This window comes from Streptomyces sp. NPDC101165 (assembly GCF_044768135.1).
Classification (GTDB): domain Bacteria; phylum Actinomycetota; class Actinomycetes; order Streptomycetales; family Streptomycetaceae; genus Streptomyces.
Window position 1 is genome coordinate 1 of sequence record NZ_JBIWPG010000033.1, and the last position, 89313, is coordinate 89313.

Consider the following 89313-nt stretch of genomic DNA (forward strand, 5'->3'; position numbering starts at 1 on the left):
CGACAGGGAGACATCCCCACACACCACCGCAACCGCATCCGGCGACACGGCAACCCGCCGCTCCACCAACTCCCCCACCGACACCGGCAACACCGGCACCCCGGTCTCATTCACCCCCCGCACCACCAACGCCTCGTGCTCCTCGGGGTCCAGCACCTGGACGGCGCCGACACGTGTCCGGGAATCGGCGGCCACCTGCCGTACGACTCGCTCGAAGCGTTCCGCGATCCGTTCGGCGGTGCCGTGGTCGAACAGGTCCGCGGCGTACTCGAGCCGGATCTGCGCGCCCCCGGTGGCGTCAGGGATGATGTTGAAGAACAGGTCGAACTTCGCCTGTCCGGTCGTCTGCGGCTCGAACTCCGCTCTCAGTCCGGACAGTCGCAGATCCGGCCAGGCGATCTGCCAGGCGCACATGACCTGGAAGAGCGGCTGGTAGGCAGTGGAACGCTCGGGGTTGAGCAGCTCCACCAGTCGCTCGAACGGGAGGTCCTGGTTGTCGTACGCACTCAGCGCCTTGCCGCGCACCCGCTCCAGGAGCTCCTCGAAACTCGGGTTCCCGGACAGATCGGCCCGCAGCACCCACGTGTTGACGAAGAACCCGACCAGATCGGACAGAGCCTCATCCGTACGACCGGCGATCGGCGCACCGATCGGGATGTCCTCACCGGCCCCCAACTGATGCAGCAACACGGCGAGAGCCGACTGCAGAACCATCGACGCCGTCGATCCGGTGCGCTGCGCGAGTTCCTCGACCGCCGACACGAGTTCGGGTGTGAGCGGGTGCTCGACGAGGCCGCCACGCCGGCCGGCCACGGGCGGTCGGGGTCGGTCGGTGGGCAGTTCCAACGGGGCGGGAACACCGCTGAGTTCGTCGCGCCAGTACGCGGTCTGCGCGGCCGCCACACTCTCCGGGTCAGACTCGTCGCCGAGCAGCTCGGACTGCCACACGGTGTAGTCGGCGTACTGCACCTCGAGGGGCTCCCACCCCGGTTCCCGTCCGTCGCGGCGCGCGGCGTACGCCGTGACGAGGTCGCGGGCGAAGGGTGCCGCGGACTCACCGTCGCAGACGATGTGATGGGCGACCAGGACGAGGGTGTGTTCCTCGGGCGTGACGCGCAGCAGCCGGGCGCGTACGGGAATCTCCGCGGCCAGGTCGAAGGCGTACGTCACGGCCTCGTGCACGGCCGTGTCGCGGGCTTCGCGCCCGACCTGGGTGACGGTGACGTCGAGCGCGACCTCGTGCGCGGGCAGCACACGCTGGAACGGCACCCCGTCCTCGTCCTCGACGAACACGGTCCGCAGACTCTCGTGCCGGACCACCACATCCCGTACCGCCGCAGCCAGCGCCTGTACGTCCAGCGAACCAGACAGCCGCAGGACGAACGGCACGTTGTACATGGCCGACGGGCCCTCGAACCGGTGAATGAACCACAGCCGACGCTGCGCGAACGACAACGGAATCATGTGACCTCTATTCCTCGGCCATCCAGCTGATGCGTACGGGAGCCCGCGGAGGCGGGTCGGCATCGACGACTCAATTGGTGTCCGGAACCGGCAATGCGGAAAGCACCATAGGCAGCGCGGAAGCCGAAGTGCAGCATTCTCGCGGTCGCATTGGGCCGTCGAGCCACCGCCACTGTTGGCCGGTAGCGTGAAGTTGTCCCGCCAGCGGGACAACTTCACGCCGGCGAGGGGGGCGTGGCGGGCGAGTGAGAGCTGTCAAGGCTTTCCCATCCCCAAGTCGCCGTGGCTGTAGGTGACTTGGGGTCACCATTGCCGAGGATTGCCCTAATGGGATTTCCCTTGCGATGCTTCGGCGCATGCTTGTGATGGTCGCGCCCGGACAGGGCGCCCAGATTCCCGGGTTCCTGAAATCCTGGCTGGAGGAGCCGGCATTCGCCGACCATATTCACTGGCTTTCGACGGTGTGTGGCATCGATTTGGAGCACTACGGAAGCGAGGCCGATGCCGACTCCATCAGGGACACCGCGATAGCGCAGCCGTTGATCGTGGGAACGGGACTGCTCGGCGCGCGGGCGCTCTTCTCGCGGTCGGCCGGCCGGCCCGCCCTGCTCGATGTCGCGGCCGGACACAGTCTCGGCGAGCTCACGGTCGCGGCGAGTGTCGGGATGCTCAGCGAGGAACAGACCATGGTGCTCGTCCGTGAACGCGGCAGGGCCATGGCCGCGACGGCGGCGAAGTCCAGGGCGGGCATGGTCGCCGTCCTCGGTGGGGACCCCGACGACGTACAGGCCACGATCGAGCGCCATGGCCTTGTCACCGTGAACGACAACGGGCCGGGGCAGGTGGTCGCCGCGGGTGCGCGGGAGGCCATCGCGCGGCTGGTCGCCGAGCCTCCCGCGGCGACCCGGATCCGTCCGCTGCAGATCGCGGGCGCCTTCCACACCCCGGAGGTCGAGCACGTGGCCGTGCGCCTCGGCCGCTGTGCCCGGGCGATCACGCCCCTGACGCCCCCTGCCCGGCTGCTGTCCAACCGGGACGGGGAGGTCGTGACGGACGGGCGGGAGATGCTGGACCGGATCGTGCGGCAGGTCAGTCTCCCGGTGCGGTGGGGCCTGTGCATGGAGACCATGACGCGGCTGGGTGTCACCGGTCTGCTGGAGCTGCCGCCTGCCAGCACCCTGACCCGGATCGCGCGGCGTGCGCTGCCGGACGTCGAGACCTTCGCCCTGAACACCCCCGACCAGCTCGACGACGCGCGTGTCTTCGTCGACAAACACAACACCGCCCCGGGGCCGGCGTGATCATGCGGGCCCGCACGGGTACCGGCCGTCCCGGGAACGCAACCCGCCTTCCTCACGATCGAAGGAGCGTCATCGTGTCCACCCATGAGGAAATCAGCTCGGAGTTCTCCCGGATCGTCCATGAGATCGCCGGGGTGCCACTCGACGACATCCAGCCCGGGAAGAACCTGGTGCACGACTTGGAGCTCGACTCGCTGTCGATGGTGGAGATCATGGTGGCGGCCGAGGAGACGTTCGGGGTGAAGATCCCCGACGAGGAACTGCACCGGCTTCCCACCGTCGAATTGGTGACCGCCTACATCGAGCGCGAGCAGGCGTGACCCTCATGGACACACGAGTGCTGGTCACCGGGCTCGGGGCCGTCACACCGCTGGGTGGCGATGTCGCGTCGACCTGGGAAGGACTGCTGGCCGGACGCTCCGCCGTCACGGCTCTGACGGATCCCGGGTACAAGGACTTTCCGAGCCGTCTGGGCGCGCCCGCAGCGGTCGATCCGGCGAAGTCGCTGTCTCCGAGCGCTGCCCGCAAGCTGGATCGGTGCGGGCAGTTCGCCGTGGTCGCGGCGCAGGAGGCCTGGCGTGACTCCGGGCTGGCCGGCCTCGCGGACACCGGTCGGGGGATGCCGGGCGAACGGCTCGCGGTGTCGGTCGGTTCCTGCATGGGCGGCATCGGCAGTCTGCTCCAGGCCTGGGACGCGCTGAAGGAGAAGGGCCCCCGGTACGTCTCACCGTTCACCCCGAGCAGGGCATTGCCCGACGCCGTCGCCTCCTGGGTGAGCCTCGGCCTGGGTGCCAAGGCGGCGGTCGAGACGCCGAACGCGGCCTGCGCGACGGGTAACGACGCGATCAGACGCGGCCGCGAGCTGATCATGTCGGGCAAGGCCGACGTGGTCGTGGCCGGCGGTGCCGACGCCCTGCTGCATCCCATCGGGCTGGCGTCCTTCGGCGCGATGCGGGCGCTGTCCTCCCGCAATGACGAACCGGGCCGGGCGGCACGGCCGTTCGGCAGGACACGGGACGGCTTCGTACTCGGTGAGGGCGCGGCCATGCTGGTGCTCGAGTCGGCCCGGCACGCGGCGGAGCGCGGGGCGCGGGTGTACGCGGAACTGGCCGGCGCCGGGTATTCCGCCGATGCGTACGACTTCGCGCTGCCCGATCCCACCGGTGCCGGGGAGGCGGCCGCGATACGTGAAGCGCTCTTTGTCGCGGGCATGGAGCCGAGTCAGATCGCCCACGTGAACGCGCACGCGGCCTCGACTCCGCAGGGCGACCTCATCGAGTCGGTCGCGATCCGTTCGGTGCTCGGCGCGCACACCGACGACGTCGTCGTCACCGCGCCGAAGTCCGCCATGGGGCATCTGATGGCCGGGGCGGGAGTCGTCGAATCGATCGCGACGGTCCTGGCGCTGCACCATCGTCTGGTGCCGCCCACCCTGAACCAGGACGACTACGACGACGAGATCCGCCTCGACGTGGCACGGGAGCCTCGCAAGCTGCCGGACGGCGAACTGGGCGCACTGAGCAACTCGTTCGGGTTGGGAGGACACAACGTGGTGACGGCGTTCCGGACGATCTGACGCGTCCACGCGAGTCCGGCGATCACGAGTACCGAGGGCGAAGGGCGAGCGCCCCGTCAAGGCGGAGAGCACGAAGACACGGAACCGGCCGCGGCGGATTCCTCGCGTAGGCCGGTCGACCAGGGCCGGGATAGGGCGTCACCGTCCGTCCCGGCCGTGCCATCGGGGCAGGTGTCGGGGTCAGAGGTCACACGGTTGGAGGCCGGAGGAACTCCGGACCATTCTCACGGTCTGCCGGCCCCGCTTCGACGACTCCAGCTCGTCCATGGCCGCGCGGAGCACTTCGGCCGCCCAGTCGTCCAGGCTCAGCCCGTGGGCCGTGGCAAGCTGCTCACAACGTGTCAACTGTTCGGGAGAGAGCCGGATCTCGATCGATCGGCTCGACCCCCGGGGAATCGCGATGCCTTCCAGCACGTCCGACCGGTCGCACCGCAGCCCGGCGTCTACAGCGGAGGCCTGCTCGTCGCGCGCCGGCAGGGCCCGCGCCTCGGCACCCTCCCGTTCGGCGAGGCTGGCTCGTATTTCCTTGCGCAACTGGTTGCGGGACCAGCCCTCTTGTTCGGCCCAGTGAAGCCAGTAGTCCTGCTCGGCCTGCCCCAAGGCGGCGACCTCCGCGTGGTGCGCGAAGCTGAGACCGGCCCGGCGGCGGGGAAGACCGAACCGGCGTGCGACCCAGGCGTAGTTGCGCAGGGTCTGGTAGCCCAGTCCCGTTCGTTCGATCACTTCTCGGTACCGTCCGGTGTAGGCGGTCTCGCCGTACAGCACCCAGTCGGCGAGCCACCAGGTCGACGAGTCGGTCAACGAGGCGAGTTCTGTCCCTATCTTTTCCCACACGGTGAGGGATAACTGTCCAGGAATTACCAGTCCGGTCTTTCGGAGCGCGACCGGACCGGTCACGTTGATCATCACTGGCTGGCCGGCGTTTGCTGTATTGTTTCTTTCCTTGGCCACGACAGTCCCCCGGTGCCGTAGGAGTTCTTCACTTCTATCCCGGAGCAAAGTGATCCGTTCTGCTTCGCGTAAGTGAGCCGTATCCCTTGAAACAAGGGCGCACCGCTCATGTCTCTTGGCGCCATACCCTTACATACCACTCCCCGGCTTCGCCACTGTCTCAACACAAACACCTGCGCGACGTCCTTCCGGCATCGCCGACACGCGCTGCGGCGCCCCTTAAAACGGGATCACCGCTGCCACCTGGGAAGACTCCCCTCTCGACGTAGACGCCGATGCTTCAAGCAACGACTGTTCATCTTTCTCCTATATGGAACATGGCCGAAACGGAACGCCCAGGGCGTCACCGGGACCAGAGCGCCCACATACCCGCCCACGCATACTCGCTGCTCAGGTGGCGTTGCCGCCACACCTTCACCTTTCGCACCGGCCGCGGTGACGACAGCGACGGTGTTACCGGCGCGTCGCGTTAAGAACGCGTCAGGACGGCCCCGTCGACCTTGCCATCCGTCCCCCAACCCCCTCGGCAGACCACGACGGCGAACCGAACACCCTTTATTGACTATTCCCATACGGGCTCGACTATCTTGCTTCCGACCTCGACGAGAGACAAATTGGAATCCGCGTGGCTCCCGCCAAATACGAGCCAGTCGCCGAAAGGACGTGACTCGGTTGTTCGTGCCCGGCCCTTACCGTGAACCGGACGCCTCGTGGGCGGTCGACCTGGTTCGCTCCTGCCCTTTGGCCGTTCTGATGACCAACGGCAGCAACAACGACGTCCCGTTTGCGACCCACCTGCCCCTCATCCTCGATCCGGAGACAACGGAGCACACGCCCGCCGATTTGACCGACACGACCCTGCTGGGTCACATGAACAGGGCCAATCCGCACTGGCGGTCGCTCGAGGACGGAATGCGGGTCCTGGCGGTATTCACCGGGGCCCATGCCTACGTCTCTCCGACCGTCTACGCGAAGACGCCGGCCGCCCCGACATGGAACTTCACTTCCGTGCATGTGCACGGCGTGTTGAGCAGGCTCGACCCCGAGGCTGCCGCGGAGCGGACCCTCGGGGTCGTCCAGTCCACCGTGCGCGCGTTCGAAGCCCGGTTCGGCGACAACTGGGACATGTCGAGCTCGGTGGACTACTTCCGTCAGATAGTTTCCGCTGTTGGCGCTTTTCGAATCGAAGTGGCTCGGGTCGACAGCATGTTCAAGCTCAGTCAGGAACAGAATCCGGAGATCTCCGACCGTGTGCAGCAGACCTTCGCGCGGAGCTCCTGCACGCGCCACCGCGACGTGGCCGAACTCATGAGCCGGCTGCCCCAGGTCGTGGGAACCGAGGAGTCCACCGGGGCCTGACGGCGGCAGGCCCGGCACGGCACCGGCACCTGTCCCGCCAGCGGGACATCCCGCCCTGCACGAAGGGTGGCCGACCGCGGGAGACGGCGCCCCGCGCCTCACTCACCGCCCTGTGCCTCACTCGCCGCCCCTGGCTTGTGAGGCGCTCGCCAAGAACCACCGAGAACCTCAGTTTCACCCGGTCCCGAATCTCGTCGGAAAGGTGAGTCCTCCGTGTCCGCAGTCATCGCCTCGTCCGCACAGGTGAGCATGTGGCTCGCACAGAAACTGGCTCCGAGCGTGTCGAACAATCTCGCCGCCGTCTGGGAGATCGACGGTGAGATCGACCCGGCCGTGATGGATTCCGCCTTCCGCGCGGTGCTCAGCCAGACCGGCACCGCCCTCGTGAACTTCCGCGAGGACACCGACGGGCTGCGCGTCGTACCCCGCGGGCTCGGCGACTGGAAGCCCTTCTACGACGACGTGCGCGGCACCGTCGATCCGGAGGCGGCAGCCCATGCGCTGATGGCCGAACACGTGGGCCGGCCCTTCGACCTGGAACACGACCTGCTCTATCGCATGGGCCTGATCAGGCTCGGTGACACGCGCTTCTTCCTCACGGTCATCGCCCACCACATCGTGACGGACGGTTTCGGTGTGGCAGCCGTGAGCAACCACCTCGCCCAGACCTACACCGCGCTCAAGCGCGGAACGCCGATGCCGGAATGGCCGGGTGCCGACCCGACACCCCTGTACGAGGAAGACGCCCGATATCGGGGATCCGAACGCTTCGCGCGGGACGCGCAGTTCTGGCGCGACTATCTGGCGGACGACCCGGAAGTGGTGCGACTGCCCAAGGGTCTCGGCACCGACACGCCCTCGTCGTCCCCCTCCGTATGGGCCGATGTGGCCGCCTCGGTCGGCGTACTGAACCGCACGGTCACCATCACGAGGCAGGAAGCCGAGCAGTGGGCACGCGCCGCCGACGCGGCCGGCATGACGATGTCGACGTTTCTGACGACGGCCGCCGCCGTGTTCTTCCGCCATGCCTGCGACCTGACGGAACCGGTCTTCTCCCTGGCCGTGAACAACCGCCGCGGACGGACCCGGCACATTCCCGGACTCATGGCCAACTTCGTTCCCCTGCGCGTCAAGGTGCCGCTGACGGCCGGCTTCGCCGACCTCGCCTCCACAGTGGCGACCGCGAAGTCCACCGTTCTGCGGCACTCCTTGCACCTCATATCGGACGTCAAGCGCGCCATGGGCCAGTCGGGCTCCGTCCGCAGCCCGCTCGGCGTCATCCTCAACTTCATCCAAGTACCCGCGAACGGACCGGACTTCGACGGGAGTGCGGCCTCCTTCGCGGGAGGCTCGTTCCCCACGCTGGACGAGCTGATGATCACCGTGATCGACGGCAGCAGCCTGGGCGGCGACCTGCAGATCCGCATCGACGCACCGTCCGCCGGGTATGCCGCCGCGGACGTCCAAGGTCTGTCCGACCGGTTCATCGCCCTGATGCGCACGGTGGCCGCAGAGCCGCGTGTCCGGGTGGGCGCTCTGGACGTGTGGCAGCCTGCCGCTCGCCGGTGGCAGCTGGAGAAGCTGAACGACACTACGGCGCCGATCCCGGACCTCACCCTCCCCGACCTCTACGAGCGGCAGACGGCCGCCACTCCCGACCGGTACGCGCTGGTCACCGGCGACACCGCGCTCACCTACCGGGAGTTGGACACCGCCGCCAACCGACTGGCACACGAACTGGTCCGGCGCGGGTCGGGCCCGGACACCACGGTCGCCCTGGCGCTGCCGCGCTCGCCCGAGCTCGTGGTGGCGACCCTCGCGGTGTTGAAGTCCGGTGCGGCCTACCTTCCCCTCGACCCGGACCACCCGGCCGAACGCCTGGAGTTCATCCTCCGCGAAGCGCGGGCGTCCCTGTTGCTCACCACCTCACAGATCGTGAGAGAGCTGCCCACCGTCGGCCCGCCCGTCGTGGTTCTGGACGATCCGGCCACACGATCAGCCGTGTCGGAACTCCCCGGTGAGGCACCGCCGGCCCGCCCGCGCCGTGCCGACCAGGCCGCCTACTGCATGTACACCTCAGGCTCGTCGGGAGTGCCGAAGGGCATCACAATCACCGACCGCGCCGTCGTCGGGCTGGCGCGGGACCGGAGGTGGGAGAGCGGCGCCCAGGACTGCGTCCTCCTGCACTCGCCCCACACCTTCGACGCCTCCACCTTCGAACTGTGGGTGCCCCTGCTCCGCGGCGGTCAGGTGGTCGTCGCCCCGCCACAGGGGCTGGACGCCGACATGCTGGCCGGCCTCGTGGCCGAGTACCGCATCACCTCGCTCTGGCTGACGGCCGGGCTCTTCGCCGCCATCGCCGAGGAACGTCCCGATTGCTTCGCCGGTGTACGCGAGGTCTGGGCCGGTGGCGACGTGGTACCGCCGTCCGCGGTCACCGACGTCCTGCGCGCATGCCCCGGCATCGCCGTCGTGAACGGCTACGGCCCCACGGAGACCACGACCTTCGCGACCTGCCATCGCGTCGACTCCACCGGCCAGGTCGCCGACGTTCTGCCGATCGGACGTCCCATGGACAACATGCGCACCTACGTCCTGGACAGCGCGCTGCGTCCGGTACCGCCACGTACCGTGGGCGAGCTGTATATCGCCGGCGTCGGACTGGCGCGCGGCTACCTGGGGCCGAAGCATCTGTCCGCGGAGCGGTTCGTGGCGGACCCGTTCGGTCCTGCGGGGCAGCGGATGTACCGCACCGGGGACTTGGCCCGGTGGGCGGCCGACGGCGTGCTGGAGTACGTCGGCCGTGCGGACACCCAGGTGAAGGTGCGTGGTTTCCGTATCGAGCCGGCCGAGGTGGAGGCGGTGCTGGCTTCCCATCCGGCTGTCGCGCAGGCGGTGGTGGTCGCCCGGGCGGGCCGCGGTGGGGGTAGGCGACTGGTCGCCTATGTCGTGACGACGGACTGCGTCGGCGGAGTCAACGACAGCGGTGAGCTGGAATTCGAGGCCCGTGCCGGTGTGTCGGTGGCGGAGCTGCGAGCGTTCGTGTCGGCGCGGTTGCCGGAGTTCATGGTGCCGTCCGCGTTCGTGATGCTGGAGCGGCTGCCACTGACCGCGAACGGCAAACTGGACCGGGCCGCCCTGCCCGAGCCGGAGTTCACCGCGACCCTCTACCGCGCTCCCTCGAATCCAGCCGAACGGGTTCTGGCCGAGGTCGTGGCGGAGGTGCTGGGTCTGGACCGGGTCGGCGTGGATGACGACTTCTTCGCTGTGGGCGGGGATTCGATCCGGTCGATCCAGGTGGTGGCGCGGGCGCGCCGGCAGGGATTCGAGGTCACCCCGCGGCAGATCTTCGAAGCGAGGACGGTGGCCGAACTGGCCCGGGTGGCCTCGACGGCCGGTGACGTGGTCCGGCTGGAGGAACTGGAGGGCGCTGGTGTCGGCTGGATGCCGTTGCCTCCGGCGGGCCGGTTCCTGCTGGAACAGGGCGATGCGTACGACCGGTTCGCGATGGCCGCGCTGCTGCAGCTGCCGGAGGGTATCGATGAGTCGGGTCTGACCGCGACGCTGGCCGCAGTGATCGACCATCACGATGTCCTGCGTTCCAGGCTGGTGCCGCAGGAGGGCTCCCTGGACGTGCAGCCCGCGGGAATGGTCCCGCTCACCGGTCTGATTCACCGGGTCGAATGTGACGGCTCGTGGGATGCGGCCTGGCAGGAGCGGGCGGGTGTGGAGCTGGATGCGGCGGCGGGCCGGCTGGATCCGCGGGGCGGGGTGATGGCGCAGTTCGTATGGTTCACCCCCACCGACGACACCCTTGCGGGGCGGCTGCTGGTGGTGCTGCACCATTTGGTGGTGGACGGGGTGTCCTGGCGGATCCTGGTCCCGGACCTGGCCGCGGCCTGGCAACAGACCCGCGCCGGCCGGCCGGTCGTCCTGGATCCGGTGGGCACCTCCATGCGCCGCTGGACCCACGCCCTGACACACCAAGCCACCACCGGCGGTCAGGCGGAACAACTGCCGATGTGGCGAGAGATCCTCGACGGCCCGGACCCGGTGCTGGGCAGGCGTCGCCCGGACCCGGCGGTGGACGTGATGGCCACCGTGGAGTCGGTGCGGATCACCCTCCCGGTCGAGACGACCCGGGCCCTGCTGACCGTGCTGCCGGCCGCCTTCCACGCCGGAGTCGACGACGGCCTGCTGACCGCACTCGCCCTGGCCGTGGCCCGATGGCGCGCCGAACGCGGCATGGCTGAGTCCTCGGTGCTGGTGCGGCTGGAGGGACACGGCAGAGAGCAGGACCTGGTGCCGGGTGCGGACCTGTCCCGCACCATGGGCTGGTTCACCAGCATGTTCCCCGTCCGTCTGGACGTGACCGGCTGCGACCTCGACGAAGCCTTCACCGGCAAAGCCGCCGCGGGCCTAGCCGTCAAACAGGTCAAGGAACAACTGCGCGCCATCCCGCACAAGGGCATCGGCTACGGCCTGCTACGCCACCTCAACCCCGAGACCGCCGAAGAGCTGGCCGGACTGTCGGATCCGCAGATCGGGTTCAACTACCTCGGTCACCTCTCCACCGCCGACATGCCCCAGCACCTGCGCGGTGAAGGCTTCACCCCCGTCCTGGGCGCCGGCGAACTCATCCCCACACCCGACCCGGACATGCCCGCGATGTCCGCGCTGGAGATCAACGCCCTGGTCACCGACACCGGCCACGGCCCCCAGCTGACCGCCCTGCTCTCCTACCCCACCGGGATCTGGGACCAGACGGACGTAGACGAACTCGCCCAGCACTGGCAGTCCGCCCTGAAGGCCCTCACCCGCCATGCCGCCACCCCCGGCGCCGGCGGCCTGACCCCCACCGACCTCCCCCTGCTCACCACCACCCAGACCGACATCGACACCTGGGAGAACACCTACCCCGGCCTGGCCGACGCCTGGCCGCTCACCCCGCTGCAGTCCGGTCTCCTCTTCCACGCCCTGCTCGCCGACGGCGCCTACGACGCCTACCACATGCAGATGGCCTTCCACCTGGCCGGACCAGTGGACCCACAACGCATGCACGCCGCCGGCCAGGCCCTCCTGGACCGCCACCCCAACCTGCGCGCCGCCTTCGCCCCCGACACCACCGGGAACCTCACCCAACTCATCCCCACCACAGTCGAACTGCCCTGGCAACTCCACGACCTACGACACCTGCCCGACCAGGAACGCGACACGGCCCTCGAACAGTTCCTCGCCGAGGACCGCACCGCCCACTTCCACCCGGAACGACCGCCCCTGCTCCGCCTGGCACTGGTCCGCCTGACGGACGACCGCAGCGAACTCGTCCTCACCGCCCACCACGTCCTCCTCGACGGCTGGTCCCTCCCCCTCCTCCTCAACGACCTGCTCCGCCTCTACACCACCAACGGCGACACCACCCCCCTGCCCCGTCCCCCCGCCTACCGCGACCACCTCACCTATCTCACCCACCGCGACCACAAAACCGCCGCCCACGCCTGGACCCAAGAACTGGCCGGCCTGAAGCAGCCCACACTGCTCGCTCCGAACGCCGAACCGTCCGCGGCCGGCACCGGCCTGGGCCAGCTCGGCATCGACGTGCCTGACGCCCGGGCCGTGGCCCGCTGCGCGGCCGAACTCGGCATCACCCTCAACACCCTCGTCCAGGGCACCTGGGCCATCCTTCTCTCCGCCCTCACAGGCCAGAACGACATCGTCTTCGGCGCCACCGTCTCCGGACGCCCCGCCGACCTCCCCGACGCCGACCACATGATCGGCCTCTTCATCAACACCCTCCCCGTCCGCGTCGACTGCACCCCCGCACAGACCCCCGCCGACCTCCTCACCACCCTCCAGAACCGGCAGGCCGCCCTCCTCGACCACCACCACTACCCCCTCACCGCCATCCAACAGAACACCGGGATGAGCACCCCCCTCTTCGACACCCTCATCGCCTTCGAGTCCTACCCCATCGACCGCACCACCCTCACCGACACCGCAACCACCGCTCACCTGGAGGTCACGGGGATCCGCCCCTACTCGGGCTCCCACTACCCCCTCACCCTCACCGCCACCACCAGCCCGGACCTGCACCTGACTCTCCAGTACCGGCAGGACCTCATCGACCCCGCCACCGCCGGACACATCGCCACGCACTGTGCCCGCATCCTCAAACACGTGACCGACAGCCCTCACCGCGCCCTTGACGGCATTCCGACGCCCCCGCCCGGAGAACACCAGGCACTGAGGGACCTGCGGGCAGCCCAGCGGGACAGGGGACCGACGTCCAAGCCCGTCAAGAAGCCCTACCGTGCTCCCCGTTCGGCGCAGGAGAAGGCCCTCACGGAACTGTTCGCCGAGATGTTCGGAGTCGGCCGGGTCGGCATTGACGACGACTTCTTCGCCATGGGCGGGAATTCGCTGCTGGCGATCAAGCTGGTCGCCCGGATCCGTGGCCTGCTCGGTGTGGAGGTTCCGATCCGGACGCTCTTCGAGTGCACCACGGTCGCCCAACTGGCGGCGCGCACCGATCAGTCCGCCAGATCCCGTCGGCCCAGTCTGCACGAGGTGGCCAAGGAACGCAGACAGCGCAACTGATCGCGCCCGGAACACGCACAGCAGTCTTCACCAGTCACAGGATGGGATTCGCCATGTACGACGTCATCGTTGTGGGCGCGCGGTGTGCGGGAGCTCCGACAGCCATGCTGCTGGCCCGCGCCGGATACCGCGTCCTCCTCCTGGAGAAGGCGCGTTTCCCCAGGGACACGCTTTCCTCGCACTACATCCACCAGCCGGGCATCGCACTTCTCGACCGCTGGGGACTGCTCGACGCCCTGCGGGCGACCGACGTCCAGCCCATCGACCGGGTCGTCTATCACGTCGGTGATGTGCGGCTCCAGGGTTGCTCGCTGCCGGTGGACGGCCACCGCACGGCATACGCGCCCCGGCGCTTCGTGCTCGACCCCATCCTCGCCGACGGCGCGGTGGCCGCTGGGGGGGAGCTCCGGCAGGGCTGCCAGGTCACCAGCCTCCTCTTCGAGAACGACCGGGTGACCGGCGTCGCCTACAGGACGGCCGAAGGGCACGAACACGTCGAACGCGCCCGGCTGGTGGTGGGCGCGGACGGCATGCGTTCGCTCGTGGCGCGGCTCGTGGAGGCGCGAACGCTCGTCGAGGACCCGCCGCTGACGTGCACGTACTACAGCTACTGGGACGGACTGCCCGCGGACTTCGAGCTGTACGACAGACCGGGCCGCTGGGTCGGCGTCATTCCGACGAACGACAAGCGCACGCTGGTCATGGCCTACTTCCCCCAGTCGGAGTTCGACTCCGTGCGCAGGGACGCCCAGTCCGCGTTCACCGAGAACGTCCGGACCACGGCACCGGAGCTGTACGAGCGCATGGCCGCGGCGCATCAGGCGGAGCGGCTGTACGGCACCGGTGAGCAGCTCAACTTCCTGCGTCAGGCGGCCGGTCCCGGCTGGGCTCTGGTCGGGGACGCCGCCCACCACAAGGATTCCATCGCGGCCCGCGGCATCATGGACGCCTTCCTCCAGGCCCAGCTCCTCGTGGACCGCATCGGCGACGTTCTGGCCGACCGGGAGCGTCTCGACGCCGCCCTGCGACGTTACGCCCGAGACCTCGACCTGCGGTTCATGGACTTCTACCGCAGCACGCTGACCGTGGCCGAACTGCGCGTCCCGGAGGCCCGGCTCGCCCTGTTCCGTGCGATCGCCGGCGACCAGGACCTGACAGACCGTTACTTCGCGACGCTCTCGGGCGCCATCGACGTCGACGAGTTCTACAACGCCGAGCTGTTCGAGAAGGTCGCTCAGGCAGGCTAGCCACGCCGGGACAGAGACGGGGAGCAGGGCAGGGCGGAGAACAACATGGCCTGGGCCCCGACCACATCCATGTGGTCGGGGCCCAGGCCACTCCCGTTCGGGCCACGCCCGTCGAGCGGCGTCAGGTCACGGCCCCCAGGCGCACGGGCAGTTGGACGAGTTGCCAGGTGAGCGGCAGCGGTACGCGGCGCAGGCGCTGGGCCGGTACGGCGAGGGTGAGCTCGGCAAAGCGCTGGAAGACGGCGACGAGGGCGACCTCGGCCTCCTCCCTCGCCAGGGCCGCTCCGAGGCAGTAGTGGAGGCCGTGGCCGAATCCGACGTGTGCCTCCTTGCGCCCGTCGGTCGACCGTTTGATGTCCAGGCGCTCCGGTTCGGCGAACCGGCGGGGATCGTGGTTGGCTGCGACGATCATGGGGATGACGGGCTCGCCGCGCCTGATCGTCTCGCCGTGGAACTCGATGTCCTCGATGGCGTACCGCATGCGCGGGGCTTGGATCGGGCTGCACCAGCGCATGAGCTCCTGCACGGCCTGGGGTGCCAGGGTCGGGTCGTCGCGCAGGAGGGCGAGCTGGTCGGGGTGGGTGAGCAGGGCGGCGGTGCCGTTGCCCAGCAGTCCGGCGGTGGTCTCGTGACCGGCCATGACGAGGGTCAGGACCATGGTGACCATCTCGTTGTCGGAGAGGCGGTCACCGTCCTCGTCCTGGACGCGTATCAGCCCGGTGAGCAGGTCCTCGTGAGGCTCGGCACGGCGGGCCTCGATGAGCGTCCGGACGTGGGCGACGGCCTCCTTGACGGCGACGCCGACCCGTTCGCTCTTCATCGAGACGAGCGCCCGGCTCCATTCACGCCACTTCGGGCGGTCCTCCTCGGGCACGCCGACCAGTTCACAGATGACGGTGATCGGCAGGAGGAAGTTGAAGTGCTCCTCAAGGTCCACGACTCCGTTCCTCGCCTTGTCAGGCAGGGCGTCGAGGAGGTCTCGGGTGATCTCCTCGACACGTGGCCGCAGTTCGGCGATCCGGCGGGGCGTGAAGGCGCGGGATACGAGCCTGCGGAGCCTGACATGCTCGGCCCCGTCGAAGTCCACCACGTTCCGAGTGACGAATTCGAGGTACTCCTCGGGCACTCCGGCCGCCTTCACCGCCTCGGCCCGCAGGTTCTTCACACCGGGCCCGGGCACGCCGGCCGGATCGTTGACGAAGCGTCGGTCACCCAGTACTGCCTGAACGTCGTCGAAACGCGTGACGAGCCAGATCGTCCCCGGTATGCCGGGAAGCACGGCTCGGGCCAGCGGTTTTTCCTCTCTGATCCGGGAGAATCCGCTGAACGGGTCTTTGATGAGCGCGGGATCCATCAGGTCATAACGATCGGTGGGCGGCGCCATGTCTCCTCCATCGACAGTCTCGCGCCGCCGACTCTAGATTCGCCGCGAGACGCGACGGAAGTTTTTGAAGCCCGGCACGGACGCGTGAGGCTCTCACACCGGTCTGGACCAATCTCGGTGCATCCCCTTGACACCGGGATTGGTCCATACCAACTTGGTTGGCGCACCCCCCACTCCCCTGCACACTCCCGAACACCCCATTCCCCACAGGGAGATCGCGTGCGCCACACACTCAGACGTTCCAGACGTCGGCTTCTCGCCCTCCTCGGCACCGCCGCCCTCGCGCTCGGCGGCGCCATCGCCCTCCCCGGCACCGCTCAGGCCGCCAACATCCTCACCAACCCCGGCTTCGAGTCGGGCAGCCTCTCCCCCTGGAGCTGCACCGGCAACCTCGGCTCGGTCGTCTCCTCCCCCGTGCACGCCGGTTCCAAGGCCCTGCAGGGCGCGGTGACTTCGAGCGACAACGCGCAGTGCAGCCAGACCGTCGCGGTCCAGCCGAACACGACGTACAGCCTCAGCGGGTGGGTCCGCGGCTCGTACGTGTACCTCGGCGTCAACGGCGGCGCCTCCACCTGGACGACGTCCCCGTCCGCGTACAGCCAGCTCAGTGTTTCGTTCACGACAGGTGCCTCGCAGACCAGCGCCACCATCTATGTGCACGGCTGGTACGCGCAGGGCACCTACTACGCCGACGACATCAGCCTGGACGGCCCGGGCGGCGGCGGAGGCGGCGGGGACACCCAGGCGCCGACCGCGCCCAGCGGGCTCGCCTCGACGGGCAAGACCTCGTCGAGCGTGTCGCTCAAGTGGAACGCCTCCTCGGACAACGTGGGCGTGACGGCGTACGACATCTACAGCGGCTCCAGTCAGGTGCTCAGCGTCTCCGGCACGTCCGCCACGGTCAGCGGGCTGTCGCCGAGCACGGCGTACACCTTCACGGTCAAGGCGCGGGACGCGGCCGGGAACACCTCCGCGGCCTCCAACTCCGTGTCCGTCACCACGGACGCGGGCAGCGGCGGAGGCAGCGGCTTCAAGCAGGCGGCGCCGTACCTGTACGAGGGCTGGGGCGATCCGCCGAGCCCGAGCACGGTGATGAGCGCGACCGGCATCAAGTGGTTCACGATGGCGTTCGTGCTGGACTCGGGCGGCTGCACCCCGGCCTGGGACGGCAGCCGTGCGCTGACCGGCGGTGTCGACCAGACCGCCATCAACCAGATCCGCTCGGCGGGCGGTGACATCGTCCCGTCGTTCGGCGGCTGGCAGGGCAGCAAGCTGGGCGCCAACTGCTCCTCGTCGAGCGCGCTCGCCGGGGCGATCCAGAAGGTGATCGACGCCTACTCGCTCAAGGCGATCGACATGGACATCGAGAACTCGGACGAGTTCGAGAACGAGGCCGTCCAGGCGAAGATCCTCACCGCCCTGAAGACGGTCAAGGCCAACAACCCCGGCCTGAAGACCATCGTCACCTTCGGCACCTCGACCACCGGCCCGACCTACTACGGCAACCGGCTCATCGAGCAGGCGCAGTCGCTCGGCGCCAACATCGACGTCTTCACCATCATGCCGTTCGACTTCGGCGGCGGCTCCGACATGTACGGCAACACGGTCAACGCGGCCGAGGGGCTGAAGAACAAGCTGAAGTCCACCTTCGGCTGGGACGACGCGACCGCCTACTCCCACATCGGCATCTCCGGCATGAACGGCCTGTCCGACCAGCAGGAGAACACCACCCCGGCGATCTGGACCCAGATCCGCGACTGGGCGAACTCGCACCACATCGCCCGGCTCGCCTACTGGGCGGTCAACCGCGACCGGCCGTGCCCCGGCGGTGGCGTGGTGAGCAACTGCTCCGGCATCAGCCAGAACACCTGGCAGTTCACCTCGATCACGGCCGGGTTCACCGGCTGAGCACGGCACCGGCACGACCGGAATCCCCCGGCTCCCGAGCCGGGGGATTTTTTTCCGCCCGGGGTGTATCAGACGGCGACCTGGCCGCTCTACATACAGGAACGGGAAACACGGGGGAGCAACGGGGGAAGCACCAACGGGGGAACGGGGGATCGGGTCGGTCGGTCGCGGTCACGGGGAGCGACCGGCCGACCCGATGCACATGTCCCGGGGCGCAAGCGGGTGCACCGCCGTCAGAAGCGGCCCGCTCCCCGGTAGAACTCCAGCTCACCGTCGAGTTCCACCGCGAGCACCGTGGCGTGCAGGTCGAGGTCGGCCGGCGCGGGCGGCTCGATCCACAGCACCCCGGGCGTCTCGTGCAGACCGCCGGTGACCCGGTGGGCCAGCTCCCTGCCGCTGCCGAGCACGCTGACCCGGCGCACCTTGCCGAGCAGCCCGCGTACGTTGATCTCGGCGCGCGGGGCGTCGAAGAGCACCGGATACAGGGTGCGGCGATCCTGGGACAGGGTGCTCGGGCCGTAGTGGTGCCCGGCGGGCAGCCCCCGCACAGTCCCGTACACCGCCTCCGCGTGTCTGCGGATCCAGTCGCCGAGCCCCTCCAGGCGTTCGGCCTGCTCGGCCGGGATCGTTCCGTCCTCCCGCGGGCCGACGTCGAGCAGCAGGTTGCCCCCGCCGCCGATGGTCTCCGTGAAGTACCGGATCAGCTGGTCGACCGACTTGTGGTTGTGGTCGTGGTGCTGGAAGCCCCAGGAGTCGTTGATCGTCAGGCACAGCTCCCAGGGCCCGTCCGGCGGAACCACCGGGGCACCCTGCTCGGGCGTGGCATAGTCGCCCTCACCGAGCATGCGGGCGTTGAAGACGACGTCCGGGTTGTACGAGCGGATCAGCGCGGCGAGTTCGGGGATGCGCCACTGCTCCTCACTGCGGTCCCACTCGCCGTCGAACCACATCAGGTCGGGCCGGTAGCGGGAGGCCAACTCCGTGATCTGGCCGTCCCGGTAGGCGAGGAACCGCTCCCAGGCCGCCAGGTCCTCGAACTCGGCCGCGACCTCGGAGTACCGGTTGTCCTCCTGCTCCGGCGGCCGGCCCGGTCTGCGCGTGGAGGCGTAGTCGGGGTGGCTCCAGTCGGAGTGGGAGTAGTAGAGGCCGACCTTCAGTCCCCGTTCGCGCAGGGCCTCGGCGTACGGTCCGATGAGGTCGCGGCCCAGGCCGAGGTCGCCGTACGCGGTGTCCCACAGGGCGACGCCGTCGTGGTGCCGGCTGGTCAGCACGGCGTACCGGGCGCCCGCGCGGGCGAACAGGGCCGCCCAGTCGCGTGGTTCGTAGCGCGCGGCGGTGAACCGGCCGAGCTGGGACATGTACCGGTCGTACGGCACGATGTCGTCGTAGAACGACCAGGACTCCTGGACGCCGTCGACCGCGTAGACGCCCCAGTGGACGAAGATCCCCAACTTGGCGTCGGTGAACCAGGGTTGCACGGCCATCGGTCAGCCCACCTCGGCGCGCCGCAGCCGCAGGGTCAGGATCTGGAAGGGCCGCAGGGCGACGGAGACCCCGCCGTCGTCCCGCACGACGGCGTCCTCCAGGGGCCGCTCCAGCAGGTCGGTGACCTGGGCACCTGCGAGCGGGAATCCGGTGCGCAGCACACCGCTCGCCCGCCCGCCCCGGGACTCGTAGAGCCGTACGACCACGTCACCGGAGCGGTCGTCGGCGAGCTTGACCGCCTCGACCGTCACGCCCTCGCCGGCCACCGAGACGACCGGCTCCGGCGCGCCCGCCGCGTCCGTCACCCGCAGCGGGAGGTTGAGCGCGTAGCCCTCGGCGACCGCGTCCGCGATGTCCGCGCCGGGCAGCAGGGAGTAGGTGAACCGGTGCCGGCCCTGGTCGGCGCCGGGGTCCGGGACGCGCGGGGCGCGCACCAGGCTCAGGCTGACCGTGGTGGTCGTGCCTCCCCCGGCCTCCGGCCGGGGGGACCCCCATTTCGCTTCGCTCGCCTCACGGACCGTGCGGGAGACGTCGTGCCCGTACGTCGAGTCGTTGAGGACCGCGACGCCGTAGCCGGGCTCGGCGATGTGCACCCAGCGATGGCCGGAGACCTCGAAACGGGCCGCCTCCCAGCTGGTGTTGGTGTGGGTGGGGCGCTGGACGTGGCCGAACTGGATCTCGGCCGAGGAGTGCGGGGCCCGGACGTCCACCGGGAAGGCCGCCTTGAGGATCTTCTCGGTCTCGTGCCAGTCGATGTCCGTCTCGATGTCGATCCGCGGGCTGCCCGCGCGCACGGTGAGGGTCTGGGTGATCGTCGAACCCTTGCCGAAGGAGCGCGTGACGCGGATCGCGCCGACGAGCGGGCCGTCCTCGACCACGGTGACGGAGTCGGCGTCCAGGAGGTCCGTGTACCGGTTCTTGTAGTGCTTGTCGATGTCCCAGGCGTCCCAGTAGTTGGGCAGGTCGGTGTGGAGGCGCAGGAGGTTGCCCCGCTCGGCGAGGACCTCGCGGTCCGCCCGCAGGTCGTACACGGACGACAGAGTTCCGTCTTCCGCCACCTCCACCCGGACCAGACCGTTGTCGAGGACACCGCCGCCGACCGTGACCGGCCGCGGGGGCTCCGCATCCGTGAGGGGTGCGCTGCCGTTCGCGGGCACGCGCACGTACGCCGGCGCTCCCCCGGAGGTGCGGACCACCTCGGCACGGTCGTAGGGGCTGGTGTTGAACACACGTGTCCCGCCGGCGCCGAACGCGGCCACCGCCGCGGCGGTCAGCTCCTCCAAATCCCCCGCGACACGGGCGTACTCGGCCTCCGCCTCGCGGTGCACCCAGGCGATGGACGAGCCGGGCAGGATGTCGTGGAACTGGTGCAGCAGGACCGTCTTCCAGAGGCGGTCGAGCTTCTCGTACGGGTAGGTGTAGCCCGGCGCGTGCAGCGCGGCCGTCGTCGCCCACAACTCGGCCTCGCGCAGCCGGTGTTCGCTGCGCCGGTTGCCCTGCTTGGTGCGGGCCTGGGAGGTGTAGGTGGCGCGGTGCAGCTCCAGGTACAGCTCGCCCACCCAGACCGGGGCGTCCGGGTACTCGGCGCGGGCCTTCGCGAAGAACGCGTCGGGGTGTTCGATCTCGACCTTCGGGGAGCCCTCCAGGTCGCGCAGCCGCCGGGCCCGCTCCATGATCTCGCGGGTGGGGCCGCCACCGCCGTCGCCCCAGCCGAAGGGGGCCAGGGAGCGCGTGGCGCCGCCCTTCTCGCTGTAGTTGCGGACCGCGCGGGCCATCTCCTCGCCGCTGAAGCGGGCGTTGTAGGTGTCGATGGGCGGGAAGTGGGTGAAGATGCGGGTGCCGTCGATGCCCTCCCACCAGAAGGTGTGGTGGGGGAACTTGTTGGTCTGGTTCCAGGAGATCTTCTGGGTCAGGAACCAGTCGTTGCCGGCGAGCCTGGCCAGCTGCGGGTAGGCGGCGGTGTAGCCGAAGGAGTCGGGCAGCCACACGCCCTTGGTCTCGACGCCGAAGTGCTCGATGAAGAAGCGCTTGCCGTGGACGAGCTGGCGGGCGAGGGCCTCGCCGCCGGGCAGGTTGCCGTCGGCCTCCACCCACATGCCGCCGACCGGCGCCCACTGGCCCTTCTTGACGGACTCCTGGATGCGGGCCCACACCTGCGGGTAGTTGTCGCGCACCCACTCGTACTGCTGGGCCTGCGAGCAGGCGAAGACGAACTCCTCGTACTCGTCGGCCAGGGAGGTCACGTTGGAGAAGGTGCGGGACGTCTTGCGCTTGGTCTCGCGGATCGGCCACAGCCAGGCCGAGTCGATGTGGGCGTGGCCGACCCCGGAGATGAGGTGTGCGCTGGCGTTCGCGGGCTTGGCCAGGGCCGGCTTCAGTGCCTCGCGCACGGCGGCCGCCGAGCCGGAGACGTCGTCCAGGTCGAGGAGGTCCATGGCCCGGTCGAGGGCGTGCATGATCTCGTGCCGGCGCGGGTCGTGCTCGCCCAGCTGCAGCATCAGTTCGCGCAGCACCTGGATGTCGAGGTCGAGGTGCCAGACCTCCTCGTCGAGGACGGCGATGTCGGCGCGGCGGAAGGTGTACAGCGGACGGTCGCCCGCCGTCAGCACATCGCCGAGCGGGGTCGGGCCCGCGAAGTCATGGGCGAGGATGTCCGGGTTCGAGGCCGCCTCGACCAGGTAGTCCACCGCCTCACCGCCCGCCGCCGGGTTGGCGATCGGCACGTACTGGTTGAGCGGGTTGACCGCCTTCAGCGGCGTCCCGTTCGTCAGGTGGACCAGCGCCTCGGCCTGGTTGCCGGGCCAGTCGCCGACGAAGCCGAGGTCGATGACGGCCTCGACGCGCCGGCCCGCGAACCCGGCGGGCACCCGGCCGCGCATCCGGAACCAGGTCGTGCCCCAGGGCGGTCCCCACGGGGTGTCCATCGCGAAGGGCTCGTACGGCGCGGCCGCGGCCTCCTCGAAGGAGACCGGCTCTCCCGGGGCCTGCCAGGACTCCACCTCGAAGGGAACGGCGTCCGCGTGGATCGCGGGCTTGATGCGCTGGTTGTGGAGTCGCTCTACGCGCTCCTCGATCCGACGGCGTTCATCGTGCATGGCAGTCTCCAGGAAGCGAGGAGGGAAAGCGCTTACTCAAGATACGCCAGGCCCGGATGGACCTGGGTGTAGCCCTCGACCAGCCTGCGGGCCACGTTCACGGAGTCGACCAACGGGTGCAGCGCGAAGGCCTTCACGGCCGTGGCGCGCGAACCGGACTCGGCGGCGGCGAGCACCTCGCGCTCGACCGCCTTGACCGCGCACACCAGACCGGTGGCGTGGCCGGGCAGCGGATCGACGGCGACCGGGTGGGCCCCGTTGGCGTCGACCAGGCACGGCACCTCGATGACGGCGTCCGGGTCGAGGACCGACAGGGTGCCCTGGTTGCGGACGTTGAGGATCAGGGTCGTGCGCTCGTCCCGGGCGATGGCCCGCATCAGGGCGAGAGCCACCTTCTCGTAGCCGCCGGAGAGGTCGTCGGCGTCGCGCTCGCCGGCGCCGGCCGTCTCCCGGGCCTCGGCCATGTAGGTCGCCTCGCGTTCGGCGCGGGTGCGGCCCCAGGCGGCGAGGGCCGAGACGTCCGCGCGCCGGGCCTCCTCGTAGAACCGCGCCTGCTGGTCGCGCAGGAAGGCACCGCGGGTCTGCTCGGCCTGCTGGTAGGCGCGTACGGCCTCGCGGTTGAAGTAGTAGTAGTGCAGGTACTCGTTGGGGATCGCGCCGAGGGACCGCAGCCAGTCGGCCCCGAACAGCTTGCCCTCCTCGAAGGAGCCGAGCAGGCCGGGGTCGGCGAGCAGGCGCGGGAGTTCGTCGCGGCCCGCGATGCGCAGGCCGCGCACCCAGCCGAGGTGATTGAGGCCGACGTAGTCGATCCACGCCTCGTTCGGGTGCGCGCCGAGGACCCGGGCGATCCGGCGGCCGAGGCCGACCGGTGAGTCACAGATGCCGATGACCCGGTCGCCGAGGTGGCGGGACATGGCCTCGGTGACCAGTCCCGCCGGGTTGGTGAAGTTGATGACCCAGGCGTCGGGCGCCAGGCGGGCCACCCGTCGCGCGATGTCGACGGCGACCGGGACCGTCCGCAGGCCGTAGGCGATCCCGCCGGCTCCGACCGTCTCCTGGCCGAGCACGCCCTCCGCGAGAGCCACCCGCTCGTCGTTCGCCCTGCCCTCCAGGCCGCCGACGCGGATCGCGGAGAAGACGAAGTCGGCGCCGCGCAGGGCCTCGTCGAGGTCGGTGGTGGCGGTCACGCGGGGGGCGTCGGCGACGGCCGACGCCTGTTCCTCCAGCACCCGGGCGACCGCGTGCAGCCGGCTGTCGTCCAGATCGTGCAGGACGACCTCGGTGACCCGCCCCTCGGCGCGGTCCGTCAGCAGCGCCCCGTACACGAGCGGCACCCGGAATCCGCCGCCGCCCAGAATCGTCAGCTTCACGTGTGCACCCTTCCCGCCAGGACCACTTCGACGCCCGCCTCCTCCAGTGCGGAGCGGGTCACCGCGTCGACCGGCGCGTTCGTCACCACCACGTCCAGGTCCTCGGGACCGCAGACCCTCGCCATCCCCGTACCCGGGAACTTCGCCGCGTCGGCGAGCAGCACGACCCGGTCACCGGCCTTGATCATGGCGCGCTTGACCGGCACCTCGACGACCGTCGTGTCCATCACCTGCCCGCCCGGGCGCACTCCGCTGGTGCCGAGGAAGAGCCAGTCGGCGTGCAGTTGGCGCAGGTTGTCCTCGGTGAGGAAGCCGACCAGGGAGCGGTACTCGCGGCGGACCATGCCGCCGAGCAGCACCAGTTCGATGCCCTCGTCGTCGGCCAGCTCCTCGTAGACCACCAGGTTGCTGGTGATCACGGTGAGCCGGCGACCGTGCAGCTGGCGGGCGAGCCGGTAGGCGGTGGTGCCGATGTCGAGCAGCACCGACTGACCGTCCTCGACCATCGCCGCCGCGCACGCCGCTATGGCGTCCTTCTCGGCCACGCGCACCTCGGCGACCTCGGCGAAGGGCTGGTCGCCCTCCTCCGCGACCGCGCCGCCGTGGACCCGGGTGAGCAGGCCGTCCTCCTCGAGTTTGACCAGGTCGCGCCTGATCGTGGCGGGGCTGACGCCCAGCTGTTCGGAGAGGTCGGTCACGGCCGCGGGCCCGCCGGAGCGCAGGGCTCGCAGGATGAGTTGGTGTCGTCGTTCTGCCAGCACGCCATGAACACTACTCGTCATCTTCAATCAAATCCATGCTCACTTCTGCTCGGGTATTGACCAAACTCTCGCAGCGGCGCACGATTCCGTGCACCGAAATTGAACAGCTCTGACGAACGGTTCCGACGAGAGGACGTCACCGTGGATGACGACCGGCCCGATGTGCTGCTGACCGGGCTGCTCTTCTACGACCTCGTCCTCACGGGTCTGGACGGACCGCCGACACCGGGCGAGGAGATCTGGACCTCGGGCATGGGCTGCGGCCCGGGCGGCATAGCCAACCTCGCCGTGGCCGCCTCCCGGTTCGGCCTCGGCACCTCGCTCGCCACCGTCTTCGGCGACGACTTCTACGGCGCCCACTGCCAGGAGATCCTCGCCGGCCAGGAGGGCGTCGGCCTCTCCCTCTCCCGCCGGGCGGACGGCTGGCCCACCCCGGTCACCGTCTCCCTCGCATACGGCAGCGACCGGGCCCTGGTCACCCACGGCAGCGAGCCGCCGTACTCGCAGGACGTACTGATGGGCGACCCGCCCGAGGCGCGCACCGCCCTCGTGCACCTGGAGGCGGAGCCCCGCGCCTGGCTCGCCAAGGCCGCCGCGAACGGCACCCACATCTATGCCGACGTCGGCTGGGACCCCACTCAGCAGTGGTCCCGCGACCTGTTCGACCAACTCTCCCTGTGCCACGCCTTCCTCCCCAACGAGGCCGAGGCGATGGCCTACACCCGCACCGACACCGCCGTCGCCGCGCTCGGCACGCTCGCCGAACTGGTCCCGGTGGCGGTCGTGACGCGCGGCGGCGACGGGGCGCTCGCCGTCGACCAGACCACCGGCGAGTACGCGGACGCCCCGGCGCTTGACATCGATGTCGTGGACGCGACGGGCGCCGGTGACGTGTTCGGGGCGAGCTTCGTCGCCGCCACGCTCGCGGGCTGGCCCCTGGAGGAACGGCTGCGGTTCGCCGTCCTGGCCGCCGGCCTCTCCGTCCAGCGGCACGGCGGGGCACTGGCGGCACCGGGCTGGTACGGCGTCGCCCGCTGGTGGCGCTCCCTGACCGACCCCGAACTCAGGCGCACGTACGGCTTTCTCGCCGACCGCCTTCCGGCGGACCCGGGCCCGCCCGTGAGGTACGCCCCGGTCACTCCCCCCGTACGGCAGCACCGGCACTGAACCCCCGCACCCATGCGAAGTCCCGAACAGATCCGAAAGGCGGTGGGAGCTGTGCGGCTCTCACGAAGAGGCCTGCTGCGCGCGGGCCTGGCCCCTGCGGCCGCCACGGCGCTCGGCGGCCTGGCGTCCGGCTGTGCCGTTCCGACCGGCTCCACCGGCCGGAACATGGTCCTGTGGTACTGGGACGGCGGCCTCGGCGACACGGTCCTGAAGAGGGCCGAGGCACGCTACGGCGGCTCCGTCGACCTCCGGCCCATCAAGATCGGCGGCTACTACCGGTCCAAGCTGATCACCACGATGACCGGCCGCGCCCACATTCCCGACATCGCGGGCCTCAAGGGCGAGGACATGGCGTCCTATCTGCCCAACGCCGACCAGTTCGTCGACCTGCGCACCCTCGGCGCCGAGAAGTACCGCGGCCGGTACCTGTCGTGGAAGTGGGACCAGGGCACGGCCGACGACGGCACGATGATCGGCTTCCCGATCGACTGCGGCCCGGTCGCGCACTACTACCAGTACGGCGTCTTCCGGAAGGCCGGGCTGCCGTACGAACCGGCCGACGTCTCCGGGGAGTTGAACACCTGGGACAGGTTCTTCGCGGCGGGCGAGCAGTTGCGGAAGCGGATCCCGGGGACCTATCTGCTCACCGACGTCAACGCCGTCTTCGAGAACGTGGTGCAGCAGGGCAGCAGGCGCTACGTCGACAAGGACCGCCGCTTCATCGGCGACCAGGACCATGTCCGCCAGGCCTGGGCGCTGGCCGTGGAGGCGAAGCAGCGGAAGATCGTCTCGGACCTCGTCAACGGCACCCCGGACCAGTTCTCCGCCATCCAGGACGGCAAACTGCCGAGCCAGCTCAACGCCTCCTGGGCGACCAACGACCTCAAGAGCGGTGTGCCGAAGACCACGGGCCGCTGGCGGGTGGCCCAGATGCCGGTGCGCCCCTCCAACAACGGCGGCTCGTTCCTCTCCGTCACCAAGGCGTGCCGCGAGCCCGAGCGGGCCTTCCAGATCATCACGTGGATCCTGAACGCGGCCAACCAGGCCCAGGGCTTCGTCGACGCGGGCCTCTTCCCCTCCACCCCCGCCTCCTACGGCCTCGGCCAACTGCGCGAGCCGGACCCCTTCTTCGGCGGCCAGGTGACCATGGACGTCTTCGGACCCGCCGCGCAGCGGATCGCGGTCGCCCACAACAGCCCGTACGACGTCGCGCTCGGGCAGCCCCTCAAGGACGAGATCAAGAACGTCGGCGTCCTCGGCAAGGACCCGAGGAAGGCCTGGAGTGACGCCATGAGCAAGTGCCGGCGGATCGCGCAGCACCTGGGGGTGAGCTACTGATGGCCACCGCACTGGACAAGCCCCCGGTCACCGTGGAACGGACGGCCGCCCCGCAGCCCCGCAAGGGCCTGCGCAGGTACTGGCACCTCTACGCCGCGATCTCCCCCTTCTACCTCCTCTTCCTCGGCTTCGGCCTGATCCCCGTCGGCTTCTCGCTCTACGTCTCCTTCCACCGCTGGGACGGCCTCGGCTCCATGGAGTGGGCGGGCCTGTCGCAGTACCGGTACCTGCTGGGCGACAGCGACTTCTGGAGCTCGGTCGGGAACACCGTCCTCATCTGGGCGCTGGCCACCTTCCCGATGATCTTCCTGGCGATGGTCACGGCCGTGATGCTCAACTCGGCGGTCCGCCTCAGGAACGTCTACCGGTTCGCCTACTTCCTGCCGAACGTCACCTCGGTCGTCGCCGTCGCGATCATCTTCGGCTCGGTGTTCTCCACCAACTTCGGCCTGGTGAACGCCCTGTTGCAGGCGGCCGGCCTGGACCAGGTGGCCTGGCTGAACACACCGTGGGGCATCAAGGTCGCCATCGCCACCCTGATGACCTGGCAGTGGACCGGCTACAACGCGATCATCTTCCTCGCGGGACTGCAGACGATCCCCGGTGAGCTGTACGAGGCGGCCCGTATGGACGGTGCCGGTCCCGTGCAGACGTTCTTCCGGATCACGCTGCCGATGATGCGGCCGGTGCTGCTGTTCGTGCTGGTCGTGTCGACGGTCACCGGGTTGCAGAGCTTCTCCGAACCGCAGGTGCTGCTGCAGACCACGGCCAACGACTCCACGTTCTCCGCAGGCCCGGGCCACGCCGGCCGGACCATGGTCCTCTACTTCTTCCAGCAGACCTTCGACAACAACGACTTCGGCTACGGGGCCGCCGTGGCCTGGGGGATCTTCCTCGTCGTCGTCCTCTTCTCGATCATCAACTGGCGCCTGCTGCAGCGCCGGGGCGAAGAATAGGCAGGCCGGTCACCATGGCAACCATCAAGGGAACCCGCGGCAGAGGGATCGCGCTGCACGCCGTCCTGGTCATCGGGCTGCTCCTGTCGGCCTTCCCGTTCTACTGGGCCGTGATCATGTCGACGCACACGTCGAGCGAGATCTTCTCCTACCCGCCGAAACTACTGCCCGGCTCGCACTTCCTGCAGAACGTCCGCCACCTCTTCGACAGCGTCGACTTCTTCGGCTCGATGCTGAACTCCCTGCTGGTCGCGGGTTCGGTGACCGCGCTGGTGCTCTTCTTCGACTCGCTCGCCGCGTTCGTGTTCGCCAAGTTCGTCTTCCCGGGCCGGCGGCTGCTGTTCGGGCTGCTGATGCTCATCTTCATGGTGCCGGCGCAGCTCTCCGCCATCCCGCAGTTCGTGATCATGGCGAAGCTCGGCTGGATCGGCTCGATGACCTCGCTGATCGTGCCGGCGGCCGCCAACGCGTTCGGCATCTTCTGGATGCGCCAGTACATGCGCGGCGCCATCCACGACGAGCTGCTGGACGCCTCCCGCATCGACGGCGCGCACTTCCTGCGCCAGTACTGGCACGTGGCTCTGCCGGTGGTCCGGCCCGGGCTGGCCTTCCTCGGCATCTTCACCTTCATGGGTCAGTGGAACGACTACGCCTGGCCGCTGATCGCCCTCACCGACCCCGGCAACGTCACCCTCCAGGTGGCCCTCTCCCAGCTCAACGGCACTCACGGAACGACGGACTACGGCATGGTGATGACGGGCGCGCTGCTGGGCCTCGTCCCCCTGCTGATCGTCTTCGCGGCCGGTGCCCGGCAGATCATCGGGGACCTGGGCAAGGGGGCCATCCGCTGATGGACCCCCTGCTGGCGCTGCTTCCCTGGGAGGCGCCCGAGGTGACCTCCTGGGGGCGGTTGCCGATGCACGCGGTCGACCGTCGACGGGACTCGGTGTCCCTGGACGGCGAGTGGCGCTTCCAGTTGCTCCCGGCGCCGGAGGCCGCGGTACGCGGTACGTGGTCGGCCGCGTACGTGCCGGGTGTCTGGACCATGCAGGACACGGACGACCTTCCGCAGTACACGAACGTCCGTATGCCGTACGCGGAATTCCCGCCACGGTCGCCCACGCACAATCCCACGGGCGTCCACGAACGTGCGGTGGACATCCCGGCCGACTGGTCGGGCCGCCGTGTCGTCCTCCAGGTCGGCGCCGCCGAGAGCGTCCTGCTGGTGCACGTGGACGGGCATCCCGTCGGCATCTCCAAGGACTCCCACCTGGCCGCCGAGTTCGACCTGTCGGGTGTCGTACGCGCCGGGGAGCGGTCCGTCGTACGACTGACCGTGGTGAAGTGGTCGGACGCCACGCACATCGAGGACCAGGACCAGTGGTGGCACGGCGGGATCACCCGGTCGGTGCTGCTGTACGCGACGGATCCGCTGCACCTCGCGGATGTGACCGTCCGGGCGGGGTTCGACGGCGCACTGCAGGTGGAGTGCCGGGTGCGGGACGCGGGCGGTGCCGCGCTGCCCGACGGGTGGTTCGTCGGCGCGGAGCTGGACGGGCAGCCCCTCCCCCAGGACGAGGAGTTCGACCGGGCCGACGCCGAGGGCGAGCGGATCTCCGACTTCCTCGGCGAGGCGCGGATCAGCGCCGCCGTCCCCGAGGTCCGCACCTGGACCGCCGAGACACCCGAGCTGTACGACCTCACCGTCCGTCTGCACCGCGCCGACGGCACGGTCGCCGACGTCTCCCGCCACCGCGTCGGCTTCCGGGACGTCGAGATCGTCGGGCGGGACCTGCTGGTCAACGGCGAGCGCGTGGTCATCCGGGGTGTGAACCGGCACGACTTCCACCCGCTGACCGGGCGGACTGTGTCGTACGACGACATGCGCGCGGATCTCGTGCTGCTCAAACAGTTCGGCTTCAACGCGGTCCGCACCTCGCACTACCCGAACGACCCGGCCCTGTACGACCTCGCGGACGAGCTGGGCCTCTACGTCGTCGACGAGGCCGACATCGAGTCGCACGACCACGCGCACGAGATCGCCGACGACCCGCGCTATCTGAACGCCTTCGTGGACCAGGTCTCCCGGATGGTGCTGCGGGACAAGAACCACCCGTCGGTCATCATCTGGTCGCTGGGCAACGAGTCCGACTACGGCGCGAACCACGACGCGGCGGCCGGCTGGGTGCGGCGGCACGATCCGACCCGGCCCCTGCAGTACGAGGGGGCCGCCAAGTGCGGCTGGGCGGATCCGGACGTGGCCTCCGACATCGCCTGCCCGATGTACGCGCCGATCGAGGACTGTGTGGCGCACGCCCGGTCCGGGGAGCAGACCAAGCCGCTGATCCAGTGCGAGTACTCGCACGCGATGGGCAACAGCAACGGCACGCTCGCGGACCACTGGGCGGCCATCGAGTCAACGCCGGGTCTTCAGGGCGGCTTCATCTGGGAGTTCTGGGACCACGGAATTCTGCAGCGCGTGAGCGATGGAAGACCGGCCGGGCGCGCGGGCGCCGGGCTCCATGACAACGGTGTCGCCGCGCCCGGCCATCGCTGGGCGTACGGCGGCGACTTCGGCGAGACCCTCCACGACGGTGCCTTCATCGCCGACGGGGTCGTCTTCCCGGACCGCACGCCCAAGCCCGTGATGTACGAGCACCGTGAGCTGGCGGCGCCCGTCCGCATCCGGTGCTACCGGCACGAGGGGATCGTCCTCGCCAACCATCAGCACTTCCGTGGTCTGAACTGGCTGGCGGCCGGCTGGGAGCTGTCCCTGGCCGACGGCCGCGTCCTGACCGCGCCGGCCGAGCTGCCCGATCTGCGGCCCGGCGAGACGGCCGCCGTGCCGCTGCCCTTCGCGCTGCCGCGGGACGGCGGCGAGGCGTGGCTGACGCTGCGCGTGACGACCGCCGAGGACGAGCCGTGGGCGCCGCGCGGCACGGAGGTGTGCGCACCGCAGGTACGGCTGCGGGCGGCCGTCGTACCGCAGCCGCGGCCGGCCGCGGCCGGGCCGCCGGTGGCGGTGGACGACGACGGGCTGCTGACGCATCCCATGCTGGCGGCCGCGCCGGTGCTGTCCCTGTGGCGGGCGCCCACCGACAACGACGAGCTGGGCGGTGTCGCCCGTCGCTGGCGCACCTGGGGCCTGGACGCGTTGGTCCGCAAGGTCGTCTCGGTGCGCCGTGAGGGCGGGACGGTGACCGTGCTCGCCGAGTACGCGGGGACGGCCGGTGTCGTACGGCACCGGCAGGAGTTTTTCCCGGTCGAGGGCGGCATCCGGGTGGCCGAATCGGCCGAACTGCCCGCCGGGTTCGACGATGTGGCCCGGGTCGGCTCGGTGTTCGAGACGGTGCCGGGGCTCGATCTGCTGGAGTGGTTCGGGCAGGGTCCCTGGGAGTCGTACCCGGACCGCTCGGCGGGCGCACCGGTGGGCCATCACGCGCTGCCGGTGGACGAGTTGTTCACGCCGTATCTGCGCCCGCAGGAGAGCGGCGGCCGGCACGGCGTACGGCGGTTCACGCTGTCGGCCGCGGACGCCACCGGGCTCGCGGTCGAGCTGGACGAGCCGCGGCAGGTGTCCGTGACGCGCTATCGCGCCGAGGACCTGACCTCCGCCGCCCACCATGACGAACTGATGCCGCGCCCGGGCTGCGTGGTGCACCTCGACGCCGCGCACCGGGGTCTCGGCACCGCGTCCTGCGGGCCCGACACCGCTACCTCCTACCTCGTTCCGGCCGGGGTCCACCGCTGGAGCTGGACCCTGCGCGTTCTCTGACTCCCCCCACGCCTCCTCTCCCCCGTCACCTCTCACGGAGCACACGTGTGTACTTCGCATGACCACCCCCAGGACGAGGCCGCGCAGGCCGGAGCCGGACGACGCAGCTTCCTCAGGGCCACGGCGCTGCTCGGCGCCGCCGCCACGGCCGGGGTCGCCCTGCCGACCGCCGCCGAGGCGGCGCCCGGGTCGGCCTCCCGCTGGCGGCCCGATCCGGAGAGCCGCCGCTTCACGCTCGCGGTGATGCCGGACACCCAGTACCTCTTCGACGGACCGAGCATCAACTCCGCGCCCATCGAGGCCTCCCTGCGCTATCTGCTGGAGCACGGCAGGGACGAGAACATCGTCTTCCTGTCCCACCTCGGCGACCTCACCCAGAACGGCGCCGAGGAGGAATTCGCCGCGATCGGTGAGGCGTTCGGGATCCTCGACCGGCGGGGCGTCGGCTACAGCGTCCTCGCAGGCAACCACGACGTGCGGTCCTCGACGGACGACCGACGCGGGGCGACACCGTACCTGGGCGCCTTCGGGCCGCAGCGCTTCCGGGGCACGAAGACGTTCGGCGGGGCCTCGCCCGACGGCTACAACACGTTCCACCTCTTCCGGGCCGGCGGACGGGAGTGGATGGTGCTGGCGCTGGACTGGCGGCTGTCGGCAAAGGGGTACGCCTGGGCGAAGGAGGTCCTCGCCCAGCACCCGAAGACGCCGGTCGTCCTCACCACGCACGAGCTGGTCGTCGAGGACGACACCCTGTCGGCCTACGGGCAGCAGCTGTGGGACCAGCTCATCGAGGACCACGACCAGATCTTCCTGACCCTGAACGGCCACTACTGGCCCGCGGGCCGCGCGACCCGCAAGAACGCGGCCGGCAACGAGGTGCACCTGCATCTGACGAACTACCAGAACCGCTACTTCGGCGGCGCCGCGATGATCCGTCTCTACCGCTTCGACCTGGACCGGGGCGTCATCGACGTGGAGACGATCTCCCCGTGGATCCTGGGCCGGGCCGCCGGGGGTCTGGGCGAGCTGGAGCGGCAGGAGATCGAGCTGAGCGGCGACGCGGACCGCTTCTCGGTCGAGATCGACTTCGCCGAGCGGTTCTCCGGCTTCGACCCGGTGCCGGCCCGCCCGGCGCGGCCCGCTTCGGAGATGCTGATACGGGGCACGGTCGCGTACTGGCGCTTCGATGCGCCCGTCTCCGGAACCGTCCGTGACCTGTCCGGCCGCGGCAACGACCTCACCGTGGTCCCGGTGGGCGGCGGCTCGCTCGGCTGGTCCGCAGACCACCACCCCGACCAGCCGGGCCACGGCAGCCTGGAGTTCCAGGGCTACAAGTCCCCGCTGAAGGGCGCCTACCTGCGCACGGTCGACGGAGCCCCGCTCAACTCGGCCACCTTCAAGGACGGTTACACCATCGAGGTGTTCTACCGCCTGCCCGCCGACTGGGACGCCGGGCACAACGCCTGGTCAGGGCTGGTCAGCCGCACCGGCCGCAACGGCTCCGCCGGCCCGGTCACGGACGATCCCGACGAGCCGCTCGCCACCCTCTCGATCTCCGACGGGCCGGGCCCGCAGTGGGCGGTCCGTCCGCTCGACCAGCAGCAGCTCGCCACCAACTGGGGGGACGAGACCGCCCGCGAGAAGTGGTGGCACCTGGCCGTGGTCAACGACGGACGGCACACGACGATGTACGTCCAGGGCTGCCCCGTGGCCCGCAACCCGCACGCCGCCGCCGCCGGCATCGCCTCGGCCGGGCTGCCCTGGCTGCTCGGCGGCTACGAGTACGCCGACCGGATCGACCAGATCCTGCACGGCCTCCTCGGCGACGTCCGCATCGCCGAACGGGCGCTGCCCGTCACCTCCTTCATGACCCACTGACGCCTTCGCAGAGGACTTGACGATCATGACCGAGCAGCAGTTGCCCGCCTGGGCCGACCCGTCCGTGTCCGCCGCATCCCTCGACGCGCAGGGCGTGTCGAGACGCGGACTCCTGCGCCGCGCCGGCCTGTTCGGCGCCGCGTTCGCCCTCGGCTCGGCCGCGACGCCCGCCTTCGCCGCCACCTCCGCCTCCGCCGCTTCCGACAAGAAGGGCTTCGGCGGCGACGACCCGCACCTCGCCTACCTCGTGGGCGACCACCACGTCCACTCCGTGTACAGCCACGACGCCAAGTACACGTTCTCGCAGCAGGCCCAGGCCGCCGCCAGGTACGGCCTGGACTGGATGGTGTTCAACGAGCACTCCAACTTCGGGCACGCCCGCTACGGCGCCGCGCTGGAACACCAGGAGATCCTCAAGGCCCGCGCCGAGAACCCGCGTCAGCTGATCTTCCAGGGCCTGGAGTGGTACATCCCGGCCGCCGAGCACTGCACGGTCTTCGCCGCCCCCGGCCCGTACGAGGTCGACCTGCTCACCCAGTTCGAGCTGGCCTACGACGGCAAGCTGCTCGGCTACACCGACGGCGCCCCGGGCAACGCCAACACCGCCCGCAACGAGGCCCATGCCGTCAAGGCCATCCAGTGGCTGGCCGAGCAGCGCCGCACCGGCTACGTCGACGACGTCCTCGTCCTCGCCAACCATCCGCTGCGCCTCGGCATCGACTCCCCGCACGAGATGCGCAACTGGCGGGACGCGGCCCCCGAGATCATGATCGGCATGGAGGGCGCGCCCGGCGCCCAGGGCGCGGCCATCCCCGACTGGCGCGGCTCGGCGTCGATCCGCGGCGAGTACGAGAACAAGCCGTCCGCCAACTCCTTCGCCGGCTACCCGGCGGACGCCTACCTCACGTACGGCGGCTTCGACTGGGCGACCTCGACGGTCGGCGGTCTGTGGGACTCGATGCTGGCCGAGGGCCGGCTGTTCTCGATCACCACCAACTCCGACAACCACCGGACCGTCTTCGACACCTGGAAGAACGGTGACTGGCAGCCCGGCCAGAACTTCGACAACACCGGCAGGCTGCCCGACCCGGTCGACACCGACACCCCGCAGCCCGGCAGCGACTTCTGGCCCGGTGAGTTCAGCCGGACCCACGTCGGTGTGACCGGCTACGGCTATCGCGCCGTGATGGCGGGCCTGCGCGCGGGCCGTATCTGGCTGGACCACGGGCATCTGCTCGACGGGCTCGACGTGCGGCTGAAGCGGGACTGCGACTTCGGGCGGGGCGTCACGCTGGGCGGACGGCTGCGCGTCCGCAGGGGCGAGAAGATCACGCTGTTCGTGACGGTGACCACCGCCTCTCGGGCCAACCCGCAGGGAATCCTGCCCCGGTTGGCGCACGTGGACGTGATCCGGGGCGCGGTGCGCGGCCCGGTCGCCGACCGCGACGGCTGGCAGGCGCCGGACACCAAGGTCGTCCAGAGCAAGGACGTCAGCGGCCGCAACGGCACGTACACCCTGCGCATCCCGCTGACCGCGGGCGACGAGTCCTTCTACGTGCGCCTGCGCGGCAGCGACGGCAACCGGCACGGCGCCGGATACCTCGGCGCGGCGATCGACCCGCACGGGCCGATCACCCACGAGCCCGGAAACGGTGACCCGTGGGCCGATACGTGGTTCTATTCCAACCCCATCTTCGTCGACGTGGCAGGAGTCTGATGAGACGCCATCTGCTCACCCTCACCGTCTTATTGGGCGCGCTGGCCCTCGGCGCCCCGAGCGCCTCCGCGGCCGAGGGCCCCCAGTGGGCGCAGGCCGGGACGTCGTACACCGACACCCTCGGCGGCGGTCAGGGGCTCGCGAGCCGGGCGGACGGTTCGCTGCTGCACCGCGGTCTGCTGGACATCCCGCTGGACCTGCGGATCAAGGGCTGGAACCACGTGGGCGACCCGGACGTCGCGCGCGGCTACGTCTTCGACGCCTACCAGGGCGCCGACACGGCCACGTCGAAGATGTACGCGGTCACCACGCCGTCCGGGAAGCGGTACGACTACGTGCACCGGCTGGATCCCGGCGAGAAGGTGAACAACTCCTTCGCGACCGTCTCGCCCGACGGCCAGTGGCTGGTGTCGGGCGAATGGGGCGACCAGAACCGGCTCCAGGTGTTCCCGGCGCCCCTGCTCAACCCGGCCACGCCGGCCACCGGCGGGTCGCTGGCGCAGGCCGGGCAGATCAGCCTGGACAAGCCGGTGCGGGACATCCAGGGCTGTGACTTCGTCACCGCCACCCGGTTGGTGTGCGCCTCGGACGACGCCTCCGGCGCGCTCTTCCCGCAGAGCAGGCCGCTGCTCCGGGTCGACCTGCCGCACCCGCTGGACGGCAAGCCCGTCACCGGCACGGTGACGAGCCTGTTCGGGCTGCCGCAGAAGAGCCTGTGCACCGGCACGTTCGAGGCGGAGGGCGTCGACTACGACCCGGGCAGCGGCACGCTGCGGGCCGAGGTGATCCCGCCGGGCGTGTGCGCGGTCGCGACGACCGTGTACGCCTACCGGCAGCGGTAGCCGCTCACGCGTAGAAACGGGAGAGACTCTGCAGGACGGCGGCGGGCTTCCCGCCGCCGTCGATCTCCATCGTGCCGTCGACGGCGATCTGCGCCCCGCCCGGCACCTCGTCCACGGAGGCGAGCCGCGCGGCGAGCCGGATGCGCGAGCCCACCTTCACCGGGGCGGGGAAACGCACCTTGTTCAGCCCGTAGTTGACCTTCGTGGTCACGCCCCGGACGTCCAGCAGCTCGGTGAAGAGCGGGATGAACAGGGAGAGGGTGAGGTAGCCGTGCGCGATCGGGGTGCCGAAGGGGCCCTCCTTCGCGCGTTCGGGATCCACGTGGATCCACTGGTGATCGCCGGTGGCGTCGGCGAAGGTGTCGATGCGTTCCTGGGTGACCTCGATCCACTCGCTGGTGCCGAGGTCGCTGCCGGCCAGCTTCTTCAGCTCGTCCAGACCGTTGACGGTGACGCTCATGAGGTGCCTTTTCCTTGCGGGAGTCGGTGACCGAAGTGCTTGCGCACCCGGGACTTGAGGAGCTTTCCGGAGGCGGTGCGCGGGAGTTCGTCCGCGACCATCAGTGACTTGGGGATCTTGTACTTGGCGAGCCGGCCGGCCAGCGAGGCCAGCACCTCGTCCGGGTCGAGGTCCACGCCCGCCTCGGGTACGACGACCGCGCGGGGCACCTCGCCCCACCTGTCGTCCGGGACACCGATGACCGCGCACTCCGCGATGCCGGGGTGGGCGAGCAGCAGGTCCTCGATCTCGGCGGGGTAGACGTTCTCCCCACCCGAGATGATCATGTCCTTCATGCGGTCGACGATGTACACGTAGCCGTCCGCGTCGACACGGGCCGCGTCCCCGCTGCGGAACCAGCCGTCGGCGAAGGAGGCGGCCGACTCCTCGGGCAGCCCCCAGTAGCCGGACATGACGTGCGGCCCGCGCACGACGACCTCGCCGGTCTCGCCCACGTCCACCGGGGCGAGGTCGGGCCGCACGACCCGGACGTCGCTGAAGAAGTGCGGTACGCCCGCCGAGCCGGCCTTGCCCACCGCGTGCTCGGCGTCCAGGAACAGGGTGCCGGGCGCGGCCTCGGTCATGCCGTAGCCCTGCAGGAAGGTCAGGCCGCGTTCCTGGTAGGCGGCGATGAGCGGGGTCGGGACGGGTGAACCGCCGCAGGTGAGGGTCCTGAGCGAGGTCAGGTCGGCGACGGGCCAGCGGGGGTGCCGGGCGATCTGGTCGAACATGGTCGGCACGCCGAACATGAAGGTGATCCGGTGCCGTTCGACCAGGTCGAAGGTGGCCTGTGGGTCGAAGGACTCCACCAGGACGCAGGTGCCGCCCTTCAGCAGGACCGGCAGGGTCAGCATGTTCAGGCCGGCCGTGTGGAACAGCGGGGCCGAGACCAGGGCGCGTTCGTCGGCGGTCAGGTCGGTGTCCACCAGGACGTTGACCGCGTTCCAGGTGAGGTTGCCGTGGGTGAGCATCGCCCCCTTGGGCCGACCGGTCGTCCCCGAGGTGTACATGATGATGCAGGTGTCGTCGGGGGTGACCGGCTCGTCGATCGGCTCGCCGTCCGCCGACGCCAGCAACTCCTCGTAGTCGGCGCCCACTTCGACGTACGTCCGCACCTCGGGGGCGTCGGGCAGTGCGGTGCGGGCGGGGGCGTGGACGAGGACCCGGGTGCCGGAGTCGGCCAGCTGGTAGGCGAGTTCGGGGCCGGCGAGACGGGTGTTGAGCGGGACGAAGACGGCGCCGAGCACGCCGGCCGCGAACAGGGTCTCCAGATAGGCGGGGTGGTTGGGGCCGAGGTAGGCGACGCGGTCGCCGCGGCGGACGCCCCGGGCGCGCAATGCCCGGGCCAGCCGGGTGGTGCGGGTGTGCAGTGTGCGGTAGTCGGTCGATCTGTCACCGTGTACCAGCGCTGTGCGGTGCGGGGTCTTGCGGGCCCGGCGTGCGGGCCACGACCCCACTCCCTCGTTGCGCATCCGGCACCCCTTACGGTTTCGTCAGCCCGAGCAGGCGGGCGGCGTTCTCCTTGAGGATCTTCGGCCTGACCTCGTCCTTGACGGGCAGCTCGGCGAAGTCGGCGAGCCAGCGGTCCGGGGTGAGGACGGGGAAGTCGGAGCCGAACAGGACCTTGTCCTTCAGCAGCGTGTTGGCGTACTGCACCAGCTGCGGCGGGAAGTACTTGGGCGACCAGCCGGACAGGTCGATGTGCACGCCCGGCTTGTGGGTGGCGACGGCCAGGGCCTCGTCCTGCCAGGGGAACGAGGGGTGCGCCAGGATGATCTTCAACTGCGGGAAGTCGGCGGCGACGTCGTCCACGTGCAGGGGGTTGGAGTACTTCAGGCGGATGCCGCCCCCGCCGGGCACGCCCGCGCCGATGCCGGTCTGGCCGGTGTGGAACAGGGCGATGGCGCCGGTCTCCTCGATCACCTCGTACAACGCGTACGCGACCGCGCGGTCGTTGGGGAAGAAGCCCTGGATGCCGGGATGGAACTTGAAGCCCTTCACCCCGTACTCCTCCACCAGCCGCCGGGCCTGCCGTACGCCGGCCTTCCCGCGGAAGGGGTCGACGGAGGCGAAGGGGATCAGGACGTCCGCGTTGGCCGCGGCCGCCTCCGCCACCTCCTCGTTCGGGACGGGCGGGGTGCCGGTGGCGGACTCGGCGTCCACCGTGAAGATCACCGCGGCCATCCTCCGCTCGCGGTAGTACGCGGCCGTCTCCTCCAGGGTGGGCTTCCGCCTGCCCTCGACCTTGAAGTAGGCGGAGGAGGCGGCGTGCAGGTCGTCGTCCAGGGAGGAGTGGCCCCTGGAGGACACCTCCGCGTGGGTGTGGACGTCGATGGCGACGAGGTCCTCGATGTCCATCACGCCTCCGGAACCTTCGGGGCCGGGATGCCGACGGACTGGGATTCGGCGCCCACCGACGTGTGCCAGGCGTCGGCCAGCGCCTCGGGGCTCCAGCCGCCGTCCGCGTAGGCCGTCCGGATCTCCTGCGGGTGCGACCAGAGCGCCACCTTGTCGCCGCCGATACCGATGGCCTGGCCGGTGATGCCGCGCGCCGCCTCGGAGGCGAGGAAGGGCACGAGGGCCGCGCAGTCCTCGGGGCTGCCGAAGCCCTCGCCCTTGCGCAGGAAGTCCGGCAGCGGTTCACCGCCCCGCATCGCCTCGACGTAGGGGGCGAAGGCCGGGATCGTCTCGGTCATCGCGGTCGCGGCGACCGGCACGATCGCGTTGACGGTGATCTGCGCGCGGGCCAGCTCCATCGACCAGGTACGGGCCATGGCGACGATGCCTGCCTTGGCGGCGGCGTAGTTGGTCTGCCCGAAGTTGCCGCGCTGCCCGGCCGGGGAGCCGACCAGGATCAGGGTGCCGCCCTCGCCCTGCTCGCGCATGCGGACGGCGGCGGCGCGGGCGCAGGTGAAGGTGCCCCTGAGGTGGGTGGTGACCACGGCGTCGAAGTCCTCGTCGGTCATCTTCCACAGCACCTTGTCGCGCAGGATGCCGGCGTTGGCGACCAGGACGTCGAGCCGGCCGAACGCCTCGACCGCGCGGGCGACCAGCCGGTCGGCGGCTTCGGCGGTGCCGACCGGGACCACCTCGGCCACGGCGGTGCCGCCGGCCTCGGCGATGGACTTCACGGCCTGTTCGGCCACGGCCTCGTCGACGTCGTTGACGACCACCGAGGCGCCGTGGGCGGCGAGGGCGTGGGCGTAGGCGAGGCCGAGGCCCCGGCCGCCGCCGGTGACGACGGCGGCCTTGCCGGTGAGATCGATGGGGGGCACGTGCGGGTCCCTTCGGACGGGAACGGCTCGGGAGGCGGACGGATGGGTCCACGAGATCGAAGCTAAGAGCAATAATTGTTGTCGTCAATAGTTGTTGCCGTCCTTCGGATACGGCATGCTGGGCTCCACCCAGCCGAGAAGACCGAGACCAGGGGGCCCGCCATCACCCGCCGGCACACCAAGAACCCGAGCCCGATCGACGCGGACGAGCCGTGGATGCGCGGGCTGCACGCGGACACGGGCTATCTGCTGTACCGCCTCGGCCTGCGCTCCGGGCAGATGTTCAACTCCTTTCTGCAGGAGTCCGGGCTGCGGCTGCGGCACTACGCGGTGCTGCGTTTCCTCGCCACCTCCGAGGGCGCGCTCCAGCGCGAGCTGAGCACCCGGCTCGGCTACGACCCGAGCGCGATCGTGGGTCTGGTCGACGACCTGGAGAAGCTGGGCTTCGCCGAGCGCCGCCCCTCCCCCGACGACCGGCGCAGCAGGATCGTCGTACTGACCGAGAACGGCCGTACGTTCCTGCGCGACACCGACGAGGCGGGCCTGAGGGTCACGAACGACCTGCTGACCCCGCTCGACACTGCTGAGCGCGAGACGCTGCACGCGCTGCTCCTGCGGGTCGCCGACCAGCCGTGATCGCCGCCCGCTCGGCGCACTAGCGGCTGCCGGCCGTACTCGCCGCGTTCGACCACGCGCACCCGGCGCCGTCCCTGACGGACATCAGCCGCCGGGCCGGACTCAACGGTGAGGTCCCCGCGCCGTCGTGCTCCGGCGCGGGGACCTCTGTGGTGCGGCTGTGGCGGGCGAGGGGTCAGCAGTTGCCGGTGTCCGCCTTGCCGTCGAACCGGTCGCCGAGCCAGGACACCACGTCACCGATCGCCTGGGCGTCGCCGGTGAGGTGGTCGCCCGCGTACGAGGTCCAGCGGGTGGGAATGCCGGCGGCGCAGTAGGCGTGGCGGGTCTCGCCTGCCATCCGGGCCGGGATCACCTCGTCCAGCAGGCCGCGGTACTGCAGTACCGGGAAGCCGATCTCGTAGCGGGCGCCCGAGCCGGGGGTGCCGACGTCGGCGCCCAGTTTGTTGGCTCCGACGGCGTCGCCCCAGGTGACGCCGTCGGAGCCGTGCAGGGCGTAGATCTGGTCGAGCGTCAGCCCGTCCTTGTTGTACTGCTCGATCCGCGCGCCCGGGAAGCGGCTCACGGTACCGACCGCGCACAGCGACTCGGCGTCCTTGACGGCCTTGTGGCCGCTGTCGTTGAGGAGGTCGTCGAACGGCAGGCCGGGATGGGTGACGGACAGACCGATGAACGCGTCCATCAGGAACCCGGCGAAGAACTGTCCGTCGAGGTTGCCGGCCACCTGCTTGAGGTCGGCGGGGATCCCGCCGGAGGCCGAGCCGACGACGTTCAGCTCGGGGGCGTACGAACGGGCGAGCTGGGCCGCCCACAGGCTGCCGGAGCCGCCCTCCGAGTAGCCCCAGATGCCGACCTCGGCATCGGGGCTCACCCCGGTGCCGGGCACCCGGGAGGCGGCGCGGGCCATGTCGAGGGTGGCGTGACCGGCCTCCACCCCGGAGGCGTAGGGGTGGACCTGGCCGTCCATGTAACCCTGGCCGTCCGTCGCGGCGACGGCGTAGCCGGCGTTGAGCAGCGCCGCGATGTTCGGACCCTCGTAGGCGTCCTGGTACTGGCCCGCGAGCTGCTTGGAGAACGCGCACTGCGGTCCGATGCCGAGCGTGCCCGGCACGAACGCGACCAGCGGCCGCTCGCCCGGTCCGGTCCACGGCTTCTGCGGTACGACGACGGTGCCGACGACGGAGACCGGCCGGCCCCGCCCGTCGGTGGAGCCGTACTGCACCTTCCAGGCGTTCAGCGGGGGGCCGCCGATCACCATGGGCAGCGAGTCGACCTTGCGGCAGGCGACGACGGCGCCCGATGCGGCGGTGGGGCTGTCCGGGGGCCGGTAGATGTCGGCGTCAGCGGCGGAGCACGCCTCCGGCGTCCCGGCCGCCGCGGTCACCGCCGGCGTCGCCAGCAGTCCGCCGAGCAGGCCTGCTGTGGCGAGAAGTGCGGCTCTTCTCGGCAACGGCTTCCTGGGCATGGGGGAGTTCACCTCAGAGCGTCCCTTCTGTGGGGTGAAGAGTGAAGCTGAGTAGGCCGAGAGGTTACGGAGGCGTAGGTAAGCGCTGATAGTTAAAGGACGACGAACCGGCGGGGGCACGGCTGTGCGCCCGTGACTAGCGCGGCCGGAGGGCCGATCGGCTCCTCGGGCAACCGGAGGCGGCCCGGGTGGCGTCCTCCTGATCACCATGCCCACTACACATCCGGCCGGCTTCCCGGCGTCCCCGATCAGCCAGTTGCTCGACTTCACCTGGACCCAGACCCGGGCCTGCGCCTTCGCCATCGCCCTGTTGTCCGGAGTGGCGGCATCGGCCCTGCTGCCACCGCTGCCGGTGGCCCGCTACGACCTGCTCGCCTGCTACGGCGTGCTCCTCACGCTGCTGTTCTGGCGGCGCGGCTGGGAGAGCGGACGCGACGTCGCGGTCATCGCGGCCTGCCATGTGATCGGTCTCGCCTTCGAGTTGGTGAAGGTCTCGCTCGGCTCGTGGAGCTACCCGGAACCGGCCGTGCTGAAGTTCGCGGGCGTCCCGCTGTACGGGGGCTTCCTCTACGCGGCCGTCGGCAGCTACATCTGCCGGGCCTGGCACCTGTTCGACCTGGAGGTGGTCCGCTACCGGCCGCGGGCGACGGCACTGGTGGCCGCCGCCGTCTACGTCAATTTCTTCAGCCACCACTGGCTGCCCGACGTCCGCTGGCCCCTGGCGGCCCTCCTCGTGGCCGTCACGGCGGGCACCACCGTGCACTTCACGGTGCGCGGGACACGGTGGCGCATGCCGCTCGCGCTGTCCTTCACCCTGATCGGGTTCTTCCTGTGGCTGGCGGAGAACCTCGCCACCTACGTGGGCGCGTGGCGTTACCCGTACCAGCTGCACGGCTGGCAGCCCGTCGACGTCGGCAAGTTCGGCGCTTGGGCCCTGCTCATCAGCGTCACGTTCGTCCTCGCGGCGTTCGGCCGGTCCAGGACACCCTCTGCCCCCAGGTGACTGCCGTTGCCCCCGGGCTCCCCGGGCAGGGGGGAAGCCCGGGGCCGGTTCTCGACATGTGACCGAGTCGGGGCTCCGGTGGCGACGGCCGTCCGGTCAGCCGGACAGCCCGGCCAGCAACCGTCGGTCCCGGGGGGCCGGTTTACGGTCGAGGCGGGCGTCCAGGAGGCGGCGGGCGGCTTCGCTGCGGCCCGCTGCCACGAGGGCGTACAGCAGAGTCTCCTCGACGACCTCCCGCTGGGCCGCACTGCCGCCGACGCTGCGCAGCACGGGCAGCAGAGCGTCCAGGCCACGGGCCGCCTCCACGAAGCGTTCCTCGACGAGCGCGGCCAGCGCCTCGCACAGCGGCGCGACGACCTCGCGTTGCACCTGGTCCGCCCCCAGGGCGTGGTCGCGCAGCCGGCGCAGGGCGGGCAGGTCCCCGGCGGCGGTGCGGGCGACCGCGACGTGCAGCGCGGTGAACGCGGTCGCCGGCCGCTCCAGCACCTCCAGCTCGACCGACTCCAGCACGTCGGCCGTGGGCAGTTCGCCCCGCCAGCTGTCGCTCAGCCGCGCCCGCCACAGCAGCGACCCCGAGTCGACGAGGGCCCGCATGCCGGTCACCCGGCCGGGTGCGAGCTGCGCGAGCCAGCGCCTGCGGACCGCCGCCGGGTCGTCGAGGGCGAGTTCGTGCAGCGCGATGTGCCAGGAGAAGTGCGCCCGGTGGACCGCGCCCCGGCCCCGGCCGGACACCCAGCGGTCCAGCCAGTCACGTCCGGCCTCGTGCGCGCCCGACTCGTAGTGCACGTGCGCCAGGGCGTGCACGGCGTGCCCGGAGGCGGGCTCGACGGCCAGCGCCCGGTGCGCCAGCTCGCCCGCCTCGTACAGGCGGCCCTCCTCCTGGCGCAGGAAGGCGAGCAGCGAGGTGTGGAACCAGTGCCCGTCGTACGCCGGTGACGTCAGTTCGAGCAGACCGAGCGCGTCGTCGTCGTGCAGGTCGCTGACCCCGGAGAAGGCGATGGTGGGCACGGCGGCGGCGAGCGCGAGCGCGTCGGCGGGGTAGGTGCGCAGGTGTCGTACGAGTGCCTCGTCCCCGTCGTCGCCGGTGATCCGGCGCGTGACCACGTCCACGAAGGACCGCTCGCGCACGTCGGCCCGCTCGCGGGCGCAGCGCTGCGCGTCGGCGAGGGCGCGGGGTACGTCGACGGCGGCCCCGCACTCGTGGCCCAGCAGGGCGAGGGCCGCGTGGCCGAGGGCGAAGCCGGGGTCGAGGGCGACCGCGCGGGCGAAGGCCTGCGGGGCTCCGGAACGGACCTTGAGGACCCGGTCGAGCCCGCCGCGGTAGGCGGCGGCCGCCTCGGCGTGGGTGGTCAGGGCGAGGCCGTGCCCGTCGACGGGGCGGCGGGTCGTACGGCGCTTCGGAGCGAGCGGAGCCAGCAGCTGCTGGGCCAACTCGGCTGCCTGGACACGGATTTCGGGCATCGCGGTGGTCTCCCACAGCTCGCCCCGGCGCGGGGCGCCCAGCGTGAACAGCGGGAGCGCGGCACCGCCCCGGGCGTCGAGGAGGCGGCCGTCCAGGGTCGCGGCGCCCATGCCGAGCGGGCCGGGAACCGCCGCCCCGGACGCGAACAGCCCACGCCACAGCGGGTCGTCGAGGCCCCGCCCCGGGCCGGTGCAGTCGACCACCCAGCCCACGTGCAGCGTACGGCCGCCCGAGAGCTCGACGGCGAGCCCTCCGCCCTCGGACGCCGTGGCCCGCACGACCGTGCCCGCGTGGACCTGGAGGCGGCGCGCGGTGCGGGCCCGGGAGACGTGCTCGGCGGTGGCGGGGGCCATGCGGTGGCGGTGGGTGTTCCACAGGGCGCCCTCGCGGGCGAGGAACTCCTCCCGCTCCTCGGGGGTGAGGCTGCGCCACAGGCGCGTGGTGTGCGGGCGCAGGCTGTCGAGGCCGGGGCGCCAGTCGCCGTGGGTGCGGACCGAGCGGCTGAGGTGCCGGTAGACGGCGCGGCGCAGCCGGCCCAGGGACGTGTCGTGCAGGTCCTGCGGCGCGGGCATCACGGCGGCCGGGCCGAGCGCGTGCGGCTGGGGCAGCAGGCCGTTGCGGGAGAGGGCGTGGAGGGTGCGGCCGGGGCGGTCGAGGGTCAGCGCGAGGTCGACGGCGGTCAGGCCCGTGCCGACGAACAGCACGTCGTCGCTGCCGCGCCGGGCGCCGTCCGAGGCACCCTCCAGGGCCCCGTCCAGCGCGCCCGGCGCCCACGGCGCGCCGACGAAGCAAGGCGAGGCACGCAGCGCGGGCGGAGCCCATGCGGCGGTCGCGGCGGCGGGGCCGGTGGCGAGGACGGCGGCGTCGGCGGTCAGGTGTCCCCCGTCGGCGAGGCTCAGCTCCACCCTGCCGTCGGGGGTGCCGGTACAGTCCTCCGCCCGGGTGCGCAGCCGGCGTACGGCGACCGTGCCGTGGGCGCGGACGATCGCCTGGCCGAGGGTGTCGGCGAGGTAGGCGCCGTAGCGGTAGCGGGTGGCGTAGTCGGCGCCGGTGACCTCGGGTTCGCCGTGCCGGCACAGCCAGCGGGTGAAGTGGCCCGGATCGTCGGGGTAGGCGCTCATGTTCCCGGCGGGCACGTTCAGGCGGTGGCGTGGGTCGCGGGTGGCGTAGGCGGTGCCTCGGCCCGCTTCGGGGGCCGCGTCGATCAGGACGACGTCCAGGGGAGTCCGGCGGCGGGTCGCCGTCTCGCAGAGCTGGACGGCGGTCAGGGCGCCTGCCGCGCCGGCTCCGACGATGGCCACGGTGTGCCGCTTGCGGACTTCGGTCACGGATTCCTCCGGCGGGTCGGTGAAAGTGTTTCTTCACTCTTCCGATCGGGTCGGGGCCCCCACAACCACGACTTCCAGCCGTCTCCGCGTGTCCTCATGGGAATCTCAGGGAGCACCCCTCGGATTCAAAGGGTCGGCCCAGAAAACCGGCGCAGGATGCCCACGCACGGACAGACAACTCAGGAAGGCGTGTCGTGGGCGTCTCGCACATATCGAACCGGTCCGGACAGCGGTCGCGCGGGTGGTCCCGGCGCGGAATCCTCGCCGCTCTCGGAGCGGTACCGGCCGCTGCCCTGGCGGGCTGCAGTTCCTCGGCGGATGCCTCGACGGCCGCGGCGCGCAAAGGCGCGACGGCGTCCGCGCGGGCCGCGACGACGAAGAAGGCGACCATCGCCGTCACGCCCGCGGCCGGGAAGAAGTTGGCCGATTTCACCAGCCCCGTCGAGGTCACCGTCACCGACGGCACGTTGACCTCCGTCCACGTCACCGGCAACGACGGCTCCACCCTGGCGGGCACCCTCAACCCGGACAGGACCAAGTGGACTTCGGCCCGAAATCCCTACTCGGGTACGAAGTACACGGTGACGGCCGAGGCGGAGGGTGCCGCCGAGGAGACCGCGTCGACGTTCACCACCAGGTCGCCCGGCGCCACGTTCGTCGGCCACTACACGCCCGAGGCGGGCTCCACCTCCGGCGTCGGCATGCCGGTGTCGGTCAGCTTCACGCACGCCGTCGCCGACCGGGCCGCCGTCCAGAAGGCGATCACGGTGACCGCCGAACCGGCCGTCGAGGTGGTCGGACACTGGTTCGGCGACACCCGGCTGGACTTCCGCCCGGAGACCTACTGGGCCCCCGGCACGAAGATCACCCTCAGCCTGCGGCTGAAGGACGTCGAGGGCGCCGACGGCGTCTACGGCATCCAGCACAAGGACGTCACCTTCCACATCGGCCGCGAGCAGATCAGCACGGTCGACCTCGCGACGAAGACGATGACGGTCCGCCGGGACGGGAGGACCGCCGCCACCTACCCGGTCACCGGCGGCGACTCCGGCCACACCACCTGGTCCGGGATCATGGTGATCAGCGAGCGGTTCGAGCAGACGCGGATGGAGTCGTCCACGGTCGGCCTCGGCGACGAGTACGACATCCCGGACGTGCCGCACGCCCAGCGGCTCACCACCTCCGGCACCTTCGTGCACGGCAACTACTGGGCGTCCGCCTCGGTGTTCGGTCACCAGAACGCCAGTCACGGCTGCATCGGCCTGCACGACGCCAAGGGCGCGGGCGACAGCTCCGTGGCCGGCTACACGTTCTACAAGAGTTCGATGCTCGGTGACGTGGTGATCGTGAAGAACTCCGGCGAGAGGACGGTCGACCCGGCGAACGGACTCAACGGGTGGAACCTGTCGTGGGCCGACTGGCGGGCGGGCAGCGCGGTCTGAGCCGGTCTGGGTGACTTCATGGGGTGAACTCCCGTGCGGCAAAAGGAGTTTCTCTGCTTTAACTCTTGACGACCGCAGGGCCGGGGAGCACATTGGCGGCACCTTGAGAGCGCTCTCAACACATCGTGGGAGCGCTCTCACAGGGCTCCCGCACTCCCCTCCGTACCCGAGAGGCTCTCCCCTCATGAGCGAATCCTCCGGCATACCCAGACCTCGCGCCTTCCGCCGCGCGCTCGTCGCCGCGGTCGCCGCGCTCGGTCTGGCCGCCGCCGTGGCGACCGCGGCCACCGCACCCGCCAGCGCCTCCGCCCCGACTCCCCCGTCGGGCTGGACACAGGTCTTCCTCGACGACTTCAACGGTTCGGCCGGCTCCGGCGTCAACACCTCCGACTGGCAGTACGACACCGGGACCTCATATCCCGGCGGCGCCGCGAACTGGGGCACCGGCGAGGTCGAGACGATGACCTCCAGCACCAACAACGTCTCGCTGGACGGCAACGGCAACCTGCTCATCACCCCGCGCCGCGACGCGTCCGGCAACTGGACCTCCGGGCGCATCGAGACGACCCGCACCGACTTCCAGCCACCGGCCGGCGGCAAGCTGCGCGTGCAGGCCCGTATCCAGATGCCCAACGTCACCGGCGCGGCCGCCAAGGGCTACTGGCCGGCGTTCTGGATGCTGGGCGCGCCCTACCGCGGCAACTACCAGAACTGGCCGAGCGTCGGTGAGCTGGACATCATGGAGAACGTCCAGGGCCTGAACACCGACTGGGCCACGATGCACTGCGGCACCAACCCGGGCGGCCCCTGCAACGAGACCTCCGGCATCGGCAACTCCACCCCCTGCACCGGCAGCACCTGCCAGGCGGGCTTCCACACCTACGCGATGGAGTGGGACCGCTCGACCAGCCCCGAGGAGATCCGCTTCTACCTCGACGGCGTCAACTTCCACACGGTCAAGGCCAACCAGGTCGACGCGACGACCTGGGCCAACGCCACCGACCACGGCTTCTTCGTCATCCTGAACGTGGCGATGGGCGGTGGCTTCCCGGCCGCCTTCGGCGGCGGCCCGGACAGCGGAACCGAGCCGAACCATCCGATGGCCGTGGACTACGTACAGGTGCTCCAGTCCACGGGCGGCGGCACCACTCCCCCGCCCTCGGGCAACCGGGACGCCTACAGCCCGATCCAGGCCGAGTCGTACGACAGCCAGTCCGGCGTGAGCGCCGAGAGCGCCACGGACAGCGGCGGCGGACAGGACATCGGCTCGCTCGCGAACGGCGACTGGGCCCTCTACAAGGGCGTCAACTTCGGCTCCACGGGTGCCACTCAGTTCTACGGGCGAGTGGCGAGCGGCGCCGGGTCCGGGGTGAGCGGCCTGGTCGAGGTGCGTCTCGACAGCCGCAGCAACGCCCCCGTCGGCAGCTTCGCCCTGTCCAACACCGGGGGCTGGCAGAGCTGGCGGACGATCCCGGCGAACATCACCTCGGTGACCGGCACGCACGACGTCTATCTCACCTTCACCAGCGGCCAGCCGTCCGACTTCGTGAACGTGAACTGGTTCGACTTCGGCCACTGACAAGGGTGTTGACGCTGCCCCGCGAGCAGGACCGACGCGGCCGGCACATCCAGCCCGGTCCGGGAGCGAGTTCACACTCTCTCTCCCGGACCGGGCTGATGCACGCGCTGCGGGGCTGCGAGGATGGGGGCGTGGTGACGGATGCGGCGTGGGAGCGGATGCGGAGGAGTCTTCGCTTCGGACAAACCTTCCGAGGCACTGTCGTGAGGGTGCCCAGGCCTGGCACGATCGGGATCTTCGTGGACATCGGCCTGGACGTCGGAGGTTTCGTGGACGGCGCGCTGCTGCCAGAGCGGGAAGAACTCTGGCCCGCCGAAGGCACGGTCACCGATTTCGAGATCTGGTGGGCGGACAGCCGGCAGCAGATCCGTCTGAAGCCGTCCGATCCGCGCTACCTGCGCCGGGACTTCGCGGAGTTCGCCGCACGTTTCAGGCCCGGCTGGCCGTCCGACATCGGTCGGCCCGTGCTCGCCGACTGACCACCATCGCCGATCGCCGTCAGACCGACTGCGGTCGCCGTAGCCCCCGAAGGAGCAGTTCGACCAGTCGGCGGGGGTCGTAGCGGGGGTCACTGTCGCGGCCGATGCAGAGATTGCCGATGCCGCGCATCAGTTCGTAAGGCTGCCTATCAGGTCTGATCTCACCGGCGTCGGCCGCGGCGTCGAGCAGCTGTGCGCAGACGGGCACCAGGCGGTCGAGGAAGTAGGTGTGCAGGGCCTCGAAGCCGCCGCTGTCCGACTGCATCGCGTGGGCGAGTCCGTGCTTCGTGACCAGGAAGTCGACGAAGAGGTCGACCCACTGGCGGAGTGCCGCGAACGGGGAGTCGGCACCGGCCAGCAGGCTCGGGCCGGCCTCGGCGCAGGCCTCGACCTGGTGGCGGTAGACGGCGACGACGAGATCCGCCCGCGTCGGGAAGTGGCGGTAGATGGTCCCCACCCCGACCCCCGCCGTGGCCGCGATCTCACGGATCGGCGCGTCGACGCCCGAGGTGACGAACACCGCGGCGGCGGCGGCGAGCAGCGTCTGCTGATTGCGCTGCGCGTCGGCCCGCTTGCTTCGGGCCGGCACCTCCCCGGACTGGCCTGCAGTGGGCACCACGCTCTCCTCCCAGTGATCCTTGCCTAACCGGAACAGTGTTCCGTATATTAATCGGAACGGCGTTCCGGTTTCAGGGTAGCTGAAACCGGACGCTCCCGACCGCCTCTCCCGCCGGACGAACGAGACCGGCAGCAGGGGCAATCGAAGGGACACGCACATCGTGACTGCATCGACTTGCACAGCCCTCGGTCTCAGCTCGCCCGCCCCCGTCCTCTCGGTCGCTCCGGTGGTGCTGCCGGCCCCCGACCGCGCCGTGGACCTCCAGGTGCGCGTCTCCGCGCCGGTGACCGGAGACGACCTGCCGGTCATCCTCCTCTCGCACGGCCAGGGTTACTCGAACCATCTGTCCTCACTGAACGGCTACGCACCCCTCGTCACCTTCTGGGCGGCGCACGGCTTCGTCGTGATCCAGCCCACCCATCTGAGCTCGCGGACCCTGACCCTGGACCCCGACACCCCCGGGGCCCCTCTGTACTGGCGATCACGCGCCGAGGACATGACGCGCATCCTCGACCGGCTGGACGAGATCGAGGCCGCCGTCCCACAGCTCCTGGGACGCCTGGACCGGAGCAAGGTCGCCGTGGCAGGGCACTCGATGGGCGGGCACACCGCGAGCCTGCTGCTGGGCGCCCGGCTCACCGATCCGGACGACGGAAAGGAAGTGAACCTGTCCGAGCCCCGGATCAAGGCGGGGGTGCTGCTCGCCGCGCCCGGCCGAGGGGGCGACGCCCTCACCGAGTTCGTGGCCGAGAACTGGCCCTTCTTCTCGACCACCGATTTCTCCCGGATGACGACGCCCACGCTCGTGGTCGCCGGCGACAAGGACGACTCCGCCCACCTGACGGTCCGGGGCCCGGACTGGCACGCCGATCCGTACTTCCTCGCCCCGGGCCCCAAGTCCCTGCTCACCCTGCTCGACGCGGAACACGGCCTCGGGGGCGTCTCCGGATACGACGTCGCCGAGACCACGGACGAGAACCCCGAGCGCGTGGCCGTGATCCAGCGGCTCACCTGGGCCTACCTCCGCAGCCGGCTCAACCCCGGCGATCCCGCCTGGCAGGCGGCGTGCGACGCGCTGACGGCCGGCCCGAGCCCGCTCGGCCGGGTCGAGTCCAAGTAACCCCGAGGCGTTACCGCAGCTCCGCCCGGAACGCCGCCGGCGTGACGCCGGTGTGCAGATGGAAGAACTTGGAGAAGTTCGCCGCGTCGGGGAAGCCCACGGCCGCCCCGACGCGGCCGATCGGCATGTCCGTGTGGGCGAGCAGGCGCTTGGCCTCCAGGACCACCCGCTTGTCGATGAAACCCTTCGGCGTCTCGCCGGTGGCCGCGCGGACCGCGCGGACGAGGGTGCGGCGGGAGTAACCGAGCGCGTCGGCGTACGCGCTGACGCTGTGGTTGGTCGCGAACCCCTGCTCGACGGCGTCCCGGAAGAGGGTGAAGGTGGTGTCCGCCTGCTCCCGCGACGACTCCGCCGAACTGGCCGCGAGGTGGGCCAGACGCAGCAGGAACGCGGTCAGCGTGTGCCGGAGCACGGCCGTGTGCAGGCTCAGCGGGAGCGTCGCGGTGTCCTCGTACTCGCGGCGCAGCTGGTCAAGGGCCGATTGGAGCGCGGCGAGCGGTGCCGGGTCGGGGTGCAGCAGCGGGGGCAGATCGTAGCGGTACAGGCCGGTGGCCTCGACGGTGGCGCGGGGCAGGAAACCGGGCTGCATGGTCAGGACGGTGCCGCGGTACTCGCTGGTCCGGGAGAACCGGTGGACCTGTCCGGGGCGGATCCACAGCAGGTCGCCGGCCGACGCCTCGTACTCGGCGAAGTCGATCATGTGCCGTACGGGGCCCTCGGTGAAGAGCATGACGACGTGGAAGTCGATGCGGTGGACACGATGCAGCGGCGCGTCGACGTGCCAGCTGTGATCGGTCCCCATGGGGCCGACCTGCATGCCGACGCCGCCGACGGCCAGCTCGGTCGGGAAGGGGAAGGTCCTGATGCCCTCACCGTCACCTTGGTGTGTTCTGTCCGCCATGTCGTGCTCGTGCCGTCCCTGTCGCCCGATCGCTGTCCCAGATTCACCACAGGCTGACACACCGCTCCCTTCCCTCGAAAAAGTCAGACTTTTAGTTTTGAACGCGTCCAGCCAGCGATCACGCACTGAACGAGGACTTCTTGAAGATGAGCACGCAGATATCCGACGGCTTCGAGTGGACCGACCTCGACCGGCGTGCCGTGGACACCGCCCGGCTTCTCGCGGCTGACGCCGTGCAGAAGGTCGGCAACGGGCACCCGGGCACCGCGATGAGCCTGGCCCCCGCGGCGTACACGATCTTTCAGAAGGTGATGCGACACGACCCGGCCGACCCGGAGTGGACCGGCCGTGACCGCTTCGTGCTGTCCCCCGGCCACACCTCGCTGACCCTCTACACCCAGCTCTTCCTCGCCGGGTACGAGCTGGAGCTGGACGATCTGAAGGCGTTCCGCACCCACGGCTCGAAGACGCCCGGCCACCCCGAGTACGGGCACACCGCCGGCGTCGAGACCACCACCGGCCCGCTCGGCCAGGGCGTCGCCAACGCCGTCGGCATGGCGATGGCCGCCCGCTACGAGCGCGGCCTCTTCGACCCCGAGGCCCCCGAGGGCACCTCCCCCTTCGACCACACCGTCTGGGCGATCGTCTCCGACGGCGACCTGGAGGAGGGCGTCTCCGCCGAGGCCTCCTCCCTCGCCGGCCACCAGAAGCTCGGCAACCTGGTCTTCCTCTACGACGACAACCACATCTCCATCGAGGGCGACACCGCGACCGCCTTCTCCGAGGACGTGCTGAAGCGGTACGAGGCCTACGGCTGGCACACCCAGCGCATCGAGCCCACCGCCGACGGCGACGTCGACGTGCCCGCCCTGTACACGGCGCTGAAGGCCGCGCAGGCCGAGACCGAGCGGCCCTCCATCATCGCGATGCGCACGATCATCGCCTGGCCGGCCCCGAACGCGCAGAACACCGAGGCCTCCCACGGCTCCGCGCTCGGCGCGGACGAGATCGCGGCCACCAAGCGCGTCCTCGGCTTCGACCCGGAGCAGTCCTTCGAGGTCACCGACGAGGTCCTCGACCACACCCGCCAGGCCCTGGACCGGGGCGCCGAGGCGCACTCGGCCTGGGACAAGCGGATCGCCGAGTGGCGCACGGCCGACGCGGAGCGGGCTCAGCTGTTCGACCGGATCAGCAAGGGCGAGCTGCCCGAGGGCTGGCAGGACGCCCTGCCGGTGTTCGAGGAGGGCAAGTCCGTCGCCACCCGCGCCGCCTCCGGCAAGGTGCTGCAGGCGCTCGGCCCGGTCCTTCCCGAGCTGTGGGGCGGCTCCGCCGACCTGGCCGGCTCGAACAACACCACCATCGACAGGACCAGCTCCTTCCTGCCGAAGGGCAACCCGCTGCCCGAGGCGGACCCGTACGGCCGAACCGTCCACTTCGGCATCCGCGAGTTCTCGATGGCCGCGGAGATGAACGGCATCGCCCTGCACGGCAACACCCGCGTCTACGGCGGCACCTTCCTGGTCTTCTCCGACTACATGCGCAACGCCGTCCGGATGTCGGCGCTGATGCAGCTGCCGGTGACGTACGTGTGGACGCACGACTCCATCGGCCTCGGCGAGGACGGACCCACCCACCAGCCGGTCGAACACCTGGCCTCGCTGCGCGCGATCCCGGGCCTGAACGTCGTCCGCCCGGCGGACGCCAACGAGACCGCGGTCGTCTGGGCCGAGATCCTGAAGAGGCACGCCACCGACCCGGCCCCGCACGGGCTCGCGCTCACCCGCCAGGGCGTGCCGGTGTACGCACCCCACGAGGACGCGGCCAAGGGCGGCTATGTGCTGCGCGAGTCCTCCACCGACACCCCGGAGGTGATCGTCATCGCGACGGGATCCGAGGTGCAGCTGGCCGTCGCCGCGCGGGAGCAGCTGGAGGCCGAGGGGGTCGGCACGCGGGTGGTGTCGATGCCGTCGGTGGAGTGGTTCGAGGAGCAGGAGCAGGGGTACCGGGACTCCGTGCTGCCGCCTGCCGTGAAGGCCCGCGTCGCCGTCGAGGCCGGTATCGGTCTGACGTGGCACCGGTTCGTGGGCGACGCAGGTCGGATTGTCTCACTCGAACATTTCGGTGCCTCCGCCGATGCGACCACACTGTTCGCCGAGTTCGGCTTCACCCCCGAGAACGTCGCCGCAGCTGCCCGCGCCTCGCTGGCCGCCGCGCGCGCCTGATACCGACGCGACTAGAAAGATGATCACTGTGACCGAAGCAATCGCGACCCCGGGAGCCCTTGAGCGCCTCGCCGACGAGGGCGTGTCGATCTGGCTGGACGACCTGTCGCGCAAGCGGATCACGTCGGGCGGCCTGGCCGAGCTGGTGAAGAGCGGTGGCGTCGTCGGCGTCACCACCAACCCGTCGATCTTCCAGGCGGCCATCGGCTCCGGCGAGGGCTACGAGGAGCAGCTGACCGACCTCGCCGTACGCGATGTCACGGTCGAGGAAGCCGTACGGATGATGACGACCGCCGATGTGCGCGCGGCCGCCGACATCCTGCGTCCGGTGTACGACGCCACCGCTGGCCGTGACGGCCGGGTCTCCATCGAGGTCGACCCCCGTCTCGCGCACCACACCGTGGCCACGGTCGCCGAGGCCAGGCAGCTGGCCTGGCTGATCGACCGCCCCAACGTGATGATCAAGATCCCGGCGACCGAGGCGGGCCTTCCGGCCATCACCGAGGTCATCGGCCTCGGCATCAGCGTCAACGTGACGCTGATCTTCTCCCTGGAGCGCTACCGCCAGGTCATGGCCGCCTACCTGGCCGGCCTGGAGAAGGCCCGCGAGCGGGGCCTGGACCTGTCGCAGATCCACTCCGTGGCGTCCTTCTTCGTCTCCCGCGTGGACAGCGAGATCGACAAGCGGCTGACCGCCCTCGGCACCGACGAGGCCCTCGCGCTCAAGGGCCGGGCGGCGCTCGCCAACGCGCGGCTCGCCTACGAGGCGTACGAGGACGTCTTCGCATCCGAAGGCTGGCGGGCGCTCGCCGCGGACAAGGCGAACAGGCAGCGCCCGCTGTGGGCCTCCACCGGCGTGAAGGATCCCGCGTACAAGGACACGCTGTACGTGGACGAGCTGGTCGCGCCCGGCACCGTGAACACGATGCCGGAGGCCACCCTGAAGGCCACCGCCGACCACGGCGAGATCACCGGTGAGACGGTGACCGGCGGCTACACCCGGGCCCGCGCCGACCTCGCCGCCGTGGAGCGGCTCGGCATCTCCTACGACGAGGTCGTCCAGCAGCTGGAGGACGAGGGCGTCGCCAAGTTCGAGACGGCCTGGCAGGAGCTGCTGGACGCCGTCACCAAGTCCCTGGACAGCAAGGGAGTTGACGCGTAATGACGACCAAGGCTCCGGAACCCGAGACGCCTCCGGCCGCGCAGGTCGGCGTCCCGGACGCCCCGGCCACCGACTGGGACAACCCGCTCCGGGACGCCCGCGACCGCCGGCTCCCCCGGATCGCGGGCCCCTCCGGTCTGGTCATCTTCGGTGTGACCGGCGACCTGTCCCGCAAGAAGCTGATGCCGGCCGTGTACGACCTGGCCAACCGCGGCCTGCTGCCGCCGGGCTTCTCCCTCGTCGGTTTCGCCCGCCGCGACTGGGAGGACCAGGACTTCGCGCAGGTCGTCCATGACGCGGTGCGCGAGCACTCCCGCACCCCGTTCCGCGAGGAGGTGTGGCAGCAGCTCGCCGAGGGCATGCGGTTCATCCCCGGCGACTTCGACGACGACACCGCCTTCAAGCAGCTGAAGCAGGCCGTGGAGGAGCTGGACGCCTCCCGCGGCACCGGCGGCAACTTCGCCTTCTACCTCTCGGTGCCGCCGAAGTTCTTCCCCAAGGTCGTGCAGCAGCTGAAGAAGCACGGCCTGGCCAGCCCGCCGCAGGGCGCCTGGCGCCGGGCGGTCATCGAGAAGCCGTTCGGCCACGACCTGACGTCGGCGCAGCAGCTGAACGCGGTCGTGCACGACGTGTTCGAGCCCGACCAGGTCTTCCGGATCGACCACTACCTGGGCAAGGAGACCGTCCAGAACATCCTGGCGCTCCGCTTCGCCAACCAGATGTACGAGCCGATCTGGAACCGCAGTTACGTCGACCACGTGCAGATCACCATGGCCGAGGACATCGGCATCGGCGGCCGCGCCGGCTACTACGACGGCATCGGCTCGGCCCGTGACGTCATCCAGAACCACCTCCTGCAGCTGATGGCGCTCACCGCCATGGAGGAGCCCATCGCGTTCGACGCGGAGGCGCTGCTCACCGAGAAGCTGAAGGTGCTCAAGTCGGTGCGGCTGCCGCAGGAGCTGGGCAAGCACACCGTGCGCGGCCAGTACGCGACCGGCTGGCAGGGCGGCGAGAAGGTCGTCGGCTACTTGGAGGAGGACGGCATCGACCCCAAGTCGAAGACCGACACCTTCGCCGCGATCAAGCTGGGCATCGACAACCGCCGCTGGGCGGGCGTCCCGTTCTACCTGCGCACCGGCAAGCGGCTCGGCCGCCGGGTCACCGAGATCGCGGTGGTCTTCAAGCGGGCCCCGCACTCCCCGTTCGACTCCACCGCCACCGAGGAGCTGGGCCAGAACGCGATCGTCGTCCGCGTCCAGCCCGACGAGGGCATGACCGTCCGGTTCGGCTCGAAGGTGCCGGGCACCTCCATGGAGATCCGGGACGTGTCCATGGACTTCGCCTACGGCGAGTCGTTCACCGAGTCGAGCCCGGAGGCGTACGAGCGGCTCATCCTGGACGTACTGCTCGGCGACGCCAATTTGTTCCCCCGTCACCAGGAAGTGGAAGAGTCCTGGAAGATCCTCGACCCGATCGAGGAGTACTGGGCGGCGCACGGCAGGCCGGCGCAGTACGCATCGGGCAGCTGGGGACCGAGGGAAGCGGACGAGATGCTCGCACGAGACGGACGGAGCTGGCGCAGGCCATGAAGATCGACCTGACCGACACCACGGCAAGCAAGATCAACAAGGCGCTGGTGCAGGGCCGCCGCGCCATCGGCACCCCCGCCGTGGGCATGGTCCTGACGATGGTCATCGTCACGGACGAGGAGAACGCCTACGACTCGATCCGGGCCGCCGAGGAGGCCTCGCACGAGCACCCCTCGCGCACCCTGGTCGTCATCAAGCGGCACGCCCGCACCCTGCGCGACCGCACCGCCTCGCGCCTGGACGCCGAGGTCCGGGTCGGCTCGGAGGCCGGCACCGGCGAGACCGTCGTGCTGCGGACCTACGGCGACGTGTCCGACCACGCCGACTCCGTGGTCCTGCCGCTGCTGCTGCCGGACGCCCCGGTGGTCGTGTGGTGGCCGGTGGACGCTCCGGACACCCCGTCCAAGGACCCGCTCGGCGCGCTCGCCCAGCGCCGGATCACCGACCTGTACGCGGTCGAGCGGCCGATGGAGGTCCTGGAGACCCGGGCCGGCAACTACGCGCCCGGCGACACCGACCTCGCCTGGACCCGGCTCACACTGTGGCGGTCCATGCTGGCCGCCGCCCTGGACCAGGCTCGCGCGAAGGTGACGTCGGCGGCCGTGGAGGCCGAGGCGGACAACCCCAGCGCCGAACTCCTCGCCCGCTGGCTGGAGGCCCGCCTCGACGTCCGGGTGGACCGCGTGGTCACCGCGGGCCCGGTCGTCACGGCCGTACGCCTCGGCACCGCGAACGGTGAGATCGTCATCGACCGGCCCGAAGGGCCCCTCGCGACGCTGACCCTGCCCGGCCAGCCGCCGCGCACCCTCGCTCTGAAGGTCCGCGGCACCTCCGAACTCATCGCCGAGGAGCTGCGCCGCCTCGACGCCGACGAGATGTACGCCATCGCCCTCAAGGGCGAGGCCACCAAGGAGAACGCCTGACATGTCCGACGCACCGTCAGACTCCCCCAAGCTCACCCGCCGCCCGGAGTGGACGGCCCTCGCCGATCACCGCGCCGAGGGGCAGCCGCACCTGCGTGAGCTGTTCGCGACGGACCCCGGCCGCGCCGAGCGGTACGTCGTCCGGGTCGGCGATCTGCACATCGACTACAGCAAGCACCTGATCACCGACGAGACCCTGGCCCTCCTCCAGGAACTCGCCACCGCCACCGGCGTGTTCGCACTGCGGGACGCCACTTTCCGCGGCGAGAAGATCAACATCACCGAGCGGCGGGCCGTGCTGCACACCGCGCTGCGCGCCCCGCGGGACGCGGTGGTCAAGGTCGACGGCGAGAACGTCGTACCGCACGTGCACGCCGTCCTGGACAAGATGGCCGGCTTCGCCGAGCGGGTCCGCTCGGGCGAGTGGACCGGCCACACCGGCAAGCGGATCCGCAACGTCGTCAACATCGGCATCGGTGGCTCCGACCTCGGCCCGGCGATGGCCTACGAGGCCCTGCGCGCCTACACGGCACGGGAGTTGACGTTCCGGTTCGTGTCGAACGTGGACGGCGCCGACCTGCACGAGGCCATCCGCGACCTGGACCCGGCGGAGACCCTGTTCATCGTCGCGTCCAAGACGTTCACCACGATCGAGACGATCACCAACGCCACCTCGGCCCGCTCCTGGCTGCTGAAGGCGTTCGAGGGCGACGAAAAGTCGGTCGCCAAGCACTTCGTGGCGCTGTCCACGAACGCGGGCAAGGTCACCGAGTTCGGCATCGACCCGGACAACATGTTCGAGTTCTGGGACTGGGTCGGCGGGCGCTACTCGTACGACTCCGCGATCGGCCTGTCTCTGATGATCGCCATCGGCCCGGACCGGTTCCGGGAGATGCTCGACGGTTTCCGGATCGTCGACGACCACTTCCGTACCGCACCCGCCGAGGCCAACGCGCCGCTGCTGATGGGCCTGTTGGGGATCTGGTACGGCAACTTCCACGACGCCCAGTCGCACGCGGTGCTGCCGTACAGCCACTACCTGTCCAAGTTCACCGCCTATCTCCAGCAGCTGGACATGGAGTCCAACGGCAAGTCGGTGGACCGGGCGGGCGACCCGGTGCAGTGGCAGACCGGCCCGGTCGTGTGGGGCACGCCCGGCACCAACGGGCAGCACGCCTACTACCAGTTGATCCACCAGGGCACCAAGCTGATCCCGGCGGACTTCATCGGCTTCGCCGAGCCGGTCGCCGAGCTGAGCGGTGAACTCAAGGCCCAGCATGATCTGTTGATGGCCAACTTCTTCGCCCAGACCCAGGCCCTCGCCTTCGGCAAGACGGCCGAAGAGGTCCGTGCGGAGGGCGTGCCCGAGGAGCAGGTGGCGCACCGCACCTTCCGCGGCAACCACCCCACCACCACGATCCTCGCGCGCGAGCTGACCCCGTCCGTGCTCGGCCAGCTCGTCGCGCTCTACGAGCACAAGGTGTTCGTCCAGGGCGCCGTCTGGAACATCGACTCCTTCGACCAGTGGGGCGTGGAGCTGGGCAAGGTCCTCGCCAAGCGCATCGAGCCGGCCCTGACCGATGGCGCCGCCGTGCCCGGTCTCGACCCGTCCACCACGGCCCTCGTCGCCGCCTACCGCAATCTCAGGAAGTGAACTGATCATGCAGCTCGGTCTCATCGGTCTCGGCAAGATGGGCGGCAACATGCGCGAGCGGATCCGCCGCGCCGGCCACACCGTCATCGGCTACGACCGCAACCCGGAGGTCTCCGACGTCAAGAGCCTCGAGGAACTGGTCCAGAAGCTCGAAGGGCCGCGCATCATCTGGGTGATGGTCCCGGCCGGCACCGCCACCCAGACGGTCATCGACGAGCTCAAGGACCTGCTCTCCCCCGGCGACGTGGTCGTGGACGGCGGCAACTCCCGCTGGACGGACGACGAGAAGCACGCCGCCGAACTCGGCATCAAGGGCATCGGCTTCGTCGACGCGGGTGTGTCCGGCGGTGTGTGGGGCCTGCAGAACGGCTACGCGCTCATGGTCGGCGGCGACAAGGAGCACGTGGAGCGCCTGAAGCCCATCTTCGAGGCGCTCAAGCCGGAGGGCCCCTACGGCTACGTCCACGCCGGCCGGGTCGGCGCCGGGCACTTCTCGAAGATGGTCCACAACGGCATCGAGTACGCCATGATGCAGGCCTACGCCGAGGGCTGGGAGCTGCTGGAGAAGGTCCACTCGGTGGAGAACGTCCGCGAGGTGTTCCGCTCCTGGCAGGAGGGCACCGTCATCCGCTCCTGGCTGCTCGACCTCGCGGTCAACGCCCTGGACGAGGACGAGCACCTGGAGAAGCTGCGCGGGTTCGCGGAGGACTCCGGCGAGGGCCGCTGGACCGTCGAGGCCGCCATCGACAACGCGGTGCCGCTGCCCGCGATCACCGCGTCGCTGTTCGCCCGGTTCGCCTCCCGGCAGGACGACTCCCCGCAGATGAAGATGATCGCCGCGCTGCGCAACCAGTTCGGCGGCCACGCCGTCGAGACCAAGGGCTGAGCGGCCGTGGGGGACCTCCTGCTGGTCCGCCACGGCGAGACGGAGTGGAGCGTGTCGGGACAGCACACCAGCTGGACCGACCTGCCCCTCACCACGCACGGCGAGGAACAGGCCAAGTCCCTCGCCCCGCTCCTCACCGAACGGACCTACGCCCTCGCGCTGACCAGCCCGCTGGGCCGCGCGATACGCACCGCCGAACTGGCCGACCTGACCGGGGCGGTACCCGACCCGGATCTGCACGAATGGGACTACGGCGGCTACGAGGGTGTCTCCACGGTCGACATCCATCGCACCCGCCCCGGCTGGGACCTGTGGACCGACGGCGTACCGCCCGGCCCCGAGGGGCATCCCGGCGAGTCGCCCGAGCAGATCGGGGCGCGCGCCGACCGGGTGCTGGCCCGGGTGGAGAAGGCGCTCGCCACGGACGCCGGTGACGTGGTCCTGGTCGCGCACGCCCACTTCCTGCGGGTGCTCACCGCCCGCCGGCTGGGTCTGCCGCCCGCCGGGGGCCGGCTGTTCCAGCTCGCGACCGGCACGGTCAGCCGGCTCTCCACGGAGCACGGGCGGCCGGTCGTCGCCGAGTGGAATCGACGCCCGTAGCAGCCCTTTCCGCGGCCCGGGTCACCCCGAGTGACCCGGGCCGCAGTCGTACAACAGCCGGGTCCGGTCGCCGGGGTCGTAGGCGGCGGGCGGGACGAGCCGGCAGTGGGCGGTGGTCCAGCGCACCAGGGTCCCGGCCGGGATGCGTGCGGTACGGGCGCCGGGGAGCAGGTCGACGCGCGACAGGACGACGTAGCGCAGCCGCCCGGAGCCGATCAGGCGGTGGAAGGCCACCGGTGCCGGGTACGGGACGCGGCCGGTGAAGCCGCCCATCGGCAGCACGGGCGCGTCGGCGGCGATGACGTAGGGCGCGGCAGCCTGCCAGCCGGGGACTGCGGCCAGGTAGCGGGCGCCGTCGCGGTGCGCGGTCAGGTAGGCGAGGAGCCGCTGCCGCCCGGGGCCGAGCGTGGACAGCGCGGAATCGGTACGGGTGCTGGTGGGGCCGACCCGGCCGAAGCCGCCGGGCTGGTTGTAGCGCAGGGACAGCGCGGAGGCCGACCACACGGCGGGGATCAGCAGCACGGCACAGACGCCGACGGCGAGTGCGGCCGGGCGGCGGCGCGTGCCGGCCAGGAGCAGCGCGAGCAGGCCCAGGGCCACGGCGTACGCCGCCGACCAGGCGAAGAAGCGCGGGTACCACAGCGTCAGGGCCGCACACCAGAAGACGTTGCCCAGCAGCACCCATGGCAGCACACGACTGCGCCGCGCCCGCACGATTCCGGCCGCGGCGAGCGCGCACACGGCCACCGCGACCACGCCCATGTAGTAGGTGTGGCCGGTCACGCTGCCGAAGCTGAACACCAGGAAGAAGGTCGCCAGCCACACCCCCCACAGCAGGAACCCGGCGAGCAGCGGGTCCGTGCGTGGCAGGCCCCGCCGGCGCAGCGCCAGCACCCCGCCGACGAGGCCGAACGCGGCGAGCGGGTACAGCCAGCCCGTCTGGGTGGCCAGGCCCGGGCCGAACATCTTCCAGATGCCGTCGCCCATACCGGGCGGCAACCGGTGGCCGCCGTGGGCCGCCCGGCTCGCGACGATGCTGCCGGTGCCGGCCGCGTCGACGCCGACGGCATGAAAGCGCGTCAGGAAGTTGTAGCCGACGACCATCCCGAACGGCGAGTCGTCGGTGGTGCCGTCGAGGTACGGGCGGGCCCCGGACGGGGTGAACGCGGCCACCAGCATCCACGACAGCGACACCACGACCATGACCGCTGCGGCCAGGGCGAGATGGCCGGCGCGGCGACGGCGCGTGGTGGGGGCGGCGACGGCGTAGGTCACGGCCAGGGCGGGCAGCACCGCCCAGGCCTCCAGCATCTTGCACTGGAACGCGAGCCCCACCCAGAACGCGGCGAGCAGCAGGGGGCGCGGCCGGGCGTGTGCGGTGGCGCGGCAGGTGGCCTCGGCGGCCAGCAGCAGGAGCGGCACGAACGGCGCGTCCTCGGTGACCGACCGGCCCAGGCCCACGGTCACCGGGGTCAGCGCGAGGAACGCGGCGGCGAGCAGCCCGGCCGGCACCCCGGCCCAGCGGCGCACCAGGACGTGGAGCAGCAGCACGCAGGCCACCGTCTCCAGCGCCTGCGGCAGTACCAGCGCCCACGGGTGGAAGCCGAACACCAGCGCGGAGAGGGCCTGCGGCCACAGGAAGCCGGGCAGCTTGTCCAGGGTGATGGAGTTCGCCGGGTCGAAGGAGCCGTAGAAGAAGGCGACCGGGTTGTCGGTCATGCTGCGCACGGCGGCCGCGTAGAAGGAGTGGTAGGCGCTGTTGCCGAGGCCCCACAGGCACAGCACGGCCGAGAGCGCGGCGAGGGCGGCGAGCACCGGGCGCTCGTAGCGGTCGGCTGCGGTGCGTACGACCGTGGTGGGTATGGGCGGTGGGGCGTGGCGGACGAGGAGTGGCTTGCTGGCGGGGCTCGGCATGAACGGCCTTCCAGGCATCCCGGGGATGTCACGGTCCGGGACGCTGGGAACGCCCCGGACTCTGGCGAGTATCGGCCGGACCTGCGGGGCCGGTGGCCGAGGCGGGGCCGGGTCTCACCGAGGTCTCACCGCGGGCACACCTGGTGCTTGGCGGGCTCTCACCGGGGGCGAGCCGCTGCCTGGGGCGCCCTGACGGGGTGCGCGCGGGGCCTGCCACCGGCTTGTGGGCGTACGGGGGCTGCCCGATGCGGATGACGGTGCCGGTCGCGGCCGACCGTGTTCGTCCAAGGTCGTCCGAGGTCGTCCGAGGTCGTCCGAGGTCGGGATGCGTCCGTATGCGCCTGGGGGCGAGTCGGGGGGCTCGGCTGCCGTGGCCCGGCCCGGTACAACCGCGTCGCATCCTGCGGCTAGGCCGCGAGGGTCCAACCGCGTGACAGCCTGCGGGTAGGCCGCGTGGGCCCAACCGCGTGTCATCCAGCGGCTCGGCCGCGTGGGCGCGACCAGGCGTGGACGGCCCGCCCCTGTCACACCGCCTGACCCGCGTCGGACCGCCTGACCGGTATCAGACCGCCTGCCCCGCGGAGCGCTCCGCGCCGGCCAGCTCCGTGATGTCCGCCAGCATGCGGACCGTGTCGGGCTCACGGCCCGTGAACAGGCGGAAGGCATCCGCGGCCTGGAAGACCGCCATCCCGCCCCCGTCCAGCACCGCGCAGCCGGCCGCCCGCGCCGTGCGCAGCAGCTCGGTCTCCAGGGGACGGTAGACGACCTCGGCGACCCACAGCCCGGGGCGCAGGAGGTCCGCCGGCAGGGGCAGGCCGGGGTGGGCGGCCATTCCGGTGGGGGTCGCGTGAACGAGGCCGTCGGCGCGGGACAGCAGGTCCGCGAGGCGCTCCGGGGTCGCGGAAGCCGCCCGGCCGGCGCCGAAGTGCCGGTTCAGGGACGCGGCCAGGGCGGCGGCACGCTCCGGCAACGCGTCGACTACCGTGACCCGCTCGGCGCCCAGGGTGAGGGTGGCGTGGGCGACGGCCGCGCCCGCTCCGCCGGCGCCGAGCTGCACGATCTCCCGCGGGGACGCGTCGGGCAGACCGCGCGCGAAGGACGCGGCGAAGCCCGTGACGTCCGTGTTGTGCCCGACCGCTCGCCCGTCCGGGTCGAGGACGACCGTGTTGACCGCGCCGAGTGCCTCGGCCTGCGGGGCGAGCGCGTCGAGGTGCTCGATGACGAGCTGCTTGCACGGGTGGGTGATGTTGAGCCCGTCGAAACCCAGGTCACGGGCCGCCCGGACGAGCTCCCCCACGGCCCCGGGCGGCACGCCGAGCGAGTCGATGTCGATGAGCCGGTAGAGGTAGCGCAGCCCTTGGCGGTCCGCCTCGCGTTCGTGCAGTGCGGGACTGAGCGACGGGCCGATGCCGGAACCGATCAGCCCGACGAGATACGCGTCCTTGGCCACGGGGACCTCCTGGCACAATTCGCTAATGTACGAACTAGTGCGTTATCTATATCGGCCTCCGCCTGCTTCGGGAAGGCCGGACCGGTCCGGCGGGTCCTGTTCCGGGCCCTGCTTCTACAATCACCGGCACTGGCCCCATGCCCGAAGGAACCCGATGACCAGCGTCGAAGAACCGGTACACCCCGGCGGGCGGACGCGTGACGCCGTCCGCACCAAGGCCGAGATCCTCGACGTGGCCACGCAGGAGTTCGCGCGGGCCGGCTACGACGGCGCGCGGGTGGACGAGATCGCGGCCCGAACCCGCACCACCAAGCGGATGATCTACTACTACTTCGGCGGCAAGGAGCAGCTGTTCACGGCCGTGCTGGAGCGGGCGTACGGCGTGATCCGCGAGACCGAGCAGCGGCTGGACGTCGAGCACCTGGACCCGGTCGCGGCGATCCGGCGCCTGGCCGAGCTGACCTTCGACCACCATGAGCAGCACCCGGACTTCATCCGCCTGGTCAGCATCGAGAACATCCACGGCGCCGTGCACATCGCGGCCTCCGAGAAGCTCGGGCGGATGGGTTCTCCGGCGCTGGACGTGATCCGCCGGATCCTGGCCACCGGGCAGGAGTCCGGGCTGTTCACGGCCGATGTCGACGCCGTCGACCTGCACGCGATGATCAGCTCGTTCTGCTTCTTCCGGGTCGCCAACCGGCACACCTTCGGCGCCCTGTTCGGCCGTGACCTGGTGGACCCGGCGCAGCGTGAGCACTACCGGACCATGCTCGGCGACATGGTGATCGCCTACCTCACCGCGGAGCGAGCCGGCGACTGACCCGGACCGGAGCGGACCGACCGGCTCACGCCAGACCTCTTGACACGGCGGAGACGCGAGCGCAACATCCGACCCACCACAACCAACTATCCAGTGGGTTAATTACTGCCGAGATCCGGCCCTTCGCCCCGCCGCCCACTCCGCCCCTCCCCAGGGTGCAGTTCCCCCGGAGGAGCACCGCCGTGTCCGTCCCCACCCCCGCGCCCGCCGCCGAGGCCCCACCCGGCCAGCCCAGGAAGGCCGCCACCGCCGCCTGGATCGGCAGCGCGCTCGAGTGATCGGGCGCCGCCCCGTCTACCTGATCGGCGCGGTGGGCAGCGCGGCGGCGATGGCCGGCTACCTGTGGGCGATCTCCACCGGCTCCTACGCCCTCACCGTGACCCTCGGAATCATCGCCTTCGGTCTCGTCTACAGTGCCGCGAACGGAGTGTGGCCCGCCTTCTACGGCGCGATGTTCGCGACCCGGGTCCGCCTGTCCGGGATGGCGATCGGCACCCGGATCGGCTTCGCGGTGGCGGGTTTCGCGGTCACCTTCGCCGCCGAGATCGCCGGCCCCGGTGGCGACGACTGGCAGGCGGTCGCCCTGTTCACGGCGGCCCTGTGCGTCCCCCCGACCCTCGCAGCCCTCTCCGCCCGCGAGACCCACACGGTCCCGACGGAACTCCTGGGCGAACGGGCGGGCCGCAGCGAGCCGCACCCGGCGACGGTGTCGGCCTGACCCCGCTTCGACCTGCCGCAATCGCACAACGCGCCGGGCTGCCGGGCCTGCGCCGCCAAAATGGGGCCGACCCGGCGGCCTGGCGGCCTGGCGGTGCGGCGGCCCGGCGGTGCGGCGGGGGCGACAGCCGACGGCCGACATCAGCCGCCCCGACCGCTCCCGGCGACTCCCGCGACTCCGGGCATCCGAACGTGAACGCCGGCACCGACCGCCCGACCGCCCCGCACCCCCGCAGCGCTACGGCCGTGGATGGCGCGGCTCGTACAGTCCGAGTCGACCGCCGCCCGGCAGCCGGAGTGCCGTGAGCCGCCCCCACCGAGCCTCTTCGACGGGCTCCGCGAACTCCACGCCCTTCTCGGCGAGTTGCTCCCGTGTCGCGTCGAGGTCATCGCACATCAGCATCAGTTCGTGCGACGGGTCTCCGTCCGTGGGATGGCAGGCCACCTCCGTGGGCGGTGCCTGGAAGATCAGCCAGCCGTGGCCCGCGTCGACGTGCGCCCATCCGAGGACGTCCCGCAGAAATGTCCGGTCCGCTTCGACGTCACGGCTGTAGATCACCACATGTGCGCCATTGATCACGCGCGGAGGCTAGTGCGGGACGCCGCGCGGAACAAGCACCTCCGCGCCGGGCGTCACCCGGAGGAGCGCACCGCGGCGTCGAGCAGCGGCCCGAGTTCGCGGACCACGGCCTGCAGCGGGCGTACGTCCTCCTCGGCCCGGGCCATCAGAATCGCGCCCTCCAGGGTGCTGATCATCAGGGTGGCGAGGGAGTCGGCGCGGGCGGCGGGGACGCCCATGCCGGTCAGGGCCTCGGCGACCGGAGCGCGCCAGGTCGCGAACGCTGCGGCGGCCGCCTCGCGCGTCGCGGTGCCCGTGGCAGCACAGTCCACGGTCGCAGCGGCGACCGGGCAGCCCCCGACGAAGCCTTCCGTCTCGTACTCGCCCGTCCACTGGGCCGCCATCGCCGCGAACAGGCCGCTCGGCGTCGGCTGGTCCAGGCCCGCGAGGAAGCGGGTGACGCGCTTGCCGGCGTATCGCCCGGCCCAGCCCACGGCCTCGTTGACCAGCTGTTCCTTGCCGCCCGGGAAGTAGTGCTGGAGCGAACCGCGCGGCGCCCCGGCGTGGGCGGCGACGTCCCGCATGCCGGTCGCGCCGACCCCGTCGCGCCGGATCAGCTGGGCCGCGCTGAACACCATCCGCTCGCGCGGCCCGCGCCGCGACTCCGCCATGGCCGACCTCCGATCGCCTTCACTCTCGGCCTTCACTCTCGACCTTCGCCCTCGGCCTTCACCCTATGACCGGCGTCATAACCCTCGCTACTATGACAGCGGTCATAGTCGGTCGGCAGCAAGAAGGGCGGCCCCGTGAACGTCGGTTTCATCGGTCTCGGAGTGATGGGTCAGCCGATGGCGCTGCGCCTGGCGACCCGCGGCACACCCCTCGTGGTGTGGAACCGGACACCGGAGCGCGCCGAGCCGTTGCGCGCGGCCGGTGCCGAGGTCGCTGCGGACGCCGACGAGGTGTTCGCGCGGGCCGAGGTGGTGCTGCTGATGCTCGCCGACGAGTCGGCGCTCGACACCGTCCTCGGCCGCGGCACCCCGGCCCTCCCTACGCGGGTCGCCGGACGAGTGGTCGTCCACATGGGCACGACCTCCCCCGAGTACTCCCACGCCCTGGAGTCCGACATCCGCGCGGCCGGCGGCCGGTACGTCGAAGCGCCCGTCTCCGGCTCCCGGGTGCCGGCGGAGCAGGGGCGGCTGGTGGCGATGCTGGCCGGCGAGGAGTCCGCCGTGGACGTCGTACGACCGCTGCTCGCGCCCCTGTGCCGGGATACCTTCGCGTGCGGCGCGGCGCCGGGCGCCCTGCTGATGAAGCTGTCCGTGAACCTCTTCCTGATCACCCTGGTGACCGGGCTGACCGAGGCCTTCCACTTCGCCGAACGGCAGGGTCTGGACCGGCGCCTGTTCCTGGACGTCCTGGACGCGGGCCCCATGGCCAGCGGGGTCTCCCGGATGAAGGCGCCCAAGCTGCGCGAGCGGGACTTCGCGGTACAGGCGGCCGCGTTGGACGTCCTGAAGAACAACCGGCTCATCGCCGAGGCGGCCCGCAAGGCACACCTGGCCTCACCCCTGCTCGACGTCTGCCACAGCCTGTTCGAGGAGACGGTGGCGCAGGGTCACGGCGGCGAGGACATGGTGGCGGTCCTGCGGGCGATCGAGACGCGGACCGCCGAGGCACCGTAGGCCGTCCCCAGGGCCTGCCGTCCCGGGGCGGACCGGAATTCGACGACAGGCCCTACCCCTTCGGGATGCCGTACGCCCGCTCGACGGGCAGCCGCAGCACCAGTCGCCGGTCGCGGACCATCGCGGCCCGGTAGTCGTCCCAGTCCGGGTGCTCACCGAGGACGCCCCGGTAGAGCCGGACCAGCTCCTCGACGGTCTCGTCGTACGGGTCCTCGGCGACGGGCGACAACTCGGCCGTGCCCTCGGTGACCGTGTACGCCCAGCGGTCCTGGCTGGTGACGTGGTAGGAGGCGCGGGGGTCGCGGCGGAGGTTGCGGGTCTTGGCGCGGTCGTCGGTGATCGAGATCCGGATGACCCGCTCGTCGGGGTAGTAGGCGTGGCTGACGTTGGACAGCTGGGGCCGGCCGTCGCTCTTGAGCGTGACCAGCACGCCGCCTCGCGTCTCGGAGAGCAGCTTGAGCAGGGCGTCCTGCGTCGGGTCCTGAGTCATATGAGGGTCAACTGGCCCGAGGGCACAGGCATTCCCCCACATCGATCCGCTAGTAGACGCCGTCTACGGACAGCTGGTAGACACTGTCTATGACTGAATCCGGCACGGGGCTGCGCACCCGCCTCATCGACGTCGGCGTGGACCTGGTCGCCGCCGAAGGTGTCCAGGCGCTGACACTGCGGGAGATCGCCCGCCGCGCGGGGGTCTCGCACGGGGCGCCACGCCGCTACTTCCCCACCCATCTGGAGCTGCTGTCGGCCATCGCCCGACGAGGGTTCGCCGATCTGGGCGACCGAGTCCGGCCGGCGCTCGACGGCACCAGCGACCCACGCGCACAGGTGCGGGAACTGGCCCGCGTCTACCTGGAGTTCGCCCTGGACAACCCCGGCATGTACGAGCTGATGTTCCGTCACGATCTATTGGAGAGCGGCCACTTGGGCCTGCGCGAGACGAGCCTGCCGCTGTTCACTCTCCTCGCGGACCTCGTCGGCCGGGTCCGCCCGGAGACGGACGCCCGGCGCACGGCGGGCGCCCTGTGGGCAAACCTGCACGGCATCGCCCAGCTGTGGCACTGGAACAGCCTCCAACTCGCCACGGGCGAAACGGACTTCACCGCACTCCTGGATACGGCGCTCCTCGCCCACCTGGGCCCGGAGGGCGGGCGATGAACCGCCGACTGACCCTGGTGAGCAGTGTGGCGGGCGCTGTACTCGTAGCCCTCGACGGCACGGTCCTCACGGTCGCCCAGCCCTCCCTGCAACGGGAGCTGCACGCGTCGTACACGCAGGTGCAGTGGACCAGCACCGCGTATCTCGTGGCGGTGGCGAGCCTGTTGGTGTTCGCGGGCCGGCTCGGCGACCGCTACGGGCAGCGGCGGATGTTCGCGCTCGGCATGCTGGGGTTCGGCGTGGCCTCGGCGGGCGTCGGACTCGCCCCCTCGATCGGCTGGGTGATCGGACTGCGGGCGGCGCAGGGCGTGTTCGGGGCACTGCTGCAGCCCGCCACGCTGGGCATGCTGCGGGCCGCCTTCCCGCCGGACCGGCTGGCGATGCCGCTCGCGATCCGCACCAGCGCGATCGGTCTGGCGGCGGCAGCGGGGCCGTTGCTGGGCGGGGCACTGGTGAACGGGCTGGGCTGGCAGGCGGTGTTCTTCCTGAGCGTGCTGCCGGCCGTGGGCCTGGGCCTGGCAGCCCTGGTCCTGCCCGACCCGGACCACGCGCCAACTCCCCACACCCCCTTGGACCTACCAGGAGCACTGCTCCTCGCCGTGACCCTGGCCTGTCTCGTCCAGACGCTGGTCGCGCTGCCCGCCTCCGGTGTGCCCACCGCCGCCGGGCTGGGGGTTGCCGCGTTCGCCGCAGCCGCCTTCATACGGCACGAACGCCACACCGCAAGTCCCCTGCTCCCCCCTGACGTGATCCGCTCGTCCGCGGTCGGGTCGGCCCTCGCCCTCCTGGTCGCCGCGTCGGCCTCACTCTTCGGCACCCTGTTCGTCGAGACGTACGTGCTGCAGCGTGGGCTCGGCCTCGACCCGTTCCAAAGCGCCCTGCGCAGCCTGCCGTTGGCGGTGCTGATGGTGGGGTCCGCTCCCCTGTGCCCGCTACTGCTGCGCAGGCTGGGTGCACGGCGAACGGCAGCAACGGCCATGGCACTGCTCGCGCTCGGTGTCCTGGTCCTGTCCGGGGCAACGGGCGCGCTCACCCAGGGCTGCGCGTTCGCGCTGCTGGGAGCCGGGTTCGGCACGGTGATGGTGGCGGCCACTCACGTGGTCGTACGGCAGGCGCGGGTGGCGGTGGCCGGAGTGGCAGGGGGCCTGCAGCAGACCGCGCTCAACATCGGGCCCGTGCTCGGCGTGGCCGCGGGCACCGCGCTGATGGGTGCGGGCCCCCGGACGGCGCTGCTCGTGCTCGGCGCGGTGGCCGCGATCGCCGTCCCGGCGGCGCGAGCGCTGCCGGGGCCCGGGGTCACGTCGATCACACACACCCCTCATGAACAGGTCCGTTCCGGGGTTCCTGCGCGACGATGAGGTGTGCGTCGCGGCGGACATGCCTGCCCGCACGCGCGCACGACACGACCGGAGGAGAGCGATGGCACAGCTGCGACAGGAAGTCGACCCGGACGAGGCCGGGCTGGACGCGAAGGCCCTTGACCGCCTCGACCGGCGCTTCGCCCAGCACGTCGACGAAGGCCGCCTGCCCGGCTTCCTGTTGGCCGTGGCCCGTGGCGGCCGCGTCGCCCACCTCACCACGCACGGCCACCGGGACGTCGCGGCCGGGCTGCCCGTCGAGACGGACACCCTCTGGCGCATCTACTCCATGACCAAGCCCGTCACAGCGGTCGCGGTGCTGCAACTGGTGGAGGAAGGACGCCTGTCCCTGGACGACCCGGTCGAGCGCTACCTCCCGGAATTCGCCGACCAGCAGGTGTACGAGAGCGGTGCGGGCACCGACGTACGCACACGCCCTGCCTCCGGCCCGATCCTCATCCGGCATCTGCTCACCCACACGGCGGGCCTGACCTTCGGCTTCTACTACAAACACCCCGTGGACGCCCTCTACCGCGAGGCCGGCCTGGAGTCGTCCGTACCGCCGGGCGCGAACCTGGCCGAGACGATGCAGGTGTACGCACGCCTGCCCCTGCAGTTCGAACCAGGCACGCAGTGGAACTATTCCATCGCCTCCAACGTGCTGGGCAGAATCATCGAGGTGGTCTCCTCACACCCCCTGGACGAGTACTTCGCCGAGCGCATCTTCCGCCCCCTCGGCATGACCGACGCCGGCTTCCACATCACCCCCGCAAAGGCCGAGCGACTGGCCGAGATGTACGGCGAGACCCAGGACGGCGGCATCACACCGATCCCGGGACTGCCACTGCGCGGCCGGCCCCGCTTCCTGTCCGGCAGCGGCGGCATGGTCGCCACGGCCCATGACTTCCACCGCTTCATGGAGATGCTCCGCCGGGGCGGCGAACTGGACGGCATGCGCCTCCTGTCCCCCGACACGGTCGCCCTGATGACCCGTAACCACCTCCCCGGCAACACCGACCTGCGCACCTTCGGTGCCCCCGCCCACCAGGAACGCAACAACGACGGCCTCGGCTTCGGCTTCAACGTCTCCGTCGTCATCGACCCGACCCGCACCCTGGCCCCCCAGGGCCTCGGCACCTACGGCTGGACCGGCGTGGCCACCACGGCCTTCTGGATCGACCCGACCCACGACCTGACGGTCCAGTTCATGACCCAGGTACGCCCGAAGAAGCTGAAGGTCTTCCCGGAGCTGCGGCGCATGGTGCACGAGGCGCTGGTGGACTGATCGTTGGTGGACTGCCCGCTGATGGACTCGGCCGGCGCCCGCAAAAAGGGGACGCAGACGGGGATGAAGGGGAAGATCCGGCCGCTCGAAGGCGCGCCGCGCAGATCGGCCGGCGCTCTGATGGCCCCTGAGTGCGCGATGCTTTGGTATGGCCTCTGAACCCAACGTTGCTCCATCGATGACCACTCACGTCAGTACGGAGACTGATGGAGCCACCAGAGTCTTCACGTGGGGGGAAGGCGCACGCATCGAGGTCCGCAACCTGGGTGAAGAGATAGTTGTTGAGGCCAACGCTGCGGGGCTGAAGACCCTGGCCGGCCACCTGCTCACACTCGCCCAAGACGGCACACCGGACGGGACTCATCTCCACCTGGAGGAAAACAACGGGCTCGCAGAAGGGTCCGTAAGCCTGGTCCTGGAGAGATGCGACGACGAATGACGCGCTCCGCCGGCCATCCCTGCCGTGCCAGACGCATGCCAGGTCGGGCGGGGAGCCACGGGGAACACCGGGTGATCAGTTGGCGCCCAGCATCCGGTGCCTGAGCACCCGAGCTGAGATCCCAGGCCCCTCGGTCCAGGACTCACGCGAGGGGGTCACGCAGCTTGTGGATCTCCGGGCGCACCTTGTCCACGAGGTCATCCCTCAGCATCGCGTTGAAGGTCCGCCGAGCGGCCAGCGCTTGCTCGTCAATCTCGATACCGCCCCGCAGTTGATGCACGTAGGTCTGCCGCACCAGGTGCTCTGCGGGCAGGTAGGTGTCCTTCAACCACCGATACAGCTCATCCGAAGCCAACAGCAACAACCGCCGATACGCTTCGTCGCGGGCCCGGACCCGGCGGTTCAGCTCCTCCTGCTTGTCTTCCCAGCCTGTCTGCTGGATGTAGGTGAGCCAGTCCATCCACAGGCTCGTCGCCAGCATGAAGCCCTCGATGCCGGCCAGACGCCGTTCCTGAGCCTTCTCCAGGAGACTGGCCCGCAGCCGTAGCCGCTCCACGGACCGTGTGGCGAACGCGGTCAGGAGGCCCCCGACCACCGCTGCAACAGCCGCGATCACTGCCGGCATGATTGCACTCTCCATAGTTGCCGTCCCCCATGAGCACCCAATGGTGTCGGCCGGACTCGTTGCGGCCGTCTCAGTTTGCCTCTCATTCAGCCCCGTGCACGGCCGCTCAGGCGAGACCCCAAGCGGCCCCGGAGCAATGGCCAACCGCGCACCCACGGGCTTCTTGTCCGTGGTGGTCTCAGTCGGGACGGGCAATGTCAGAGCCCGATGAGAGTGTGTCCGGCATGGATACGTCCAGTGCCCCGGACATCGGGGATGAGGAGCATGCAGTCATCGCCCGCTTCCGGCTTGCTGCTGGCGGGTTCGGTGACGCCGACCAGCGAGCCCTGGTCTACGACACCGGGGAGGTACTGGCAGCAGCCATCGAAGAGGCCAATGCCGGGGAGTTCGACGGCAACGAGTTCGGTGCGGGTCAGGCCGTGCTCTACGCCTACGGACCGGATGCCGATGCACTGTTCAAGGCCATGGAACCGACGCTGCGCGGTCTGCCGTTCCGGCCGGCGCACATCGTCGTCAGGCGGGGCGACAGTGAGTCCCGCATTGACCTGTAGGCAGGCCGCCCAGCACCACGTCCAGGTCAGAAGCCTGTCTGCTCCAAATTCGTAGTGCAGGAACGCCGTCGCGCTGCGATACTGCCCCGATGATCACCGTGCCTACCGCTGTGCTGGATTCGTTGTACGGGCTCGCGTTCGGTGACGCCTTCGGTGATCGTTGGTTCGGCATCCTGCGCCGGGACGGTCCGGCAGGCCTGGAGGCGCGGACGCTGCCCCCGGAGCCGCTGTGGCGGTGGAGTGACGACACCGCTCAAGCGCTCGTTCTCGTCCGGGAACTCGCCGAGGGCGGCGGTACCGTCGACCAGGACCGCCTCGCCCTACGCTTCGCGGCAGCCTACGCCGACGACACGCACCGCGGCTACGGAGCCTCGATGCATGACGTGCTCCGCCGGATCGGCGCGGGCGAGCCCTGGCAGGAGGTGGTCGCCGGACAGTTCGGCGGCCAAGGCTCCTGGGGCAACGGCGCAGCCATGCGCGCCGCCCCGCTCGGTGCCTGGCACGCCGCCGACCTCGATGTGGTCGCTGAGCAGGCCGCCCGCCAGGGTGCGGTCTCGCACCACCACCCGGAGGCGGTCGCTGCAGCGGTGGCGGTCGCCCTCGCCGCGGCGCTGGCAACCCGCAGCCGGGGCGGGCACACCCCGGCCAGGCCGGACTTCCTTCAGGCAGTCGCGGAACGACTCCCCGACAGCGACGTCCGGTCGGGAGTGCGGGTCGCGGCCCGGATGCCGGAGCACACCTCGGTTCGGCATGCCGCGGAGGTCCTGGGCTCCGGCTACCGGATGTCAGGGCCCGACACTGTCCCGTACGCCCTGTGGTGCGCGGCGGGGCACCTCGACGACCTGCACGAGGGCCTGTGGTTCACGGTCGCCGGGCTCGGCGATATCGACACCACCTGTGCCATCGCGGGCGGGGTGATCGCCGCCCGCACAGGCGTCGATGCCCTCCCTCCTGCCTGGCACGCAGCCTGTGAACCGCTGCCTCCGGTCGTGACGGAGTAGGAACTCCTCTTGCGCACGGGCGGCACCGCCTGGAGGGGTTGCGGCGAGCGGGATGCCGGTGTGCAGCACGGACTCTGGATGCAGCTCTCAGAGGGTGTCGATTCGCCAGGCGAGAGCGCCCGTAGAGCGCTCCGCACCGACAACATCGATTCGGACTGTTCCACTCCCGTTGATCCGCTGCTGGACCACGGACTGGTCGCAAGGAACAGTGGCGTCGGAACCCGAGGTCGTAGGGGCCACAGTCAGACGTGCGCTGCCCCGACCGGCGCACGTCAGGACGAGTCGGTACGTCTTCCCCTTCTTCAGTACCGGGCGAGTATGGATGCCTTCTCCGACACGCTCCGATCCACCCTCCACGAGTACACCTCCTGCCACGCTTGCCACCGCAGATGTCGCCTGCCGCAGCAACGCTCTGTCCGGCGTTGAACTTGACGCAGGAGAGTGGGCGGTGGCTTGCGGAGGGGGCGTGGAGCGCGCGGCGCTGTGCTTGTCGGAATCCTGGCTGCAGGAGGCAAGGAGCAGCACCGATGCGGCTACGGCGACGTATGCCGGAACAGCACGCCAAACGATCGGACGGCTCATGACGACGTCTCCCATTGCTTCCACCCCGTCTCGGACGTCGGCAGGACCGCCTTCCCACTGCCGAGCTCCTTCACCCCGCAAGAGGCGACCCGCTGGTACTTCGCCCGCAGGATCAGGGGCCAGGGAGGCAAGCTGGACGGGACAACACCCGGACCTGCGAGCCTTGTCGTGAATAGGGACACGCGAACGACCTTTGCAGGACCGCCCGGTTGGCGATCAAGACCCTGACGCTATCCACCAGCCATGAGCACATCAATCACAAGCCGGGGATTCTGAGCAGCATTTGAGGGTCTGCGACGGTTGCCGGCTCTCCTGGCCGCATACGTGGAGCACCAGTTGCAGCCCGGACCTGAGACGAGCGTCTACGTGGCATCGTCCTCTCTGAGTCGCTTCACACGGACAGGCTGCCAGACTCTCCCCGAATGCACCGTGGCCGGGAACCGGCTCGCAGCGGATGCGGCAGGAGGATGCAGTGGGGTTGTGCCTGTTCCCGGATGTTGACGACATCGACAGTCCGGACATCTCCTGGTCCTACAGCGGCTTCGCGGCGTTCCGGCGGCGTCTGGCAGAGGCTGAGGGGGTCGACCTCACCGAGATGTGGGGATTCGGCGGAGAGCGCCCCTGGAGCGATGTCTCCACCACCCTCGAACCCCTCCTTGATCACCCCGATGACGCCGGCGAGCTCTCACCAGCCGAGTGCGCTGCGATACTTCCGCGGCTGGAGGAGGTCATCGACGAGTGGCTGAGCGAGGGCGACGCCGCGACCCTCTCACGGCACATCGAGGACGCTCGCCAACTGGTGGTCGTGCTACGGCTGTGCGTCGAGAAGGGCGCCGCGGTCCTGTTCGGCTGATCCGGGCCAAGCCCCTTCCGTCACAGGAGGCTGTGTCGGCTACAGGTCGAAGTCCTCAGCCTGGCGGATCAGTTCCTCAGGAGTGCCCCGCCCAGGTTTCCGGCCCATTGACGACCGGTGGTCCATCTGTCAGTGCCGCAATCACGGCCGATACGACAGCGGTCACCACGAAACTCCCCATCATCACCATCCCCACGCCGACCATGAAGAGGCCGCTGGCGTCGTCCGACCAGTCGTAATAGGCGGCAACCGTCAGGCCGGCCGTGGTGCCGAGCACAGCGCCCGGAATCAGGCGCCGAGATGCCGCCCAGTACACCGGTGCCAGCAGAGTCAGCACCAGCCCGACCACTTGCCACGCCTCGTACGGGCCGGTCGTCGTACCGTCGGGGTGGACGTCACGATGCTGGTCCCAGCCGAGCCAGGCTGCCCACAGTGCCAGCGACACTCCGGCCAACACGGGGATCGACAGCAGCTGGAGAACGGGTTTCGGTTGTCCTTGACTCATGGCCCCAGCGTTCCGGCTCGCTCTGTCAGCGCCCAGAGTTCACGTACTCAGGTTCAGGTGAGTAGTCAGTGCCGCCTGCTCTGTTTGAGCGGACGTCCGGGTGACCGACGGAGACCTGTGAGGTGGTTCGGCCCCTGATATTCGTCATACTCGTTGGATGGACGGGTCAGATGGGTCAGTTGGGTCAGATGGATCAAGGGGTTCCTGGATCAACACCACCCACGATTGGGCCCGCGTCCTGGATCTGGACCACCTTGCGCAGATTCGCCATGCGCCGGGCGAGTTCGCTCCCGGTGGCCCGGGGCATCTCGTCCTTGAGGTCGTCGCCTACGCCGCCGACGAGGCAGCGAGCAGAGCAGGGGGACGATGCGCGATCACTCTGCATCGCGACGGCTCTGTGTCCGTGGCCGATGACGGTCGGGGCACCGACACCCGCGTCGACGAGCACGGCCGGGTCGTGAAGAAGCCGGTCGTGGCCACCAAGGACTTGCGGTTCTTCGACCTTCCGGACGCGGAGAGCCTTCCGGACGGGCACCCGCGTCGTGGCATGTCTGTCGTGGCTGCGCTCAGCGAGTGGTTGATTCACACCAATCGCCGCATCGACGGAGCCTGGACCCAGCGCTATGAGCACGGGGTTCCGGTGACCGACCTGGAACCCCTCCAGGCCGACGGGACGACCGGCACGCTCATCCGGTTCCTGCCGGACACGGCGCTGTGGTCGCAGCGGTTGCCGACCACGGATGACCTGCGGCGTTGGACCTCGCGCTGGTCCGACCTGCAGGTCCGCGTCGACGACCAGCGCGACAGCGGTTCCTCTGCTACTGGCCCAGTCGCAGAGTGAAGTTCAGCCCCTCCTCGGCGAGTTCGGCGAGCCACACGTCCGACCGCTCCGCCGTCTCCGCCGCCCGGTTCAGTCCGGCCGGCAGGCTGCCGTCCAGGATGTGCCGGACGCCCAGGGCCAGGGGGCGGGAGACACAGCGGGCCATGGCCGACTCCTCGGCGGTACCGACGAGGTCGAGGAGGTAGCCGCCCGTCCAGGTGCGGTCCGAGGCGGTCTCGACCTCCAGGGATACGGACAGCACCACGCGGTCGCGGTCCTCGTCCGTCGTCGGGTAGGTCGCCGCCAGCTCGCGGGCCAGGGCGGCGATGCTCGCGTCGTCCCCCGCCTTCAGCTCCTCGAAGACCGGCTCCCACGCCTTCAGCCAGCCGTCCAGGCGCAGGGTGCCCCGTACGAAGGTGCTCGGGGTCCAGGCGGGCGGGAGGCCGTACTGGGCGATGAAGGGGATGCTGTCCCTGTTGGGGTAGGCCTCGAAGGTCTCCCCGGAGAGGAGGTGCGGACGGGTCGCCTCCCAGGGGCGGGCCGCCGTGGTCTCGGTGTCGTTCTCCAGGTAACGGGCGGGTGAGCGGAGGGCGTTGAGGACGCCCAGGGGTGCCCAGCTGAAGCGGTACCGGAAGTCGTTCGGGACCGCCGGGACGCCGCCGCAGTAGGAGGTGAGGCGGTAGGTGGCCGGGGTGTCCGCGCCGATCTCCGTGCGCGCCCTGCCGATGAGGCTGTGCGCGAAGAGGTGGTCGATGCCCGGGTCCAGGCCCGCCTCGGTGAGGACGACCAGGCCCGCCGCCTCCGCTGTCGGCACCTGGTCCAGGACCTCGGGCGAGACATAGCTGGAGCAGGAGAAATGGGCTCGCTCGGCTACACACGTGGACAGGAGTGCGGCGTGCTCCGGCGCGGGCAGCATCGATACGACGACGTCCCCGGGCGCCAATTCGGCCGTGAGCGCGGGGAGCGTGAGGGCGCGGGGCTCGGCTCGGTCGGTCAGGCCCAGGGTGGCCAGGGCGTCGGCCGCGCGTTCCTCGGTGCGGTGCCACAGCCGTACCCGCGCGGCCGTGTCGCAGAGTGCGTCCAGTCCGCTGCCGGTGGACAGGCCCGCACCGACCCAGTGGACGGTGCCGGACGCCGGGACTCGGTCAGTCATGGGGCAACTCCCTTTCGTCGACGATGTCCAGCTCACGGCAGGCCTGGTGGAAGCGGTCGAGGCAGCGTCCCCACGGTCCCGAGGTGCCGAAGTCGAGCAGTGGGGGCAGGAGGGCCGCCGAGAAGTCGGTGCTGGACTCGCGGGGCAGCAGCGAGGGCAGGTTGTCGATGGCGATCAGGGCCAGCGGAGGTTCCTTGCGCAGCTGGCGGACGGGGTCCGTCCAGTCCGTGGTGCGGTCGTAGACGGGCAGGACGTTCAGCGGGGATCCCACGTCGCAGGTGACGTCGCAGAGAGTGCGCAGGCGGCGGGCCGGGTCGTCCAGGTCCGCCTCGCGCAGGAAGGGTGGGACGGGGGTGGTGGCGAGGACGCAGTTCACCATCACGTCGTGGTGCAGCAGGGCCGGGCGGTCGAGGGTGCGGGTCTCGGCGAGGTCCCAGTGGGTCGCGGTGACGCCTGCGGTGTCGAAGGCGGCCGCGGCGCCCCGGCCGCTGCGGCCGAGCGCGCCGATGACGAGTGCCGTGAAGTCCTCGTCTCCGGGGGTCGGTTCGAGGGTGGCGTCCAGATGCTCCTTGGTGGTGGGGTGCAGGGGTGCCACCAGGCGGCCCCGGTGCTGGAGCACGGCGAGCGCGGCGCCCAGGTAGCCCGCCCAGTAGCCGAAGGCGGCCAGCCTGCGGCCCTGGTCGTCCACCAGGTACTCCAGGTCCAGCAGCGCTCCTCCCCCGGCCGCGAACCGGCGCAGCAGCTCCGTCGCCCCCGCCTGCTGCTTGTAGGCGTGCCCGAAGAAGATGTGACGGTGCGGCAACGACGGCGGCTCGTCCGGGAGTTCCTTCAGGCCGAGGATCACGGCATCGCGCGGTGCCGCCGGCCAGGAGCCCGCCGGTGCGCGGTGGCAGCCGGCCGCCTCGTACTCCTCGATGGGGAAGATCCGCTGCGGGGAGTCCTCCACGGTCAGCCGCACCCCGCTCTCGGTCAGGCGGCGGGCGTCGGCGGGGACGATCGGCGTGCGTCGCTCGGTGGTACGGGCCTCGTGGCGCAGCCACAGGTGGAACTCGGTCATACCAGGTTTGCCTCCGGGCGCGGGGCGTCGGCCGCGAACCGGCCGGCGCTCAGGGGGCGGACGTCCAGGAAGGGTACGCGGCCCAGGTACAGGTCGCGGACGATCTCGCCCACGGCGGGTCCCTGCAGGAAACCGTGGCCGGAGAAGCCGGTCGCGTACAGGAAGCGGGACACCGAAGGCGCCTCGCCGATCAGGGCGTTGTGGTCGGGGGTGTTCTCGTACAGGCCCGCCCAGGTGGCGGTGCGTCGCAGGTCGAGCAGGGCGGGGGCGCGGTGCTGCATCGCCTCGTACAGCCGGGGGATCCAGCGGTCGTGGGTGTCGGTGGCGAAACCGGGTTTCTCGTCCGGGTCGGACATGCCGAGCAGCAGGCCTGGGCCCTCGGCGTGGAAGTAGAGGCTGGTGGTGAAGTCGATGGTCATGGGGAGCGTCGGCGGGAGCCCGGGGACGGGTTCGGTGACCGCGATCTGGCGGCGCAGCGGCTGCACCGGCAGGTCCACGCCCACCATCGCGCCCACCGCCCTGGACCAGGCGCCGGCCGTGCAGATCACCGTGTCGGTGGCGATGCGGCCGAGGGTGGTGCTGACGGCGGTGATGGTGTCGCCGTGCAGTTCGATGCCGGTCAGTTCGGTGTGGCGCAGGATGCGGACGCCGTGGGCACGGGCGGCGGCCGCGTAGCCGTGGACGACGGCCTCGGGGGTGCAGTGGCCGTCGTCCGGGGAGTAGGCGGCGGCCAGGAGTCCGTCGGTGGTGATCAGCGGGGAGAGGCGGCGGGCCTCCTGCGGGGTGAGCATCCGGCTGGGCACCCCGAGGGAGTTCTGCAGCCGCACCCCCGCCTCGAAGGAGGCGACCTCCTCGGGCGTGGACAGCAGGAACAGATAGCCGACCCGGTGCAGCCCGATGTCCTGCCCCATCTCCTCCGGGAACCTGCCGAAGGCCTCCAGGCTGCGCGCGCCCAGCTGGATGTTCAGCTCGTCGGAGAACTGCGCCCGTACTCCGCCCGCCGCCTTGGAGGTGGAGCCGGCGGCCAGTTCGTCGCGTTCGACCAGGACGACGTCACGCACTCCGGCGCGCGCCAGGTGGTAGGCGATGCTCGTGCCCATCACCCCGCCGCCGACGATGACCACCCGGGCCTGAAGGTTCACTCGGCTGCCTCCTTCGCGGCGCGGATCACGGCCCAGGCCGCCGCGGCGTCCTGGATGCCGAGTCCGGTGCTGTTGTAGTAGACGATGTCCTGCGGTGCGGCACGGGCGCCGCGGCGTCCGGTGAGCACCTCGCCCAGCGGGATCAGGGCGTCGGGGGTGAGCAGTCCGTCGCGCAGGGCGTCCACGACCGGCCCGGCGTGTCCGGCCGCGGTACCAGCGTCGTCCACGACGACGGCCGCGGCACGTCGTACGACGTCGGCGTCGACCTCGTGGCGGGTGGGCTCGAAGGAGCCGACGCTGACCACCGTGCAGCCCGGGGCCAGCCATGCGCCGCGCACCACGGGCGTCGCGCTGAGCGTGCAGGCGGCGACCACCCCGGCGCCGGTCACCGCTTCCTCGGCGCTGTCCACCGCCCGGACGGGGACGCCGAGTCCGGTGGCGAGGGCGTCCGCGGCGGCGGTGCGGCGGCTCGGGGTCGGGCTCCACAGCCGTACCGCCGTCACCTCCCGGACCCGGGCGATCATGCGGGCGTGGGCGAGGGCCTGGGTGCCGGAGCCGAGCAGCGCCAGCTCCGTGCGGCCGGGCACGGCGAGCGCGTCCACGGCCACGGCGCTGCCCGCGGCCGTCCGCAGCGTGGTCACCGCCGTACCGTCCAGGACGGCCGCGAGCCGCCCGGTGTCGGGGTCGAGGGCGGTGACGACCGCGTGCACGGTGGGCAGCCCGGCGGCCGCGTTGCCCGGGTTGACGCTGCCGAACTTCGCCACCGCCCCGGTGTCCTTGGACAGCCGGGAGACGTAGGCGAAGACCACGCTGTCGTCGAAGCGGCTCGGCTGCATGATCTTGCCGGGCAGGTCGGCCTCGCCCGTGCCGAGCGCGGTGAAGGCCGCCCGCTGCGAGGCGATCGCCGCGTCCGCGCCGAGCAGCCGGGTCACCTCGGCCGCGGAGAGGAAGAGGACGTCGTCGGTCATCCCCTGATCCTGTCCGGACGGCCGCCCGCCGAATCAGGAGCCGTGGGCGACCGCGTCCAGATGGGGCAGGTGGTGGTCCAGCCGCTCCCGCTTCGTCCGCAGATACGTGATGTTGCTCTCGCACGGTTCGATCAGCAGCGGCACCTGCTCGGCGACCTGGATGCCGTGCCGCACCAGCGCCTCCCGCTTGCGCGGGTTGTTGGACATCAGCCGCACCGAGCGCACCCCGAGGTCGTGCAGGATCTGCGCGGCGACGCCGTAGTCGCGGGCGTCGACCGGCAGCCCGAGCGCCAGGTTCGCCTCGACCGTGTCCAGGCCCTCCGCCTGCAGGGCCATCGCGCGCAGCTTCGCCAGCAGACCGATGCCACGGCCCTCGTGGCCCCTCAAGTACACGACGACACCGCTGCCTTCGGCGACCACCGCGCGCATCGCCGCGGCCAGCTGGTCCCCGCACTCGCAGTGCTGGGAACCGAACGCGTCACCGGTCAGGCACTCCGAGTGCAGCCGGACGAGAACGTTGTCGGCGCCGATCTCGCCGTACACCAGGGCGACTTGTTCGTCACCGCGGTCGTGGTCCAGGTAGCCGATCGCCTGGAATTTCCCGTACACGGTGGGCAGCGGGGCATTCACAATGCGTTCCGCGCCCGAACGTCGCGGGGACTTCTTGCCGAGGATGCCGATGTTTTCTGTCATGATCTGATTCCTAAGCAGAGACGAAAGGCCGGGAAAAGATGAGTGGTTCGGGCGCGCGTTCGGCGGCATACGGGGTGGTGCCGGCAGACACCACGGAAGACGTACGGATGCGGGGGGCGGGCGTTTCAACTCAGGTCGCCGTCCTTCCCGTCGGCAGCTTCGAACAGCATGGCCCCTTCCTGCCGCTGGCGACCGACACGCTGATCGCCTGTACCGTGGCACGGGAGATCGCCGCCGCGTACCCGGTGCACCTCCTCCCTCCGGTGACGGTCTCCTGCTCGCACGAGCACGCGGCCTGGCCGGGAACCGTCAGCATCTCCGCCGTGACCCTCCATGCGGTGATCCGGGACATCGCGGCGTCGCTGCGCCGCTCCGGTGTCGACGCGCTCGTCGTGGTCAACGGGCACGGCGGCAACTATGTGCTGGGCAACGTCGTTCAGGAAGCCTCCGCGCACGGCGAGAAGATGGGACTGTTCCCGGCCGCCGAGGACTGGGAGGTGGCGCGGGAGGCGGCGGGGGTGCGCACCTCGCTGCTCACCGACATGCACGCAGGGGAAATCGAGACCTCCATTCTGCTGCACGCTCATCCCGAATTCGTCCGTCCTGGATACGAGTCCGCCGATTTCACCGCGGACGACCGTCGTCATCTGCTCACCGTGGGAATGTCCGCCTATACCGAGTCGGGCGTCATCGGCCGTCCTTCCCTGGGTTCGGCGGAAAAGGGGAAGGAACTGCTGGCGCGCCTCACGGAATCGTTCGGCGCGATTTTCGCGCTGCTCACGTCCGCCGACGGCTCCGAGGACGTACGGGGGTAGCCGCGCAGCCCGGTGTACCAGCGGGCGACGAGGACGACGGCGCCGGGCAGGCTCGCCACGAAGCTGAGCACGCCGTACACGACCGCGACGGCCACTCCGCTGCTCGCGCCGAGCCCGGCGGCGCCGAACGCCCAGGCGGTGACGCCCTCGCGGGGGCCGAAACCGCCGACGTTCAGCGGCAGGCCCATGGCGACCAGGGCGAGGACCGCGAGCGGGAGCAGCACCGCCACGGAGGCGGTGGAGCCGGCGACCCGGGCCGAAACGACGAACATCGCCACGTGCCCGGCCAGAATGATCGCCGAGGACAGGGCTACACCGGGCCCGGCCTGACGGGACAACAGCCCCTCCCGCGCCTCGCCGAGGCCCCTGCGCAGGGCGCCGCCGCGGCGGGAGGCCCCGCGGTTCATCCGTACGGCGAGGAGCACGGCGAGCGCGCCCCCCGCGGCGAGGGCCGTCGGTGCGGCGAAGGTGCGGACGTCGTCCCGGACGGGCGACGGCAGGGTCAGCAGCACCGCCGCACCGAACACGGTCAGCGCGACCTGTCCGGCGACCCGCTCCAGGACCACCGCCTTCACCCCGCGCCGCAGGTCCCCGGCGCTCTGCCCGTGCCGGACGGCCCGGTGCACGTCGCCGAGGACCCCGCCGGGCAGGGCCGCGTTCAGGAACAGCGCCCGGTAGTAGTCGGCCACCGCGGGGCCGAAGGGCAGCCGGATGCGCAGCCCCTTGGCCACCAACTGCCAGCGCCACGCGCTGAACACGGTGGTGACCACGCCGATGCCCAGCGCGACCAGCAGCGTCACCGTGTCGATCCGCCGCAGCCCGTCGAGCAGCACACCGGTACCCAGCCGCCACAGGAGGGCACCGAGGATGGCCACGCCGGCGACGGTGCCGAAGTGGGTGCGCAGGGCGCGGGAGTTGAAGCGGCGGGCGGGGCGCTCCTCGGGCTGGGGGGCGCCGTGCCCCTCGGGCTTGGAGGCGGGGGGCTCCGCGGGCTCGGAGGCGGGGAGCTCCGCGGCCTCGGGGGCGATGCGCCCCTCGGGCTCGGACACCGTGCGCCGCGTGGGCTCGGAAGCAGTACGCCCTTCGGGCACGGGGGCGGTACGCCCCTCGGGCACAGAGGCGGTACGCCCCGCAGGCTCGGAGACGACGCACTCCTCGGACACGGAGGCAGAGCGCCGCTCGGGCACGGAGGCGATGTGCCCGGCAAGCCCGGAGGCGGTACGCCCCGCAGGCTCGTGGACGACGCACTCCTCGGACACAGAGACGGCGCGCCGCTCGGGCACGGAGGCAGTGCGCCCCTCTGCCTCGGAGGTAATGCGCCCCGCAGGCACGGAGGCAGAGCGCCCCTCGGCACCCGAGGCGACGCGCCCCGCGAGCCCGGAGGCGTCTGCATGCGTCGCCTCGCCGGGAGGCGGCTCCAGCAGTGCCGTCACCGCCTCCGGGGCCGACACCGCGCCCGCCTGCCCGCTCATGACTCCCCTCCCGCCGGGCGCGGCAGTGCCAGCAGGTCGCTGTGGTGGAGCACCACCTGCAACTCACCGGCCTCGCAGGCGGCCAGGCGTTCGCGCAGGTAGCGCTCGGCGGGCTCGCGCAGTTCGGGCCGCTGTTCGACGGCCGCGCCCACCCAGCCCCGCAGCCACTGGGCAGTCAGCGCGGACTCCTCGGGGCCGAGCCGCCACGGGCTCGGATGCACCCGTACCGTCGCCCCCCGCTCGGAGAACGCCTCGCAGGCCACCGTGACCGAGTCCGGACCGAGCAGGCCGGTACGGCGCTGGTGGGCGTTGAACGCCTCGGCGATCTCGGCGTCCAGCGGGTCGGACGGGGTGAGTTCGACGCGTCCGGCGACGGACAGCGTGAGCAGCGCCGGGCAGCCCGCTCCGACGCAGGCGGCGGCGAGGGCTTCGATCTCCTCGCGGGTGAGGACGTCCAGCAGGGCCGAGGCCGTCACCAGGGAGGCCCCGGTCAGCGCGTCCGGGGTGAGCCGGGCGACGTCGCCGCGCCGTGTCTCGACCGAGACCCGGCTGCCGTCGGCGGCGGAGCGCGGGGAGGCCACGGCGGCGAAGTGCAGCAGGTACGGGTCGCGGTCGTGCAGGACCCAGTGCTGGGCGCCGTCGAGGCGGGGTGCGAGCCAGCGGCCCATCGAGCCGGTGCCGCAGCCCAGGTCGTGCACGACGAGACCGCCGGTGCGGCTCGGCAGGTCGGCCAGCCGGATCCGCAGCGGGTCCAGCAGGTCCTCCGCCCGGGCGGCGGCGTCGGCCGGTTCCCGCAACTGCAGCCACTCGGGCGCGTAGCGGGCCTGCTCCTCTTCCCCGCCTTCCCGCAGTCGTACGGTGGCCCGCTCGCCGGGGCCGGCGACGGGCCCGGCGCCGGCGATCACGCCGGACGAGTCGTCGTTCCGGGGAGCCGTGTCCGGCACCCGCTCCTCGCTCGGCCCGGGCTGGGCCGGGATCCCTCCGGTCACGGTCCTGGTGTCGCTCATGCCGCCCTCCTCGGTGCCTCGGGCAGCCGGCCGAGAACGCCGGCCAGGCTGCGCGCGGTGGTCGCCCAGCCGTCCAGGGCCGCGCGGCGGCTGCGGGCGGCGGCCTTCAGACGGCGGCGTACGTCGGGTTCGCCGAACCAGCCGCGCAGTTCGGCGGCGAGTGCGGCCGGGTCCTCCGGCGGGACGAGGATGCCGGGGACGCCGCCGTCGGGTGCGCGGCCGACGGCCTCGGGGACACCGCCGACGTCGGTCGCCAGCACCGGGATGCCGCGGGCGAGAGCCTCGGTGATCGCCATGCCGTACGTCTCGGCGTACGAGGTGAGGACCATCAGGTCGGCCGCCGCGTAGGCGGCGTCGAGTGCGGCGCCGGCCTGTGGCCCGGCGAGCCGCAGCCGGTCCTGGAGGCCGTGCCGCCGGATCAGCTCGCGCAGATGGGCGACGTACTCCGGGTCGTTGGTCAGCCCGCCGACGCAGACGCAGTTCCACGGCAGCTCGGTCACCGTGGCCAGCGCCTCCACCAGCCGGTGCTGGCCCTTGCGCGGGGTGACGGCGGCGACGCACACCAGCTGGGAGACGCCGTCGGTGCCGGGCGCGAGGGGCGCGATGTCGGCGCCGGGGGCGGCGACGTGCACCCGCTCGGGGGCGAGGCCGTGGTGGGAGACGAGGCGGCGGACGGCCCAGTCGCTGGTGGCGATGACCGCGGGCACCGCCCGCAGCACCTGCCGCTCGCGGGCGTCGAGGTCGGCGGCCACGGCCGCATCCAGGCCGGTCTCGTCGCCGAGCGGCAGGTGCACCAGCACGGCGAGCCGCAGCCGTTCGGCCTCCGGAATGACGACCTCGGGGACGCCGCAGGCGACCAGGCCGTCGAGGAGGACGACGGTGTCGTCGGGCAGGTCCCGCAGGACGCGGGCGAGGACGTCACGGTCGGACCGGCCGGGGCGCGGCCAGCTGCCGGGCACGGAGTGCCGCACGGCCTGCCAGCCGAAGCCGGGCAGGTCCAGGCAGACCCGCCGGTCGTAGGCGTTGCCGCCGCTCGGCGCGGCCGGGTCGTCGACACCACCCGGCATGACGAAGTGCACGGTGCGCAGGGACATGGGGATGATCCCGACGTTCTCGGAAGGGGCGGGCTGCTGGGGCACGTAGGCGAGCCGCGCCTTCGCCACGGTCGTCTCGGTCACAGACCACGCTCGTAACTCGCCCAGGCGATGTGCGACTCGTGCAGGGTGACGGTGATGTTCTTGAGGCCCTTGGCGCCTTCGCCCAGTGCGCCCTTGTGGATGCGCTCGGCGAGCCGGTCGGCGATGACCTTGGCCAGGAACTCCGTGGAGGTGTTGATCCCGGCGAACTCGGGCTCGTCGTCGAGGTTGCGGTAGTTCAGCTCGGCGACGACGGCGCCCAGTTCCTGCGTGGCCAGGCCGATGTCCACGACGATGTTGTCCTCGTCCAGCTGTTCACGGCGGAAGGTGGCGTCCACGAGGAACGTGGCGCCGTGCAGTCGCTGCGCGGGACCGAACACCTCGCCGCGGAAGCTGTGGGCGATCATGATGTGATCGCGGACGGTGATGCTGAACAACGGACGACCCTCCAGGTGCGGCGCGTCTGGTGCCCCTCGCGGTTGCCTGCGAGGGGATGCCGTGTAGTACGGCTCTTCGCTTCCCCGTGTTCAGCCTCCCCTCACTCTTTTCTCAGGTCAGGCCGTTGCCGGTGTAGTTGATGCGGTGGCACAGGGCGGGGATCTCGCCGGCGGCGAGCTTCGGCATCAGTTCCGGCAGCTCCTCGAAGGCGCTTTCGCCGGTGACGAGGGCGTCCAGGGCCGGGTCGGCGAGCAGGTCGAGGGCGAGCGCCATCCGTTCGGCGTAGCCGCGTCCGGCGCGTGCGGCCGGGGAGACGGTGCCGACCTGGCTGCTGCGCACCGTGAGCCGGCGCGAGTGGAAGGCCTCGCCGAGCGGCAGGGCGACGCGCCGGTCGCCGTACCAGCTCAGCTCGACGACCGTGCCCTCGGCGGCGAGGAGTTCGAGGGAGCGGGTGAGGCCCTGTTCGGTGGCGCTGGCGTGGACGACGAGGTCGCAGTCGCCGAGGGCGTCGCCGGGTGCGGCGAAGTCCACACCGAGGGCCTCGGCGGTCTTCGCGCGGGCCGGGTCGGCGTCGACCAGCTGGAGCCGTACGCCGGGGAAGCGGGCCAGCAGCGCGGCCACCGAGCAGCCGACCATGCCGCCGCCGACCACCGCGATCCGGTCGCCGATCTGGGGCGCCGCGTCCCAGACGGCGTTCACCGCGGTCTCCACGGTCCCCGCGAGCACGGCCCGCTCGGCGGGCACCTCCTCGGGTACGACGGTGACGGCGCTCACCGGAACGACGTAACGGCTCTGATGCGGATACAGGCAGAACACCGAGCGCCCGACGAGCTCCCGCGGCCCCGCCTCGACGACGCCCACGTTCAGGTAGCCGTACTTCACCGGCCCGGGGAAGTCGCCTTCCTGGAACGGCGCCCGCATCACCGCGTGTTGGGACTCGGGCACCCCGCCGCGGAAGACCAGGGTCTCCGTGCCGCGGCTGACTCCGGAGTACAGCGTGCGGACCAGTACCTCGCCCTCGGCCGGCTCCGTGAGGGTGACGTCACGGATCTCGCCGTGCCCCGGCGAGCGGAGCCAGAACGCGCGGGCCGAGTGGTTCATCGGCATCCTCCTGAACGATAGGGAAGTTGTTCACGTACCGAGAAGTGCACAGGCCGCGCACAGTACGCGGCGTTGATCGACTCTGTCACTCGGCCGGAGGAATGCGCGGTGGCCCTGAACAACACGTTTGACGCAAGGCTTCAGCAGGAGACCGCTGTGGGAGCGGGCGTCCAGATCCTGCTGCTGGCCCTGCTCGGCACGGCGATCGGCATGGGGCCGGCCGGCTGGCTGACCGGGCTCACCTTCGCGTTCGCCACCTGGGCGGTCCTCTCCCGCGCCCTGCACCGCTCCCGGCTCAGCTCCTTCGGTCCCGCCAACCGGGTCACCCTCGGCCGGGCCACCCTGGTCGGCGGGGTGACCGCGCTGGTCGCGGACTCCTTCGAGAGTTCGCCGCCGGTCACGCTGCTGGTCGGTCTGACCGCGGTCGCGCTCATCCTGGACGGCGTGGACGGCAAGGTGGCCCGCCGCACCGGCACCTCCAGCGCGCTCGGCGCCCGCTTCGACATGGAGGTGGACGCGTTCCTGATCCTGGTGCTGAGTGTGTACGTGTCGATGCAGTTCGGCCCGTGGGTGCTGCTGATCGGCGGCATGCGCTACGGGTTCGTCGCCGCGGCCCGTGTCGCCCCCTGGCTGAACGCCCCGCTGCCGCCGTCCTTCGCACGCAAGACGGTCGCCGCGCTCCAGGGCATCTGCCTGCTGCTGGCGGGCGCCGAGCTGCTGCCGCGGGCGGCCAACCTGGCGGTTGTGCTGCTGGCCCTGGGCTCGCTGGTGTGGTCGTTCGGCCGGGATGTGCTGTGGCTGTGGCGGAACTCGCGTACGACGGTCGCTGAGGTGCCGGCGGAGCACAGGGTGCTGGAGCTGGCAGGGCGCTGAGGGCGTACGCAGAAGGGCCCGGACCGCTCCTTGAGTTCTAGCGGTCGTCGCAACATCCCAGTTCAAGGGGTGCGATGGACTTCGAGGTCCGAGGAGACCGGAAGCCGCAGGGAGCCAGGAA

The 89313-nt window shown here is 70.9% G+C and carries 71 protein-coding genes and 2 pseudogenes; 41 read left to right on the plus strand and 32 right to left on the minus strand.

Features of this window, described 5'->3' with window-relative positions:
• The coding region (locus ACIRVH_RS43200) for a condensation domain-containing protein (RefSeq protein ID WP_403965584.1) at positions 1–1464 on the minus strand (1464 nt) is incomplete at its 3' end.
• 356 nt (positions 1465–1820) lie between these two features.
• Here ACIRVH_RS43200 and ACIRVH_RS43205 point away from each other — a divergent pair.
• The 3 genes from ACIRVH_RS43205 to ACIRVH_RS43215 all read left to right on the plus strand — a co-directional run bounded on the left by ACIRVH_RS43205 (position 1821) and on the right by ACIRVH_RS43215 (position 4341).
• Positions 1821–2765 (plus strand): ACP S-malonyltransferase, encoded by a 945-nt coding sequence (locus tag ACIRVH_RS43205; RefSeq protein ID WP_403965586.1) that lies wholly within the window; start codon positions 1821–1823, stop codon positions 2763–2765.
• A 71-nt stretch (positions 2766–2836) separates the two neighbouring features.
• Complete coding sequence (locus tag ACIRVH_RS43210) at positions 2837–3085, plus strand: acyl carrier protein (protein ID WP_403965715.1); 249 nt, start codon at positions 2837–2839, stop codon at positions 3083–3085.
• The gene (locus ACIRVH_RS43215; RefSeq protein WP_403965588.1) at positions 3082–4341 is read left to right on the plus strand and encodes a beta-ketoacyl-[acyl-carrier-protein] synthase family protein; all 1260 of its coding nucleotides are present in this window, start codon (positions 3082–3084) and stop codon (positions 4339–4341) included. Before ACIRVH_RS43210 ends, ACIRVH_RS43215 begins: the two co-directional genes overlap by 4 nt.
• A gap of 180 nt (positions 4342–4521) precedes the next feature.
• Here ACIRVH_RS43215 and ACIRVH_RS43220 read toward each other — a convergent pair whose 3' ends face one another.
• A complete protein-coding gene (locus ACIRVH_RS43220; protein WP_403965590.1) occupies positions 4522–5292 on the minus strand; it encodes an LmbU family transcriptional regulator in 771 nt (256 codons plus the stop codon).
• A gap of 678 nt (positions 5293–5970) precedes the next feature.
• On the opposite strand from ACIRVH_RS43220, the gene ACIRVH_RS43225 reads away from it, so the two are divergent.
• The 3 genes from ACIRVH_RS43225 to ACIRVH_RS43235 all read left to right on the plus strand — a co-directional run bounded on the left by ACIRVH_RS43225 (position 5971) and on the right by ACIRVH_RS43235 (position 14495).
• Positions 5971–6651: an FMN-binding negative transcriptional regulator gene (locus ACIRVH_RS43225; RefSeq protein WP_403965717.1), complete on the plus strand. Its 681-nt coding sequence runs from the start codon at positions 5971–5973 to the stop codon at positions 6649–6651.
• Between the two features lie 213 nt (positions 6652–6864).
• The gene (locus ACIRVH_RS43230) at positions 6865–13248 is read left to right on the plus strand and encodes an amino acid adenylation domain-containing protein (RefSeq protein ID WP_403965592.1); all 6384 of its coding nucleotides are present in this window, start codon (positions 6865–6867) and stop codon (positions 13246–13248) included.
• Positions 13249–13301: 53 nt separating this feature from the next.
• Positions 13302–14495, plus strand: coding sequence for an NAD(P)/FAD-dependent oxidoreductase (locus ACIRVH_RS43235; RefSeq protein WP_403965719.1), 1194 nt, complete (start codon positions 13302–13304; stop codon positions 14493–14495).
• A gap of 121 nt (positions 14496–14616) precedes the next feature.
• Here the strand turns inward: ACIRVH_RS43235 and ACIRVH_RS43240 are convergent, their stop codons facing one another.
• A complete protein-coding gene (locus tag ACIRVH_RS43240; RefSeq protein WP_403965594.1) occupies positions 14617–15879 on the minus strand; it encodes a cytochrome P450 in 1263 nt (420 codons plus the stop codon).
• Positions 15880–16098: 219 nt separating this feature from the next.
• On the opposite strand from ACIRVH_RS43240, the gene ACIRVH_RS43245 reads away from it, so the two are divergent.
• Positions 16099–17787, plus strand: coding sequence for a carbohydrate binding domain-containing protein (locus ACIRVH_RS43245; RefSeq protein WP_403965596.1), 1689 nt, complete (start codon positions 16099–16101; stop codon positions 17785–17787).
• Between the two features lie 233 nt (positions 17788–18020).
• On the opposite strand, the gene ACIRVH_RS43250 is transcribed toward ACIRVH_RS43245, so the two are convergent.
• Genes ACIRVH_RS43250 through ACIRVH_RS43265 form a run of 4 tightly spaced genes read right to left on the minus strand, consistent with a single transcriptional unit; the run spans position 18021 to position 24498 of the window.
• Positions 18021–19271: an alpha-L-fucosidase gene (locus ACIRVH_RS43250; RefSeq protein WP_403965597.1), complete on the minus strand. Its 1251-nt coding sequence runs from the start codon at positions 19269–19271 to the stop codon at positions 18021–18023.
• Positions 19272–19274: 3 nt separating this feature from the next.
• Entirely contained in the window at positions 19275–22367 is a 3093-nt protein-coding gene (locus tag ACIRVH_RS43255) for a glycoside hydrolase family 38 C-terminal domain-containing protein (protein ID WP_403965599.1), read from the minus strand.
• A 32-nt stretch (positions 22368–22399) separates the two neighbouring features.
• Positions 22400–23737 carry a 6-phospho-beta-glucosidase gene (locus tag ACIRVH_RS43260; RefSeq protein ID WP_403965601.1) on the minus strand — a complete coding sequence of 446 codons (1338 nt, stop codon included), beginning with the start codon at positions 23735–23737 and terminating at the stop codon, positions 22400–22402.
• Complete coding sequence (locus ACIRVH_RS43265) at positions 23734–24498, minus strand: DeoR/GlpR family DNA-binding transcription regulator (protein ID WP_403965602.1); 765 nt, start codon at positions 24496–24498, stop codon at positions 23734–23736. The genes ACIRVH_RS43260 and ACIRVH_RS43265 overlap by 4 nt, the downstream gene beginning before the upstream one ends.
• Positions 24499–24639: 141 nt before the next feature.
• On the opposite strand from ACIRVH_RS43265, the gene ACIRVH_RS43270 reads away from it, so the two are divergent.
• From ACIRVH_RS43270 to ACIRVH_RS43305, 8 genes are read left to right on the plus strand one after another with little or no spacing between them, the layout of a single operon-like run.
• Positions 24640–25665 (plus strand): carbohydrate kinase family protein, encoded by a 1026-nt coding sequence (locus tag ACIRVH_RS43270; protein ID WP_403965604.1) that lies wholly within the window; start codon positions 24640–24642, stop codon positions 25663–25665.
• Positions 25666–25716: 51 nt separating this feature from the next.
• Positions 25717–27003: an ABC transporter substrate-binding protein gene (locus ACIRVH_RS43275; RefSeq protein WP_403965606.1), complete on the plus strand. Its 1287-nt coding sequence runs from the start codon at positions 25717–25719 to the stop codon at positions 27001–27003.
• Positions 27003–27959, plus strand: a complete 957-nt coding sequence (locus ACIRVH_RS43280; RefSeq protein WP_403965608.1) for a carbohydrate ABC transporter permease — start codon at positions 27003–27005, stop codon at positions 27957–27959. The genes ACIRVH_RS43275 and ACIRVH_RS43280 overlap by 1 nt, the downstream gene beginning before the upstream one ends.
• A gap of 14 nt (positions 27960–27973) precedes the next feature.
• Positions 27974–28810: a carbohydrate ABC transporter permease gene (locus ACIRVH_RS43285; RefSeq protein WP_403965610.1), complete on the plus strand. Its 837-nt coding sequence runs from the start codon at positions 27974–27976 to the stop codon at positions 28808–28810.
• A complete protein-coding gene (locus ACIRVH_RS43290) occupies positions 28810–31734 on the plus strand; it encodes a glycoside hydrolase family 2 TIM barrel-domain containing protein (protein WP_403965613.1) in 2925 nt (974 codons plus the stop codon). Before ACIRVH_RS43285 ends, ACIRVH_RS43290 begins: the two co-directional genes overlap by 1 nt.
• A gap of 45 nt (positions 31735–31779) precedes the next feature.
• The gene (locus ACIRVH_RS43295; RefSeq protein ID WP_403965615.1) at positions 31780–33612 is read left to right on the plus strand and encodes a LamG-like jellyroll fold domain-containing protein; all 1833 of its coding nucleotides are present in this window, start codon (positions 31780–31782) and stop codon (positions 33610–33612) included.
• A 25-nt stretch (positions 33613–33637) separates the two neighbouring features.
• Positions 33638–35329, plus strand: coding sequence for a PHP domain-containing protein (locus ACIRVH_RS43300; protein WP_403965617.1), 1692 nt, complete (start codon positions 33638–33640; stop codon positions 35327–35329).
• Positions 35329–36171 (plus strand): hypothetical protein, encoded by an 843-nt coding sequence (locus ACIRVH_RS43305; RefSeq protein ID WP_403965619.1) that lies wholly within the window; start codon positions 35329–35331, stop codon positions 36169–36171. Before ACIRVH_RS43300 ends, ACIRVH_RS43305 begins: the two co-directional genes overlap by 1 nt.
• A gap of 4 nt (positions 36172–36175) precedes the next feature.
• On the opposite strand, the gene ACIRVH_RS43310 is transcribed toward ACIRVH_RS43305, so the two are convergent.
• Genes ACIRVH_RS43310 through ACIRVH_RS43325 form a run of 4 tightly spaced genes read right to left on the minus strand, consistent with a single transcriptional unit; the run spans position 36176 to position 39945 of the window.
• Entirely contained in the window at positions 36176–36631 is a 456-nt protein-coding gene (locus ACIRVH_RS43310) for a MaoC family dehydratase (RefSeq protein WP_403965621.1), read from the minus strand.
• Positions 36628–38142, minus strand: coding sequence for an o-succinylbenzoate--CoA ligase (menE, locus tag ACIRVH_RS43315; RefSeq protein WP_403965622.1), 1515 nt, complete (start codon positions 38140–38142; stop codon positions 36628–36630). The genes ACIRVH_RS43310 and menE overlap by 4 nt, the downstream gene beginning before the upstream one ends.
• 10 nt (positions 38143–38152) lie before the next feature.
• Positions 38153–39028 (minus strand): amidohydrolase family protein, encoded by an 876-nt coding sequence (locus ACIRVH_RS43320; protein WP_403965624.1) that lies wholly within the window; start codon positions 39026–39028, stop codon positions 38153–38155.
• A complete protein-coding gene (locus tag ACIRVH_RS43325) occupies positions 39028–39945 on the minus strand; it encodes an SDR family NAD(P)-dependent oxidoreductase (protein ID WP_403965626.1) in 918 nt (305 codons plus the stop codon). The genes ACIRVH_RS43320 and ACIRVH_RS43325 overlap by 1 nt, the downstream gene beginning before the upstream one ends.
• A gap of 216 nt (positions 39946–40161) precedes the next feature.
• Between ACIRVH_RS43325 and ACIRVH_RS43330 the strand changes: the two genes are divergently transcribed.
• Complete coding sequence (locus tag ACIRVH_RS43330) at positions 40162–40581, plus strand: MarR family winged helix-turn-helix transcriptional regulator (protein ID WP_403965628.1); 420 nt, start codon at positions 40162–40164, stop codon at positions 40579–40581.
• Between the two features lie 175 nt (positions 40582–40756).
• On the opposite strand, the gene ACIRVH_RS43335 is transcribed toward ACIRVH_RS43330, so the two are convergent.
• A complete protein-coding gene (locus ACIRVH_RS43335) occupies positions 40757–42043 on the minus strand; it encodes a lipase family protein (RefSeq protein ID WP_403965630.1) in 1287 nt (428 codons plus the stop codon).
• Positions 42044–42251: 208 nt separating this feature from the next.
• On the opposite strand from ACIRVH_RS43335, the gene ACIRVH_RS43340 reads away from it, so the two are divergent.
• Positions 42252–43046 carry a DUF817 domain-containing protein gene (locus ACIRVH_RS43340; protein WP_403965632.1) on the plus strand — a complete coding sequence of 265 codons (795 nt, stop codon included), beginning with the start codon at positions 42252–42254 and terminating at the stop codon, positions 43044–43046.
• A gap of 96 nt (positions 43047–43142) precedes the next feature.
• Here the strand turns inward: ACIRVH_RS43340 and ACIRVH_RS43345 are convergent, their stop codons facing one another.
• Entirely contained in the window at positions 43143–45836 is a 2694-nt protein-coding gene (locus ACIRVH_RS43345) for an FAD/NAD(P)-binding protein (protein WP_403965634.1), read from the minus strand.
• Positions 45837–46030: 194 nt separating this feature from the next.
• Here ACIRVH_RS43345 and ACIRVH_RS43350 point away from each other — a divergent pair, with 194 nt between their 5' ends.
• The 3 genes from ACIRVH_RS43350 to ACIRVH_RS43360 all read left to right on the plus strand — a co-directional run bounded on the left by ACIRVH_RS43350 (position 46031) and on the right by ACIRVH_RS43360 (position 49336).
• Positions 46031–47278: an Ig-like domain-containing protein gene (locus ACIRVH_RS43350; protein ID WP_403965636.1), complete on the plus strand. Its 1248-nt coding sequence runs from the start codon at positions 46031–46033 to the stop codon at positions 47276–47278.
• Positions 47279–47462: 184 nt separating this feature from the next.
• On the plus strand, positions 47463–48857 hold the full coding sequence (locus tag ACIRVH_RS43355) for a glycoside hydrolase family 16 protein (protein ID WP_403965638.1): 1395 nt from the start codon (positions 47463–47465) through the stop codon (positions 48855–48857).
• Positions 48858–49066: 209 nt separating this feature from the next.
• A complete protein-coding gene (locus ACIRVH_RS43360; protein WP_403965640.1) occupies positions 49067–49336 on the plus strand; it encodes a hypothetical protein in 270 nt (89 codons plus the stop codon).
• Positions 49337–49355: 19 nt separating this feature from the next.
• Here ACIRVH_RS43360 and ACIRVH_RS43365 read toward each other — a convergent pair whose 3' ends face one another.
• Positions 49356–49952, minus strand: coding sequence for a TetR/AcrR family transcriptional regulator (locus tag ACIRVH_RS43365; RefSeq protein WP_403965641.1), 597 nt, complete (start codon positions 49950–49952; stop codon positions 49356–49358).
• A 163-nt stretch (positions 49953–50115) separates the two neighbouring features.
• On the opposite strand from ACIRVH_RS43365, the gene ACIRVH_RS43370 reads away from it, so the two are divergent.
• The gene (locus ACIRVH_RS43370; protein WP_403965643.1) at positions 50116–51075 is read left to right on the plus strand and encodes an alpha/beta hydrolase family protein; all 960 of its coding nucleotides are present in this window, start codon (positions 50116–50118) and stop codon (positions 51073–51075) included.
• A 10-nt stretch (positions 51076–51085) separates the two neighbouring features.
• Here ACIRVH_RS43370 and ACIRVH_RS43375 read toward each other — a convergent pair whose 3' ends face one another.
• A complete protein-coding gene (locus ACIRVH_RS43375; RefSeq protein WP_403965645.1) occupies positions 51086–51976 on the minus strand; it encodes a helix-turn-helix domain-containing protein in 891 nt (296 codons plus the stop codon).
• Positions 51977–52122: 146 nt separating this feature from the next.
• On the opposite strand from ACIRVH_RS43375, the gene tkt reads away from it, so the two are divergent.
• The 7 genes from tkt to ACIRVH_RS43410 are packed head-to-tail and all read left to right on the plus strand — an operon-like array spanning position 52123 to position 61015.
• Positions 52123–54198, plus strand: a complete 2076-nt coding sequence (tkt, locus tag ACIRVH_RS43380) for a transketolase (RefSeq protein WP_403965646.1) — start codon at positions 52123–52125, stop codon at positions 54196–54198.
• Between the two features lie 19 nt (positions 54199–54217).
• Positions 54218–55360, plus strand: coding sequence for a transaldolase (gene tal, locus ACIRVH_RS43385; protein WP_403965648.1), 1143 nt, complete (start codon positions 54218–54220; stop codon positions 55358–55360).
• On the plus strand, positions 55360–56952 hold the full coding sequence (gene zwf, locus ACIRVH_RS43390; protein WP_403965650.1) for a glucose-6-phosphate dehydrogenase: 1593 nt from the start codon (positions 55360–55362) through the stop codon (positions 56950–56952). Before tal ends, zwf begins: the two co-directional genes overlap by 1 nt.
• A complete protein-coding gene (opcA, locus tag ACIRVH_RS43395; RefSeq protein ID WP_403965652.1) occupies positions 56949–57875 on the plus strand; it encodes a glucose-6-phosphate dehydrogenase assembly protein OpcA in 927 nt (308 codons plus the stop codon). The genes zwf and opcA overlap by 4 nt, the downstream gene beginning before the upstream one ends.
• Before the next feature lies 1 nt (position 57876).
• Positions 57877–59529 (plus strand): glucose-6-phosphate isomerase, encoded by a 1653-nt coding sequence (pgi, locus tag ACIRVH_RS43400; RefSeq protein WP_403965654.1) that lies wholly within the window; start codon positions 57877–57879, stop codon positions 59527–59529.
• A gap of 7 nt (positions 59530–59536) precedes the next feature.
• Positions 59537–60415 carry a phosphogluconate dehydrogenase (NAD(+)-dependent, decarboxylating) gene (gene gnd / locus ACIRVH_RS43405; protein ID WP_403965656.1) on the plus strand — a complete coding sequence of 293 codons (879 nt, stop codon included), beginning with the start codon at positions 59537–59539 and terminating at the stop codon, positions 60413–60415.
• Positions 60416–60421: 6 nt separating this feature from the next.
• Positions 60422–61015: a histidine phosphatase family protein gene (locus tag ACIRVH_RS43410; RefSeq protein ID WP_403965658.1), complete on the plus strand. Its 594-nt coding sequence runs from the start codon at positions 60422–60424 to the stop codon at positions 61013–61015.
• A gap of 21 nt (positions 61016–61036) precedes the next feature.
• On the opposite strand, the gene ACIRVH_RS43415 is transcribed toward ACIRVH_RS43410, so the two are convergent.
• The gene (locus ACIRVH_RS43415; protein WP_403965660.1) at positions 61037–62929 is read right to left on the minus strand and encodes an ArnT family glycosyltransferase; all 1893 of its coding nucleotides are present in this window, start codon (positions 62927–62929) and stop codon (positions 61037–61039) included.
• Between the two features lie 562 nt (positions 62930–63491).
• A complete protein-coding gene (locus tag ACIRVH_RS43420; protein WP_403965661.1) occupies positions 63492–64379 on the minus strand; it encodes a shikimate dehydrogenase in 888 nt (295 codons plus the stop codon).
• A gap of 154 nt (positions 64380–64533) precedes the next feature.
• Here ACIRVH_RS43420 and ACIRVH_RS43425 point away from each other — a divergent pair, with 154 nt between their 5' ends.
• Positions 64534–65199, plus strand: a complete 666-nt coding sequence (locus ACIRVH_RS43425) for a TetR/AcrR family transcriptional regulator (protein ID WP_403965663.1) — start codon at positions 64534–64536, stop codon at positions 65197–65199.
• A 277-nt stretch (positions 65200–65476) separates the two neighbouring features.
• A pseudogene (locus tag ACIRVH_RS43430) lies at positions 65477–65917 on the plus strand (MFS transporter); the annotation flags it as partial.
• Between the two features lie 237 nt (positions 65918–66154).
• Here ACIRVH_RS43430 and ACIRVH_RS43435 read toward each other — a convergent pair.
• Positions 66155–66496: a VOC family protein gene (locus tag ACIRVH_RS43435; RefSeq protein ID WP_403965665.1), complete on the minus strand. Its 342-nt coding sequence runs from the start codon at positions 66494–66496 to the stop codon at positions 66155–66157.
• A gap of 53 nt (positions 66497–66549) precedes the next feature.
• A complete protein-coding gene (locus ACIRVH_RS43440) occupies positions 66550–67146 on the minus strand; it encodes a TetR/AcrR family transcriptional regulator (protein ID WP_403965667.1) in 597 nt (198 codons plus the stop codon).
• Positions 67147–67281: 135 nt separating this feature from the next.
• Here ACIRVH_RS43440 and ACIRVH_RS43445 point away from each other — a divergent pair, with 135 nt between their 5' ends.
• Positions 67282–68160, plus strand: a complete 879-nt coding sequence (locus ACIRVH_RS43445; protein WP_403965669.1) for an NAD(P)-dependent oxidoreductase — start codon at positions 67282–67284, stop codon at positions 68158–68160.
• Positions 68161–68212: 52 nt separating this feature from the next.
• Here ACIRVH_RS43445 and ACIRVH_RS43450 read toward each other — a convergent pair whose 3' ends face one another.
• Entirely contained in the window at positions 68213–68650 is a 438-nt protein-coding gene (locus tag ACIRVH_RS43450; RefSeq protein ID WP_403965672.1) for a PPOX class F420-dependent oxidoreductase, read from the minus strand.
• 89 nt (positions 68651–68739) lie between these two features.
• Between ACIRVH_RS43450 and ACIRVH_RS43455 the strand changes: the two genes are divergently transcribed.
• The 4 genes from ACIRVH_RS43455 to ACIRVH_RS43470 all read left to right on the plus strand — a co-directional run bounded on the left by ACIRVH_RS43455 (position 68740) and on the right by ACIRVH_RS43470 (position 72400).
• Complete coding sequence (locus ACIRVH_RS43455; RefSeq protein ID WP_403965674.1) at positions 68740–69318, plus strand: TetR/AcrR family transcriptional regulator; 579 nt, start codon at positions 68740–68742, stop codon at positions 69316–69318.
• The gene (locus tag ACIRVH_RS43460) at positions 69315–70676 is read left to right on the plus strand and encodes an MFS transporter (RefSeq protein ID WP_403965676.1); all 1362 of its coding nucleotides are present in this window, start codon (positions 69315–69317) and stop codon (positions 70674–70676) included. The genes ACIRVH_RS43455 and ACIRVH_RS43460 overlap by 4 nt, the downstream gene beginning before the upstream one ends.
• Positions 70677–70737: 61 nt before the next feature.
• Positions 70738–71961 carry a serine hydrolase domain-containing protein gene (locus tag ACIRVH_RS43465; protein WP_403965678.1) on the plus strand — a complete coding sequence of 408 codons (1224 nt, stop codon included), beginning with the start codon at positions 70738–70740 and terminating at the stop codon, positions 71959–71961.
• A 178-nt stretch (positions 71962–72139) separates the two neighbouring features.
• A complete protein-coding gene (locus ACIRVH_RS43470; protein ID WP_403965680.1) occupies positions 72140–72400 on the plus strand; it encodes a hypothetical protein in 261 nt (86 codons plus the stop codon).
• Between the two features lie 142 nt (positions 72401–72542).
• Here ACIRVH_RS43470 and ACIRVH_RS43475 read toward each other — a convergent pair whose 3' ends face one another.
• Positions 72543–73025 (minus strand): hypothetical protein, encoded by a 483-nt coding sequence (locus ACIRVH_RS43475; RefSeq protein WP_403965682.1) that lies wholly within the window; start codon positions 73023–73025, stop codon positions 72543–72545.
• 224 nt (positions 73026–73249) lie between these two features.
• Between ACIRVH_RS43475 and ACIRVH_RS43480 the strand changes: the two genes are divergently transcribed.
• The 3 genes from ACIRVH_RS43480 to ACIRVH_RS43490 all read left to right on the plus strand — a co-directional run bounded on the left by ACIRVH_RS43480 (position 73250) and on the right by ACIRVH_RS43490 (position 76012).
• Positions 73250–73576 carry a hypothetical protein gene (locus tag ACIRVH_RS43480; protein ID WP_403965684.1) on the plus strand — a complete coding sequence of 109 codons (327 nt, stop codon included), beginning with the start codon at positions 73250–73252 and terminating at the stop codon, positions 73574–73576.
• 89 nt (positions 73577–73665) lie between these two features.
• Positions 73666–74577, plus strand: a complete 912-nt coding sequence (locus ACIRVH_RS43485; protein ID WP_403965686.1) for an ADP-ribosylglycohydrolase family protein — start codon at positions 73666–73668, stop codon at positions 74575–74577.
• Positions 74578–75631: 1054 nt separating this feature from the next.
• Complete coding sequence (locus ACIRVH_RS43490) at positions 75632–76012, plus strand: hypothetical protein (protein ID WP_403965688.1); 381 nt, start codon at positions 75632–75634, stop codon at positions 76010–76012.
• A gap of 76 nt (positions 76013–76088) precedes the next feature.
• Here ACIRVH_RS43490 and ACIRVH_RS43495 read toward each other — a convergent pair whose 3' ends face one another.
• Positions 76089–76517: a hypothetical protein gene (locus ACIRVH_RS43495; protein ID WP_403965689.1), complete on the minus strand. Its 429-nt coding sequence runs from the start codon at positions 76515–76517 to the stop codon at positions 76089–76091.
• A gap of 403 nt (positions 76518–76920) precedes the next feature.
• Here ACIRVH_RS43495 and ACIRVH_RS43500 point away from each other — a divergent pair, with 403 nt between their 5' ends.
• A complete protein-coding gene (locus tag ACIRVH_RS43500) occupies positions 76921–77358 on the plus strand; it encodes a hypothetical protein (protein ID WP_403965691.1) in 438 nt (145 codons plus the stop codon).
• Here the strand turns inward: ACIRVH_RS43500 and ACIRVH_RS43505 are convergent.
• The 5 genes from ACIRVH_RS43505 to ribA are packed head-to-tail and all read right to left on the minus strand — an operon-like array spanning position 77336 to position 82350.
• Complete coding sequence (locus tag ACIRVH_RS43505; RefSeq protein WP_403965693.1) at positions 77336–78490, minus strand: saccharopine dehydrogenase family protein; 1155 nt, start codon at positions 78488–78490, stop codon at positions 77336–77338. The genes ACIRVH_RS43500 and ACIRVH_RS43505 overlap by 23 nt on opposite strands.
• Positions 78483–79547 carry a saccharopine dehydrogenase gene (locus ACIRVH_RS43510; RefSeq protein WP_403965695.1) on the minus strand — a complete coding sequence of 355 codons (1065 nt, stop codon included), beginning with the start codon at positions 79545–79547 and terminating at the stop codon, positions 78483–78485. Before ACIRVH_RS43510 ends, ACIRVH_RS43505 begins: the two co-directional genes overlap by 8 nt.
• Positions 79544–80689 (minus strand): NAD(P)/FAD-dependent oxidoreductase, encoded by a 1146-nt coding sequence (locus ACIRVH_RS43515; protein ID WP_403965697.1) that lies wholly within the window; start codon positions 80687–80689, stop codon positions 79544–79546. Before ACIRVH_RS43515 ends, ACIRVH_RS43510 begins: the two co-directional genes overlap by 4 nt.
• Positions 80686–81657, minus strand: a complete 972-nt coding sequence (locus ACIRVH_RS43520; RefSeq protein ID WP_403965699.1) for an ornithine cyclodeaminase family protein — start codon at positions 81655–81657, stop codon at positions 80686–80688. The genes ACIRVH_RS43515 and ACIRVH_RS43520 overlap by 4 nt, the downstream gene beginning before the upstream one ends.
• 33 nt (positions 81658–81690) lie before the next feature.
• On the minus strand, positions 81691–82350 hold the full coding sequence (gene ribA, locus ACIRVH_RS43525; protein WP_403965701.1) for a GTP cyclohydrolase II: 660 nt from the start codon (positions 82348–82350) through the stop codon (positions 81691–81693).
• A 38-nt stretch (positions 82351–82388) separates the two neighbouring features.
• Between ribA and ACIRVH_RS43530 the strand changes: the two genes are divergently transcribed.
• A complete protein-coding gene (locus tag ACIRVH_RS43530; protein ID WP_403965704.1) occupies positions 82389–83165 on the plus strand; it encodes a creatininase family protein in 777 nt (258 codons plus the stop codon).
• 53 nt (positions 83166–83218) lie between these two features.
• On the opposite strand, the pseudogene ACIRVH_RS43535 reads toward ACIRVH_RS43530, so the two are convergent.
• The 5 genes and pseudogenes from ACIRVH_RS43535 to ACIRVH_RS43555 all read right to left on the minus strand — a co-directional run.
• Positions 83219–84637, minus strand: a pseudogene (locus tag ACIRVH_RS43535) (lysylphosphatidylglycerol synthase domain-containing protein); the annotation flags it as partial.
• Positions 84634–85644, minus strand: coding sequence for a class I SAM-dependent methyltransferase (locus tag ACIRVH_RS43540; RefSeq protein WP_403965706.1), 1011 nt, complete (start codon positions 85642–85644; stop codon positions 84634–84636). The gene ACIRVH_RS43540 and the pseudogene ACIRVH_RS43535, both read right to left, overlap by 4 nt.
• Positions 85641–86822: a glycosyltransferase family 4 protein gene (locus ACIRVH_RS43545; protein WP_403965708.1), complete on the minus strand. Its 1182-nt coding sequence runs from the start codon at positions 86820–86822 to the stop codon at positions 85641–85643. Before ACIRVH_RS43545 ends, ACIRVH_RS43540 begins: the two co-directional genes overlap by 4 nt.
• A complete protein-coding gene (locus ACIRVH_RS43550) occupies positions 86819–87217 on the minus strand; it encodes a 6-pyruvoyl trahydropterin synthase family protein (RefSeq protein WP_403965710.1) in 399 nt (132 codons plus the stop codon). Before ACIRVH_RS43550 ends, ACIRVH_RS43545 begins: the two co-directional genes overlap by 4 nt.
• A 112-nt stretch (positions 87218–87329) precedes the next feature.
• On the minus strand, positions 87330–88319 hold the full coding sequence (locus tag ACIRVH_RS43555; RefSeq protein WP_403965711.1) for a zinc-binding alcohol dehydrogenase: 990 nt from the start codon (positions 88317–88319) through the stop codon (positions 87330–87332).
• Positions 88320–88427: 108 nt separating this feature from the next.
• Here ACIRVH_RS43555 and ACIRVH_RS43560 point away from each other — a divergent pair, with 108 nt between their 5' ends.
• Positions 88428–89192 carry a CDP-alcohol phosphatidyltransferase family protein gene (locus ACIRVH_RS43560; protein WP_403965713.1) on the plus strand — a complete coding sequence of 255 codons (765 nt, stop codon included), beginning with the start codon at positions 88428–88430 and terminating at the stop codon, positions 89190–89192.
• The last annotated feature ends 121 nt before the right edge of the window (positions 89193–89313 follow it).

Coding starts and splice junctions, on each gene's coding strand:
- ACIRVH_RS43290 (WP_403965613.1), top strand. CDS start 28,810: ATGGACCCCCTGCTGGCGCTGCTTCCCTGGGAGGCGCCCGAGGTGACC.
- ACIRVH_RS43305 (WP_403965619.1), top strand. CDS start 35,329: ATGAGACGCCATCTGCTCACCCTCACCGTCTTATTGGGCGCGCTGGCC.
- ACIRVH_RS43460 (WP_403965676.1), top strand. CDS start 69,315: ATGAACCGCCGACTGACCCTGGTGAGCAGTGTGGCGGGCGCTGTACTC.
- gnd (WP_403965656.1), top strand. CDS start 59,537: ATGCAGCTCGGTCTCATCGGTCTCGGCAAGATGGGCGGCAACATGCGC.
- ACIRVH_RS43425 (WP_403965663.1), top strand. CDS start 64,534: ATGACCAGCGTCGAAGAACCGGTACACCCCGGCGGGCGGACGCGTGAC.
- ACIRVH_RS43235 (WP_403965719.1), top strand. CDS start 13,302: ATGTACGACGTCATCGTTGTGGGCGCGCGGTGTGCGGGAGCTCCGACA.
- ACIRVH_RS43240 (WP_403965594.1), bottom strand. CDS start 15,879: ATGGCGCCGCCCACCGATCGTTATGACCTGATGGATCCCGCGCTCATC.
- ACIRVH_RS43280 (WP_403965608.1), top strand. CDS start 27,003: ATGGCCACCGCACTGGACAAGCCCCCGGTCACCGTGGAACGGACGGCC.
- ACIRVH_RS43450 (WP_403965672.1), bottom strand. CDS start 68,650: ATGACTCAGGACCCGACGCAGGACGCCCTGCTCAAGCTGCTCTCCGAG.
- ACIRVH_RS43475 (WP_403965682.1), bottom strand. CDS start 73,025: ATGCCGGCAGTGATCGCGGCTGTTGCAGCGGTGGTCGGGGGCCTCCTG.
- ACIRVH_RS43340 (WP_403965632.1), top strand. CDS start 42,252: ATGCCCACTACACATCCGGCCGGCTTCCCGGCGTCCCCGATCAGCCAG.
- ACIRVH_RS43485 (WP_403965686.1), top strand. CDS start 73,666: ATGATCACCGTGCCTACCGCTGTGCTGGATTCGTTGTACGGGCTCGCG.
- ACIRVH_RS43480 (WP_403965684.1), top strand. CDS start 73,250: ATGGATACGTCCAGTGCCCCGGACATCGGGGATGAGGAGCATGCAGTC.
- opcA (WP_403965652.1), top strand. CDS start 56,949: ATGAAGATCGACCTGACCGACACCACGGCAAGCAAGATCAACAAGGCG.
- ACIRVH_RS43540 (WP_403965706.1), bottom strand. CDS start 85,644: ATGAGCGACACCAGGACCGTGACCGGAGGGATCCCGGCCCAGCCCGGG.
- menE (WP_403965622.1), bottom strand. CDS start 38,142: ATGCGCAACGAGGGAGTGGGGTCGTGGCCCGCACGCCGGGCCCGCAAG.
- ACIRVH_RS43355 (WP_403965638.1), top strand. CDS start 47,463: ATGAGCGAATCCTCCGGCATACCCAGACCTCGCGCCTTCCGCCGCGCG.
- ACIRVH_RS43555 (WP_403965711.1), bottom strand. CDS start 88,319: ATGAACCACTCGGCCCGCGCGTTCTGGCTCCGCTCGCCGGGGCACGGC.
- ACIRVH_RS43255 (WP_403965599.1), bottom strand. CDS start 22,367: ATGCACGATGAACGCCGTCGGATCGAGGAGCGCGTAGAGCGACTCCAC.
- ACIRVH_RS43465 (WP_403965678.1), top strand. CDS start 70,738: ATGGCACAGCTGCGACAGGAAGTCGACCCGGACGAGGCCGGGCTGGAC.
- ACIRVH_RS43510 (WP_403965695.1), bottom strand. CDS start 79,547: ATGACCGAGTTCCACCTGTGGCTGCGCCACGAGGCCCGTACCACCGAG.
- ACIRVH_RS43320 (WP_403965624.1), bottom strand. CDS start 39,028: ATGGACATCGAGGACCTCGTCGCCATCGACGTCCACACCCACGCGGAG.
- ribA (WP_403965701.1), bottom strand. CDS start 82,350: ATGACAGAAAACATCGGCATCCTCGGCAAGAAGTCCCCGCGACGTTCG.
- ACIRVH_RS43440 (WP_403965667.1), bottom strand. CDS start 67,146: ATGGCGGAGTCGCGGCGCGGGCCGCGCGAGCGGATGGTGTTCAGCGCG.
- ACIRVH_RS43530 (WP_403965704.1), top strand. CDS start 82,389: ATGAGTGGTTCGGGCGCGCGTTCGGCGGCATACGGGGTGGTGCCGGCA.
- ACIRVH_RS43505 (WP_403965693.1), bottom strand. CDS start 78,490: ATGACTGACCGAGTCCCGGCGTCCGGCACCGTCCACTGGGTCGGTGCG.
- tkt (WP_403965646.1), top strand. CDS start 52,123: ATGAGCACGCAGATATCCGACGGCTTCGAGTGGACCGACCTCGACCGG.
- tal (WP_403965648.1), top strand. CDS start 54,218: ATGATCACTGTGACCGAAGCAATCGCGACCCCGGGAGCCCTTGAGCGC.
- ACIRVH_RS43330 (WP_403965628.1), top strand. CDS start 40,162: ATGCGCGGGCTGCACGCGGACACGGGCTATCTGCTGTACCGCCTCGGC.
- ACIRVH_RS43310 (WP_403965621.1), bottom strand. CDS start 36,631: ATGAGCGTCACCGTCAACGGTCTGGACGAGCTGAAGAAGCTGGCCGGC.
- ACIRVH_RS43455 (WP_403965674.1), top strand. CDS start 68,740: ATGACTGAATCCGGCACGGGGCTGCGCACCCGCCTCATCGACGTCGGC.
- ACIRVH_RS43335 (WP_403965630.1), bottom strand. CDS start 42,043: ATGCCCAGGAAGCCGTTGCCGAGAAGAGCCGCACTTCTCGCCACAGCA.
- ACIRVH_RS43285 (WP_403965610.1), top strand. CDS start 27,974: ATGGCAACCATCAAGGGAACCCGCGGCAGAGGGATCGCGCTGCACGCC.
- ACIRVH_RS43495 (WP_403965689.1), bottom strand. CDS start 76,517: ATGAGTCAAGGACAACCGAAACCCGTTCTCCAGCTGCTGTCGATCCCC.
- ACIRVH_RS43300 (WP_403965617.1), top strand. CDS start 33,638: ATGACCGAGCAGCAGTTGCCCGCCTGGGCCGACCCGTCCGTGTCCGCC.
- ACIRVH_RS43375 (WP_403965645.1), bottom strand. CDS start 51,976: ATGGCGGACAGAACACACCAAGGTGACGGTGAGGGCATCAGGACCTTC.
- zwf (WP_403965650.1), top strand. CDS start 55,360: ATGACGACCAAGGCTCCGGAACCCGAGACGCCTCCGGCCGCGCAGGTC.
- ACIRVH_RS43415 (WP_403965660.1), bottom strand. CDS start 62,929: ATGCCGAGCCCCGCCAGCAAGCCACTCCTCGTCCGCCACGCCCCACCG.
- ACIRVH_RS43520 (WP_403965699.1), bottom strand. CDS start 81,657: ATGACCGACGACGTCCTCTTCCTCTCCGCGGCCGAGGTGACCCGGCTG.
- ACIRVH_RS43470 (WP_403965680.1), top strand. CDS start 72,140: ATGACCACTCACGTCAGTACGGAGACTGATGGAGCCACCAGAGTCTTC.
- ACIRVH_RS43250 (WP_403965597.1), bottom strand. CDS start 19,271: ATGGCCGTGCAACCCTGGTTCACCGACGCCAAGTTGGGGATCTTCGTC.
- ACIRVH_RS43205 (WP_403965586.1), top strand. CDS start 1,821: ATGCTTGTGATGGTCGCGCCCGGACAGGGCGCCCAGATTCCCGGGTTC.
- pgi (WP_403965654.1), top strand. CDS start 57,877: ATGTCCGACGCACCGTCAGACTCCCCCAAGCTCACCCGCCGCCCGGAG.